This window comes from Kitasatospora sp. NPDC034533, assembly GCF_055575155.1.
In genome coordinates, this window is the sequence record NZ_JBVITE010000011.1 from 1 (window position 1) to 114646 (window position 114646).

At 72.0% G+C, this 114646-nt stretch carries 98 protein-coding genes and 3 pseudogenes (1 of these 101 cut by a window edge); 34 read left to right on the forward strand and 67 right to left on the reverse strand.

Features of this window, described 5'->3' with window-relative positions; all coding sequences use genetic code 11:
• Positions 1–99: 99 nt before the first annotated feature.
• The 4 genes from ACZ55U_RS10600 to ACZ55U_RS10615 all read right to left on the reverse strand — a co-directional run bounded on the left by ACZ55U_RS10600 (position 100) and on the right by ACZ55U_RS10615 (position 5439).
• Positions 100–1350, reverse strand: a complete 1251-nt coding sequence (locus tag ACZ55U_RS10600) for a sensor histidine kinase (protein WP_465524624.1) — start codon at positions 1348–1350, stop codon at positions 100–102.
• 8 nt (positions 1351–1358) lie between these two features.
• Entirely contained in the window at positions 1359–2081 is a 723-nt protein-coding gene (locus tag ACZ55U_RS10605) for an ABC transporter permease (RefSeq protein WP_465524625.1), read from the reverse strand.
• Positions 2078–3025: an ABC transporter ATP-binding protein gene (locus tag ACZ55U_RS10610; protein WP_465524626.1), complete on the reverse strand. Its 948-nt coding sequence runs from the start codon at positions 3023–3025 to the stop codon at positions 2078–2080. Before ACZ55U_RS10610 ends, ACZ55U_RS10605 begins: the two co-directional genes overlap by 4 nt.
• A gap of 230 nt (positions 3026–3255) precedes the next feature.
• Entirely contained in the window at positions 3256–5439 is a 2184-nt protein-coding gene (locus ACZ55U_RS10615; protein WP_465524628.1) for a S9 family peptidase, read from the reverse strand.
• 306 nt (positions 5440–5745) lie between these two features.
• Between ACZ55U_RS10615 and ACZ55U_RS10620 the strand changes: the two genes are divergently transcribed.
• From ACZ55U_RS10620 to ACZ55U_RS10640, 5 genes are all read left to right on the forward strand, one after another.
• Positions 5746–5940 carry a DUF2304 family protein gene (locus ACZ55U_RS10620; RefSeq protein WP_049658010.1) on the forward strand — a complete coding sequence of 65 codons (195 nt, stop codon included), beginning with the start codon at positions 5746–5748 and terminating at the stop codon, positions 5938–5940.
• 64 nt (positions 5941–6004) lie between these two features.
• On the forward strand, positions 6005–6913 hold the full coding sequence (gene mshB, locus ACZ55U_RS10625; protein ID WP_465524630.1) for an N-acetyl-1-D-myo-inositol-2-amino-2-deoxy-alpha-D-glucopyranoside deacetylase: 909 nt from the start codon (positions 6005–6007) through the stop codon (positions 6911–6913).
• Positions 6910–7368 carry a DUF6113 family protein gene (locus ACZ55U_RS10630; RefSeq protein WP_465524632.1) on the forward strand — a complete coding sequence of 153 codons (459 nt, stop codon included), beginning with the start codon at positions 6910–6912 and terminating at the stop codon, positions 7366–7368. The genes mshB and ACZ55U_RS10630 overlap by 4 nt, the downstream gene beginning before the upstream one ends.
• A 243-nt stretch (positions 7369–7611) precedes the next feature.
• Positions 7612–9960: a hypothetical protein gene (locus ACZ55U_RS10635; RefSeq protein ID WP_465524634.1), complete on the forward strand. Its 2349-nt coding sequence runs from the start codon at positions 7612–7614 to the stop codon at positions 9958–9960.
• A gap of 146 nt (positions 9961–10106) precedes the next feature.
• Positions 10107–11825 (forward strand): ABC transporter family substrate-binding protein, encoded by a 1719-nt coding sequence (locus ACZ55U_RS10640; protein ID WP_465524636.1) that lies wholly within the window; start codon positions 10107–10109, stop codon positions 11823–11825.
• 35 nt (positions 11826–11860) lie between these two features.
• On the opposite strand, the gene ACZ55U_RS10645 is transcribed toward ACZ55U_RS10640, so the two are convergent.
• The 19 genes from ACZ55U_RS10645 to ACZ55U_RS10735 all read right to left on the reverse strand — a co-directional run bounded on the left by ACZ55U_RS10645 (position 11861) and on the right by ACZ55U_RS10735 (position 38667).
• Positions 11861–12910, reverse strand: coding sequence for an ABC transporter ATP-binding protein (locus ACZ55U_RS10645; protein WP_465524638.1), 1050 nt, complete (start codon positions 12908–12910; stop codon positions 11861–11863).
• A gap of 199 nt (positions 12911–13109) precedes the next feature.
• The gene (locus ACZ55U_RS10650; protein WP_465524640.1) at positions 13110–14207 is read right to left on the reverse strand and encodes an ABC transporter ATP-binding protein; all 1098 of its coding nucleotides are present in this window, start codon (positions 14205–14207) and stop codon (positions 13110–13112) included.
• Positions 14197–15249 carry an ABC transporter ATP-binding protein gene (locus ACZ55U_RS10655; RefSeq protein WP_465524642.1) on the reverse strand — a complete coding sequence of 351 codons (1053 nt, stop codon included), beginning with the start codon at positions 15247–15249 and terminating at the stop codon, positions 14197–14199. The genes ACZ55U_RS10650 and ACZ55U_RS10655 overlap by 11 nt, the downstream gene beginning before the upstream one ends.
• Positions 15250–15265: 16 nt before the next feature.
• On the reverse strand, positions 15266–16180 hold the full coding sequence (locus tag ACZ55U_RS10660) for an ABC transporter permease (RefSeq protein WP_465524901.1): 915 nt from the start codon (positions 16178–16180) through the stop codon (positions 15266–15268).
• A gap of 76 nt (positions 16181–16256) precedes the next feature.
• Complete coding sequence (locus ACZ55U_RS10665) at positions 16257–17183, reverse strand: ABC transporter permease (protein ID WP_465524644.1); 927 nt, start codon at positions 17181–17183, stop codon at positions 16257–16259.
• 108 nt (positions 17184–17291) lie between these two features.
• Positions 17292–18917 carry a peptide ABC transporter substrate-binding protein gene (locus ACZ55U_RS10670; protein WP_465524646.1) on the reverse strand — a complete coding sequence of 542 codons (1626 nt, stop codon included), beginning with the start codon at positions 18915–18917 and terminating at the stop codon, positions 17292–17294.
• 224 nt (positions 18918–19141) lie between these two features.
• The gene (locus ACZ55U_RS10675; protein ID WP_465524648.1) at positions 19142–20158 is read right to left on the reverse strand and encodes an ABC transporter ATP-binding protein; all 1017 of its coding nucleotides are present in this window, start codon (positions 20156–20158) and stop codon (positions 19142–19144) included.
• Positions 20151–21200: an ABC transporter ATP-binding protein gene (locus ACZ55U_RS10680; protein ID WP_465524650.1), complete on the reverse strand. Its 1050-nt coding sequence runs from the start codon at positions 21198–21200 to the stop codon at positions 20151–20153. Before ACZ55U_RS10680 ends, ACZ55U_RS10675 begins: the two co-directional genes overlap by 8 nt.
• Positions 21201–21219: 19 nt before the next feature.
• Positions 21220–22161: an ABC transporter permease gene (locus ACZ55U_RS10685; RefSeq protein ID WP_465524652.1), complete on the reverse strand. Its 942-nt coding sequence runs from the start codon at positions 22159–22161 to the stop codon at positions 21220–21222.
• Positions 22154–23080, reverse strand: a complete 927-nt coding sequence (locus ACZ55U_RS10690; protein WP_465524654.1) for an ABC transporter permease — start codon at positions 23078–23080, stop codon at positions 22154–22156. Before ACZ55U_RS10690 ends, ACZ55U_RS10685 begins: the two co-directional genes overlap by 8 nt.
• A gap of 140 nt (positions 23081–23220) precedes the next feature.
• Complete coding sequence (locus ACZ55U_RS10695; RefSeq protein ID WP_465524656.1) at positions 23221–24852, reverse strand: peptide ABC transporter substrate-binding protein; 1632 nt, start codon at positions 24850–24852, stop codon at positions 23221–23223.
• 431 nt (positions 24853–25283) lie between these two features.
• On the reverse strand, positions 25284–27188 hold the full coding sequence (gene typA / locus ACZ55U_RS10700; RefSeq protein ID WP_465524658.1) for a translational GTPase TypA: 1905 nt from the start codon (positions 27186–27188) through the stop codon (positions 25284–25286).
• A 299-nt stretch (positions 27189–27487) separates the two neighbouring features.
• On the reverse strand, positions 27488–29296 hold the full coding sequence (locus ACZ55U_RS10705; RefSeq protein WP_465524660.1) for an ABC transporter family substrate-binding protein: 1809 nt from the start codon (positions 29294–29296) through the stop codon (positions 27488–27490).
• A 92-nt stretch (positions 29297–29388) separates the two neighbouring features.
• Positions 29389–31986, reverse strand: a complete 2598-nt coding sequence (locus ACZ55U_RS10710) for a SpoIIE family protein phosphatase (protein ID WP_465524662.1) — start codon at positions 31984–31986, stop codon at positions 29389–29391.
• Positions 31987–32214: 228 nt separating this feature from the next.
• Positions 32215–35010 (reverse strand): SpoIIE family protein phosphatase, encoded by a 2796-nt coding sequence (locus tag ACZ55U_RS10715; RefSeq protein ID WP_465524664.1) that lies wholly within the window; start codon positions 35008–35010, stop codon positions 32215–32217.
• Positions 35011–35149: 139 nt separating this feature from the next.
• Positions 35150–35707, reverse strand: coding sequence for an NUDIX domain-containing protein (locus tag ACZ55U_RS10720; RefSeq protein WP_465524666.1), 558 nt, complete (start codon positions 35705–35707; stop codon positions 35150–35152).
• Between the two features lie 18 nt (positions 35708–35725).
• Entirely contained in the window at positions 35726–35917 is a 192-nt protein-coding gene (locus tag ACZ55U_RS10725; protein WP_465524668.1) for an SPOR domain-containing protein, read from the reverse strand.
• A 233-nt stretch (positions 35918–36150) separates the two neighbouring features.
• A complete protein-coding gene (locus ACZ55U_RS10730; protein WP_465524670.1) occupies positions 36151–37536 on the reverse strand; it encodes a DUF4190 domain-containing protein in 1386 nt (461 codons plus the stop codon).
• 312 nt (positions 37537–37848) lie between these two features.
• On the reverse strand, positions 37849–38667 hold the full coding sequence (locus ACZ55U_RS10735) for a methyltransferase domain-containing protein (RefSeq protein WP_465524672.1): 819 nt from the start codon (positions 38665–38667) through the stop codon (positions 37849–37851).
• Positions 38668–38831: 164 nt separating this feature from the next.
• On the opposite strand from ACZ55U_RS10735, the pseudogene ACZ55U_RS10740 reads away from it, so the two are divergent.
• Together ACZ55U_RS10740 and ACZ55U_RS10745 are read left to right on the forward strand one after the other, a co-directional pair.
• Positions 38832–39976 (forward strand): annotated as a pseudogene (locus ACZ55U_RS10740) (dihydrofolate reductase family protein).
• Positions 39977–40077: 101 nt separating this feature from the next.
• Positions 40078–40692, forward strand: a complete 615-nt coding sequence (locus ACZ55U_RS10745; protein ID WP_465524903.1) for an HAD-IA family hydrolase — start codon at positions 40078–40080, stop codon at positions 40690–40692.
• Between the two features lie 175 nt (positions 40693–40867).
• Here ACZ55U_RS10745 and ACZ55U_RS10750 read toward each other — a convergent pair whose 3' ends face one another.
• The 3 genes from ACZ55U_RS10750 to ychF all read right to left on the reverse strand — a co-directional run bounded on the left by ACZ55U_RS10750 (position 40868) and on the right by ychF (position 42652).
• On the reverse strand, positions 40868–41122 hold the full coding sequence (locus ACZ55U_RS10750) for a Txe/YoeB family addiction module toxin (protein WP_465524674.1): 255 nt from the start codon (positions 41120–41122) through the stop codon (positions 40868–40870).
• Complete coding sequence (locus tag ACZ55U_RS10755; RefSeq protein ID WP_465524676.1) at positions 41119–41400, reverse strand: type II toxin-antitoxin system Phd/YefM family antitoxin; 282 nt, start codon at positions 41398–41400, stop codon at positions 41119–41121. Before ACZ55U_RS10755 ends, ACZ55U_RS10750 begins: the two co-directional genes overlap by 4 nt.
• A 178-nt stretch (positions 41401–41578) precedes the next feature.
• Entirely contained in the window at positions 41579–42652 is a 1074-nt protein-coding gene (ychF, locus tag ACZ55U_RS10760; protein ID WP_465524678.1) for a redox-regulated ATPase YchF, read from the reverse strand.
• Between the two features lie 321 nt (positions 42653–42973).
• Here ychF and ACZ55U_RS10765 point away from each other — a divergent pair, with 321 nt between their 5' ends.
• On the forward strand, positions 42974–43597 hold the full coding sequence (locus ACZ55U_RS10765) for a DUF6542 domain-containing protein (RefSeq protein ID WP_465524680.1): 624 nt from the start codon (positions 42974–42976) through the stop codon (positions 43595–43597).
• Between the two features lie 53 nt (positions 43598–43650).
• Here ACZ55U_RS10765 and ppgK read toward each other — a convergent pair whose 3' ends face one another.
• Together ppgK and ACZ55U_RS10775 are read right to left on the reverse strand one after the other, a co-directional pair.
• Positions 43651–44397: a polyphosphate--glucose phosphotransferase gene (gene ppgK / locus ACZ55U_RS10770; RefSeq protein ID WP_465524682.1), complete on the reverse strand. Its 747-nt coding sequence runs from the start codon at positions 44395–44397 to the stop codon at positions 43651–43653.
• 289 nt (positions 44398–44686) lie between these two features.
• A complete protein-coding gene (locus ACZ55U_RS10775) occupies positions 44687–45661 on the reverse strand; it encodes a 4-hydroxy-3-methylbut-2-enyl diphosphate reductase (protein ID WP_465524684.1) in 975 nt (324 codons plus the stop codon).
• 166 nt (positions 45662–45827) lie between these two features.
• Between ACZ55U_RS10775 and ACZ55U_RS10780 the strand changes: the two genes are divergently transcribed.
• Positions 45828–47186 carry an APC family permease gene (locus ACZ55U_RS10780; protein ID WP_465524686.1) on the forward strand — a complete coding sequence of 453 codons (1359 nt, stop codon included), beginning with the start codon at positions 45828–45830 and terminating at the stop codon, positions 47184–47186.
• 10 nt (positions 47187–47196) lie between these two features.
• A complete protein-coding gene (xseA, locus tag ACZ55U_RS10785; protein WP_465524688.1) occupies positions 47197–48420 on the forward strand; it encodes an exodeoxyribonuclease VII large subunit in 1224 nt (407 codons plus the stop codon).
• A gap of 268 nt (positions 48421–48688) precedes the next feature.
• Here the strand turns inward: xseA and ACZ55U_RS10790 are convergent, their stop codons facing one another.
• On the reverse strand, positions 48689–49177 hold the full coding sequence (locus tag ACZ55U_RS10790; protein ID WP_465524690.1) for a GNAT family N-acetyltransferase: 489 nt from the start codon (positions 49175–49177) through the stop codon (positions 48689–48691).
• A gap of 94 nt (positions 49178–49271) precedes the next feature.
• Between ACZ55U_RS10790 and ACZ55U_RS10795 the strand changes: the two genes are divergently transcribed.
• Together ACZ55U_RS10795 and ACZ55U_RS10800 are read left to right on the forward strand one after the other, a co-directional pair.
• Positions 49272–49532 carry an exodeoxyribonuclease VII small subunit gene (locus ACZ55U_RS10795; protein WP_465524692.1) on the forward strand — a complete coding sequence of 87 codons (261 nt, stop codon included), beginning with the start codon at positions 49272–49274 and terminating at the stop codon, positions 49530–49532.
• A gap of 128 nt (positions 49533–49660) precedes the next feature.
• Entirely contained in the window at positions 49661–50263 is a 603-nt protein-coding gene (locus tag ACZ55U_RS10800; RefSeq protein WP_465524694.1) for a malonic semialdehyde reductase, read from the forward strand.
• A 148-nt stretch (positions 50264–50411) separates the two neighbouring features.
• Here the strand turns inward: ACZ55U_RS10800 and ACZ55U_RS10805 are convergent, their stop codons facing one another.
• Positions 50412–50948 (reverse strand): DUF4245 domain-containing protein, encoded by a 537-nt coding sequence (locus tag ACZ55U_RS10805; RefSeq protein WP_465524696.1) that lies wholly within the window; start codon positions 50946–50948, stop codon positions 50412–50414.
• 215 nt (positions 50949–51163) lie between these two features.
• Here ACZ55U_RS10805 and glpX point away from each other — a divergent pair, with 215 nt between their 5' ends.
• On the forward strand, positions 51164–52204 hold the full coding sequence (glpX, locus tag ACZ55U_RS10810; protein WP_465524698.1) for a class II fructose-bisphosphatase: 1041 nt from the start codon (positions 51164–51166) through the stop codon (positions 52202–52204).
• Between the two features lie 84 nt (positions 52205–52288).
• Here glpX and ACZ55U_RS10815 read toward each other — a convergent pair whose 3' ends face one another.
• Together ACZ55U_RS10815 and ACZ55U_RS10820 are read right to left on the reverse strand one after the other, a co-directional pair.
• Positions 52289–52666 (reverse strand): WhiB family transcriptional regulator, encoded by a 378-nt coding sequence (locus tag ACZ55U_RS10815; protein WP_465524905.1) that lies wholly within the window; start codon positions 52664–52666, stop codon positions 52289–52291.
• Positions 52667–52976: 310 nt separating this feature from the next.
• Complete coding sequence (locus tag ACZ55U_RS10820) at positions 52977–53732, reverse strand: DUF1707 SHOCT-like domain-containing protein (RefSeq protein WP_465524700.1); 756 nt, start codon at positions 53730–53732, stop codon at positions 52977–52979.
• A gap of 147 nt (positions 53733–53879) precedes the next feature.
• Between ACZ55U_RS10820 and ACZ55U_RS10825 the strand changes: the two genes are divergently transcribed.
• A complete protein-coding gene (locus tag ACZ55U_RS10825; protein WP_465524702.1) occupies positions 53880–55571 on the forward strand; it encodes a fumarate hydratase in 1692 nt (563 codons plus the stop codon).
• A 217-nt stretch (positions 55572–55788) separates the two neighbouring features.
• Here the strand turns inward: ACZ55U_RS10825 and ACZ55U_RS10830 are convergent, their stop codons facing one another.
• Entirely contained in the window at positions 55789–56547 is a 759-nt protein-coding gene (locus ACZ55U_RS10830; RefSeq protein WP_465524704.1) for a GntR family transcriptional regulator, read from the reverse strand.
• Positions 56548–56680: 133 nt separating this feature from the next.
• On the opposite strand from ACZ55U_RS10830, the gene ACZ55U_RS10835 reads away from it, so the two are divergent.
• Positions 56681–56899 (forward strand): hypothetical protein, encoded by a 219-nt coding sequence (locus ACZ55U_RS10835; RefSeq protein WP_465524706.1) that lies wholly within the window; start codon positions 56681–56683, stop codon positions 56897–56899.
• Positions 56900–57148: 249 nt separating this feature from the next.
• Here ACZ55U_RS10835 and ACZ55U_RS10840 read toward each other — a convergent pair whose 3' ends face one another.
• Positions 57149–57433 (reverse strand): hypothetical protein, encoded by a 285-nt coding sequence (locus ACZ55U_RS10840; protein WP_465524708.1) that lies wholly within the window; start codon positions 57431–57433, stop codon positions 57149–57151.
• A gap of 214 nt (positions 57434–57647) precedes the next feature.
• On the opposite strand from ACZ55U_RS10840, the gene ACZ55U_RS10845 reads away from it, so the two are divergent.
• The 3 genes from ACZ55U_RS10845 (at position 57648) to ACZ55U_RS10855 (ending at position 63862) form a co-directional block, all read left to right on the forward strand.
• Positions 57648–60602 (forward strand): AfsR/SARP family transcriptional regulator, encoded by a 2955-nt coding sequence (locus tag ACZ55U_RS10845; protein ID WP_465524710.1) that lies wholly within the window; start codon positions 57648–57650, stop codon positions 60600–60602.
• A gap of 483 nt (positions 60603–61085) precedes the next feature.
• Positions 61086–61850 (forward strand): class I SAM-dependent methyltransferase, encoded by a 765-nt coding sequence (locus ACZ55U_RS10850; RefSeq protein WP_465524712.1) that lies wholly within the window; start codon positions 61086–61088, stop codon positions 61848–61850.
• Between the two features lie 287 nt (positions 61851–62137).
• The gene (locus tag ACZ55U_RS10855) at positions 62138–63862 is read left to right on the forward strand and encodes an ATP-binding SpoIIE family protein phosphatase (protein WP_465524907.1); all 1725 of its coding nucleotides are present in this window, start codon (positions 62138–62140) and stop codon (positions 63860–63862) included.
• 63 nt (positions 63863–63925) lie between these two features.
• On the opposite strand, the gene ACZ55U_RS10860 is transcribed toward ACZ55U_RS10855, so the two are convergent.
• A complete protein-coding gene (locus tag ACZ55U_RS10860; RefSeq protein ID WP_465524714.1) occupies positions 63926–66109 on the reverse strand; it encodes an MMPL family transporter in 2184 nt (727 codons plus the stop codon).
• Positions 66110–66246: 137 nt separating this feature from the next.
• Between ACZ55U_RS10860 and ACZ55U_RS10865 the strand changes: the two genes are divergently transcribed.
• The gene (locus ACZ55U_RS10865; RefSeq protein ID WP_465524716.1) at positions 66247–66870 is read left to right on the forward strand and encodes a TetR/AcrR family transcriptional regulator; all 624 of its coding nucleotides are present in this window, start codon (positions 66247–66249) and stop codon (positions 66868–66870) included.
• Here the strand turns inward: ACZ55U_RS10865 and ACZ55U_RS10870 are convergent.
• Complete coding sequence (locus ACZ55U_RS10870) at positions 66863–67888, reverse strand: LysR substrate-binding domain-containing protein (protein WP_465524718.1); 1026 nt, start codon at positions 67886–67888, stop codon at positions 66863–66865. The two genes, ACZ55U_RS10865 and ACZ55U_RS10870, sit on opposite strands and share 8 nt — an antisense overlap.
• 114 nt (positions 67889–68002) lie before the next feature.
• Between ACZ55U_RS10870 and ACZ55U_RS10875 the strand changes: the two genes are divergently transcribed.
• Both ACZ55U_RS10875 and ACZ55U_RS10880 read left to right on the forward strand, forming a co-directional pair.
• The gene (locus ACZ55U_RS10875; RefSeq protein ID WP_465524720.1) at positions 68003–68554 is read left to right on the forward strand and encodes a peroxiredoxin; all 552 of its coding nucleotides are present in this window, start codon (positions 68003–68005) and stop codon (positions 68552–68554) included.
• A 3-nt stretch (positions 68555–68557) separates the two neighbouring features.
• Positions 68558–69100: an alkyl hydroperoxide reductase gene (locus ACZ55U_RS10880; protein ID WP_465524722.1), complete on the forward strand. Its 543-nt coding sequence runs from the start codon at positions 68558–68560 to the stop codon at positions 69098–69100.
• Positions 69101–69178: 78 nt separating this feature from the next.
• On the opposite strand, the gene ACZ55U_RS10885 is transcribed toward ACZ55U_RS10880, so the two are convergent.
• The 4 genes from ACZ55U_RS10885 to ACZ55U_RS10900 all read right to left on the reverse strand — a co-directional run bounded on the left by ACZ55U_RS10885 (position 69179) and on the right by ACZ55U_RS10900 (position 74749).
• Positions 69179–70720, reverse strand: a complete 1542-nt coding sequence (locus ACZ55U_RS10885; protein ID WP_465524724.1) for an AI-2E family transporter — start codon at positions 70718–70720, stop codon at positions 69179–69181.
• 472 nt (positions 70721–71192) lie between these two features.
• Positions 71193–71933, reverse strand: coding sequence for an aggregation-promoting factor C-terminal-like domain-containing protein (locus ACZ55U_RS10890; protein WP_465524726.1), 741 nt, complete (start codon positions 71931–71933; stop codon positions 71193–71195).
• Positions 71934–72383: 450 nt separating this feature from the next.
• Positions 72384–73718, reverse strand: coding sequence for a PhoH family protein (locus tag ACZ55U_RS10895; RefSeq protein ID WP_465524728.1), 1335 nt, complete (start codon positions 73716–73718; stop codon positions 72384–72386).
• A gap of 236 nt (positions 73719–73954) precedes the next feature.
• Positions 73955–74749 (reverse strand): isoprenyl transferase, encoded by a 795-nt coding sequence (locus ACZ55U_RS10900; protein WP_465524730.1) that lies wholly within the window; start codon positions 74747–74749, stop codon positions 73955–73957.
• 400 nt (positions 74750–75149) lie between these two features.
• Here ACZ55U_RS10900 and ACZ55U_RS10905 point away from each other — a divergent pair, with 400 nt between their 5' ends.
• Positions 75150–76775: a chitinase gene (locus tag ACZ55U_RS10905; protein ID WP_465524732.1), complete on the forward strand. Its 1626-nt coding sequence runs from the start codon at positions 75150–75152 to the stop codon at positions 76773–76775.
• A 216-nt stretch (positions 76776–76991) separates the two neighbouring features.
• Here ACZ55U_RS10905 and ACZ55U_RS10910 read toward each other — a convergent pair whose 3' ends face one another.
• Positions 76992–77714: a prepilin peptidase gene (locus ACZ55U_RS10910; RefSeq protein ID WP_465524734.1), complete on the reverse strand. Its 723-nt coding sequence runs from the start codon at positions 77712–77714 to the stop codon at positions 76992–76994.
• 257 nt (positions 77715–77971) lie between these two features.
• On the opposite strand from ACZ55U_RS10910, the gene ACZ55U_RS10915 reads away from it, so the two are divergent.
• Positions 77972–79186, forward strand: coding sequence for a pyridoxal phosphate-dependent aminotransferase (locus ACZ55U_RS10915; RefSeq protein WP_465524736.1), 1215 nt, complete (start codon positions 77972–77974; stop codon positions 79184–79186).
• 238 nt (positions 79187–79424) lie between these two features.
• Here ACZ55U_RS10915 and ACZ55U_RS10920 read toward each other — a convergent pair whose 3' ends face one another.
• Positions 79425–81251, reverse strand: a complete 1827-nt coding sequence (locus ACZ55U_RS10920; RefSeq protein ID WP_465524738.1) for a phosphoenolpyruvate carboxykinase (GTP) — start codon at positions 81249–81251, stop codon at positions 79425–79427.
• A 283-nt stretch (positions 81252–81534) separates the two neighbouring features.
• Between ACZ55U_RS10920 and trhA the strand changes: the two genes are divergently transcribed.
• Positions 81535–82209 carry a PAQR family membrane homeostasis protein TrhA gene (gene trhA / locus ACZ55U_RS10925; RefSeq protein WP_465524740.1) on the forward strand — a complete coding sequence of 225 codons (675 nt, stop codon included), beginning with the start codon at positions 81535–81537 and terminating at the stop codon, positions 82207–82209.
• On the opposite strand, the gene ACZ55U_RS10930 is transcribed toward trhA, so the two are convergent.
• The gene (locus ACZ55U_RS10930; RefSeq protein WP_465524742.1) at positions 82180–82881 is read right to left on the reverse strand and encodes a hypothetical protein; all 702 of its coding nucleotides are present in this window, start codon (positions 82879–82881) and stop codon (positions 82180–82182) included. The two genes, trhA and ACZ55U_RS10930, sit on opposite strands and share 30 nt — an antisense overlap.
• Before the next feature lie 321 nt (positions 82882–83202).
• Between ACZ55U_RS10930 and ACZ55U_RS10935 the strand changes: the two genes are divergently transcribed.
• Both ACZ55U_RS10935 and ACZ55U_RS10940 read left to right on the forward strand, forming a co-directional pair.
• Positions 83203–84756: an MFS transporter gene (locus tag ACZ55U_RS10935; RefSeq protein ID WP_465524744.1), complete on the forward strand. Its 1554-nt coding sequence runs from the start codon at positions 83203–83205 to the stop codon at positions 84754–84756.
• Between the two features lie 44 nt (positions 84757–84800).
• On the forward strand, positions 84801–85457 hold the full coding sequence (locus ACZ55U_RS10940; RefSeq protein ID WP_465524746.1) for a TetR family transcriptional regulator: 657 nt from the start codon (positions 84801–84803) through the stop codon (positions 85455–85457).
• A 164-nt stretch (positions 85458–85621) separates the two neighbouring features.
• Here the strand turns inward: ACZ55U_RS10940 and ACZ55U_RS10945 are convergent, their stop codons facing one another.
• Positions 85622–86482 carry a hypothetical protein gene (locus tag ACZ55U_RS10945; protein WP_465524748.1) on the reverse strand — a complete coding sequence of 287 codons (861 nt, stop codon included), beginning with the start codon at positions 86480–86482 and terminating at the stop codon, positions 85622–85624.
• 8 nt (positions 86483–86490) lie between these two features.
• On the reverse strand, positions 86491–87159 hold the full coding sequence (locus tag ACZ55U_RS10950) for a papain-like cysteine protease family protein (RefSeq protein ID WP_465524750.1): 669 nt from the start codon (positions 87157–87159) through the stop codon (positions 86491–86493).
• A 329-nt stretch (positions 87160–87488) separates the two neighbouring features.
• On the opposite strand from ACZ55U_RS10950, the gene ACZ55U_RS10955 reads away from it, so the two are divergent.
• Complete coding sequence (locus tag ACZ55U_RS10955; RefSeq protein ID WP_465524909.1) at positions 87489–88421, forward strand: hypothetical protein; 933 nt, start codon at positions 87489–87491, stop codon at positions 88419–88421.
• Positions 88422–88531: 110 nt separating this feature from the next.
• Here the strand turns inward: ACZ55U_RS10955 and ACZ55U_RS10960 are convergent, their stop codons facing one another.
• From ACZ55U_RS10960 to ACZ55U_RS11015, 12 genes and pseudogenes are all read right to left on the reverse strand, one after another.
• A complete protein-coding gene (locus ACZ55U_RS10960; RefSeq protein WP_465524752.1) occupies positions 88532–89395 on the reverse strand; it encodes a GNAT family N-acetyltransferase in 864 nt (287 codons plus the stop codon).
• A 40-nt stretch (positions 89396–89435) separates the two neighbouring features.
• Positions 89436–91505 carry a thioredoxin domain-containing protein gene (locus tag ACZ55U_RS10965; RefSeq protein WP_465524754.1) on the reverse strand — a complete coding sequence of 690 codons (2070 nt, stop codon included), beginning with the start codon at positions 91503–91505 and terminating at the stop codon, positions 89436–89438.
• A gap of 192 nt (positions 91506–91697) precedes the next feature.
• Positions 91698–91901, reverse strand: coding sequence for a hypothetical protein (locus ACZ55U_RS10970; protein WP_465524756.1), 204 nt, complete (start codon positions 91899–91901; stop codon positions 91698–91700).
• A 158-nt stretch (positions 91902–92059) separates the two neighbouring features.
• A pseudogene (locus ACZ55U_RS10975) lies at positions 92060–92617 on the reverse strand (carboxyl transferase domain-containing protein); the annotation flags it as partial.
• A gap of 84 nt (positions 92618–92701) precedes the next feature.
• Positions 92702–93535: an enoyl-ACP reductase FabI gene (gene fabI, locus ACZ55U_RS10980; RefSeq protein ID WP_465524758.1), complete on the reverse strand. Its 834-nt coding sequence runs from the start codon at positions 93533–93535 to the stop codon at positions 92702–92704.
• A gap of 1 nt (position 93536) precedes the next feature.
• Positions 93537–94244, reverse strand: a complete 708-nt coding sequence (gene fabG, locus ACZ55U_RS10985) for a 3-oxoacyl-ACP reductase FabG (protein ID WP_465524760.1) — start codon at positions 94242–94244, stop codon at positions 93537–93539.
• 22 nt (positions 94245–94266) lie between these two features.
• On the reverse strand, positions 94267–95505 hold the full coding sequence (locus ACZ55U_RS10990; protein WP_465524762.1) for a beta-ketoacyl-[acyl-carrier-protein] synthase family protein: 1239 nt from the start codon (positions 95503–95505) through the stop codon (positions 94267–94269).
• Positions 95505–95756, reverse strand: coding sequence for an acyl carrier protein (locus ACZ55U_RS10995; protein WP_465524764.1), 252 nt, complete (start codon positions 95754–95756; stop codon positions 95505–95507). Before ACZ55U_RS10995 ends, ACZ55U_RS10990 begins: the two co-directional genes overlap by 1 nt.
• A 53-nt stretch (positions 95757–95809) precedes the next feature.
• Positions 95810–96832, reverse strand: a complete 1023-nt coding sequence (locus ACZ55U_RS11000; protein WP_465524766.1) for a beta-ketoacyl-ACP synthase III — start codon at positions 96830–96832, stop codon at positions 95810–95812.
• Positions 96829–97485: an HAD family hydrolase gene (locus ACZ55U_RS11005; RefSeq protein ID WP_465524768.1), complete on the reverse strand. Its 657-nt coding sequence runs from the start codon at positions 97483–97485 to the stop codon at positions 96829–96831. The genes ACZ55U_RS11000 and ACZ55U_RS11005 overlap by 4 nt, the downstream gene beginning before the upstream one ends.
• 17 nt (positions 97486–97502) lie before the next feature.
• A complete protein-coding gene (locus tag ACZ55U_RS11010) occupies positions 97503–98537 on the reverse strand; it encodes an AfsA-related hotdog domain-containing protein (protein ID WP_465524770.1) in 1035 nt (344 codons plus the stop codon).
• A 27-nt stretch (positions 98538–98564) separates the two neighbouring features.
• Positions 98565–98732: a hypothetical protein gene (locus ACZ55U_RS11015; RefSeq protein WP_465524772.1), complete on the reverse strand. Its 168-nt coding sequence runs from the start codon at positions 98730–98732 to the stop codon at positions 98565–98567.
• Positions 98733–99340: 608 nt separating this feature from the next.
• Here ACZ55U_RS11015 and ACZ55U_RS11020 point away from each other — a divergent pair.
• On the forward strand, positions 99341–100918 hold the full coding sequence (locus ACZ55U_RS11020) for an FAD-dependent monooxygenase (RefSeq protein WP_465524774.1): 1578 nt from the start codon (positions 99341–99343) through the stop codon (positions 100916–100918).
• Positions 100918–101913 (forward strand): aldo/keto reductase, encoded by a 996-nt coding sequence (locus ACZ55U_RS11025; RefSeq protein WP_465524776.1) that lies wholly within the window; start codon positions 100918–100920, stop codon positions 101911–101913. The genes ACZ55U_RS11020 and ACZ55U_RS11025 overlap by 1 nt, the downstream gene beginning before the upstream one ends.
• Before the next feature lie 71 nt (positions 101914–101984).
• Here ACZ55U_RS11025 and ACZ55U_RS11030 read toward each other — a convergent pair whose 3' ends face one another.
• Genes ACZ55U_RS11030 through ACZ55U_RS11040 form a run of 3 tightly spaced genes read right to left on the reverse strand, consistent with a single transcriptional unit; the run spans position 101985 to position 104243 of the window.
• The gene (locus tag ACZ55U_RS11030; protein WP_465524778.1) at positions 101985–102845 is read right to left on the reverse strand and encodes an SDR family NAD(P)-dependent oxidoreductase; all 861 of its coding nucleotides are present in this window, start codon (positions 102843–102845) and stop codon (positions 101985–101987) included.
• Between the two features lie 13 nt (positions 102846–102858).
• A complete protein-coding gene (locus ACZ55U_RS11035; RefSeq protein ID WP_465524780.1) occupies positions 102859–103215 on the reverse strand; it encodes a cupin domain-containing protein in 357 nt (118 codons plus the stop codon).
• Positions 103212–104243, reverse strand: a complete 1032-nt coding sequence (locus ACZ55U_RS11040) for a phosphotriesterase family protein (RefSeq protein ID WP_465524782.1) — start codon at positions 104241–104243, stop codon at positions 103212–103214. The genes ACZ55U_RS11035 and ACZ55U_RS11040 overlap by 4 nt, the downstream gene beginning before the upstream one ends.
• Positions 104244–104538: 295 nt before the next feature.
• Between ACZ55U_RS11040 and ACZ55U_RS11045 the strand changes: the two genes are divergently transcribed.
• The 3 genes from ACZ55U_RS11045 (at position 104539) to ACZ55U_RS11055 (ending at position 108102) form a co-directional block, all read left to right on the forward strand.
• Positions 104539–105258 carry an SDR family oxidoreductase gene (locus tag ACZ55U_RS11045; RefSeq protein ID WP_465524784.1) on the forward strand — a complete coding sequence of 240 codons (720 nt, stop codon included), beginning with the start codon at positions 104539–104541 and terminating at the stop codon, positions 105256–105258.
• A 119-nt stretch (positions 105259–105377) separates the two neighbouring features.
• Positions 105378–106517 (forward strand): MFS transporter, encoded by a 1140-nt coding sequence (locus tag ACZ55U_RS11050; RefSeq protein WP_465524786.1) that lies wholly within the window; start codon positions 105378–105380, stop codon positions 106515–106517.
• Between the two features lie 85 nt (positions 106518–106602).
• The gene (locus ACZ55U_RS11055) at positions 106603–108102 is read left to right on the forward strand and encodes an FAD-binding oxidoreductase (RefSeq protein ID WP_465524788.1); all 1500 of its coding nucleotides are present in this window, start codon (positions 106603–106605) and stop codon (positions 108100–108102) included.
• Here the strand turns inward: ACZ55U_RS11055 and ACZ55U_RS11060 are convergent.
• The 5 genes and pseudogenes from ACZ55U_RS11060 to mca form a co-directional block, all read right to left on the reverse strand.
• Positions 108076–109014: a helix-turn-helix transcriptional regulator gene (locus tag ACZ55U_RS11060; RefSeq protein WP_465524790.1), complete on the reverse strand. Its 939-nt coding sequence runs from the start codon at positions 109012–109014 to the stop codon at positions 108076–108078. The genes ACZ55U_RS11055 and ACZ55U_RS11060 overlap by 27 nt on opposite strands.
• 272 nt (positions 109015–109286) lie before the next feature.
• Complete coding sequence (locus tag ACZ55U_RS11065; RefSeq protein WP_465524792.1) at positions 109287–109655, reverse strand: hypothetical protein; 369 nt, start codon at positions 109653–109655, stop codon at positions 109287–109289.
• Positions 109656–110538: 883 nt separating this feature from the next.
• Positions 110539–110640 (reverse strand): annotated as a pseudogene (locus ACZ55U_RS11070) (DUF255 domain-containing protein); the annotation flags it as partial.
• Between the two features lie 193 nt (positions 110641–110833).
• Positions 110834–111025, reverse strand: a complete 192-nt coding sequence (locus ACZ55U_RS11075) for a hypothetical protein (RefSeq protein WP_465524794.1) — start codon at positions 111023–111025, stop codon at positions 110834–110836.
• A gap of 48 nt (positions 111026–111073) precedes the next feature.
• Complete coding sequence (gene mca, locus ACZ55U_RS11080) at positions 111074–111979, reverse strand: mycothiol conjugate amidase Mca (protein WP_465524796.1); 906 nt, start codon at positions 111977–111979, stop codon at positions 111074–111076.
• Between the two features lie 245 nt (positions 111980–112224).
• Here mca and ACZ55U_RS11085 point away from each other — a divergent pair, with 245 nt between their 5' ends.
• Positions 112225–112638 carry a DUF4307 domain-containing protein gene (locus ACZ55U_RS11085; protein WP_465524798.1) on the forward strand — a complete coding sequence of 138 codons (414 nt, stop codon included), beginning with the start codon at positions 112225–112227 and terminating at the stop codon, positions 112636–112638.
• A 340-nt stretch (positions 112639–112978) separates the two neighbouring features.
• Positions 112979–113479: a transcription elongation factor GreA gene (greA, locus tag ACZ55U_RS11090; protein WP_316526550.1), complete on the forward strand. Its 501-nt coding sequence runs from the start codon at positions 112979–112981 to the stop codon at positions 113477–113479.
• Positions 113480–113627: 148 nt separating this feature from the next.
• On the opposite strand, the gene ACZ55U_RS11095 is transcribed toward greA, so the two are convergent.
• Entirely contained in the window at positions 113628–114485 is an 858-nt protein-coding gene (locus ACZ55U_RS11095) for an ABC transporter permease (protein ID WP_465524800.1), read from the reverse strand.
• A gap of 1 nt (position 114486) precedes the next feature.
• Positions 114487–114646, reverse strand: the final stretch of a protein-coding gene (locus ACZ55U_RS11100) for an ATP-binding cassette domain-containing protein (RefSeq protein WP_465524802.1). Its footprint extends 905 nt past the window's final position; the window shows 160 of its 1065 coding nt (coding positions 906–1065); its start codon lies off the right edge, out of view — the gene reads right to left on this strand; its stop codon occupies positions 114487–114489.

Here is a 114646-nt window from a genome sequence, read left to right on the forward strand (position 1 = left end):
ACCGCCGCGATCTGGCACAACGACCAGACCGGGCAGCCCGTCATGCGTTCCCTCACCGCGTACGACCACTGAACCCCTTGGCATCAATCATCTAGCCGGCTAGGTCAGGGAGGCGTCGGGGGCGGAGACCGTCCGCAGCGGCACCGAGGCCCGCAGCCGGAAGCCCTTGCCGCGCTCCCCCGGCCCGGTCTCCAGCCGCCCGCCGACCAGCGCCAGCCGCTCCTCCAGCCCGGACAGGCCGTTGCCCGGCTGCGACTTGCCCGGCCCCCGGCCGTTGTCGGTGACCTCCAGGACGGCGTAGCGCTCGCCGCTCGCCTCCCAGTGCTCGTCCGCCGTCACCGTGCAGACGGTGGCGCCCTCGCCGTGCCGGACCACGTTGGTGACGGCCTCGCGCAGCGCCCAGGCCAGCGCGCCGGACTCCTCGTCGGCCAGCGTCGGCCAGCTGTCCGCCAGGTCCGGCGCGGCCTCCAGCCGGACCTGCGCGGCGCCCAGCGCGGTGCGGGCGGCGGCCAGCTCGACCGGCAGGGTGGGACGGCGGAAGCCGGTCACCGCCTCCCGGACGTCGATCAGCGACTGCCGGGCGACCTGTTCGATGTCGGCGACCTGCGCCCGCGCCGCCTCGTCCTTGCCGGCGTCCATGAACCGCCCGGCCAGCTCGCTCTTCAGGGTGATCAGCGACAGCGAGTGCCCGAGCAGGTCGTGCAGGTCGCGGGCGAGGCGCAGCCGCTCCTCGGAGGCGGCCAGGTGCGCGACCGCCGCCCGGGCCTCGCGCAATTCCTTCATGGTGGCGACCAGCCGTTGCAGGCCGGTCATCGCGGCGCCGGAGAGGAAGGCGCTGAGCGCGAAGGTGGAGATGTTGTCGTTGCCGGCGCCGACGCCCACCCCGACCACGGCGGTGAGCGCGGCCATGGCGACCAGCGCGTGCAGCGCGTACCGGGCCGGTGCGATGATCGCGACGCAGACCGAGGCGTAGATGAACAGCGTCAGGAAGGCGCCGCCGAGGGCGACCGAGGCGGCGACGGCCAGCCCGGTCATCGTCGTGACGATCACCAGGCAGGCCCGCGGCCGCATCCCGGCCTGCGAGCGGAAGATCACCAGCAGGACGTAGGCGACCACGAACGCGGCCAGGCAGCACCAGCCGAACACCGTCCCGGCCGGGCCGTGGCCGCCGTGCAGCAGGTCGCTCGCCGGGTACGCCAGGTAGAGCATCCACAGCGCCATCCAGGCGACCTTGACCAGCAGCTGGCGTCGGCTCTCGATCGGGGAGCCGGGCACGTTCATGAACGACGCGCGCGCCGCACCCGCCTCCGGAGGTTCGTCGGGACGGCGGGTGTGACGCGTGCTGCTCATGTCGATCATCATGCCTGGCGGGTGTCGCGGCGGTACAGCGCCGCCGCGGCGGCGGCGAACACCACCAGGAAGCCGGCCAGCCCGGCGACCGCGACGGTGTCCAGGGAGTGCCCCGGCTGGGTGAAGGTGGCCAGCTTGTTGTACAGGTACACCGGGTTGAGCCGGGCGTACTTCTCCAGCGAGCCGGTCACCGGGAACCAGGTGCCGCCGAGCAGGGCCATCGCCATGTAGGTGATCATCACGATGGTCTGCACCGCGTCCGGCGCCGCCGCGTACCCGAGCGCCACCCCGAGCGCGGCGAAGACGAAGCTGCCCAGCCACAGCGCCGCCGCCAGCCCGAGCCACTGCGCCGGGGTGAACGAGACGCCCTGGCTCGCGCCGACCGCGAAGACCACCAGGATCGCCGGCAGCGTGGTCACCGCGCTCGCCGCGATCTTCCCGACGGTGTACGCCCGGCCGGGCAGCGCGGTCAGCCGCAGCTGGCGCACCCAGCCGCTCTTGCGCTCCAGCGAGATCCGCTGGGCGCTGTTGGTCAGCACGGCGCCGACCGCGCCGAAGGTGGCCATCGAGACCATGAAGTAGGTCTTCACCGGCAGCCCGCCGGCCAGCGGGCTGGAGCCGTAGGCGTTGATGAAGAAGAAGTACATCAGCGCCGGGTAGGCGATGGTGAAGAGCAGGTAGCGCCGGTTGCGCAGGGTCCGCAGGATCTCCAGGCGGATCAGGGTGGTCATCGCGCACTCTCCAGGGCTGCGTCGTTGCGGTCCTGCTCGCCGGTGATGGTCAGGAAGGCCTGTTCCAGGCCCAGCCCGGTCACCTCCAGTCCGCGCGGGTACAGGCCGGCCCGGTAGAGCCCGGCCACGTCGGCGTCGGCGTCCGCGGTCCGGATGCGCACCGTGCGCACCCCGGGGACCCGTGCCGTGACGTCCAGCGACTGCGCACCGGGCAGGGCGCGCAGCACCGCCTCGTCGAAGGGCCCGTCCGCGTCGTGGAGTTCGAAGGCGATCCGGCGCACCCCGGCCCGCGCCTTGATCTCCGCCGAGCTGCCGTCGGCGATCAGCCGGCCCCGGTGCAGCACCAGGACGCGGTCGGCGATCGAGTCGGCCTCCTCCAGGTAGTGGGTGGCGAACAGCACCGTGCGTCCGGCGTCGGCCTGGGCGCGCATGCTCGCCCAGAACGACTGCCGCACGCTGACGTCCATGCCGGTGGTCGGCTCGTCCAGCACGATCAGGTCGCTGTCGCCGGCGATGGCCAGGGCGAAGCGCACCCGCTGCTCCTGGCCGCCGGACAGCTTGTCGACCCGTCGCTCCGCCAGCTCGGTGATCCCCGCGTCGGTCAGCACCCCCGTGACCGACCGACCGCGCGGATGCACGTCGCAGGCGAGCCGGACCAGCTCGCGCACCTTGACGTCGGACATCAGCCCGCCGCTCTGGAGCATCGCGCCGACCCGGCCGGCCGCGATCGCCGCCCGCGGCGCGCCGCCGAACAGGGTCACGCTGCCCTGGTCGGGCTCGCGCAGGCCGAGCAGCAGGTCCAGGCTGGTGGACTTCCCGGCGCCGTTGGGCCCCAGCAGCGCCACCGTCTCCCCCGGTCGCAGGACCAGGTCCAGCCCGTCGACGGCCCGCACCCGCCCGTAGCTCTTGGCCACCCCGCGGAAGGCGGCCACCTCGGTAACCATCGTCCGGCTCCTCTCCTCTGACGCTGTGGTGTCCGGTGCTGTTCGCACCACCTCAGAGTCCCGCGGGCGGGGGTGGGGGCGGCAGTGTCCGCCGTCGTGCCTTCGGCATGACGGATGTCACGGCCGCGGCCGGTACCCCGGTCACGGGGCACCGGCCGCGGAAGGGCTGGTCAGGGGCGGTGGTCAGGCCCGGGGGGGGCGGTGCGGTGCGCCCGCCCCCGGGTCCTGCCTCACATCCCGAGCGAGCGCTTCACGAAGTCGACCTGGAGCAGCAGCAGGTTCTCCGCGACCTCCTCCTGCGGGGTCATGTGGGTGACGCCGGACAGCGGCAGCACGGTGTGCGGGCGCCCGGCGGCGAGCAGCGCCGAGGACAGCCGCAGGGTGTGCGCGGCCACCACGTTGTCGTCCGCCAGTCCGTGGATGATCATCAGCGGACGCTCCAGCCCGGCCGCGTACCCGCTCAGCGAGTTCGCGGCGTACACCTCGGGCCGCTCGGCCGGGTCGCCCAGGTAGCGCTCGGTGTAGTGGGTGTCGTACAGCTCCCAGTCGGTCACCGGCGCGCCGGCCACCGCCGCGTGGAAGACGTCCGGGCGGCGCAGCACGGCGAGCGCGGAGAGGTAACCGCCGTACGACCAGCCGCGGATGGCGACCCGGTCGAGGTCCAGCGGGAACTCCCCGGCGAGCGCCGCCAGCGCGTCCACCTGGTCGTCCAGGGTGGCCCCGGCGAAGTCGAAGGCGATCGACTTCTCCCAGGCCGGCCCGCGCCCGGGGGTGCCGCGCCCGTCGGCGACGATCACGGCGAAGCCCTGGTCGGCGAACCACTGCGACTGGAGGTGCGGGTTGTGCGCCTGGTAGACGCGCTGGCCGCCGGGGCCGCCGTACGGGTCCATCAGGACGGGCAGCAGGCCGTCCCGTTCGCGGTCGTAGCCGGTGGGCAGGAAAACGGCGGCCGGGATGCGGCGCTCGCCGGCGAAGCGGAAGACCGGACGGGCCGTGATGACCGGGGTCTCGGCGTGCGAGGCGATGGTGGCGACGTCGTCGACCGCCAGGCCGTCGGGCAGGTCCCGGGCGACCTGGACGAGCGTGCCGGGCAGGTCGGGCTCGGCGGTGGCGCGGACGGTGATGCCGCCGCCGTGCACCGCGCTGGTGACGGAGGTGAACGGCCGCCCGTTGGCGGACTCCCAGGCCAGCCGCTTGCCGTCGTGGCTGATCCGGCCGACGCCGACCCAGCCCGGCTCGGGGTCGGTCTCCTCGGCGCCGCCGGAGGCGCTGAAGAACACCTCGTCCTCGGTGACCGCGACGACCGACCGGACGTGCAGGTCGGCGCCGGTCACGGCGCGGTCGCCGATCACCAGCGCCCGCACGCCACCACCCTTCTCGGGGGCTTCGCCCCCCTCCCCGATGTCGGAGATCCGGACCAGCTTGCCGTCCGGGGTCCAGGCCGGCACGCCCGCGAACAGCTCCAGCCAGGGGCCGTCCTTCTCCTCGTGCAGCGTCTCGGTGGCGCCGGTGGCCACGTCCACGCCGAGGATCCGCTGGTGGCGCTGGTCGCGGGACTGCACCTGGAGCAGCGGGACGCCGCCCTTCGACCAGTGCACCCGGCCCAGGTACGGGAAGGCCTCGCGGTCCCAGACCACCTCGGTGCGCCCGCCGTCCAGGTCGAGCAGCCAGAGCCCGACCTCGGCGTTGGCGCTGCCGGCCGCCGGGTAGGCGACCTCGGCGGGCTCGCGGTCCGGGTTCGCCGGGTCGGCGATCCACCAGCGGCGCACCCGGCTGTCGTCGGCGCGCTCGACCAGCAGCCGGTCGCTCTCCGGGGACCACCAGAAGCCGCGGTCGCGGCCCATCTCCTCCTGGGCGATGAACTCGGCCTGGCCCCAGGTGACGTTCGGGCCGTCGGGCTCGGCGAGCACCCGGTCGCCGCTGCCGTCGGTCCGGGTCAGCCGCAGCTCGCCGGCCGTGTTGGCGTACGCGACGTGGGCGCCGTCCGGGGACGGCCGCGGGTCCAGCAGCGGGCCCTCGGCGGGCAGTTCGGCGGTGGTGCCGGCGGCCAGGTCGGCGGTGAACAGCCGGCCGGAGAGGGCGAAGGCGGCCAGGGCGCCGGCCGCGTCGAGGGCGTAGCCGACGATGCCGGCCGAGCCCTCGCGGCTGCGCTCGCGGCGCGCCTTCTCGGCCGGGGAGAGGTCCTCCTCGCCGCCGTCGAGCAGCGCCGCCGGGTCGGCGGCGATCCGCTCCTCGCCGGTGGCGGTGTCGAGGGTCCAGAGCAGGTTGGCCCGGTCGCGGCCCGACCGCGAGCGGAGGAAGACGACCCGCGAGCCGTCCGGTGCGACGGAGAAGGAGCGGGGCGCGCCGACGGTGTAGCGCAGGGTCCGCGCGTACTGCCGCGGGAAGGTGTCCGCAGAGGTGTGGGAGGTCATGGCACCAGACCCTATGACGCCGGACCACCGCCCCCGGAGGCGCGCTGATCACTCGTTCGGAGTATCGCGCCGAAGTACGCCCCAAAGGGGCCCAAACCGCCTCCGACCGGCCTACGCGCCCCTCGAATGCCACTGTGCCCCGGCGCGCGCGGACTCACTGAGTGTGATGACTTCCTCACCCATCGGGTATGACTTGTCCGGCGAGTGATCGTCGGTCCCCGTCCCGGGCCGCGGCCACCCGCAGCCTCCAGTCCCCCGCCGCCTTCCCCCGGAGGCGGCGCGCCCGAGAATGGGGTGTGTGCCGTCATGGCCATGAACATCTCCGCCGCCGTGCTGATGCTGGTGATCGTGGTGATCCTGATCCGCCGGTCCGGCCTGAAGCTGGCGCACGCGATCGTCTGCGCGCTGCTCGGCTTCTACCTGGCCTCCAGCTCGATCGCCCCGTCGATCAGCCAGGTCACCAGCAACCTCGCCGGGATGATCAACGGCCTGCGGCTCTGACCGCGCCACCGCGGCCGTCAGGGCGGACGCCGGGAGTCCGGAGACAGGCCCTAGGCTTCCTTCCATGACCGCGACTACCGGCCGCCGCCTCCTCCTGGTCCACGCGCACCCCGACGACGAGTCGATCGGCAACGGCGCCACGATGGCCCGGTACGCCGCCGAGGGCGCCCGGGTCACGCTGGTGACCTGCACCCTGGGCGAGGGCGGCGAGGTGATCCCCCCGGAGCTGGCCCACCTGACGGCCGATCGGGAGGACACCCTCGGCGCGTACCGGATCGGCGAGCTGACCGCGGCCATGGGCGCCCTCGGCGTCACCGACTTCCGCTTCCTCGGCGGCCCGGGGCGCTACCGGGACTCCGGCATGATGGGCGTGCCCGAGAACGACGCGCCCGGCTGCTTCTGGCGGGCGGACGTCGACGAGGCGGCCGGCCACCTGGTCGCGGTGATCCGCGAGACGCGGCCGCAGGTGCTGGTCACGTACGACGAGAACGGCGGCTACGGGCACCCGGACCACATCCAGGCGCACCGGGTCGCGATGCGCGCGCACGAGCTGGCCGCCGACCCGGCGTACCGCCCCGCGCTGGGCCCGGCCTGGCGGATCGCCAAGGTGTACTGGAACCGGATGCCCCGCTCGGTGATCGAGGCCGGCCTCGCCGAGGCCGCCGCCAAGGCGTCCTTCCCGGGCGTCACCCCGGTCGCCGGCGTCCCCGGCGTGGTCGACGACGAGGTGGTCACCACGGTGCTGGACGGCGCCGGGTACGCCGCCCCCAAGGCCGCCGCGATGGCCGCGCACGCCACCCAGATCACGGTGGACGGCGCGTTCTTCGCGCTCTCCAACGGCCTCGCCCAGCCGCTGTTCACCACCGAGTACTACCAGCTGGTGCGCGGCCAGGCCGGGCCGGGCGAACCGGAGGACGACCTGTTCGCGGGCCTCGCCCCCGACCCCGCGCACGCCGAGGAGGGCGTCCGATGAGCAAGACCGCCCCCCAGCCGCCGCGCCGCTCGCTGCCGGCCGCCGTCCTCGGCACCCGCGAGGAGCGGCTGGCCGAGTCCCAGCCCCCTCGCCTCGCCCGGATCGGGGCCTACGTCCTGTTCTTCCTGCTGGGTGTCGCGGTGTCGGTCTGCGGATCCTTCGTGCAGGCCCTGTGGCCGCCGGTGGGGGTCCTGCTGGCGCTCGCCGCGACGGCCGCCACCTTCTACGGCGGCCTGCGGGTCACCGGCACCCGGCTCGGCGCGGGCGCGGGCGCGGCCGGCTGGTTCCTGGCGATGCTGCTGCTGATCGTGCCCCGGCCCGAGGGCGACAACGTGCTGTGGTCCAACGCGACCTCGCTGGCCTGGCTGTTCGCCGGCTCGGTGCTGGGCGTGATCTGCGCCACCCTGCCCACCCGCGCCGGCTGGTTCCCCGGGGTTCCCGGCCCCCCGCGCTGACCCGGCCCGCGCACGGCGTACGGTACCTCGTACGACGCGCAGTCAGGAGCGGGCGGCCTTACTCTCATACCGGAGGAACCGGACGTATCAGGATCTGTCCGAAGCCGTTCGCCGCTCAGTTCTTCCCAGTATGGTGGTCCCGCAGAACGCCGTACCCGACCGCCGCCCGCCCCAGCCGGGCCCGGCGCCCACGAACCGCGGTCGCGCCGCACGGCCCGCCCGCGAACCCGGAGCAGAGCAGCATTGAGCAGCCGCGAATCTGACAACGCCCACCCGACGCCCCGGCGCACGGGTCCGGACGCCTACCCGTCGGGCACCCCGCCCTACGGCACCCCGGGCCCCGGCGGCGACCGGGCCGCGGCCGGCTCGGGTGCCGTGTCGGGCGGCGAGGACGACGGCCCGAAGACCGAGACCACCCTGACCACCCGGGTGCGGATCAACATCCCCGGCTCGCGTCCGATCCCGCCGGTCGTCGTCCGCAGCGCCGTCAAGAACGAGGACGGCCCGGGCGACGACGCCCCGGCCGCCGCACCCGAGCCGGGCAGCCCCCGGCACCGCTCCGCGCCGGCCTCGCCCGTCCTCGGCGTGATGGAGGACGGCGGACGCGCCGCCAACCCGCCGAGCCTGCCGCCGGAGTGGGAGATGCCGGCGGTCCCGCCGATCCCGGCGGCGACCTCCGAGTCGGAGTCCACCGGCGCCTGGTTCCGGCCGCGCCAGAAGAAGGCCCCGGCCGTCGAGGCCGTCCCGGCCGCGGTGCCGGCCGGCGCCGCGGGCACGGTGGAGGCCCCGGCCGCGCCGGCCGCCGCCGAGCCGCGCCCGCAGGCCGCCCGCCCGGCCGCCCGTGCCGAAGGGGCCGCGAAGGGCCGTTCGGTTCCGTCCCAGGGCAAGCAGGCGAACCCGGCCGCACCCGCCGCGCCGTACCGCGCCGAGGCGCCGGTGGAGGAGCCCGGCGTGTACGAGGCCGCGGCGCCCTTCGCCCCGGCCACCGAGCCGCTCCCGCCGGTCACCGACCCGTTCGGCACCTCCGTCCCGGACGCCGGCCGGGCCCGGCAGAACGGCGCCCAGCAGAACGACCGCCCGCGCGGCGGCCGGCGCGACGGTCAGCAGCCCGGCCCGCGGAACGGCTTCCAGCCGAACGGCCACCCGGCCCCCGCGCCGCACCCGCAGGCCGGACCGGCCGCCGGAGCGAACCCCGAGGACACCTCGGTCGACGGCTTCGAGCCGATCCGCGACCACACCCCGCCGCCCGCCGCGATACCCGGCCTGCCCCGCGACGGCGCGCCGCGCGGCACCGACGGCCCCGCGCAGCCCGGCCTGTTCGCCTCGGCCCCGACCGGCGCCGACCCGTTCGCCACCCAGCGCCCGGCCGCCCCCGGACAGGCGAACCCCGCCGTACCGGCCGGCCCCGGCGCGCTCTTCCCGGGCGCGCCCGGCGCCACCCCCGCCCCGCAGCCCGGCGGCCCTCAGCAGGCCGGCCGCGACCCCGAGGCCACCGAGCTCACCCCGCTGCCGACCCCGGCCCCCGGCCCCCGGCCCGAGGCGGCCAAGGCCGCCGAGGCCGCCGAGGCCGCACCGGCACCGGCCCCCGCCAAGGCGAAGGCCGCGCCCACCGCGCCCGCCAAGGCCAAGCGCGGCGGCCCCGGCAAGAAGCTGGTCAAGCTGGGCGTCTACGGCATCGGCGCGGTGCTGTTCCTCGGCGCCGCCGCGTACGGCACCGGCCTGATGCTCAACCAGTCCGACGTCCCCAAGGGCACCGTGGTGCTCGGCGCCGAGATCGGCGGCAGCAGCCGCGACCAGGCGATCCACCAGCTGGACGAGTCGATCGGCAAGGCCGGCCAGCAGCCGCTCAAGCTGAAGATCGGCGACCAGGCCGTGGACCTCGACCCGGCGGTCGCCGGCCTGAGCTTCGACACCACCGCCACCGTGGACGGCCTGGCCCAGCACAGCTACAACCCGGTCGACGTCTTCAAGTCGCTCAAGGGCGGCACCAAGGCCGTCGCCCCGGAGGTCAAGGTCGACCGGGCCAAGCTCAAGGCCGCCCTCGACTCCCTGTCCGCCGGTGCCGGCGCCGGCGCGGGCCTCCAGGAGGGCTACGTCAAGTTCGGCGACAACGGCGAGCCGATCGTCGTCCCCGGCCGGGCCGGTCAGGCGGTGGACTCGGCGAGCGCCCTGGACGTGATCGAGCAGGCCTACCGCGACCGCGCGGACGGCAAGCCCGACCAGCCGATCGCCCTCGCCGTCGCGGCCGCCCAGCCGAAGGTCTCCACCCAGGCCCTCCAGGCCGCCGCCGACAGCCTCGGCAAGCAGGTGGCCGCCGGCAAGGTGCACGTCACGGCCGGTACCAAGACCTGGGACTTCGGCCCGAAGACGGCCTCCAAGGCGCTCACCCTGGCCCCGGACGCCTCCGGCAAGATCGTGCCCAAGTGGGACCTCGACGCGCTCTCCGCCCAGCTGGGCACCGCGTTCGACAAGGTGAAGGTCAAGAAGAACGGCCAGCTCGCCGCGATCACCCCGCAGGACGTCGCGGACGGCATCACCTCGGTGTTCGACAAGACCGGCGACAAGGAGCGCACCTTCAAGTTCGCGGTCTGACACTCCCGCGACCGAAGAACCCGCACCCGGAAGGGGCGGGCCCGCACCCGGGCCCGCCCCTTCGCCGCGCCGCTCGACAACACCCCTCCCGGTCAGCAAGATGTGACGCCACACCACCCGTCACCTCCACCCCGGGGAGCACGCCGATGCGCCGCCGCCTCCAGCACCACGGGACGGCCCTGCTCGCCGGTCTCACCGCCCTCACCCTCTCGCTGGCCCTCTGCTCCTGCACCCCCGGCCAGGGCGGTGCCGGCGGTGACGCGCTGCCCGCCGCCCCCTCGTCGCCCAAGCTCACCTCGATCGACATCAACCCGCACGACCGGGACCAGCTGCGCCAGGGCGGCACCCTGAACCTGGCGATCGCCCAGTTCTCCCACCAGTGGTCGCCGATCCACGCCGACGGCGCCGAGTCCACGACCGTCATGGTCAGCAAGCCGCTGCTGCCGACCTTCTTCCGCTCGGACGCGGCCGGCACCCAGACGCCCAACCCGGCCTACCTCCAGGACGCCCACGCCGACCTCAAGGACGGCCGGCAGGTGGTCACCTGGACCCTCAACCCGAAGGCCCACTGGTCCGACGGCACCCCGATCACCTGGCGGGACGTCGAGGCCAACTGGCGTGCCCTGAACGGGAAGGACCCGGCGTACAAGTCCTCCAGCAACACCGGCTTCGAACTGGTCTCCTCGGTCGAACGCGGCAAGGACGACTACCAGGCCGTGATGACCTTCGACCGCCCGTTCTCCGAGTGGCAGTCGATGTTCAACAGCGCGAGCAACGCCCCGCTGCTGCCCGCCACCAGGATCTCCACCCCGGAGCTGTTCAACACCGCCTACCTGGACGGGTTCCCGGTCACCGCCGGCCCGTTCAAGGTCGAGCGCCTGGACCGCGCCGCCCAGACCGTCACACTGGTCGCCGACCCCTCCTGGTGGGGCGACAAGCCGATGCTGGACCGGATCGTCTTCCACGCGATGCTGCCCTCCGCGGTGCCCGCCGCCTTCGCCAAGGGAGAGCTCGACCTCGTCAACATCGGCCCGGACGTGGCCGGTTACCAGCTCATCAAGGCCACCAAGGGCGCCGTGGTCCGCCGGGCCGGCGGGCCGGACTTCCGCCAGCTCACCCTGAACGCCCGCACCCCCGCGCTCAGCGACGCGACCGTGCGCCAGGCCGTCTTCCAGGCGATCGACCGGGACGCGGTGATCCGCGCCGACCTCAGCGGCCTGGACTGGCCCACCGTCCCGCTCAACAACCACCTGCTGGTCACCAACCAGAACGGCTACCGCGACAACTCCCTGGGCCTGGCCCGCTACGACCCGGCCGAGGCCGCCCGCAAGCTGGACTCGGCCGGCTGGAAGGTGGACGGCGACGTCCGGAAGAAGGACGGCCGCGAGCTGAACCTGCGGATGGTCGTCCCGGCCGGCGTCACCCCGGCCCAGACCGAGGCCGCCAGCGCCACCAGGATGCTCAAGGACGTCGGCATCAAGGTCACCACGGTGACCGCCCCCCTCAACGAGTTCTTCGACCGGTACGTCAACCGCGACGACTTCGACATCGCCGCCTACTCCCTGATCGGCACCCCCTTCCCGGCCAGCGGCAACCGCGCCAACTTCGCCCAGAACGGCGGCACCAACCGCGTCGGCGCGGGCAGCCCGGCGGCGGACGCCGCGCTCGACCGGGCCGCCGCCGCGAGCGACGCGGCCACCGCCTCCGAGGCGATCAACCAGGCCGACGGCGAGCTCTGGAAGGTGGCCGGCGTGCTGCCGCTCTACCAGCGCCCGCAGCTGTTCGGGGCCCGCGCCGACCTCGCCAACATCGGCGCCCAGGGCCTGTCCGACATCGTCTGGGAGAACGTCGGCTTCCTGAAGTAGCCGGCCGGAGCGGCCCTCCGCCGGAGTCGGCGGGCTCAGCCGTGCAGCGTCTCGCGCCAGTAGTGGCAGGCGCTGCGGCGGCCCGCCAGCTCCGTCCCGTGCTCGCTGGTCACCGGCACCAGCGCCGGGAGCTCGGTGCGGCAGCGATCCTGCGCCCGGTCACAGCGCGGGTTGAAGGCGCAGCCCTCCGGGATGCGCAGCAGGTTGGGCGGCAGGCCCTTGATGGCGTGCAGGTCCCGGCCCTTCTGGTCGAGTCGGGGGATCGAGTCCAGCAGTCCCCGGGTGTACGGGTGTGCCGGGCGGGCGTACAGCTCGTGCACCGGGGCCGTCTCCACGATGCGGCCCGCGTACATCACGGCGATCTTGTCCGCGACGTCGGCGACCACGCCCAGGTCGTGGGTGATCAGGATCAGGCCCATGTTGAACTCGGCCTGGAGCTCGGCGAGCAGGTCCATCACCTGGGCCTGGACGGTCACGTCCAGCGCCGTGGTCGGCTCGTCCGCGATGATCAGGTCCGGCTCCAGGGCCAGCGCCATCGCGATCATGATGCGCTGGCGCATCCCGCCGGAGAACTGGTGGGGGAAGTCACCCACCCGCTGCCGGGCGGCCGGGATGCGCACCCGCTCCATCAGCTCGACGGCCTTCTCCCGCGCCTCCTTGCGGGTGACTCCCCGGTGGGCCCGGAACATCTCGCCCAATTGGTAGCCGACGGTGAGCACCGGATTCAGCGCGGACAGCGCGTCCTGGAAGATCATCGCGATGTGCCCGCCCCGGACGGTCCGCCGGGCGCTCTCCCGCATGGTCAGCAGGTCCTCGCCGCGGAACAGGACCCGCCCCGCGGTGATCCGCCCCGGCGGCGTGTCCAGGATGCCCATGATCGCCTGGGCCGTGACCGACTTGCCGGAGCCGGACTCCCCCAGCACCGCCAGCGTCTCCCCCGCCGAGACGGAGTAGCTCACCCCGTTGACGGCCTTGGCGACGCCGTCCCGGGTGTGGAACTCCACGTGCAGGTCGTCGACCTCCAGCAACGGCGCACCGGGCTCCAGGCTCGCCCGACCGCCGCCGATCACCTCCACCGCGTCCATGAGAGCAGCCCTCCTCGGCACCGCGGCGTCCACCGTTGGGCGCAGAGCAACTATCAAGGAACGGCGGGTACTTGGCGAGCCCGCGGCAGATCTCTTTTCCGTCACGGCCGCTCGGCCGCCGACGTCCCGGATCAGCACTCGCCCGGGGTCAGCGCTCGCCCGGGGTCAGCGCTCGCCCGGTATCAGCACTCGCCCGGGATCAGCGCTCCGCGCCCTGCCCGACCTCGCGCTCCGCCGCGAAGTGACACGCCGAATCGTGCCGCGCCGCCCCGTCCAGCCAGGACGGCGCGGCCAGCAGCGGCACCTCGACCTCGCACCGCTGCTGGGCCTTCCAGCAGCGGGTGCGGAAGCGGCAGCCCGACGGAGGGTTGGCCGGCGAGGGCACGTCGCCGGTGAGCACGATCCGGTCCCGGCTCTCCCGCGCCGTCGGGTCCGGCACCGGCACCGCGGAGAGCAGTGCCTGGGTGTACGGGTGCGTCGCGTGGTCGTAGATCTCCTCGTCCGAGCCGATCTCGACCAGCTTCCCCAGGTACATCACCCCGACCCGGTCCGAGATGTGCCGGACGATCGAGAGGTCGTGGGCGATGAACATGTACGACAGGTTGAACTCCCCCTGGAGCTGCTCCAGCAGGTTGATCACCTGCGCCTGCACCGAGACGTCCAGCGCCGAGACCGGCTCGTCGCAGATGATGATCTCCGGCTTGAGCGCCAGCCCCCGTGCGATGCCGATGCGCTGGCGCTGGCCGCCGGAGAACTGGTGCGGATAGCGGTTGATGTACTCGGGGTTGAGCCCGACCACGTCCAGCAGGTCCTGGACGGCCCTGCGGCGGTCGCCCTTGGGCGCCACCTCGGGGTGGATCTCGAACGGCTCGCCGATGATGTCGCCGACCGTCATGCGCGGGTTGAGCGAGGTGTACGGGTCCTGGAACACCATCTGGATGTTCCGCCGGACGGCCTTCAGCGCCCCGCCGGAGAGCCGGGAGATCTCCTCCCCCTTGTAGCGCACCGATCCTCCGGTGGCGGGCTCCAGGTTCATCAGCACCTTGGCCAGCGTGGACTTCCCGCAGCCGGACTCGCCGACGATGCCGAGCGTCTCGCCCTGCATCAGGTCGAAGGTGACCCCGTCCACCGCCTTGACCGCGCCGACCTGCCGCTTGAGCAGCACGCCCTTGGTCAGCGGGAAGTGCTTGACCAGGTCCCGGACTTCGAGGATCGGCTCGCCGCGCGGCACCTCCTGCGCGAAGACGACCTCCTCCGGCACCACCGCGCCCACGGCGCCGGCCCCGTCAACGGTCATGGAGGGTGTCCTTCCAGAAGTAGCAGGCGCTGCCGCGGCCCTTCACCGGCGCCCCGTCCTCCTCGGCGACCGGGAACAGCTCCGGCACCTCGGCCCGGCAGACGTCCTGGGCGCGCGGGCAGCGCGGGTTGAAGGCGCAGCCCCTGGGGATGCGCAGCAGGTTGGGCGGCAGGCCCTTGATGGCGTAGAGCTCCTGGCCCTTCTGGTCGAGCCGGGGGATCGAGTCCAGCAGTCCCCGGGTGTACGGGTGTGCCGGGCGGGCGTACAGCTCGTGCACCGGGGCGGTCTCGACGATGCGGCCCGCGTACATCACCGCGATCTTGTCCGCGACGTCGGCCACCACGCCCAGGTCGTGGGTGATCAGGATCAGGCCCATGTTGAACTCGGCCTGGAGCTCGGCGAGCAGGTCCATCACCTGGGCCTGGACGGTCACGTCCAGGGCGGTGGTCGGCTCGTCCGCGATGATCAGGTCCGGCTCCAGGGCCAGCGCCATCGCGATCATGATGCGCTGGCGCATCCCGCCGGAGAACTGGTGCGGATAGTCGTTCACCCGCTGCCGGGCGGCCGGGATGCGCACCCGCTCCATCAGCTCGACGGCCTTCTCCCGCGCCTCCTTGCGGGTGACTCCCCGGTGGGCCCGGAACATCTCGCCCAGCTGGTAGCCGACGGTGAGCACCGGATTCAGCGCGGACAGCGCGTCCTGGAAGATCATCGCGATCTTCCGGCCACGGATCCGCCGCCGCTCGTCCTTGCCCATCCCGAGCATGTCCCGGCCGCGGTAGAGGATCTCGCCGCGCGGGATCCGGGCCGGCGGCGTGTCCAGGATGCCCATGATCGCCTGCGCCGTGACCGACTTGCCGGAGCCGGACTCCCCCAGCACCGCCAGCGTCTCCCCCGCCGAGACGGAGTAGCTCACCCCGTTGACGGCCTTGGCGACGCCGTCCCGGGTGACGAACTCCACGTGCAGGTCCCGGACGTCGAGCAGCGGCCCCTGGAACGGTGCCCGCTGCTCGTGCCGGCCTGCGCCCAGCGCTGTGCTCACGATGCGCTCCCCTCGCTCAGCGAAGCTTCGGATCGAGGGCGTCGCGCACCGCGTCGCCCAGCATGATGAAGGCCAGCACGGTGATCGACAGCGCCGCGGCTGGGAAGAACAGCACGTACGGTGCGGTGCGGATGACCTTCTGCGCGGAGGAGATGTCGATGCCCCAGGAGATGGTCGGGTCCTGGAGGCCGATGCCGAGGAAGCTCAGCGTCGCCTCGGTGGCGATGTAGCCGCCGAGCGCGATCGTCGCCACCACGATCACCGGCGCGATCGCGTTCGGCAGGATGTGCCGGAACATCAGCCGGCCCGTGCCGGCGCCGAGCGCCCGCCCGGCCACCACGTAGTCGGCCTGCTTGGCGGTCAGCACCGCCCCGCGCATCACCCGGGCGATCTGGGTCCAGCCGAGCACGCCCAGCGCGATGACCACGCTCCACACCGTGCGGGTGGCGAAGGCGTTCAGCAGCACCAGTGCGCCGAGCAGCAGCGGGATGCCGAAGAAGATGTCGGTGATCCGGGAGAGCACCGCGTCGATCCAGCCGCCGAAGTAGCCGGCCGCCATCCCGGTCAGCCCGCCGAGCACGGTGACGGCGGCGGTCACGAAGACGCCGACGGTGATCGAGGCCCGGGCCCCGTACACCACCCGGGCGAAGATGGACCGGCCCTGGGCGTCGTAGCCGAACCAGCCGCTCCCGAAGACGTCGCCCCAGTTCGGCCGCCTGAGGTAGTTGTTCACCAGGTCCGCGTGGCGCGGGTCGGCGCCGGTGAACGCCCAGGGGAAGACCGCCATCACCACCAGCAGCAGGATCAGCACCGCCGAGACCAGGAAGATCGGCCGCCGGCGCAGGTCCCGCCAGGCGTCCCCCCAGAGGCTGCGGGCCTCCTCGCGCTTCACCACGTCCGGTTCGACCAGGATCTGCTGCTCGACCGCCATGCCCTGCTCCCCCGCGTAGTCGAGCCGCGAGACCCCCGGCTTGGGGCGCGGCTCGTACGAGTCCTCGTCGTGGACGTCAGGCATAGCGGATCCTCGGGTCCAGGACCGCGTAGAGCAGGTCGACGAGCAGGCTGGCGACCAGGTAGACGATCACCAGGACGGTCACGATGCCGACCACTGTGGGGCCCTCCTTCTGGTTGATCGCCCGGTACAGGACGTTGCCGATGCCCTGCACGTTGAAGATGCCCTCGGTGACGATCGCCCCGCCCATCAGCGCCCCGAGGTCGGTGCCGAGGAAGGTCACCACCGGGATCAGCGAGTTGCGCAGCAGGTGGCGGGTGATGACGGTCCGTCGGGGCAGCCCCTTGGCGACCGCGGTGCGGATGTAGTCGGCCCGCAGGTTCTCGCCGATCGAGGTCCGGGTGAGCCGGGCGACGTACGCGAGCGAGAGCGAGCCCAGCACGATGGCCGGCAGCACCAGCTGGGTCAGGTCGTAGCTGTCCTGGACGGTCGGGGTGACCCAGCCCAGGTTGGTGGCGAACACCGTCTGCGCGATGTAGGCCAGCACGAAGACCGGGATCGAGATCACCACCAGGGTCAGGATGAGCACCAGGGTGTCCGCGAGGCTGCCGCGCCGCAGGCCGGAGAGCACACCGAAGGCGAGGCCGACGATCATCTCGAAGACGAAGGCCAGCAGGGCGAGCCGGATGGTGACCGGGAAGGCGCCCGCCATGATGTCGGTGACCGGCCGGCCGGTGAAGCTGGTGCCGAAGTCCCCCTGGAAGAGGTTCCCCATGTAGTGCAGGTACTGCTTCCAGATCGGCTGGTCCAGGAAGTACTTGTGCTTGATGCTGGCGACCACGGCCGGGTCGGCGGCCTTCTCGCCGAACAGCGCCGACACCGGGTCGCCCGGCAGGGTGTAGACCATCAGGAAGATCAGCAGGGTGGCGCCGAAGAACACCGGGATCATCTGCAGCACCCGCCGCAGCACGTAACTGCCCATCCGGGCCTCCTTCCTAGGTGTCCGGCCGACTGCCCGGCCGGCCGTCGGCCGCGAGACCGGGCCCCGCCCTCCGTGGGGGAGGGCGGGGCCGGTGCGAGGGGGCGGGGCTCAGCCCTTGACCTCGACCTGGGTCCAGGCCGGGTTCCCGAAGGAGTCGAACTTCACGTTCTGCACCTTGGTCGAGTAGCCCGAGTTGGTGCGGTAGTACCAGAGCGGGATGGCCGGCATGCCGCTCGGCAGCACCGCCTCGGCCTGCTGGTAGCCGGTCACCGTGTCGGCGACGCTGCCCGCCTCGTCGGCCTTGGTGGCGGCGTCGTCGAACCGCGGGTCGCTGAAGCCGAAGTCGTTGGACGCGGCCCCCGTGCGGTACACGTCGGCCAGGAAGTTGGCGTTCAGCGGGTAGTCCTGCACCCAGCCGGTGCGGAAGGCGCCGTTGAGCTGGTGCCCGGTGATCGCGGCCCGCGCCGTCTTGAAGTCGGGCTTCGGGTCGCCCAGGCAGTCGACCCCGGTGCTCTGCCGGATCGAGTTGCAGACCGCGTCGACCCACTCCTTGTGGCCGCCGTCCGCGTTGTAGGTGATCGTCAGCTTGTTGCCGGGGACGCCGCCGCCCTCCTGGATCAGCTGCTTGGCCTTGGCCGGGTCGAACTTGCAGGTGTCGCCGCAGGTGCCGTCCTTGTAGCCCTCGACGCCCTCGGCCACCCAGGCGGTGGCGGGCTTGCGGGAGCCCTGGAGCACTGTCTTGGTGATGGTGTCGCGGTCGATCGCCATCGACAGGCCCTGGCGCACCTTGGCCTTGTCCGGCCCGGACCAGTCGCCCTGGTAGAGCGTGAAGCCGATGTTCTGGATGGCCCCCTGCGGCTCGTCCACCGCGCGGTCGCCGAGGTCGCTCTTGTACGTGGCCAGCGCGGACGGCGGCACCTGGTCCATGACGTCCAGGTTGCTGGACTGGAGGTCGGCGTAGGCGGCCTCGGACGTGGTGTACATCTTGAAGACGATGCCGCCGTTCTTCGGCTTGTCCACGCCCGGGTAGTCCGGGAAGGCCCTGGTCACCACCTGGCTGTTGTGCGACCAGCTGACGAACTCGTACGGGCCGTTGCCCACCGGCTTCTGCCCGTACCCGGCCGGGTCGTTGTAGAAGCCGTCGGGCAGCGGCGAGAAGGCGATGTAGCCGAGCTTGTACTCGAAGTACGAGACCTTGTGGGTCAGCTTCACGGTGAAGTGGAGGTCGTCGGTGACGGTCAGCCCGGACATCTTGTCCGTGCTCGCCGAGCCGGAGGCCGGGTGGACGTCCTGGTAGCCCTCGATGTCGGAGAACCAGGAGCTGTTGATCTGGTTGTTGGCGGGGTTGGCGCCCCAGTTCCAGGCGTCGACGAAGTTGTGGGCGTGCACCGGGGTGCCGTCGTGGAACTTCCAGCCGTCCTTCAGCGTGATGTCGAAGGTCTGCGAGTCGCTGGTGTCGATCTTCTCGGCGACCTGCATCCGGATCTTGGCGTTGCTCGGGTCGTAGTCGACCAGCCCCCGGAAGAGGTTCTGGATGATCCGGCCGCCGCCGACCTCGTTCGCGTTGGCCGGCTGCAACGGGTTCTGCGGCTCGTTGCTCTGGTAGCTGAACGTCTTGCTCGCGTCCGACGAACTGCTACTGCCCCCTCCCCCGCTGTCACCGCATCCGGTGGCCACCAGGACCACGGACGTCGCGGCGGCGAGGAGCCAACGGACACGGACGGCTACGGGCATGGAGGTCCCTCCTCAGGGTGTGTGTCGCATCACACCCCATCGGAGGCGCGGCCCGGCGACGGCGCGCGTCAAGTGCACCCGGATGGGCGCGGTGAGCCCGCTCGGAGTTGACGCGGCGCCACACCGCGCCACACCGCGCCACACCGGCGGGGCGCCGGAGGGCCCGTACGCCGGAAGGGCCCGCGGCGCGAACGCCACGGGCCCTTCCGGGAACCACCGGGGGATCAGGCCGCGGCCTGCTCCCGGACCTCGGGGAAGTGGCAGGCCGACTCGTGGGCGGCCGGGCCCTCCAGCACCGAGGGCACCGCGAGCAGCGGGATCTCCTCGGCGCACCGGTCCTCCGCCTTCCAGCAGCGGGTGCGGAAGCGGCAGCCCGACGGAGGGTTGGCCGGCGAGGGGATGTCCCCGGTCAGGATGATCCGCTCGCGGGACTCGCGCGCCGTCGGGTCCGGCACCGGCACCGCGGAGAGCAGCGCCTGGGTGTACGGGTGGGTGGCGTTCTCGTAGATCTCCTCGTCCGAGCCGATCTCGACCATCTTGCCCAGGTACATCACGCCGACCCGGTCGGAGATGTGCCGGACGATGGAGAGGTCGTGGGCGATGAACATGTAGGAGAGGCCGAACTCGCCCTGGAGCTGCTCCAGCAGGTTGATCACCTGCGCCTGGACGGACACGTCCAGCGCGGAGACCGGCTCGTCGCAGATGATGATCTCCGGCTTGAGCGCGAGGCCGCGGGCGATGCCGATGCGCTGGCGCTGGCCGCCGGAGAACTGGTGCGGGTACCGGTTGATGTACTCCGGGTTCAGACCCACGACGTCCAGCAGGTCCTGGACGGCCTTGCGGCGGTCGCCCTTGGGCGCCACCTCGGGGTGGATCTCGAACGGCTCGCCGATGATGTCGCCGACCGTCATGCGCGGGTTGAGCGAGGTGTACGGGTCCTGGAACACCATCTGGATGTTGCGGCGGACGGCCTTGAGCGCCGAACCCTGCAACGTCGAGATGTCCTCGCCCTTGAACAGCACCTGGCCGGAGGTGGCGCGCTCCAGGTTCATCAGCACCTTGGCCAGCGTGGACTTGCCACAGCCGGACTCGCCGACGATGCCGAGCGTCTCACCCTTCCTCAGGTCGAAGGAGATGCCGTCGACGGCCTTGACCGCGCCGACCTGCTTCTTGAAGAGGATGCCCTGGGTCAGCGGGTAGTGCTTGACCAGGTCCTTGACCTCCAGGATGTTCTCAGCCATGGAGGGTCTCCTTCCAGAAGTGGCACGCGCTGCGGCGGCCGGTGAGCTCCTTGCCGTCCTTGTCCGTGACGTGGTGCAGCGCGGGGCTCTCCGTACGGCACAGGTCGGTGGCGACGTCGCAGCGGGGGTTGAACGCGCAGCCGGCCGGGACCTTCAGCAGGTTCGGGGGCAGGCCCTTGATCGCGTACAGCTCCTGGCCCTTCTGGTCCAGGCGCGGGATGGAGCGGAGCAGGCCCTTGGTGTACGGGTGCGCGGGGTTCGCGTACAGGTCGTGCACCGGGGCGGTCTCCACGATCCGGCCCGCGTACATCACGGCGATCTTGTCCGCGACGTCGGCGACCACGCCGAGGTCGTGGGTGATCAGGATCAGGCCCATGTTGTACTCGGCCTGGAGCTCGGAGAGCAGGTCCATCACCTGAGCCTGGACGGTCACGTCCAGGGCGGTGGTGGGCTCGTCCGCGATGATCAGGTCGGGCTGGAGCGACAGCGCCATGGCGATCATGATGCGCTGGCGCATGCCGCCGGAGAACTGGTGCGGGTAGTCGTTCACCCGCTGCTTGGCGGCGGGGATGCGGACCCGGTCCATCAGCTCGACGGCCTTCTCCTTCGCCTCCTTCCTGGAGGCGCCCTGGTGCACCCGGAACATCTCGCCGAGCTGGAAGCCGACGCTGAGCACCGGGTTCAGCGCGGACAGCGCGTCCTGGAAGATCATCGCGATCTTCCGGCCGCGGATCTGCCGCCGCTGCTCGTTGGTCATCGTGAGCATGTCCTGGCCGCGGTACAGGATCTCGCCCTGGGTCACCTTGCCCGGGGGCATGTCCAGGATGCCCATGATGGTCTGCGCCGTCACGGACTTGCCGGAGCCGGACTCGCCGAGCACGGCGAGGGTCTCGCCGGCCGCGACGGAGTAGTTGACGCCGTTCACGGCCTTGGCGATCCCGTCCCGGGTGTGGAACTCCACGTGGAGGTCCTTCACCTCCAGGAGAGGGGTGCCAACTTCGAGACGATCGTTCTTCTGGTTGTTCTCGATCACGGTGGTCATCGGGTCGTCACCTCTTCTCTCAGCGGAGCTTCGGGTCGAGGGCGTCGCGCACCGCGTCGCCGAGCATGATGAACGCCAGCACGGTGAGGCTCAGCATGCCGGCGGGGAAGAACAGGGCGAACGGCGCCGTGCGGATCACCTTCTGGGCCGAGTTGATGTCGATGCCCCAGGAGATGGTCGGGTCCTGCAGACCGATGCCGAGGAAGCTCAGCGTCGCCTCGGTGGCGATGTAGCCGCCGAGCGCGATGGTGGCGACGACGATCACCGGGGCGATCGCGTTCGGCAGGATGTGCTTGAGCATGATCCGGGTGGTGCCGGCGCCGAGCGCCCTGGCGGCCGTCACGAAGTCGGCCTGCTTGACCGTGATCACCGAGCCGCGCATGACACGGGTCATCTGGGTCCAGCCCAGGGCGACCAGCGCGAAGACCACGCTCCAGATGGTGCGCGAGGTGAAGGCGTTCAGGATCACCAGCGCGCCGAGCAGCAGCGGGATACCGAAGAAGATGTCGGTGACGCGGGAGATGATCGTGTCGATCCAGCCGCCGAAGTAACCGGCGGCCATGCCGGCGATGCCACCGAGGATGGTCACGCCGAGGGTCACGCAGATGCCGACCACCACCGACGCGCGGGCGCCGTAGATGACGCGGGCGTAGATGCTGCGGCCCTGGAGGTCGTAACCGAACCAGTCCGGCTGGAAGAGGTGGCTGTAGTTCGGCTTCGTCAGGTAGTGCAGGCGCAGGTCGCCAGCCCGGGGGTCCACCGAGGTGAACAGGCCCGGGGCGATGGCGATGACGACCAGCAGCACGATCAGCAGCGCGGAGATCACGAAGATCGGCTTGCGGCGCAGGTCGTGCCAGGCGTCCGAGCCGAGGCTGCGGGCCTTCTCGGGCTTGGCGTCCGCCGCGACGACGGCCTGGGCCGGGATCTCCTCGGCCGTCTTCTTCTCGGTCAGGTCAGGCATAACGGATCCTCGGGTCCAGAACCGCGTAAAGCAGGTCGACGATCAGGCCGGCGGCCAGGTACACGATCACCAGGAAGGCCACGAAGCCGGAGACCGTCGCGCCCTCCTTGTGGTTGATCGCCAAGTAGAGCGCGTTGCCGACACCCTTGACGTTGAAGATGCCCTCGGTGACGATCGCGCCGCCCATCAGGGCGCCGAGGTCGGTGCCGAGGAAGGTGATCACCGGGATCAGCGAGTTGCGCAGCAGGTGGGTGCCGATCACCTTGCGCCGCGGCAGACCCTTGGCCACCGCGGTGCGGACGTAGTCGGCCTTGATGTTCTCGGCGATGGAGGTGCGGGTGAGACGTGCCACGTACGCCAGCGACAGCGAGCCGAGCACGAAGGCCGGCAGCACCAGCTGGGTGATGTCGTTGGAGTCCTGGACGGTCGGCGTGACCCACTTCAGATCGTCCGCGAAGACCGTCTGGAAGATGAAGCCGAGCACCGGCACCGGGATCGAGATCAGCAGCAGGGTGATGACCAGGGCGCCCTTGTCGAACGCCTTGCCCCGGCGCAGGCCGGCGAACAGGCCGATGCCGAGGCCGAGCACGATCTCGATGGCGAACGCGAACAGCGCCAGCCGGACAGTGACCGGCAGCGCCTCGGTGATCACGTCGAACACCGGCCGCTTGGCCATGGTCTGTCCGAAGTCCCCGGTGAGCAGGCCCCCCATGTAGTCGAGGTACTGCTGGAACATCGGCTTGTCGAGACCGAACTGATGCCTCAGGGCTGCGACCTGCGCCGGGTCCGGCGCCTTGTCGCCCCACATCGCTGCCACCGGGTCGCCCGGCAGCGCGTGCACCATCACAAAGATGAGCAAGGTCGTTCCGAAGAAGACCGGGATCATCTGGAGCAGTCGCCTCGCGACAAAGCGCCCCATCGTGCCTCCATGTATGGCTCTGCCGGGCCCGTCAACCCGGCAAGAGATAAGTCGGCGTGCCAACGGCCGGTACCAGCCCTCGCCCTTGTGGGGATGGACGGGCACCGGCCGTTGTCACCGGGTCAGGCGGTGCCGACCGATTACTTCTTGACCTCGACGTCGGTGAAGACCGGGTCGCCGAACGAGTCGAACTTCACGTTCTGGACCTTGTTGGAGTAGCCGGAGGTGGTCTTGTAGTACCACAGCGGGATGGCCGGCATGTCCTTGGCCAGCTGGGCCTCGGCCTGCTGGTACAGGTCGGCGGTCTTCTCGACCGAGGTGGCGGCGTCCGCCTCCTTCGACAGCTTGTCGAACTCCGGGCTGGAGTAGTGGGCGTCGTTGGAGGACGCGCCCGTGGCGTAGATGTCACGCAGGAAGTTGGCGTTCAGCGGGTAGTCCTGCTGCCAGCCGGTACGCATCATGCTCGGCACCTGCTGCTTGGTGACGAGGTCACGGACGGACTTGAAGTCCGGCTTCGGGTCACCGAGGCACTCGACGCCGGTCGCCTGCTTGATCGAGTTGCAGACCGCGTCCACCCACTCCTTGTGGCTGCCGTCGGAGTTGTACAGGATGGTGATCTTGTTGCCCGGGACGCCGCCGCCCTCGGTGATCAGCTGCTTGGCCTTCTCCGGGTTGTACTTGCAGAACTCGCCGCAGGTGCCGGCCTTGTAGCCCATGACGCCGGGCGCGACCCACGAGTCGGCGGGGATGCGGTTGCCGTTGAGCACGGTCTTGGTGATGGTGTCACGGTCGATCGCCATCGAGATGCCCTGGCGGACCTTGGCCTTCTCCGGGGCACTCCAGTCGGCCTGGTACAGCGCGAAGCTGATGTTCTGGATGCCACCCAGCGGCTGGTCGACCGCGCGCTTGCCCAGGTCGTCCTTGTACTTCGGCAGGTCGGTCGAGTCGACCTGGTCCAGGACGTCCACGGTGTCGGACATCAGGTCCTTGTACGCGGCCTCACCGGTCGCGTAGTTGCGGAAGACGATGCCGCCGTTCTTCGGCTTGTCGATGCCCGTGTACTTGTCGTAGGCCTTCACGGTGATGGCCTTGTTGTGCTCCCACGACACGAACTGGTAGGGGCCGTTGCCGACCGGCTTCTGGCCGTAGCCCTCCGGGTCCTTGAAGAAGCCCTCGGGCAGCGGCGAGAAGGCCGCGTAGCCGAGCTTGTACTGGAAGTACGAGACGGGGCCGGTCAGCTCGATGGTGAAGTGGGTGTCGTCGACGACCTTCAGGCCGGACATCTCGGCGGCGGTCGGGTCGCCCTTTTCCGGGTGGACGGCGTCGTAGCCGACGATGTCGGAGAACCAGGACGAGTTGATCTGGTTGTTCTTGACGTTGGCCGACCAGTTCCAGGCCTTCACGAAGGAGGCCGCGGTGACCGGGGTGCCGTCGTGGAAGGTCCAGCCGGACTTCAGCGTGACGGTGTAGTTCTTGGCGTCGGTGGTCTCGATCTTGTCGGCCACCTGGTTGCGCAGCGCACCGGTCGCGGGGTCGTAGTCGACGAGCCCCTTGAACAGGTTCTTGATGACACGGCCGCCGATGGTCTCGTTGGCGTTGGCCGGCTGGAGCGGGTTCTGCGGCTCACCGCTCTGGTAGCTGAAGGTGCCCGCGGCGTTTACTTCACCGTTGCCGGAGCTACCCCCGGAGGAGTCGCTACTGCTGCACGCAGTCGCGGCGAGGGCGACCGCAACAGCTGCGACAACCCACTTGGCCTGGCTCGCACCGCGCATCGGTGTGCCTCCTGAATTCGACGTTGCAACGAGGAGGGCACTGCGGAACGGTTGTCACCGGGCCCGCCGTGCCGTCCGCGCTCGTGGTTTCGGCGCGCACCCCTGCGCGTTCACCCTTGACCCGAGCCTGACTGCACCCACTATCCGTCACGCACGGACACGAAAGTGACCAGTGACGATCTCAATTAGGTCACATGAACAATCGGTAAGTTTCGAAAACCGGACATTTGAGACATAGCCAGACAGGCACCAAACGGACAGTCGTCACGGATGACGAACTGTCACGTCCGCTCAGCGGACACCCCGGTGTGATGAGCGCTATTCCGTTAATAGCGGCCCCGACAACTTGGAGTAGTTGAAAAAGTTCGCCCCCCTCTCCACTGGAAAGGGGGGCGAATCATTCCGGCCAAAGGCCGTTCAGCGCGTCCGGATCACGCCTTCTTGGCGCGCGAGGCGGTGCGTCCGCGGTCCTTCTGGTCAAGGACGACCTTACGGATGCGAACCGTCTCCGGGGTCACCTCGATGCACTCGTCCTCGCGGCAGAACTCCAGCGACTGCTCCAGCGAGAGCTTGCGCGGCGGGACGATCGACTCGGCCACGTCGGCGGTCGAGGACCGCATGTTGGTGAGCTTCTTCTCCTTGGTGATGTTCACGTCCATGTCGTCGGAGCGCGAGTTCTCGCCGACGATCATGCCCTCGTACACCTCGGTGCCCGGCTCGCAGAAGAGCACGCCGCGCTCCTGGAGGTTGGTCATCGCGAAGGCGGTGACCACACCGGCCCGGTCGGCGACCAGCGAGCCGTTGTTGCGGGTGGTCAGCTGGCCGAACCACGGCTCGTGGCCCTCGTGGATCGAGTGCGCGATGCCGGTGCCGCGGGTGCTGGTGAGGAACTCGGTGCGGAAGCCGATCAGGCCGCGGGACGGGACGACGAACTCCATCCGGACCCAGCCCGAGCCGTGGTTGGACATGTTGTCCATCCGGCCCTTGCGGACGCCCATGAGCTGGGTGACGGCACCCATGTGCTCCTCGGGCACGTCCACCGTGAGGCGCTCGACCGGCTCGTGGATCTTGCCGTTGACCTCCTTGGTGACCACCTGCGGCTTGCCGACGGTCAGCTCGAAGCCCTCGCGGCGCATGGTCTCGATCAGGATGGCCAGCGCCAGCTCACCGCGGCCCTGCACCTCCCAGGCGTCCGGGCGCTCGGTGTCCAGGACGCGCAGCGAGACGTTACCGATCAGCTCGCGGTCCAGGCGGTCCTTCACCTGGCGGGCGGTGACCTTGCGGTCCACCTTGGCGCCGGACTTGGCGTCCGCGCCCTTGCCGCTGCCGCCGCGGCCGACCAGCGGCGAGGTGTTGGTGCCGATGGTCATCGAGATGGCCGGCTCGTCCACCGTGATCAGCGGCAGGGCGACCGGGTTCTCCGGGTCGGCCAGGGTCTCACCGATCATGATGTCGGCGATGCCGGCGACGGCGCAGATGTCACCGGGGCCCGCCACCTCGGCCGGCTTGCGGGTGAGCGCCTCGGTCATCAGCAGCTCGGAGATGCGGACGTTCTGGATCGAGCCGTCGCGCTTGATCCAGGCCACGGTCTGGCCCTTGCGCAGCTCGCCCTGCTCGACGCGCAGCAGCGCGATGCGGCCGAGGAAGTTGTCGGCGTCCAGGTTGGTGACGTGGGCCTGGAGCGGGGCGTCCTCGTCGTAGCTCGGGGCCGGGACGTGCTCCAGCAGGGTGGAGAAGAACGGCTCCAGGTTGGTGCTGTCGGCCGGGACGGTGCCGTTCTCCGGCTTGGTCAGCGAGGCGACGCCGTCACGGGCGCAGGCGTAGACGATCGGGAACTCGATCTGGTCCTCGTCCGCGTCCAGGTCCAGGAACAGGTCGTAGGTCTCGTTGATGACCTCGTCGATCCGGGAGTCCGGACGGTCGGTCTTGTTGATGCAGAGGATGACGGGCAGGCGGGCCGACAGCGCCTTGCGGAGCACGAAGCGGGTCTGCGGCAGCGGGCCCTCGGAGGCGTCGACCAGCAGGACGACCGCGTCCACCATCGACAGACCGCGCTCGACCTCGCCACCGAAGTCGGCGTGGCCCGGGGTGTCGATGATGTTGATGGTGATCGGCGCGCCACCGTCCTTGGGGTGGTACTTGACCGCGGTGTTCTTCGCGAGAATGGTGATGCCCTTCTCGCGCTCCAGGTCGTTGGAGTCCATCATCCGGTCGTCGAGCTGCTGGTGGGCGGCGAAGGCGCCGGCCTGCTTCAGCATGGCGTCGACCAGCGTGGTCTTGCCGTGGTCGACGTGGGCGACGATGGCGACGTTACGGATGTCGTTGCGCGTGGGCATGCCTAGCGGATTCTCCCGGAATCGTGGGTTGCGGCGCCCGGCTGCGTGACGCGCACTTGCGATCCCTGTCGATCGCCGCCGCCCGTTCCGCCTGCTACTACCGGTCCACCCGCCGGGCACATGGCCATGCCTCGGCTTCCTCCTATCGTACGGGGAAGCGCCGAGATGGACGGAAACGAGCAGGCCGGGCGGGATCAAGATCACAGGGGGGTCACACACCCTTCACCCGGTGTCCGCCTTCCCGAAGCCGCCCGTTCGTGATCCGACGACTCCACGCCCGACTGCCCGGCCCGGGCCCGCTAGTCGCTCCAGCCCACGTCCTGGAAGCGCGGCCAGCCGAAGCCGTACGCCCCCGCGCCGACCACCCCGGTCCGGACGCCGACCAGCTCCGGCCGCTGGTAGAGCGGCACCGAGTGCCCGAGCTGCCAGATCCGCACGTCCGCCTCCTGGAGCAGGTCCAGCCGGGCCGCCGGATCCAGCTCGGCGGCCGCTCGGTCGAACAGCCGGTCGATCTCCTCGGTGCCGCCGCGGCCGAAGTTGCGGCCCGGCTCGGGTGTGCCGTCGGCGTCCGGCCGGGGCTTGGCGTACGCGGGGCGCTGCTCGCTCGCCGGGCTGGGGCCGGCCGGCCAGGAGAAGAGCGCGAGGTCGTAGTCCCCGGCCGCCAGGCGGTCCCCGACGAAGGACTCGGCGGGCGCGGCCACCTGCTGCACCGCGATCCCGGCCCCCGCGAGGCCGGCGGTGAGCGCGTCGGCGGTGCGCTTGGCGGTCGCCGAACCGGCCGGGACGAGCAGGGAGAGGGCGAGCGGCGTGCCGCCCTTGGCCCGGATGCCCCCGTCGGCGGGCCGCATCCAGCCCGCCTCGTCCAGCAGCCGCCCCGCGTCCGCCGGGCCGGTCACCCCGCTGTTGTCCCGGTAGCCCTCCTGGTCGCCCGCGAGCAGGTGGCTGCCCAGCGGCGCGGCGGGCAGGCCCAGCGGCGTCAGCGCCGCGTCGGCGATCCGCCGCCGGTCGACGGCCCGGGTGAGGGCGCGGCGCACCAGCGGGTCGGTCAGCGGGCCGCGCGTGGCGTTGAGGGTGAGCTGGGTGAGCGAGGCCGCGGCGGCCCGGTGCACGGTGACGCCGGGCAGCGACTCGGCCCTCCGCAGCGCCGTCGCCGCCGCCTCGGGAGCGGCCTCCGGTGCCGCCTCCGGCGGGCCCGCGGGCGGCGGCGCCGCCGGGGCGGACGCGCTGGGCACCGGCTGTGCCCGGTCCACCGCCGCGGTGAGCGTGGCGACGTCCAGCCGGTCCTGGTCCAGCGCGTCCAGCCGCCGCTCGGGAGCCACGGCGAGGAAGTCGATCCGGTCGGCCTTCGGCTGGTCGCCCCACCAGAGCGGGTTGCGCTCCACGGTGACCTTCCCGCCCTCGGCGTCGTACCGGGACAGGACGTACGGCCCGGCGCTGGGCCGGCCCCCGTCCGTCAGCGGCCGGGCGAAGTCGGCCGGGGTGGCCGTCTCGGCGGCCGGGTAGAGCGGACCGAACAGCGAGCGCCACTCGGCGTACGGCTGTCGGAAGGCCACCCGCACCTCGTGGGGGTCGGCGCCCTGGGTGACCGACTCGATGGCGTCGTACCCGGCCGGGCGGGTGCCCCGGTAGGCCGGGTCCCGGCCGGACAGCGCGAGCCGCTGCGCGTCGAGGTCGGCGGCCGAGAGCGGGGTGCCGTCGCTCCAGACGGCCTGCGGGTTGAGCCGGTAGGTGACCACCTGGGGCTGCTGCCCGGGCGGGGTGGACTCGGCCTCCTCCAGGTAGTCCGGGTCGGGGACGAGCCGGCCGTGCTCGTCGGGCCGGAACAGCGCGGGGTACAGCGCGTGGGCGAGCAGCGCCGAGTCCGCGCTCGCCGCGCCCTGGTAGACGTTCAGCGTGGCCGGGACGCCGTCCAGCGCCCAGCGCAGCGTGCCGCCGTCCCGGACGCCAGCCCGGTCGGCGGGCCGGACGTCCCCGGTGCCGACGGTGGGGTCGGCCGTGGCGGGTGCGGGGGCCGGGGTGCGGGCGGGGCCCGGGTCGTCGGAGCAGCCGCCGAGACCGGCGGCGAGCAGCAGCGCGGCGGCTGCGGCGGTGAGCTGGCGGACGCGCATGGCGGCCATCGAACGCCGCCCCGGGCCCGGACCCGCCCCGACACGGCGGGCCGCCGGGCGACTGCACCCGTCCGGCCCACCGTCTCCGGTGGTTACAGCGCCAGCTCGAACCAGACGATCTTGCCCTTGGGCGTGCGCCGGCTGCCCCAGCGCTCGGCCAGCAGGCTGACCAGCTGGAGGCCGCGCCCGCCCTCGTCGGTCTCCTGGGCGCGCCGCTGCCGGGGCTGCGCGTAGCCGTCGTCCCAGACCTCGCAGACCAGGGCGCGCTCGCGCAGCAGCCGCAGCCGGATCTCGCCCCGGCCGTGCTTGAGCGCGTTGGTGACCAGCTCGCTGACCAGCAGCTCGGTGGTGTCGACCAGTTCCTCCAGGCCGCGGGAGAGCAGCCAGCTACAGGCCAGCTCGCGGGCCTTGGCCACCGAGGTCGGCTCGGGCGGCAGGAACCAGTTGCCGACGGCGTCCTCGGGGAAGGCGTGCACCTTGGCCATCAGCAGGGCGATGTCGTCCTCGCCGTGGTGCGGGTTGAGCTCGCCGAGCACGTGGTCGCAGAGGTCCTCCAGGCCCTTGCCCTCGTCGGAGAGCGCGGAGCGGAAGGCGCGCAGCCCCTCGTCCAGCTGGTGCTTGCGGCTCTCCACCAGGCCGTCGGTGTAGAGGGCGAGCACGGCGCCGTCCGGGAGGGTCAGCTCGACCTCCTCGAAGGGCTCGCCGCCGACGCCGAGCGGCAGCCCGGGCGGCACGTCGAGCATCCGGGCGCTCTCGCCGGGGCTGAGCAGGACGGGCGGCAGGTGGCCCGCGTTGGCGAAGACGCAACGGCGGGTGACGGCGTCGTAGACCGCGTAGACGCAGGTGGCCAGGTAGACCTCGCGGGCCTCCTCGTCGGCCGTCGAGGTGAGCCGCCCGTACGGGGTGGGCGGGCCGGCCGGCACGGAGTCGCCGCCGAGGCCTCGGGCGATCTCGTCGAGGGCGGTGAGCACCTCGGCGGGATCGAGGTCGAGCATCGCCAGGGTGCGGACGGCGGTGCGCAGCTGGCCCATCGCGACGGCGGCGCGCAGGCCCCGGCCCATCACGTCGCCGATGACCAGCGCGGTGCGGTTGCCGGGCAGCGGGATGACGTCGAACCAGTCGCCGCCGACCTCGGTGTTGTTGTTGCTGGGCAGGTAGCGGCAGGCGATCTCCAGGCCGCTGGCGGCCGGGTTGCCCGGGGGCAGCAGGCTGCGCTGGAGGATCAGCGCGCGCTCGTGCTCGCGCCGGTAGAGCCGGGCGTTGTCGATGCAGACGGCGGCGCGGGCGACCAGTTCCTCGGCGATCGCGACGTCGCGGGCGTCGAAGGGCTCGCTGCCGATCGCCCGGGAGAGCTGGACGAGGCCGAGCACCTGGTCGCGGGCGACCAGCGGGACGATCAGGGTGGAGCGCAGCAGCGGGTCCGGCCCGGGCTCGGGGACGACGCTGCGCCCGGTGCGCAGCGCCCGCGCGTGCGGGGAGCGGCGCGGGTAACAGAGGGTGCCGCCGGCCTCGGCGATCGGCAGTCCGGTGACCGAGCCGAGCACCGAGGAGGCACCGCCGACCACGCTGGAGACGGCGACCCGGCGCAGTTCGCCGCTGCCGTCGGTGAGCACGGTGTCGCCGAGCCGCCCGGCGCTGGGCACCGTCTCGCCGGAGAGCAGCGCGGTGTAGAGGTCCACGGTGGCGAGGTCGCAGAACGGCGGGACGACGACGTCCAGCAGTTCCTTGGCGGTGGTCTCCAGGTCGAGCGTGGAGCCGATGTGGGCGCTGGCCTCGTTGAGCAGCGCGAGGTTGCGGCGCACGCCGTCGGCCTCGCGCTCGGCGACGTGCCGGCTGGTGACGTCGGAGACCTGCCCGGCCACGCCCATGGTCTGCCCGGCGGCGCCGTTCAGCCGGTACAGCGAGACGGCCCAGAGCCGGTTGCCCTCACGGGTCGGGACGGCGCCGTGGAAGCGCAGGTCGAAGACGGGCTCGCCGGTGGCCAGGACCTTGCGCAGGGCGGCGCTGAGCCGGTCGGCCTCGGACGGCGGGAAGAGGTCGTGGGGGGTGAGGCCCTCCAGGTCGGTGGGGGCGAGTCCCATGCCGGAGGCGAAGGCGTCGTTGACCCGCTGCAGCCGGAGCCGGTCGTCGAACAGCACGAAGCCGGTGGGCGTCTGCCCGAAGACGGCCTCGGAGGCGGCCAGGTCGGTCTCGATCCGGCGCAGCCGGCCGAGGTCGACGGCCAGGCAGGTGGCGCCCGCGGTGGGCAGCGAGCTGTCGGGCATCAGGAAGAGCTCGGCGAGGCCCTCGCCGCCGGTGGCGTCCCGGTACGGGGTGGTGCCGACCCACTCCTCGCCCGCCAGGGTGCGCTCCAGCCGGGACCGGCCGCGCCGCCAGAGCTCCCGGGGCACGAAGGTGGTGATCGGGTCGGCGCCGACGGCCTCGGCGGCCGGGATGCCGAAGAAGTCGGCGGCGCGCTCGCTCCACTGGCTGATCCGCCCGTCGGGGCCGATCGCGAAGGTGGCGACCCGGATGTAGTCGTAGATCGTGCCGGGGTCGCCGCCGCCCCACGAGCGGCGCTCGGCGGCGGGGTGGCGGCCGCGGCTGCCGGCCCCGCCGTCCCGTACCGGCAGCTGCGAGGAACCGGCCTGCCCGGGCACGGCGGCATGACCGCTGCTGCTGCGCGCGCTCCGCGCCGGAGTGCTGTTCAACGGACCGACCCCTCCAACCCGCGACCGTCCGGATGTCGAGAAGACCGAGTATTCATCATCGAGGGGTACGTTCACACGCCCTCAACATCACAACATCAGATCGGGCGAAGGTTTTTGTCCTACCGCCCGCGCAACCACAATGCCACGCTCGCGCCCCCTGCTGGAGCGCGCGCTCCCCTTGAGCGCCTGGCGGCATGTGCGGCCCCGCTCTCCCGTCGGTCGCTTTGATCACGATTCGTCGGGCTCATTACCCGGCAGTGCCTGCTCGAACCAGACGACTTTGCCGATGCCCTCGGCCCGGGCGCCCCAGTGCAGCGCCAGCCGGTGGACCAGTTCCAGTCCGCGGCCACCCTCGTCGGCCTCGGCCGCGTGCCGTTCCCGGGGCGGGTCGGGCAGCGGGTCGGAGATCTCCACCAGCAGCGTCTCACCGAGCGTCAGCCGGACCCCGATGGGGGCGCTCGCGTACCGGACGGCGTTCGTGACCAGCTCGCTGACCAGCAGCTCGGCGGTGTCGGTGAGCTCCTCGACGCCCCACTCGACGAGCGTGGCGCGGACCAGTCGGCGGGCCCGGGAGACGGCGGTGGGCTCGGCCGGCAGGGTCCACCCCGCCGTCGGGGTGCCGGCCCGGCCGTGGCCGAGCCGGGCCAGCAACAGGGCGACGTCGTCCGGCTCCCGGCCCTGTTCCATGGTGTCCAGCACCGCCTCGCAGGCGGCCTGGATGGAGGCGTGCGGCTCCTGGAGCACGCTGACCAGCCGGCCGAGGCCGACGTCCAGGTCCTTGTCCCGGGACTCGACCAGGCCGTCGGTGCACAGCGCCAGCAGGCTGCCCTCCGGGATCTTCAGCTCGACCGATTCGAACGGGACCCCGCCCACGCCGAGCGGGGCGCCGGAGGGCAGGTCGAGGATCCGGCCGGAGCCGCCGGGCAACGGGCCGCCCTCGTGGGTGGGCTCCGCGGACTGCGCTCCCGGCACCACCAGCACCGGCGGGATGTGCCCGGCCTTGGCGACGGTCAGCCGGGCCGTCCCCGGATCGAACACCGCGTAGACGCAGGTGGCGAGCAGCGCCTCGTCCGGCCCCTGGGCGAGGTCGTCGGCCAGTTCGTGGACGTGCCGCAGCAGGACGTCCGGGGGCAGGTCGAGGGCGGCGAGCACCCGGACGGCGGTGCGCAGCCGTCCCATCGTGGCGGCGGCCCGCAGGCCGTGGCCCATCACGTCGCCGACCACCAGCGCGGTGCGGTCGCCGGGCAGCGGGATGACGTCGAACCAGTCGCCGCCGACCTCGGTGCCGCTGCTGCCCGGCACGTACCGGTAGGCGACCTCGACGCCGGTGGGCTGCGGGACCTGCTGCGGGAGCAGGGTGCGCTGGAGGGTGAGCGCGGCGGTGCGCTCGCGGGCGTAGAGGCGGGCGTTGTCCAGCGAGCTGCCCGCCCGGTCGGCCAGCTCGACGGTGAAGGCCTGGTCGTCCCGGTCGAAGCCCTCGCGGTAGCCGGCCCGGCTGACCAGCAGCAGGCCGATCACGATGCCGCGGGCGCGCAACGGCACCACCAGCAGCGAGTGCACGCCGAGGTCCCGGGCGGCCTGCATCTTCGGGTCGCCGGGGTAGGTGACGTCGTCCAGCTGGTCGGCGCCGGAGAGCAGCTCGGGCACGCCGGTGCGCAGCACCCGGCCGCAGGTGGAGTCCTCGGCGAAGGTGATCCGGGCGCCGCGGCGCAGCATCACCTCCACCTCGGGGCCGTCCTGGACGGAGGCGGTGCCGAGCTGGAGCAGCGAGGTGCGCCGGTCGTGGCCGTGCCGGGGCAGGTCGTCGCCGTGGGCGACCGCCTGGAGGAGGATCACCGCCGAGTGGTCGGCCAGCCGGGGGACGACGGAGCTGGCGAGTTCCTGGGCGATCCGGGAGGCGTCGAGCAGGTCGCCGACCCGAGAGCCGAACTCGTTGAGCAGCGAGAGCCGGCGCCGGGCGTGCTCGACCTTGGCGACCGCCCGGTAGCGCTCGGTCACGTCCATCACGGTGCCGGAGATGCCCAGCACCCGGCCGGAGCGGTCGGTCATCCGGCTGTACGAGATGGAGCGGTAGCCGGCCCGGGTGGTGACCGGCGAGGCCAGGGTGACGTCGATGACCGGCTCGCCGGTGGCCAGCACCTGGCGCTGGATGGCGGTGATCTCGTCGGCGGCCCGCTCCGGCAGGGTCTCGCCGGTGGTGCGGCCGACGTGGTCCTCCAGGGCGACGCCGTTCATCTCGGCGAGGGTCTGGTTGACGGCGGTGTAGCGCAGGTCGGTGTCCATGATGGCGATGCCCAGCGGGGACTGCTCGAACAGCGCGTCGCGCACCGCGAGGTCCCGCTCGACGGCCCGGACGGCGGCCGCCTCTGCCATGTTGACCTGGAGGAAGGGGGTGCCGTCACCGTCCACCAGGAGGGAGATCCGGGCGTCCACCGAGACCGGCGCGCCGTCGCGGTCGAGCAGCTGGGCGGGGCCGGCCCAGCGGCCGTGCCGCAGGGTGTCCTGGATGGCGGCCCGGATCCGGGCGACCTCGTCCGGGCCGGGGAGCAGTTCGTCGATCCGGCGGCCGACCAGCAGCTCGTTCGGCCAGCCGAGCAGTTCCTCGGCGGCCGGGCTCCAGAGCACCACCCGGCCCGCGGTGTCCAGGATCGCGATGGCGACCTTGAGCAGGTCCAGCAGGCTGCCGCCGGCGGGCCCGTCGGGGCCTTCGGGGACGTCGGCGGGCCCGCCGGGGAACGGTCTGCCGGGGCGGGCGCGCATACCGGCGCCCGCCTCCGCCCGGTGCCCCGGTGCCGGAGGGGGGCCCGCGTCGGACCGGGGCTCCTGCCCGGACACCGCCAGGGTGGGGGCGGGCTCGGCGGGCCGTACGGCGTCGGGGGCCTCGACGGCGTCGCCGCGGCGGCGGCCGGCCGGCGGCTGGGGGGCGGCCGGACGGGAGGCGTGGCGCAGTCGGGCGCGGGCGGCGGCGCTCCCCGCGGAGCCTGCCCGCCGCTCTCCCCCGCCGCCGTTCCCGGTACTCGACACCGACTGGGCCTCCGGCTCTGGTCGGGATCGGCGTCGCCGGCTGGGGGCGGCTCACCGATGGTGACGAATAGTGCCGAAAAGTGACATACCCAGCAGCATCCAGGCTATCCCGGCGGCCGGGTCGTCTTGTCCTATTGACCTACTCGGCGGATGGCGCGTCGCCCGGGAGGGGTGTGTCGCCGGAGGCCGGCGCGTCCTCGGCGGGCTCCGGCCGCTCGGCCGTCAGCAGCAGCCGGGCGACGTGGGGCAGCACGTCACGGTCGTGGTCGATCCAGTCCACCGCGTCCAGCTCGTCCGGGCCCAGCCAGCGCAGCGCGTCGTGGTCCTGGAGTGCGCGCGGCTCACCGGCCAGCAATTCGGCGGCCCAGAAGTGCAGCTCCAGGCCGGGGCGCACGGCCCACGCGCCCGGCAGCCGGGTCAGCGCGCGCGCCCGTACGCCGAGTTCCTCCAGCAGCTCCCGCTCCAGTGCCCGCGCCTCGGTCTCGCCGGGCTCGGCCTTCCCACCGGGGAACTCCCAGCGCCCGGCCACCGACTCGGGCGCGTTGCGCCGGGCGGCGAGCACCCGGCCGCGGCGGACCAGGGCGCCGCCGACGACGATCCGGGGGGCGGCGTCGGAGGCGGCGGGCCCGGGGCGGGCGGCGGCGGGTGCGTGGGCGGCGGGGGTGTGGGCGGCGGGGGTGGCGTCGGTCGCGTCCATGGGCCCGACCCTACGGGCTCAGGCGTTGCGGACCGTTCCGTCCGCCGCCTCCGGGCGGACCGTCCCGTCCGCTTCCACCCAGTACATCTGCTTGTGGCCGCGGGCCTCGAACTCGGCGGCCAGCCGTCGGGCCTCGGCCCGGTCGAGGTCCCTGGCGACCACGAAGCGGTTGCCGTTGTCGTCCTGCCGCATCACCCGGTAGGTGCCCATGGCCGGAGGGTACCGGGGGCTCGCGCGGGCTGTCGCGCGCCTGGGCGGCGGGCGGTCGGTCCCCGGCTCGCGTGGGGCTGGGGTGGTCGGTCCCCGGCTCGCGTGGGGCTGGGGTGGTCGGTCCCCGGCTCGCGTGGGGGTCGGGCCGGGGACGCGTGCCCGTCACCGTACGGTCGGTGGGTTACCGGCGGGTGTGGGCGCGGTCAACGTCCGGTAACCGTCCGCGCGGCCGCTCAGACCCGCAGGTCGGGGGCCTGCTCGCCGGTGGACAGGCTCAGTCCGCGGCGGATCTCCAGGATCACCGGCCCCGACTTGGCCTCCAGTACGTCGGCGCGGCGGTAGTCCCCCGCCACGTCGCCGCCGGAGGCCATGGCGTCCCAGGCGGCGGCCGCCTGGGTCTTGGCCTCGACCAGCTTGGCGATCTTCGGCCGGACGTCGGCGGGCCAGGGCACCGACGGCGCGCCCAGCGCCGCCGCCTCGGCCCGGGAGGCCGCGGCCACCTGGCGGGCCCACCCCCGGTACTCGGCCTCGGCGGCGGAGACGTCCCCGGCCGGCGGCTCCAGGTACACGTCGTTGAAGCCCCGGGCGGCCTCCAGGTAGGCCAGCTGGGGCGCGGTCAGCCGGCTACGGTCGGTGCGGACCGTGCCCTGGTGCCGGTCCTCGCGGTCCTCGAAGGCGCAGGTCACGTACCGGTCGCCGGACGCCCAGTTCTTCGCCGTCGGGTAGAGGTAGACGTCGTCCATGCCGTCCGGGAGGGCCCACTGGTCGAGCGCGTAGTCGCCCAGCACCTTGTGGCACAGCCGGGCGGCCGTCGCGCGGACCTCGGTCTCGCCCGGGTACGGGCCGTCGGCGTTCGGGAGGCCGGCGGTGCCCGCCACCTCGCCGTGGTGGGGGTCGGCGCAGGCCAGCCGGTGCACCCAGTACACCGTCGTGTCGCCGTCCCCGCCCTCCGTCGTCCCGTCACGGGGGGAGTCGTAGCAGTCGCCGACCTTGAGGTCGGACCAGGACACCGCGCCGGCCGGCGCCTTCGGGGGCTGGCCGAAGCGGCCGGCCCGCGCCGGGCTGAAGTCGGCGGCGCCGAGCCCGAGGGCGAGCAGCAGCGTGCCGATCGTGCCGAGCACCAGGCCGGTCACCGCCAGGCCGGAGCCGCGCTCCTTGCGGCGGTTGATCTGGACCAGCGCGACGATCCCGAGCACCAGGGCCACCGGAGCCACCAGGAGCAGGCCGGTGACCAGGGAGGCGACGGCCAGACCGTTGGTGGGGGCGGGGCCGGGGGCGGCGAAGGGCATGCCCGGGGCCGGCGCCGGGCCGTAGGGGTGGCCCGGCGGGAAGCCGGGCTGGGCGGCGGGGGCGGTGGGGGCCGCCGAGGCCCAGCCGCCGGCGGGCAGCGGGTGCGGCGGCTGGGGCGGGGCCGCCGACGGCGGGACGGACTGGGGGGCCGTCGCGGCGGGCGGGGCCGTCGCGGCGGGCGGGGCGGCGAACGGGCCGGCGGTGACGTCGGGTGCGGCCCAGGGGTCCGCCGGGGCCGGCGGCTCGGGCGCGGCGGGCTCTGCGGGCGCGGCAGGCCTTCCGGGCTCTGCGGGCCCCTCGGACTCGACCGCGTCCCTGCGGAAGCCCACCCTTGGGTCCTGACCGGCCGCCGGAGCCTTCGTCGCCGCTTCCGCCTCCGGTGCCGACGGCGCCGCCACCGCCCCCGTACCCGTGCCCGCATCCGCACCGGCCCCCGTAGCCGCGGGCGACTGCGGCCCCGAGACGGGCCGCTCGGACTCAGGCGTGGACACGTGGACTCCCCCAACCCGCCGGATCGGGCATCGGCCCGGCCCCCGGCACCATGGCTCGGACCCGAACGGGCCCGATCTGAACGGTCGCGCGACTTTACCCGATCTTTCCGAACACCTGCCCGCCTTTCCCCGGCCGCCGCCCGGGCCCGCTCAGCCCCGGGCCAGGACCTCGCCGTGCAGCATCGAGAACCAGCCGTCCCCGGCGGCGCTCCACTCCCGCCAGCCGTCCGCGATCCGCTCCAGTTCGTCCGGCTCCGCGAAGCCCCGCTCGACCGCCGTACGGCCCAGCGCGGTGCCCGTCACCCGGTCCGCCCACATCCCGCCCCACCAGGCACGCTGCTCGGGCGTCGCGAACGTCCAGGTGGTGGCGCTCGCGGTGACCTCGGCGAAGCCGGCCTCGCGGGCCCAGGACAGCAGCCGCCGTCCGGCGTCCGGCTCGCCGCCGTTGGCGCGGGCGGTGCGCCGGTACAGCTCCAGCCAGCGGTCCAGCGCGGGCACCTCCGGGAACCAGGTCATCGAGGCGTAGTCGACGTCCCGCACCGCGACCACGCCGCCCGGCGCCGTCACCCGCCGCAGCTCGCGCAGCGCGGCCACCGGGTCGGCCACGTGCTGGAGCACCTGGTGGGCGTGCACCACGTCGAACTCCCCGTCCCCGTACGGCAGCCGGTGCACGTCGGCGCACTCGAAGGCGACGTTGGACAGGCCCCGCCCGGCGGCGTACCTGGCCGCCTGCTCCAGCACCTCGGCGGAGCTGTCCACGGCGACCACCCGGCCCTCGGGGCCGACCAGTCCGGCCAGGTCCGCGGTGATCGTGCCCGGCCCGCAGCCGACGTCCAGCACGGACTGCCCGGGCCGCAGTTCGGACAGCAGGTAACCGGCCGAGTCGGCGGCGGTGCGGGAGCGGTGCGAGCGCAGCACGGCCTCCTGGTGGCCGTGGGTGTAGACGGCGGCGGGCTGCGGTGCGGTCATGGCGTCCCCCTTGGACGTGGTCGGCTCCGGCACTCCGTGACGCTACTCCGATGTCCGCATCCCGAGCAGATCCGTCTCACATTCCGGAGGATCGGCCGATGCGGGCCCGGACCGCGCCTGGCCGCCGTACCGTGGAGGCGCCCCCGACAGAACGGTCCCCGCCCATGCCCGGCTCGCGCCCCTTCGTCCTGCTCAGCGCCGCCGTCTCGCTCGACGGCCACCTCGACGACGCCTCCGCCGAACGGCTGCTGCTCTCCAACGCCGCCGACTTCGACCGGGTCGACGAGGAGCGCGCGGCCGCCGACGCGATCCTGGTCGGCGGCAACACGCTGCGCGCGGACAACCCCCGGCTGCTGGTCAACGACCCCGGGCGCCGGGCCGCCCGACTGGCGGCCGGCCGGCCCGAACACCCGCTGAAGGTGACCCTCAGCGCGAGCGGCGCGCTCGACGCCGGCCTGCGGTTCTGGCACACCGGCGGCGCCAAGCTCGTCTACAGCACGGACGCCGGGGCGGCGGTGCTGCGCCCGGGGCTGGACGGGTCGGCCGAGGTGGTCGCGCTGGGCGACGCGGTGGACCTCGGCGCGGTGCTGGACGACCTGGGCGCGCGCGGAGTGCGCCGGCTGATGGTCGAGGGCGGCGGCGGCGTGCACACCCAGTTCCTGTCCCAGGGGCTGGCGGACGAGCTCCAACTGGCCGTCGCCCCCCTGCTGGTCGGCCAGGCCGAGGCACCCCGGTTCGTCGGCCCGGCCGCGTTCCCGGGCGGCCCGACCCGGCGGATGCGGCTGCTGGAGGCACGTACCGTGGGCGATGTCGTCCTGCTCAGGTACGCCCCGAAGGAGCCCGCGCCGTGACCGAGCCCGCCACCGCCGCCGACCTGGACCACCTGCGCCGGGCCGTCGAGCTCTCCCGCCGCTGCCCGCCGTCCGAGACGGCCTTCTCGGTCGGTGCGGTGATCGTCGGCGCCGACGGCACCGTCCTGGCGGAGGGCTACAGCCGGGAGTCGGACCCGCACGACCACGCCGAGGAGGCGGCGTTGGCCAAGCTCCCGGCGGGCGACCCCCGGCTGCGCGGCGCGACCGTCTACAGCTCGCTGGAGCCCTGCGGGCAGCGCGCCTCCCGGCCGACGCCGTGCGCCCGGCTGCTCCTCGCGGCGGGCGTCCCGCGCGTGGTCGTCGCCTGGCGCGAGCCGGACCTGTTCGTCACCGACTGCCAGGGCACCGCCCTGCTGACGGCGGCCGGCGTCGAGGTGCTGGAGCTGCCGGAGCTGGCCGAGGAGGCCCGGGCGGTCAACGCCCACCTGCTCGGCTGACCCCTCCCACCGCCCCCTCCACGTCCACCGCCCTTCCACCGAGGAGCTTCCCCGTGCCCACCACCCCCGTACGGCTGACCGCCCGCGCCCTCCTCCTGGACATGGACGGCACCCTGGTCGACTCCGACGCCGTGGTCGAACGCTGCTGGAGCCGCTGGGCCGAGCGGCACGGCCTGGATCCGGCCGAGGTGCTGGCCGTCGCCCACGGACGCCAGGGCCACACGACCATGGCCGCCTTGCTGCCCGAGCGCCCGGTCGAGGCCAACCTCGCCGACAACGAGCGGATGCTCGCCGAGGAGCGCGCCGACACCGAGGGCGTCGTGCCGGTGCCCGGGGCGCCCGCCTTCCTCGCCTCGCTGGCAGGCCTCCCGCACGCCCTGGTCACCTCCGCCGACGAACCGCTCGCCCGGGTCCGGATGGCCGCCGCCGGCCTCCCGCTGCCGCCCGTCCTGATCACTGCCGAGTCCGTCGGCGCCGGCAAGCCCGACCCCGAGGGCTTCCTCAAGGGCGCCGCCGCCCTCGGCTTCGCCCCCGCCGACTGCCTCGCCTTCGAGGACTCCGGCGCCGGCATCGCCGCCGCCAAGGCCGCCGGCACCCGCGTCGTCGGCGTCGGCCCCCGCGCCCTCCCCCACCACCCGGACGCCCACGCGGCCACCCTCACCACCATCACCGTCACCCCCACCCCGGACGGCTTCCTCACCGTCACCGTGGCCTGACCCCCGAAAACCACGACCGCCCGGCCCCACGCACGCGGGGCCGGGCGGTCCGGTGTTCGGCGATCACACGTTGAAGCGGAACTTCCATCACGACGCTGTGACCTGCGGAAACGTCAACCCTGGCGGCCCAGGTCAGCATGGAATCAGCACAGTGATTCGAACTCGCGGCCAGCCATCAGTAGTGGTACCGGGCGGCCAGAACGATGATCTCCCGGTCCGTCACCAAGTAGACGAGGCGGTGCTCGTCGTCGATCCTCCGCGACCAGGCCCCGGGCAAGTGGTACTTCAGCGGCTCGGGCTTGCCGATGCCAGTGAACGGATCGCGCAGCACGTCCTCAATGAGCCTGTTGATCCGGGCGAGCATCTTGCGGTCGCTCTTGAGCCAGGACGTGTAGTCCTCCCAGCCCTGCTCCTCGAAGACGAGCCTCACTCGGCAGCCCGCCCGGCATCAGCCGAGTCGGGGTCGACGAGTGCGCGCTCGGAGAGCCCTGTGCCGTTCAGTGCGTTGTCGTACGCCTTGAGCAGACGACGCGCGTTCGCCGGCGAACGCAGGAGGTACGAGCCCTCACGCAGGGCAGCGTAGTCCTCGGCGGAGACGAGCACGGCATTTCCGTGCTTGGAGACGATCTCGATGGCATCGTGATCCTCGTTGACCTTCTTGATCAACGGGAAGAGATCCCTGCGGGCCTCGCTCGCGGTGATGGACATGAGGCGTACCCCCTTCGGCGAGTGGTACCGGATAACGTACCACTCAAGTGGGTGCGACCGGCCGAAGAAGTCAGCACCAAGTCAGCACGGAAACCGGACCGGGGCCCGCCCCAAGAGAAGCGGACCCCGTCCGACCTGCGCATTCGACAGATCGAGCTATCCCCGAGCAATCAGACGATCACACGTTGAAGCGGAACTCCACGACGTCGCCGTCCTGCATGACGTAGTCCTTGCCCTCGATGCGGGCCTTGCCCTTGGCACGGGCGTCGGCGATGGAGCCGGCCTCGACCAGGTCGGCGAAGGAGATCACCTCGGCCTTGATGAAGCCCTTCTGGAAGTCGGTGTGGATGACTCCGGCGGCCTCGGGGGCGGTGGCGCCCTTCTTGATGGTCCAGGCGCGGGTCTCCTTGGGGCCGGCCGTCAGGTAGGTCTGGAGGCCGAGGGTGTTGAAGCCGACCCGGGCGAGGGTGGCCAGGCCGGGCTCCTCCTGGCCCATGGACTGGAGGAGCTCCAGGGCCTCGGCGTCGTCCAGCTCGATCAGCTCGGACTCGATCTTGGCGTTCAGGAAGATCGCCTCGGCCGGGGCGACCAGCTCGCGCTGGGCGTTCTTGAAGTCCTCGTCGGCCAGCTCGGCCTCGTCCACGTTGAAGACGTAGAGGAAGGGCTTGGCGGTCAGCAGGTGGAGGTCGCGGATCGGGGCGGTGTCGAAACCGGCCTCGAAGAGGGTCTTGCCGGTCTCCAGGATCGCCTGCGCGGCCTCGGCGGCGGCCAGCACGGGGGCGGTGTCCTTCTTGAGGCGCGCCTCCTTCTGGAGCCGCGGCAGGACCTTCTCGATGGTCTGGAGGTCGGCCAGGATCAGCTCGGTGTGGATGGTGTCGATGTCGTCCTTGGGCGACACCTTGCCGTCCACGTGCACCACGTCCGGGTCGGTGAAGGCGCGCACGACCTGGCAGATCGCGTCCGACTCGCGGATGTTGGCGAGGAACTTGTTGCCCAGGCCCTCGCCCTCGCTGGCGCCGCGCACGATGCCCGCGATGTCGACGAAGTCGACGGTGGCCGGGAGGATGCGCTGGGAGCCGAAGATCTCGGCGAGCTTGGCCAGGCGCTCGTCCGGGACGCCGACGACGCCGACGTTCGGCTCGATGGTGGCGAACGGGTAGTTGGCCGCCAGCACGTCGTTCTTGGTCAGGGCGTTGAACAGGGTCGACTTGCCGACGTTCGGCAGGCCGACGATTCCGATCGTGAGCGACATGAAGCGCAGTCCCGTGGGCTTGGAGGAGTTGGGTCGGCACCGTACGGGCCGACCCCCAAGTCTACGGGCAGGCCCCGCCCCGGCTCACGCCTCGGTCGCCACCCCGGCGCCCCCGTCCGCGCCGCACGAACGTGACATCGGTCATGTCGCTCCCCCATCGAAGGGCGCGCGAACGGACCCGGTGATCACCGAGCGTCGGTGCTGCCACGCAGGTCAGCACGCCTGAATGCCCATCACTTCGCTACTCCGCCCGGAGACACGGGGCGAGGCCGGAACGGTGCATTACACAGTGTGGCGATGATCGGACCGTACGTTGGGCGGGTGGAGCAGAGCATCCGTACCCAGCCGCCAGGGCCCAGACGCCGTCCGCCGACCGGCTCGTCCGCAGCCGCCGTCCCCGGGCCAGGCCGGGCTCCGGGGGCCGCCGGGACCCCCGCCGCGCCCTCCTCCCGGCTGCGCCCGGCGGCAGCCCCGTCCGCCGCCCGCCCGGCCGGTCCGCGGCTGCGCCTGCCGCTGCGCGGCCGCGGGCGCGGCGAGGAGCCGTCGTACGGCGGGCGGCGCGCCGGCCGGCCGACCCGGCTGACGGCCGTCGGCACCGGCGTGCTCGCCGTGCTCGCGACGCTCGCGGTGGCGGGCCTGGACCGGGTGCTGTTCGACGGCCTGGGCTGGCTGTTCGGCCTCGGCTACCTGGTGGTCTGCTTCCAGCTGGCCGTCCGGGTGCGCTACGCCGACCTGCTGGCCGCGCCGATCAGCGGGCCGATCGCCTTCGCCCTCGCGCTGCTGCTGCTCGAACCGGTGAAGTCCTCGGGCGTCACCGCCCAGGTGGTCTCGCTCGCGACCGGGCTGGCGCTGCGCGCCGACTGGCTGTTCACCGGCACCGGGCTGGCGGCGCTGATCGTGCTCGCCCGGTTCGTCGCCCAGCGCCGGTTCCACCGCTCCCGCTGAGACCGGCCCGGCTCACCGGCCCGGCCCACCAGCCCGGGACCGGCCCGGCCCCCTCAGCCGCCCGCCCGGGCCGCCGCCATGGCGGCCCCGACGATGCCCGCGTCGTTGCGCAGCGCCGCCGGCACCACCCGCGCCTCGCGGGCCTTCAGCAGCGGCAGGAACTTCTCGTGCTTGCGGCTCACCCCGCCGCCGACCACGATCAGCCGCGGCGAGAACAGCTTCTCCACCAGGTCCAGGTACTCGTCGACCCGCCCGGCCCACTGCTCCCAGCTCAGCTCGTGCCGCTCCTTGGCGGCCGAGGAGGCCCGGCGCTCGGCGTCCTTGCCGCGCAGCTCCAGGTGGCCCAGCTCGGTGTTGGGCACCAGCGCGCCGTCCACGAAGAGCGCGCTGCCGATGCCGGTGCCGAAGGTGAGCACCAGGACCACGCCCGTCTCGCCCCGGCCGGCGCCGTGCGCCAGCTCGGCCACCCCGGCCGCGTCCGCGTCGTTCAGGACGGTCGCGGGCATCCCCAGCGCCTGGCTGAAGAGGCCCGCCGCGTCGAGGCCGATCCAGCCCTGGTCCATGTTGGCCGCCGTTCTCGTACGGCCGTCGACGACCACGCCGGGGAAGGTCAGCCCGACCGGTCCCTGGTGGTCGAACCGGCGGACGACCTCGCAGACGGCGGCGACCACGGCCTCGGGGGCGGACGGCTGCGGGGTGAGCACCTTGTGGCGCTCCTCGGTGAGCGCGCCCCGGGCGAGGTCGACGGGCGCGCCCTTGATCCCCGAGCCGCCGATGTCCACGCCGAATACCGCCGTCATCACGTCCACCCTCCGCCGTCGGCCGCGGACCCGTTCGTCCCCGGCCGGTGAATTGTCCACAGCCTGTGCACAAAGCTACGAGAGGCCGGGCGGGGCCGCACCGCAAGGCGGCGGCACGACGACGAACCGATCCGACGGAGACCCGGTCCGACGGAGAACCCACCCGCCGGGAACCCGCCCGCCGGAGGACCCGCACAGAACGCACGACACGGCACCCCCGTCGAAGGAGCACCCCGCACAGCAGGGAACCCGGCACCCCGCACGGGGCACCGGGTTCCTCACGACCGGCTCAGAGCTTGCCCGCCGCCTCGGCGCGCAGGTCGCGGCGCAGTTCCTTGGGCAGCGAGAAGGTCAGGTGCTCCTCGGCGGTCTTGACCGTCTCGACGGTGTCGAAGCCGCGCGCGGCCAGCAGGTCCAGCACGCCCTCGACCAGGATCTCCGGCACCGAGGCGCCGCTGGTCAGGCCGACCGTCTCGACGCCCTCCAGCCACTCCTCCCGGATCTCCTCGGCGAAGTCCACCAGGTGGGCGGCCTTGGCGCCGTACTCCAGGCCGACCTCGACCAGGCGGACGGAGTTGGAGGAGTTCTTGGAGCCGACCACGATCAGCAGGTCGGTCTCCGGGGCCATCTTCTTGACCGCGACCTGGCGGTTCTGGGTGGCGTAGCAGATGTCGTCGCTGGGCGGGCTGACCAGCGCCGGGAAGCGCTTCTTCAGCTCACCGACGGTGGCCATGGTCTCGTCCACGGACAGGGTGGTCTGGGACAGCCAGACGACCTTGGACTCGTCCCGGACCTGGACGGCCGCGACGTCCTCGGCGCCGTCCACCAGGTGGATCCGGTCCGGGGCCTCGCCCATGGTGCCGATGACCTCCTCGTGGCCCTCGTGGCCCACCAGCAGGATGTCGAAGCCCTCGTCCGCGAAGCGCACGGCCTCCTTGTGCACCTTGGTGACCAGCGGGCAGGTGGCGTCGACGGTGGCGAGCTTGCCGGCCCGCGCCTCGTCGTGGACGGACGGGGCGACGCCGTGCGCGGAGAAGACGACGATCGAGCCCTCGGGCACCTCCTCCGTCTCGTCGACGAAGATCGCGCCCTTCTTCTCCAGGGTCTGCACCACGTACTTGTTGTGGACGATCTGCTTGCGGACGTAGATGGGGGCCCCGTACTGCTCCAGGGCCTTCTCCACGGCGATCACGGCGCGGTCGACTCCCGCGCAGTAGCCCCGGGGGGCGGCGAGCAGGACACGGCGCTGCGCGGTCTTGGACATGGCCCCATCGTACGGGCGGCGGCAAGCGGTGTCTGCCCGTCCGCTCTCCGGCGGGGAGCCACACCGGCGTCCGGCAGGAAGCCACGCCGGCCTCCGACGGGAAGCCGCGCCGACATCACGTGATTTCCGCGCAGACCCGGTCAATGGCGCTCAAAATATGGTCTTTATGAGCCCTGTGAGCGAGCAGGAGACGTCCGGCGGCCTGCGCCGCAGCCTGGGCGTCCGCGATCTGATGGTCTACGGACTGCTGTTCATCGCGCCGATGGCCCCGGTCGGCGTCTTCGGCGTGCTGGACGCCAAGAGCCACGGCGCCGTCGCCACGGTGTACCTGGCCGCGACGGTGGCGATGGGCTTCACCGCCCTGTCCTACGCCCAGATGGTGCGCGCGGTGCCGCAGACCGGCTCGGTGTTCGCCTACGCGCGGGCCGGGCTGGGCGAGGGGCCGGGCTTCATCGCCGGCTGGATGGCGATGCTCGACTACCTCCTGATCCCGGCCGTGGCCTACCTCTTCTCCGGGATCGCGCTGAACTCGCTGGTGCCGGGCGTCTCGCGCTGGGTGTGGACGGCGCTCGCGGTGGTGGTGACCACCGCGCTCAACCTGATCGGGGTGCGGACGGCGGCGGTGGTCGGCTTCGCGGTGCTCGCGATGGAGATCGCGGTGCTGGCGGTGTTCGTGGTGGCGGCCGTGGTGGTGCTGACCCAGGACGGCGCCCGGCGCGGCTGGGACACCCCGTTCACCGCCGTGGGCGGCTTCTCGCTGACCGCGGTGATCTCGGCGGTGTCCGTCGCGGTGCTCTCGTACCTGGGCTTCGACGCGATCGCCACCTTCGTGGAGGAGGCGGTCGGGGCCTCGGCGGCGGTCGCCCGGGCGGTGCTCTGGTGCCTGGCACTGGCCGGTCTGCTGTTCGTCGCCCAGACCTACCTGGCGGCACTGCTGGAGCCGCTGGGCCCGGAGCAGCTGGCCGCCGATCCGGCGGCGCAGGGCTCGGCCTTCTACGACACGGTGGAGAGCGGCGTCGGGCACTGGCTGCACGTGCTGGTGGCGGCCAGCAAGGCGATCGGCGCGGCCTTCGCGGCCCTGGCCGGGCAGGCGGCGGCCGGGCGGCTGGTCTTCGCGATGGGGCGGGCCGGACGGCTGCCGCGCTTCCTCGGCTCGGTCGACCCGGCCAGCGCGGTGCCGCGCCGGGCGCTGCTGGTGGCCGCGGCGATCACCATGGCGGCGGCGGTGTGGGCGGCGAACCGGGACGACGGGCTGGACCAGCTGACCTCGGTGGTGAACGTGGGCGCGCTGACCGCCTTCGCGCTGCTGCACGCCTCGGTGGTCGGCTGGTACACCGTCCGGCACGGCTCGCGGGACCGGCTGCGGCACCTGGTCGTCCCGGTGCTCGGGATCGCGGTGATCGGGGCGGTGGTCTACGAGGCCTCGACGACGGCGCAGACCGTCGGGGCGGTCTGGCTGGCGGTCGGCCTGGCGGTGCTCGCCGTCCAGGGCGCCGCCGCCGGGGGTGTCGGCGAACGCCGCTAGGGTCGTCCGCATGGCCAACACCAGCTCCCCCGAAGCGCCGCTCCCGGTCGGCAAGGTCTCCGCGCTGATCGGCGGCTGGATCGACCGGCTCGGCGCGGTCTGGGTGGAGGGGCAGATCACCCAGCTCAGCCGCCGCCCCGGGGCGGGCGTGGTGTTCCTGACCCTGCGCGACCCGCAGGCCGACGTGTCCCTCACGGTGACCTGCTTCCGCTCCGTCTTCGACCAGGTCGCGGACGTGGTGCAGGAGGGCGCGCGGGTCGTCGTGCACGCCAAGCCGGAGTGGTACGCGGCGCGCGGGCAGCTGTCGATGCGCGCCTCGGAGATCCGGCCGGTGGGTCTGGGCGAGCTGCTGGCCCGGCTGGAGCAGCTGAAGCGGCGGCTCGCCGGGGAGGGCCTGTTCGCCGCCGAGCGCAAGAAGCCGCTGCCCTTCCTGCCGCAGTGCGTCGGGCTGGTCACCGGGCGGGGCTCGGCCGCCGAGCGGGACGTCCTGGAGAACGCCCGGCGGCGCTGGCCGGCCGTCCGCTTCGAGGTGCGCAACGTCCCGGTGCAGGGGGTCAGCGCGGTGGAACGGGTGAGCGCGGCCGTGCGGGAGCTGGACGAGCACCCCGAGGTGGACGTGATCGTCGTGGCGCGCGGCGGCGGCAGCGTGGAGGACCTCCTGCCGTTCTCGGACGAGTCCCTGGTGCGGCTGGTCGCGGCCGCCCGTACGCCGGTGGTGAGCGCGATCGGGCACGAGCCGGACCAGCCGCTGCTGGACTTCGTCGCGGACCTGCGCGCCTCCACCCCGACCGATGCCGCCAAACGGGTGGTTCCGGACGTCGGCGAGGAGCTGGCCAAGGTCCGCCAGCTGCGCGACCGCGCCCGCCGGCACGTGCTGTCCCGGGTCGAGCGCGAGCAGCACGGACTGGACGGGCTGCGCAGCCGCCCGGCGCTGGCCGCCCCGCACCGGATGCTGGACGGGCGCGGCCAGGAGGTGGACGGCCTGCTGGAGCGGGCCCGGCGCACCCTGCGGCACCGGCTGGACCACGCGCAGAGCGACCTCGGGCACACCCTGGCCCGGGTGGTGGCGCTCTCCCCGGCGGCCACCCTGGAGCGCGGCTACGCGGTGCTCCAGCGGGCGGACGGCACCGTGGTGACCGATCCGGCGCAGGTCGAGGCCGGGGAGGAGCTGCACGCCCGGGTGGCGGGCGGCGGCTTCGACGTCACGGTGCGGCCCGGCGGGGAAGGCCGGTAGGAGCCCCGGCCCGGAAGGGGCCCGGCCAGGAGACCCCCGACCCGGAAGGGGACCGGCCCAGGAGACCACCGACCCCGAAGACCCGCGCCCCCGTGAAGAGCCCCCGGCCCGGCAGGAGACCGGCCCCAGGAGACCACCGACCCCGAAGACCCGCGCCCCCGTGAAGAGCCCCCGGCCCGGCAGGAGACCGGCCCCAGGAGACCACCGCCCCCGAAGACCCGCGCCCCCGTGAAGAGCCCCCGGCCCGGCAGGAGCCGCGCGTCCGGGCTCAGTGGGAGCGCTGCCGGGAGAGCGCCACGGAGTGCTCGCCGAAGCCGAGGCTGCGGTAGAGCGCCTCGCCGCCGCTGGTGGCGTGCAGGTCGATCCGGCCGACCCGACGGCTGTCGAACCAGTCGAGCAGCGTCTGGGTGCAGGCCCGGGCGTACCCCCGCAGCCGGTGGCCGGGGTCGGTGCAGATGTTGAAGACGAAGCCGAACAGGCCCTCCGGGTTGCCGGGTGCGGGCAGCCGTTGTTCCAGGGTGCCGACGGCGCAGGCGGCGAGCCGGCCGGGCCGGTCGGGGTCGTCCACCACGAAGGACGGCATGGTCAGCTCCTCGGCCGGAACGGCCAGGCGCTCCCTCAGGATCCGCTCGGCGGTGGCCTGCCAGGGCCCCGGACCGGCCACGGCGGCCATGCTGGGCATCGCCTCGAACATCAGGTTGCGCAGCCGGACGAGTTCGGCCGCGTCGGCCGGGACGGCGGGTCGTACGGTGATCATGCGGCGGAGGCTAGCGCCGCGGCCGAGCGGGCGCACCCGGGTTTCCGCCCCGCCGGAGCCGTCCCTGTCGCCCCCAGCCCCTACGCTGGCACGCATGGCAGAGCAGCAGGAACAGCGGCAGGACGCGACGGCACCGAACCCGGACGACTCGCTGGGCTACGAGCACGCCCGGGACGCGCTGCTGGACGTGGTCCGGCAGCTGGAGAACGGCGGGACGTCGCTGGAGGAGTCGCTGGCGCTGTGGGAGCGCGGCGAGCAGCTGGCGAAGGTGTGCCAGCGCTGGCTGGACGGCGCCCGGGCCCGGCTGGACGCCGCGCTGGCCGCCGAGGAGGGGCAGGCCGCGGGCGGGGAGTGAACCGGGCCGGAACGTGAGCCAGGTCACACCCGCTTGGGGAATCGTTGAATCTTCACCTATGTTGGTGGAAGTGACCGGCCGCGGCCGATCACACCGACGAAACCCATTTCCGCATGAGGTGCAGAAGCATGACCACCGACGCCCTGGTACTCGACGCCGCCGCCCAGGACCTGCTGTTCCGCGAGGCCCGCACCGCGAACACCTTCACCGACGAGCCGGTCACCGAGGAGCAGGTCCGGGCCATCTACGACCTGGTCAAGTACGGTCCGACCGCCTTCAACCAGCAGCCGCTGCGCGTCGTCCTGGTCCGCTCGGCCGAGGGCCGCGAGCGCCTCGTCCAGCACCTCGCGGACGGCAACAAGGCCAAGACCGCCGCCGCCCCGCTGGTCGCCATCCTCGCCGCGGACAACGAGTTCCACGAGGAGCTGCCGACCCAGTTCCCGCACTTCCCGCAGGCCAAGGACGTCTTCTTCTCGGAGCGCAGCGTCCGTGAGCAGTCCGCCACGCTGAACGGCGCCCTCCAGGCCGCCTACTTCATCATCGGCGTGCGCGCCGCCGGCCTGGCCGCCGGCCCGATGACCGGCTACGACGCCGAGGGCATCAACAAGGAGTTCTTCGCCGAGGGCGACCACTCGGTGCTGGCCGTCGTCAACATCGGCAAGCCGGGCGAGGACGCCTGGTTCCCGCGTTCGCCGCGCCTGGCCTACGACGAGGTCGTCACCACCGTCTGATCGGCGCCCCGCGCGGAAGGGCCCCGCACCGGTTCGTCCGGTGCGGGGCCCTTCCGCGTGCGCGGGGCGGTGCGGGGTGGCGCGAGCCCTGCCCGGGGAGACGCGAGCGCGGGCGCGGGGCCCGCGCGCGGCGCGAGCGGCGGGTTCGCTACTTGAGCGCCTGCGCCAGCTCGGCCAGTTCCTCGTAGGAGGCGGTGCCGGTGAGCAGGGTGGTGCCGGAGCCGGTCTGGGCGGTCAGCGCGCGGTCCTTCTCGCCCTGCACCCGCTCCCAGGAGCGGCCGGCCACCTCGGCGGTGCCGTCCGGCTGGGCGCCCTTCACGTGGTCGGCCAGCAGCGAGTCGCGCGGCGCGTCGCTCTGCTCGATCGCCGCGTACTGGCCGGAGGGCGTCACGAAGCCCAGGTGCCAGGCGTTGCCCTTGCCGTTGTTCTCGGAGGCCGGCCGGTAGCTGACCGAGTTGGCCCGCCACTTGTCCGACAGCCCCTCCGGGGCGAGCAGCGGGTACGGCGCGGCCCGCTTGGCGGAGGCCGCCTCCACCTGGTACCCGACCACGCGCACCGGGTCGCCGCCGTTGCCGTGCGGGAGGAACAGGTACCCGATCCAGACGACGAAACCGACGGCCAGCATCGACAGGACCATGTCCCGTACGGTCTGCCGACCCCTCATGCCCTTGCTGTCTGCTGCCACCCCCACATGGTGACTCATCCACATCCCGCGGCGGCCACCAGGGGTGTCCACGAACGGGTGATACGGGACGAACCGGTCGTTTCCACCACAGAGCAGCGACCCGCGCCACAGACAGTCATCTCATGGGCAGATACGATCGCAATACCCTCACCACGGCGTTCGACCTGGCAGTAGTCGGGCGCTCACTGGTCGTCGCGTACAGAGAGGTAACGACGATGTCCACGCAGTACCCGCACCACCTTCCCAGTGCCCTGGAGGTCGCGCCCGAGGCTCCGGACCGGAACCTCGCGCTCGAACTCGTCCGGGTCACCGAGGCGGCGGCGATGGCCGCCGGCCGGTGGGTCGGCCGCGGTGACAAGAACGGCGCGGACGGCGCCGCCGTGAAGGCGATGCGCACCCTCGTCTCGACCGTGTCGATGAACGGCATCGTCGTCATCGGCGAGGGCGAGAAGGACGAAGCCCCGATGCTCTACAACGGCGAGCGGGTCGGCGACGGCACCGGCGCCGAGTGCGACGTCGCCGTCGACCCGGTGGACGGCACCACGCTGACCGCCAAGGGCATGAACAACGCGGTGGCCGTGCTGGCCGTCGCCGACCGCGGCACCATGTTCGACCCCAGCGCCGTGTTCTACATGGACAAGCTGGTGGCCGGCCCGGAGGCGGCCGAGTTCGTCGACATCACCGCCCCGCCGACGGTCAACATCCGCCGGGTCGCCAAGGCCAAGGGCAGCGCCGTCGAGGACGTCACCGTCGTCGTGCTCGACCGCCCGCGTCACGACGGCCTGGTCCGGGAGATCCGCGAGGCGGGCGCCCGGATCAAGTTCATCTCGGACGGCGACGTGGCCGGCGCCATCATGGCCGCCCGCGAGGGCACCGGCGTCGACCTGCTGATGGGCGTCGGCGGCACCCCGGAGGGCATCATCGCGGCCTGCGCCATGAAGTGCATGGGCGGCGTGATCCAGGGCCGGCTGTGGCCCAAGGACGACGCCGAGCGCCAGAAGGCCCTGGACGCGGGCCACGACCTGGACCGGGTGCTCACCACCAACGACCTGGTCAGCGGCGAGAACGTGTTCTTCGTCGCCACCGGCATCACCGATGGCGAGCTGCTGCGCGGGGTGCACTACCGCTCGGAGACCGCCACCACCAGCTCGCTGGTGATGCGCTCCAGGAGCGGCACCATCCGCGAGATCAACTCCACCCACAAGCTCTCGAAGCTGCGGGCGTACAGCGCGATCGACTTCGACCGCGCCAACTGAGGCCCGGGAGAACGCACTGGCGGCCCCGGCGGAATCCACTTCCGCCGGGGCCGTGGCGTGTCCGGCCGGCTCTGCGGCCCGCCGTCACCCGGCTATCCGGCGCCGCGCGGCCGCCGTCGCCCGGGCCGCCTCGCGCAGCTCCGCCTCCCGGCGGCGGCGCCGGGCCAGCACCACCCGCCGCTCGGCGGCCGTCAGCCCGCCCCAGACCCCGTAGGGCTCGGGCTGCGCCAGCGCGTGCTCACGGCACTCCAGCAGCACCGGACAGCGGGCGCACACCTGCTTGGCCTGCTCCTCGCGCGACAGCCGGGCCGCCGTCGGCTCCTTGGAGGGGGCGAAGAACAGCCCCACCTCGTCCCGCCGGCACGCCGCGCCGGTGTGCCAGGGGTTGTCCTCCCCCGCGGGGACACCCGCCGGGCCGCCCGGGGGCTGCGGCTGCGGCCGGACGCCGGGGCGGCGCTCCAGGACCTGCGCGGCTGGCGAGGTGGTGCGGGACTCGATCGGATGCAGCACGGCCGTACTCCTGACGAGGCTCTCGGACACGGGGAACCCTCGCTCCCGTGCCGGCTGCGAGCCCCCGCTGTCGAACGCCGGCACGGCCGCTCGGCCGCCTCCGGTGCGCAGCCGTACAAGAAGCGATGTGCGGAAGGAACTACCCCACCCGGCCGCGATTCATGCACACTGCACGCAATCGACTACACAGCGCACCCGCCACAACGCCGAGCGCCCGACCGGGAGTTGGTTCCCGGTCGGGCGCCGCGCAGGTCAACGGCGGTCAGTCGGTGCCCAGTTGGCGGCGCACCCACTCCTTCAGCTTCTTGCCCCGGCGCGGCTTGGCCTCGCAACCGCCGAACAGCGCAAGGCCCTTGACCCGGACAACCGGAGCGTACGGGTCCGCCGCGGTCGCCTCGCGGACGTCGAAGCCGCCGAAGATGCCGATGCCGGAGCCCTGGAGGCTGACGTTCTCCGGCACCCGGACCTGGACCCCGCCGAAGATCGCCGTCACCGTGATCTCCACCTCGGGGGACTCGAACACGGCGTCGGTCAGGTCGATCTCCACCCCGCCGAACGCGGCGAAGGCGCTCAGGTGCGAGCCCACCCGCCAGCGGCCCTTGCGGGCGGCGCCGCCGAAGACGGCCACCACCATCGGGGACTCCTGGCGCGCGGGCGGCTGCGGCGGGTGCGCGGGCCGCGCGGCGTCCAGCGGCGGCTTCTCGAAGGACAGCGGGCGGGCCGGCAGGTCCCTGGTCAGCGGCGCGAGGTCGCCGACGGTCTTCGCGGCGTAGGCGGCCTCGATCCGGTCCGCGTGCTCGTCCGCGTCCAGGCGGCCCTCGGCGTAGGCGTCCCGCAGCAGCTCCGCGACCTTCTCGCGGTCGGCGTCGGAGACCCGCAGCTGCGCCTCCGCCACCGGCGCGTGCGGCCGTGGCGCGGCCTCGGGCTTGGGTTCGGGCTTGAGTTCGGGCTTGGTCATCGGTACGGGCGCCGGCACCGGCGGCTGCCCCGAGTCATCGTGCGACGGCGAGTTGTCCACGGGGTCAGCCTAGTCGCTCGCACTCCTGCGCGAGTGAGCCCGGTCACGCAAGGCTGCCCTGTCCGCAGGACGGCTCCCGCCGGGTCCTACCCTGGATGGTGCTTCGCCGACGCAGCCGGACCAACTGGATAGCTAAGGACCGCCCCCATGGCTCCCACGCCAGACTTCGAGTACAGCGACCTGCTCCCCCTGGGCGCTGACCCGACCCCGTACCGCAAGCTCACCTCCGAGGGTGTCTCCACCGTCGAGGCCGGCGGTCGCACCTTCCTCCAGGTCGAGCCCGAGGCGCTGCGGCTGCTGACGGCCGAGGCGATGCACGACATCTCGCACTACCTGCGCCCGGCCCACCTCGCCCAGCTGCGCCGCATCCTGGACGACCCGGAGGCCAGCCCCAACGACCGCTTCGTCGCGCTCGACCTGCTGAAGAACGTCAACATCTCGGCCGGCGGCATCCTGCCGATGTGTCAGGACACCGGCACCGCGATCGTCATGGGCAAGCGCGGCCAGAACGTGCTGACCCAGGGCGGCGACGAGTCCGCGATCGCCCGCGGCGTGTACGACGCGTACACCAAGCTCAACCTGCGCTACTCCCAGATGGCCCCGGTGACCACGTGGGACGAGAAGAACACCGGCAACAACCTGCCGGCCCAGATCGAGCTGTACGCCACCGACGGCGACGCGTACAAGTTCCTGTTCATGGCCAAGGGCGGCGGCTCCGCCAACAAGTCGTACCTGTACCAGGAGACCAAGGCGATCCTGAACGAGGCGAGCATGCTCTCGTTCCTCGAGCAGAAGATCCGCTCGCTGGGCACTGCGGCCTGCCCGCCGTACCACCTGGCCATCGTGATCGGCGGCACCAGCGCCGAGTTCGCGCTGAAGACCGCCAAGTACGCCTCGGCGCACTACCTGGACAACCTGCCGACCTCCGGCAACGCCAGGACCGGCCACGGCTTCCGCGACCTGGAGCTGGAGGCCAAGGTCACCGAGCTGACCCAGAAGATCGGCATCGGCGCCCAGTTCGGCGGCAAGTACTTCTGCCACGACGTGCGCGTGGTGCGCCTGCCGCGGCACGGCGCCTCGCTGCCGGTCGCGATGGCCGTCTCCTGCTCCGCCGACCGCCAGGCGCTCGGCAAGATCACCGCCGAGGGCGTGTTCCTGGAGCAGCTGGAGACCGACCCGGCGAAGTACCTGCCGGACACCACCGACGAGGCCCTGCTGGTCAGCGGCTCCGCCGGGGGCGACGACGGCGTGGTGCGCGTCGACCTCAACCAGCCGATGTCCGCGATCCGCGCCGAGCTGTCCAAGTACCCGGTGAAGACCCGGCTCTCGCTCACCGGCACCCTGGTCGTCGCCCGCGACATCGCCCACGCCAAGATCAAGGAGCGCCTGGACGCCGGCGAGGGCATGCCCAAGTACCTCCAGGACCACCCGGTCTACTACGCGGGCCCGGCCAAGACCCCGGAGGGCTTCGCCTCCGGCTCCTTCGGCCCGACCACGGCCGGCCGGATGGACTCCTACGTGGACCAGTTCCAGGCGGCCGGCGGCTCGATGGTCATGCTCGCCAAGGGCAACCGCAGCAAGCAGGTCACCGACGCGTGCGCCCGGCACGGCGGCTTCTACCTCGGCTCGATCGGCGGCCCGGCCGCCCGTCTCGCCCAGGACTGCATCAAGAAGGTCGAGGTGCTGGAGTACGCCGAGCTCGGCATGGAGGCGGTCTGGCGCATCGAGGTCGAGGACTTCCCGGCCTTCATCGTCGTCGACGACAAGGGCAACGACTTCTTCCGCGAGACCACCGAGGGCCCGCTGATCACCAACCTGCGGGTCCGCTCCAAGGAGTAGGGCGCGCGAGCAGACCCACGCGCCTCACCACCGCCCCGGCCGCCCCTGCGGCCGGGGCGGTTCGCTCGCCGGTCGCCTCGCCCCGGCGATCCGGCCGGCCACCGGTCGCGCCGGACCGACGACGGGCACCGACCCGCGCCCTGGGCGGACGAGAAGGAGGCGAAGATCCTCGGGCCCGCTACCTCCGTCGGTAGCGGGTGCCACGCCGAGCCCGGGCTCACGCGTCGAAGTCGTACTCCAGGACGTAGGAGGCGGCGTCGAGGATCATCTCGTTGAGCTCGACGACCTGGCCGTCGTCGGCGAAGGCGGTGCGGCAGATCAGGATGACCGGAGTGCCGGCGGAGAGCTCCAGGCGGGCCGACTCCTCCGCGCCGGGCATCCGGGAGCGGACCTCCTCGCGGAAGTGCACGGGCTTGGCGCCGATCTCGGCCAGCCGGGCGTAGGTGCCGCCCGGGCCCGTGTCCTCCCGGGTGATGGCGGTGCCCGCGACGAGGACGGCGGGCAGGTAGGAGGTCGAGAGCAGCACCGGCTTGCCGTCCAGCACGAAGCGGCGGTGCCGCACGCACATCGGGGCGCCGGGCTCGACCCCGAGCACCCGCGCCACGTGCTCGGGCGCGCCCTGCTCGGTGACGGACACCTGGTCAACCACCAGGCTGCGGTTGTCGATGTCCGCCGACCATATCGACCGGCCGGACCCCCACTGCCCCTGTGCCAGCCGCTGGATGCCCCGCCGGCGCAGCGGCCGGAAGTCCCGGACGAACACCCCGGCCCCGCGGCGCGCCTCGGCGATGCCCTCGCTCTGCAGCACGCCCAGCGCCTGGCGGGCGGTCATCCGGGCCACGCCGTACTCGTCCATGAGGTCGTTCTCACCGGGCAGGCGGTCCCCCGCGCGGTACCGGCCGGCGTCGATGGCCGCCTTCAGGGCTTCGGCGATCCGCTGGTACTTGGGCTGCTTGTCGCCACTGCTGCCGGTCATCGCCGCTCCCTCTGCCTGGGACAAATCGTAGGCGTGCCCCCGGGTCGCCGGTAAGGAGATACGACGGACCGTTGACATCTCTAGAGATATTAGCTTCTCTAGAGATGCTGGGACACGCCGAAAGGAGCAGGCGGTGAGCACCCGACAGCGCGACACCTCGACCTACCGGCCACACGCGGGTGAACTCGTCCTCGACCGGAGGACCGGACGCACCGGCATCTACATGGACACCCTCGGGGGCGAGCTCTACCTGCGACCCGAAGGCGGCGGCCGGGAATGGACCGCCGAACCGCACCAGGTCTCGCCCGTTCCCCGGCCCCGCGATTCGACTGAATGGGATCATTCGCGGTAATAGCGGCAAAATCCACGCAAACCGCAGCATTCAGGACTCGGCAATCCCCCCGGTGAATCCGGAATTCCGGAACGCCCCACACTCGCCGTCGGGCACGTTACGGAGGCTGCCGGTCACCATGCGTGCACCAGGAGCGAGAATCGGCCACCAATCGGCCGCCCCGATGGGCCCGCACACGAATTGGCGCGCGCATAACCAGCGGCGCCCCCGTGCCCGGGCGGGGGCACGGGGGCACTCGGCCAGAACGGCTTACGGGTTGCCGCCGACCGCGTTCTCCGGCCGGTACGGGCCGCCCGGCTCGCCGGTGGCCGGCCCGACGGGCTCCTTGATGTACTGGCTCTCGTCCCCGAACGAGCCGTTCTCGAACGCGTTCTTCTCCGCGTCGGTCGGCGCGGTGTACTCGGTCGGGTTCGAGGCCGCGATCACTGCGTCCTCCACAGCCTTGCCCGCCTCCACAGCAACGGCCGGGGTGCCGGTCGGCGCCGTGTTCTCGGGCGTCGACAGCACCGGGGTCTCGCTCTGGTCATTGGCCATTGGGCGGCCGCCTTTCGGTCATCAAATGTGTTCAGCCCGACCTCTGTGGCGCGGGCGCGCGGACAGTATCGTAGGGTTGATTAAATGTCCGATAAACATCGTGCGGCTTGCGGCGCCGTCCGGCAGAGTCGGGCGTCCGCCTAAGGTGAAGCACCACGGCGGACCGCCGAGCGCCCGTTCACGGAATCGACACCACAGGCCATCGGGGGACTTCATGGAGTTTCGGGAGACGCCGCAGACCCCTGCGCTGCGCTTCCAAGTCCTCGGTCCGGTCCAGGCCTGGCTCGACGGCGCCCCCCTCTCCCTCGGTTCCCCCCAGCAACAGGCCGTCCTGACCACCCTTCTGCTGCACTCCGGACGCCCGGTCGCCACCCAGGACCTGGTCGACGCGCTCTGGGGCGACCGGCCCCCGGCCCAGGCGGTCGCCGCGCTGCGCACCTACGTCTCCCGGCTGCGCTCCGTCATCGAGCCCCGGCGCGAGGTGCGCCGTCCCGCCGAACTGCTGGTCTCGGTCGCCGACGGCTACGCGCTGCGCATCCCGGGCGAGGCCCTCGACCTGACGGTCTTCGAACGGCTCTGCGCCGAGGCCGCGACCGCCCGCGCCGCGGGCGACAAACACGAGGCGCACCGGCTGCTGGCCGAGGCACTGGCGCTGTTCAGCGGACGCCCGCTCACCGGCGTCCCCGGCCCCTACGCCGACACCCAGCGGCTGCGGCTGGCCGAGCGCCAGGTGGCCGCCACCGAGGAGCTGTGCGCCGCCGCACTCGACATCGGCCTGCACGCGGAAATCGTCGGAGAGCTCAACAACCTGACGACGGAACACCCGCTGCGCGAGCGGCTGCGGGAGCTGCTGATGCTGGCGCTGTACCGCTGCGGCCGTCAGGCCGAGGCCCTCGGCGTCTACACCGACACGCGCAAGCTGCTGATCGAGGAGCTCGGGGTCGAGCCGGGCGTCGGCCTGTCCACGATGCACACCCGCATCCTGGCGGCAGACCCGACGCTCGCCCTCCCGGCCCTGCCGGAGGTGGTGGCCAAGGACCGCCCGACCGTCCCGGCACCCGCGCAGCTCCCGGCCGACGTCCTGGACTTCAGCGGCCGGACCGAGCTGGTGACCGACCTCTCGGCGGTCCTGAAGAACGCCACCGGCCAGGCCGTGGTGGTCACCTCGCTGGCCGGCATCGGCGGCGTCGGCAAGACCACCCTCGCGGTGCACGTCGCCCACCGGGTCCGCACCGAGTTCCCGGACGGACAGCTGTACGTCGACCTGCGGGGCGCCGGAGCCTCACCGGCCGATCCGGCCGTCGTCCTCGGCGACTTCCTGCACGCGCTCGGCGTCACCGAGAACCCGGAGTCCCTGGAACAGCGCTCGGCCCTCTACCGCTCCCTGCTCGCCAACCGGCGGATGCTGATCCTGCTGGACAACGCGCGGGACGCCGACCAGATCCGGCCGCTGATCCCGGGCGTCTCCGGCAGCGCAGTGCTCGCCACCAGTCGCTCCAGGCTCGCCGGCATCCCCGGCGCACAGCTGTTCGACGTCGAGGAGCTGACCCCGCAGGAGGCGCTGGCGCTGTTCTCGACCATCGTCGGCGAGCAGCGGGTCGCCGCCGAGCCGGAGGCGGCCATGGCGGTCGTCACCGCCTGCGGCTTCCTGCCGCTGGCCGTCCGCATCGCCGCCGCCCGGCTGGCCAGCCGACCCCGGTGGAGCGTCTCCGACCTGGCCCGTCGGTTAGCGGACCAGCGCCGCCGGCTGGACGAGCTCCAGCTCGGCAACCTCGCCGTGGAGACCACCATCGGACTCGGCTACGGACAGCTGTCCGAGGCCGAGGCCCGGGCCTTTCGGCTGCTCGCCCTGATCGACTCCCCCGACATCCCGCTGGCGGCCGCCGCGGCGCTGCTCGGCGTGGACGAGTACACCGCCGAGGACCTCGCCGAGGCGCTGGTCGAGGCGAACATGCTGGAGTGCTTCACCCCCGGCCGGTACCGGTACCACGACCTGCTCCGGCTCTACGCCCAGCGGCAGAACGAGCGGATCGGCGACGCCGGGGAACAGGAACAGGCCGTCCACCGGCTGCTCGACCTGCTGATCCCGACCGTGCGGAACGCGGCCCAGGTGATCGAGCCGGACGAACCCGTGATCGAACAGCTGACCGCACTCACGTCGCCGGGGCTCGACCTGCCCACGAGTCATGCCGCACAGGACTGGCTGCGTACCGAGGGCGGTCTGTTGCTCAGCACCATCGAGGCCGCCGCGAGCGGCCCCGGCGCCCTGCAGCGCGCAGCCATCGACCTGTTGAACTACCTGATCAGCATCGACCCGGACCCTACCCGCGGCCCCCGAGCGCTCCGGTCCCTGGAGACCATCGGTGCGGACGCGCGTCGTCGTGACGACTCGGCTGCGCTCGCCCGGGTGCACTTCGCCCGCGGCACCCTCCAGTCCGACACCAGCGACTTCCAGGGGGCCGAACGGTCCTTCCGCCGGAGTCTGGACCACCAGGCGCCGGACGACGCGACCTTCCTGCTCCTCGCCACGGCCAACATGCTGGGCGTGATGCTGAACGTCGGCAACCGTCCGGCCGAGGCCCTGTTGTTCTACGAACAGGCCCGTGCCACCAGCCAGGCCGTCGGCGCACCGACGGCCGAGGCGCGGGTGGTCAGCAACATGGCCCGGGCGCAGCACCGGCTCGGCATGACGGAGACGGCGATCCAGTACGCCGGCGAGGGTGTCGCCGCCGCCCGGGAGTCCAAGAACGGCCCGCTGCTCGCGCAGACGCTCTACCAGCTCGGTGTGGTGCTATCCGGCGCCGAGGCCCTCCCGCACCTGAGGGAGGCGCACGAGCTGTACCAGTCGCAGCAGAACCCCCTGTGGAGGGGTTACACCCTGGCCCGCCTCGCCACCGCCCTGCTCGCGGCCGGGCAGCCCGCCGAGGCCGCCGAAGCGGCCGGCGAGTCCCTGGCGATCGCCCAGGAGCTGGACACCGCCTACGGCCAGGGCCTGGCGAACGCCGCGCTCGGCGAGGCGCTGCTGGCGCTCGCCCAGCCGGCCCGTGGACTCGCGTGCCTCCAGGAAGCGCACGCGATCTTCACCCGGCTCGGTGTGCCGGAGGCCTCCCCCGTGGCGGACCTCATCTCCCAGCAGCACACCGAGCCCTTCCCTCCCCCCGCGCCGTGAGGTCTCCGCTCCCCCCGTGGAGACCCCTCCCCCCGTTCGGCGCGTCGACGCTCCCGCAGCCCCCCGGCTGCGGGAGCGCCCTCAACGCTTCCCCGGCGCTGGACACCACTGTGCCCCGCGCCGATTGACGTTCGATAAACGCCGGATAGTCAGCCTTCGGGTCGGCGAAACCGCAGCTCATCGACTCTGCGATGGCGCATCGTCCGGCGCGCGCGGCCCGGCGCACAACCCGGCCCACACCCCCGTGCTTCCGCAACCCCGGTCACATCCGCCCAAGCACGGCGAGTTGGCCGGAAAGGGACCCCATGGCGCAGAGATCACGCATATTCTCAGATGCCAGTACGCACACGAGTGTCTGCCGGAAACGCATCGGGGTGCGATCCGGCCGTGTGGTGAGGCGTGCGTGACGTACCGCCGCCGGCAGCGGCCCCCCGGGCCGTGGAGGACCCACCGGAGGCCACGGGTGGAAGGGTGCCTCACAACGTGACGACCGGACAGATATCCGACCCGTTCCCCGTCGGCGAGGACGCCGGGGACGACGAGCCCGAGGTACGGCGCCGCCGGGCGGCCCGGGCGCTCCAGGCAGTCGCCTTCGACACCATCGGCGCCGGGTACGGCGAGGCCTTCCCCGCCAAGGACGGCCAGCTGGCCTGCGGCCGCCGGCTGCTCGCCGGGCTGGAGCCCGGCGACCGGGTGCTGGACGTGGGCTGCGGCACCGGCGACCCGACCGTCCGCCAGCTGGCGGCGGCCGGCCTGCGGGTGACCGGCGCGGACCTCTCCGACGGGATGCTCTCACTGGCCCGGCGGGCCGCCTTCCCCGGCGACTTCCCGCCGGTCTTCCACCGGATCGACCTGTACGATCTGGCCACCGAGCGCGCCGACCGGGTCTGGAACGCCCCCGGACTGGGGCCGGACGGCCGGGGCCGGTTCGCCGCCGTGACGGCGTTCTTCTCGCTCATCCTGCTCCCGCAGGACGAGATCCCGACCGTGCTCGGGCAGCTGCGCGAACTCCTGCGTCCGGGAGGGCTGCTGGCGCTCGGTATGGTCGAGGCGGACCTGGATCACGTTCCGCTTCCGTTCCTTGGCAGAGAGCTGCGGATCAGTGGGTATCTGAGGGAGGATCTGGAGCGGGTTCTGGTCTCGGCCGGCTTCGCCGTCGAGGAGTGTTCGGGGCATCCGTACGCGCCGGCCAGTACCTCGCTGCCGCCGGAGGAACAGCTGTTCCTGTGCTGTCGACGCGTCGGCTGATCGAAGCGGGACCGCACCGGCCGCACCCGCGGCCGGTGCAGCAGAACAGCACACCGACCACACCGAATCCAGGACAGGCAGCCGTGCGCGACCAGCTCAAGACCGAGGCGGAGCAGCCGCCCGCCGTCCCGGGTCAGCGCCGCCAGGTCCCGGCCCTGACCACGGCCCCGGCACCGGCGGCGACAGCGGCCCTGCCGAACGCCCTGCCGACGCCCCAGGCCGCGACGCCGCCCACCGGCCCGGCGGCCCCGGCGAGGCGGTCGGCCGGGCGCCCGGAGCGCGCCGAGATGGCGGACCGCCTCGGGTACCTCGACTCGGCGACCCGGCGGATCAACAGCGCCCTCGACCTCGCCGCGACGCTGCGCAACATCGGCCGGGTGCTGGTCCCGACGCTCGCCGACGCCGCCGTCGTCCACCTGCGCGACCCGCTGCCCAACGTCGAACGCGAACCCGGCTTCCCCGAGGAGCTGCGGATACACCACAGCACCGGCACCCGGATCGGGCGCCGCGGCCGCCCCAGCGGCGTGGACGACCGGCGGCGCCCCCGCTACGGCGCCCGCTCGACGGCCGACGGCGGTCCGGCCACCCCGGTGACCCGCGGCGGGGCGCTCGCCCACGCCCTGCTCAGCCGTCGCCCCGCCGAGGCGGCCGTCCTCGGTGCGCCCGGCGCCGAGCGCACCGAGACGCTGCTGCGCGAGCTGTACGGCACCCGAGGGGTGGCCCGGCTGGCCACCGGCACCTCCGTCCTCGCCCTGCCGCTGCGCGGCCGCAAGGCCGTCCTCGGGCTGCTGATACTGATCCGCCGCCCTCCCGAACGCACCGGCCGCCCGGTCTTCGACGCCGCGGACACCGCGACCGCCGCGCACCTCGCCACCCAGGCCGGACTGGCCGTCGACACCGCGCTGCGCTACGCCCGCGAGTGGGAGATCGCCAACGAGCTCCAGCGCAGCATGCTGCCGCTGCGGCTGCCGCAGTCGCACGGCGTCCGGATCGCCCAGCGCTACCTGCCCGGTGAGCGCGGCGCGCAGGTCGGCGGCGACTGGTACGACGCCGTCCCGCTGCCCGGAAACCGGGTCGCCCTGATCGTGGGCGACGTGATGGGCCACTCGCTCACCTCGGCCGCCATCATGGGCCAGCTGCGCACCAGCGCCCAGACCCTGGCCGCCCTGGACCTGCCGCCCCACGAGGTGCTGTACCACCTGGACGAGCAGGCCCAGCGGCTCGGCCGCGAACAGCACCTGGCCACCTGCGTCTACGCGGTGTACGACCCGATCGCCAACCGGGTGGTGATGGCCAACGCCGGGCACGTCCCACCGGTGCTGGTCCGCCCGGACGGCACCGCCGAGCTGGTCGAGCTGGACTCCGGGGCCCCGATCGGCGTCGGCGGGGTGGACTTCAACTCCGTCGAGCTGCCCGCCCCGCCCGGTTCGGCGCTGCTGCTGTTCACCGACGGCCTGGTGGAGACCCGCACCCGCGCGATCAGCGACGGCCTGGAGGTGCTGCGCGCCCGGATCGCCGCCGCCCGCTGGCAGTCCCCCGAGCAGCTGTGCCAGGAGGCGCTGCGGATCCTGCCGCCCGGCGACCGCGGCGACGACATCGCCCTGCTGGGCGCCTGCTTCGACGGCATCCCGGCCGGGGACGTCGCCCACTGGTACCTCCAGCCGCGCAACGAGACGCCGGGCCGGGCCCGCCGGCTGGCCGCGCACACGCTGCGCCGCTGGGGGCTGGACGAGCTCAGCGAGGCGACCGAGCTGATGGTCAGCGAGCTGGTCACCAACGCCGTCCAGCACGCCACCCGGCCGGTCACCCTGAGCCTGGTGCGCACCACCCGGCTGCGCTGCGAGGTCGGCGACGACAGCCCGTTGCTGCCGCGCCCGCGCCGCACCGGGCCGGAGGACGAACGCGGGCGCGGGCTCCAGATAGTGGCCCGGTGCGCGGACCGCTGGGGCGCGACCCGGCTGGGCACCGGCAAGGTGGTCTGGTTCGAGCAGCGGCTGCCCGTGCGGACGTGACGGCGCCCGGCGGGAGGGGTTCCCGCCGGGCGCTGCGGGGGGGGCGGCCCGGGACCGCCGGCCTCAGACCCCGGCGGGCTCCTTCGCCGGCTCGCGCTCCAGCGCGGCGATCAGCTGCTCGCCCTCCATGTCGGCCTTCGGCACGACCTTCTCCAGCCGCTTCGGGAACCACCAGGCGGCCCGGCCGAACAGCGCCATCGCGGCCGGCACCAGCGCCATCCGCACCACGAAGGCGTCCACCAGCACGCCCACCGCGAGGGCGAAGCCGATCGGCTGGACGATCGGGTCGTCGCCGAGCACGAACGAGCCGAACACCGAGACCATGATCAGCGCGGCGGCCGTGACCACCCGGGCGCCGTCGCGGACCCCGGCCACCACGGCCTCGCGCGGCGCCGTGCCGTGGACGTGGCGCTCCTTCATCCCGGAGACCAGGAACAGCTCGTAGTCCATCGCCAGCCCGAACAGCACGCTGATCAGGAGGATCGGCAGGAAGCTCACCACCGGCCCGACCTTCGGCACGTCGATCAGGCCGTCCAGCCAGCCCCACTGGTAGACGGCGACCACCGCGCCGGTCGAGGCCAGGATGCTGAGCAGGAAGCCGGCCACCGCCTTGAGCGGGACGAGCACCGAGCGGAACGCCAGCGCGAGCAGCACCAGCGCGATGCCGACGATCACCGCGACGAACGGCGGCAGCGCCTGGCCGAGCTTGGTGGAGACGTCGATGTTGGCGGCGGTGGTGCCGGTGACGGCGATGCCGGCGCCGGTCTCGGACCTCAGCGCGTCGCGCTGGTCGCGGATCTCGTTGACCAGCGCCTTGGTGTCCTCGTGGTCCGGTCCGGTCTTCGGGATGACGGTGACCAGGGCCGTCCCGCTCGCCGGGTCGACGGTCGGCGGCAGCAGCGTCCGGACGCCCTCCAGGGTCTGGAGCCTGCCCGCCACCTCCTGGACGGCCTGCTCCGGCCGCGGCGCCCCGTGGGCGTCCACGACCACCACCAGCGGCGCGTTGAAGCCGGGCCCGAAGCTCTCGCCGATCAGGTCGTAGGCCTTGCGCGGGTCGGTCCCGGCGGCCTGCGAGCCGCCGCCCGGCAGGCCGAGGGAGAGGCTCGCGGCCGGCACCGCGAGGACGCCCAGCGCGGCCAGCCCGGTGAGCAGCACGGCCAGCGGGCGGCGGACCACGAAGCGGCCCCAGCGCTCGCCCAGGGTGGTCCGGCCGCCGGTGCGCAGCGCCCGCTTCCACACCGGCAGCCGGTCGATCGCGCGGCCGGCGAAACCGAGCAGTGCGGGCAGCAGGGTGATCGCCACCAGGACGGCCACCACGACGGCGCCGGAGGCGACCAGGCCCATGACGGTCAGGAACGGGACACCGGCGACGGCGAGCCCGGCGAGCGCCACGACCACCGTCAGGCCGGCGAAGACCACCGCGCTGCCGGCGGTCGCGGTGGCGCGGGCGGCGGCCTCCTCGGGCTCCAGGCCCTCGGCCAGGTGGCGGCGGTGCCGGGAGACGATGAACAGCGCGTAGTCGATGCCGACCGCGAGGCCGACCATCAGGGCGAGCACCGGGGCGGCGGTGAGGATCTCGAACGAGCCGGTCAGCGCCCAGATCCCGGAGAGCGCCACGCCGATCCCCACCAGGGCGGTCAGCAGCGGCATCCCGGCGGCGACCAGCGTGCCCAGGGTGATCACCAGCACCACCCCGGCGACCAGCAGGCCGATCGACTCGGAACCGCCCTCGACGTGCGCCATCCTGTTGAACGCGTCGCCGCCGGCGGCGACCTCCAGCCCGGCCGCGCGGGCCGGTTCGGCGGCGGCCTTCACGGCCTCGCGCTGCTGGTCGGTGATGTCGGCGAGCCGGTGGTCGAAGGAGACCAGGGCGATCGCGACCCTGCCGTCCGGTGAGACGGCGCCGGTGGCGTACGGGTCGGGCGCCGCGGCCACGCCCGGGACGGCGGCGATCCGGGCGACGGCCTCGCTGACCGCTTTGCCCGCCTCCGGCGCGGTGAGGCCGCCGGGGGCGGAGGCGGCGAAGACGACCTGGGCGGAGCCGTGGTCCTGCTCCGGAAAGGCGCCCTTGATCTGGTCCAGGGTGGTCTGCGCCTCGGTGCCGGGGACCCGGAACTCGTCGCTGGTCTTGTCGGCGAACGCGCCCGCGGCCCCGCCCAGCGCGATCAGCAGGGCGATCCAGACGGCCAGGACGGCGCGCCTTCGGCGGAAGGCGAAGCGGCCCAATCGGTACAGGTAGGTGGCCATCGGTGGTCCTCGTGGTCGGTCGGAGGGTTGTCGGCACCACCGTACGACCAACTTTGTCACATGACCAAGTTGGTCGACAGAATCATGCGACAAGATCGAGTGACGCAGTTGCCCGCCCGTGGCGATACCCTGACCCAATGGCTCATGTCCCCGCCTCCGAACGCCGCCCGCAACTGGTCCAGGCCGCCCTGGACCTGATGGCCAGGGAAGGCGTCGCGGCCGGCAGCACCCGCGCGATCGCGGCCGAGCTGGGCGTGGCGCAGGCGACGGTGCACTACACCTTCGGCACCAAGAAGGACCTCTACCGGGCCGTGGTGGAGCAGCTCACCGCCGACTTCGTCGACAGCGTCCGCGCCGTCGACCCCGGTGACGGCCCGTTCGGCGAACAGGTCCGCACCCTGGTCCACGCCCTGTGGGAGAACTCGACCAAGGCGGACGGGCGGTGCGAGCTGCTCAGCGAGTTCGCCGCACTGGCCATGCGCGACCCCGACCTCCAGGAGATCATGTGGGCGATGCAGCGCGGGATCGAGGCCACCGCGGCCGAGATACTCGGCGCGCTCGCCGACGCCCACGGCATCCGCCTCGCCCTGCCGGCACGGGAGGTCGCCCTCTTCTTCCTGGCCGGCTTCGACGGGCTGACCAGCCGTCACCTGGCGCAGCGCACCCCCGGCGAGCCCACCGACCCGGACACCCTGCGCGCCCTCGACCTGCTGGTGACCACCGCCGTCGGCCTGTGCCTCGACGGACCGGCGGTCAGCTGACGATCCGCACCGGCAGCTCGACCAGCACCTCGCGCAGCGCGGCGGCGAAGCGCTCGTACTCGGCGCTACGGGCCGAGCCCGGCCGCATGGCCAGCCCGATCCGGCGGCCGGGCGCCGGGGCGGCGAAGCGGACGGCGGCCAGCCGGTCGGTGCGCCCGGCCTCGACGTCCAGCGCGGTGGCCGGCAGCAGGGTCACCCCGAGGCCGCCGGCGACCAGCTGGACCAGGGTGGACAGCCCGGCCGCGCGGGTGGTCGAGCCCGCCGGGTCGGCGCCGACCTCGCGGCAGATGTCCAGCGCCTGGTCGCGCAGGCAGTGGCCCTCCTCCAGCAGCAGCACGTCCAGGTCGAGCAGCACGTCGCGCGGCACGTCGACCCGCCCGGCGAGCGGGTGGCCCGGCGGGGTGAGCAGGACGAAGTCCTCGTCGAACAGCGGGACGTCCCTGGTCGGCGAGGCCCCGCCGGCCGGCAGCGCGAGCAGCAGCACGTCCAGCCGCCCGGCGGCCAGGCCCTCCAGCAGCGAGGGGGTGCGCTCCTCGTGGACGTGCAGCTCCAGCTCCGGGAAGCGGTCGCGGACCAGCCGCAGCACGGTGGGCAGCAGGTAGGGCGCGACGGTCGGGATGACGCCCAGGTGCAGCGGCCCGGTGAACGGGCGGCGGGCGGCCTCGACCTCCTCGGTGAGGGCCTGGAGCGAGGCGAGCACCCGGCGGGCGTGCTGGTGCACCCGCTCCCCCAGCGGGGTGACGATCACCTTGCGCGTCGTACGCTCGACCAGTTGCGCGCCCAGCGACTCCTCCAGCGCCGCGACCGCCCCGGACAGCGCGGGCTGGCTGGTCCCGCTGGCGGCGGCGGCCTCGCGGAAGTGCCGGTGCTCGGCCACCGCGACGAACGCCCTGAGCTGGGCGACGGTCGGGGTGCGGGGGCTGCGGGCTGTGGCGCTCGCCACAGCCGGGTCGGTCCTGGCGGCGGCGCCCCGGCGGGCGCCCGGTCGCGACTTGGCGGGTTCGGTACTGATAGCCATCTCCGATCAGACACATCCAGTCTAGCTATTTCCCTGATCAGTCCACGATGTGGAATCGTGGGTGTCGTTCGGAATCCGGACAAACTCCCCTCATCTACTTCAGGAGAAGCGAACGTGCTCACGATCGGTGACAAGTTCCCCGAGTTCGACCTCAAGGCCTGTGTCGACCTGGACGCCGCGAACGCCTTCGCCGACATCAACCACAAGTCCTACGAGGGCAAGTGGAAGGTCGTCTTCTTCTGGCCGATGGACTTCACCTTCGTCTGCCCGACCGAGATCGCCGCGTTCGGCAAGCTGAACGACGAGTTCGCGGACCGCGACGCCCAGATCCTCGGCGTCTCCGGCGACTCCGAGTTCGTGCACCACGCCTGGCGCAAGGACCACAAGGACCTGCGCGACCTGCCCTTCCCGATGCTGGCCGACATCAAGCACGACCTGATGCGCGCCTGCGGCGTCGAGAACGAGGACGGCACCGCCCAGCGCGCCGTCTTCATCGTCGACCCGAACAACGAGATCCAGTTCGTCATGGTGACCGCCGGCTCCGTCGGCCGTAACCCCAAGGAGGTCCTGCGGGTGCTGGACGCCCTGCAGACCGACGAGCTGTGCCCGTGCAACTGGAACAAGGGCGAGGACACCCTCGACGCCCAGGCCCTGCTGGCGGGCTGACCCATGGCTCTCGACGACCTGAAGGCCGCCCTCCCGGACTACGCCAAGGACCTCAAGCTCAACCTGGGCTCGGTCATCGGCAACTCCGACCTCCCCGCCCAGCAGCTCTGGGGCACCGTGCTCTCCTGCGCGATGGCCACCCGCAGCCCCGGCCTGCTGCGCGAGCTGGAGCCCGAGGCCAAGGCCAACCTCTCCCCGGAGGCGTACAACGCCGCCAAGGGCGCGGCCGCGATCATGGGGATGAACAACGTCTACTACCGGACGCTGCACCTGCTCTCCGACAAGGAGTACAGCACGATGCGGGCCGGTCTGCGGATGAACATCATCGGCACCCCGGGCGTCGAGAAGGTCGACTTCGAGCTCTGGTGCTTCGCGGTCTCGGCCATCAACGGCTGCGGCCAGTGCCTCGACTCGCACGAGGCCGTCCTGCGCAAGGCCGGCGTCGAGCGCGAGGTCGTCCAGGCCTCGATGAAGATCGCCGCCGTCCTCCAGGCCGTGGCCGGCGTCCTCGACTCCGAGGCCGCCCTGGCCGGCGCCAACGGCTGACGCACCACCCGCGCTGCCGAGCGAACGGGCCCCGACCGGACACCACGTCCGGCCGGGGCCCGTTCGCGTTCCCGGCGGCTACTCCGCCGCCGGCCGCGCCTGCGCGTGCGGCTGCGCGGACGCCGGTACGGGCGCCGACACGGGCGCCGGGGCCGCCGCGGTGCGCTCGGCCGCCTCGCGAGCTGCTTCGAGCGCGGTGAACACGGCCTGACCGGCCTCGTTGCGCCGCCGCAGGTGGCCGACCACCGTGTTGATCACCGCGATCAGCGGGACGGCGACCACCGCGCCGCCGATGCCGCCGATGATGCCGCCGGCCGCGACGCCCAGCACCACGCCGAGCGGGTGCACCCGGACGGCCCGGCCGAGGATCAGCGGCTGGAGGATGTGGCTCTCCACCTGCATCACCACCACCAGCACCACCAGCACCATCAGCGCCGTCCACGGCCCCTGGGTGACCAGCGCGATCAGCACCGCGACGGTGCCGGTGACCAGCGCGCCGACCAGCGGGACGAAGGCGCCGAGGAAGATGATCACGGCCATCGGCATCGCCAGCGGCACTCCCAGCATGTCCACCCCGACGCCGATGCAGACCGCGTCGATGAACGCCACGCAGACCGTCCCGCGCACGTACGCGGTGAGCGTCACCCACGCCTTGGGGCCGGCCCCGGCCATCGCGAAGCGGGACTGCCGGGGCAGGCCGCGCAGCGCCCAGTTCCAGATCTTCGCGCCGTCGTAGAGGAAGAAGAAGGTGGTGAAGAAGGTCATCAGCAGCGCGGTCAGCACCTCGACGGCGATCTGCGCGCCGGTGATCGAGGCCGAAGTGAGCTGATCGGTGTTGGTGGTGATGGCCTTGGTGATCTGGTTGGCGAAGTCGGTGATCTGCTGCTGGGTCAGGTGGAGGGGTCCGGTGACCATCCAGTCCCGCAGCTGGTTGACGCCGGTCTTCACCTGGGTGGTGACGTCCGAAAGGTTGGTCGACACCTGCCAGACCACGAACCAGCCGACCAGCCCGATCCCGGCCAGACCGCTCAGGAACACCCCGCCGGCCGCCAGCGAGCGCGGCACCCCGCGCCGGCGCAGCCAGGAGACCGAGGGCTCCAGCAGCGCGCTGATCAGCAGCGAGGCCAGCACGGAGAAGGCGACCAGCCGCAGCATGTCGACGACGCGGAAGAGGACGTAGAGCGCGGCGCCGAGCAGCAGCAGCCGCCAGGTCGACTCGGCCGCCACCCGCAGCCCCCACGGCACCGCCTCGGCGGGGGTGGCCGGACGGCCCGGGTGGTACTCCCGTCCGAACCCGGCGTGCGCGGCCGGAGCCGCCGGAGCCGTCGGGACCGCCGAGGCCGCCTTGGCCACCGCGACGGGCGGGGGCGGCTCGGCCTCCGCACCGGTCGGCCCCGCCGGGGCCCGGTCCGGCCGCGGCCCGGGGGCCGGGCCGCTCTCCCCTGCCGGTGCCGGGACGAGCCCGTCGACGAGCGCGGGCACGTGTCCGCCCACCGGCACCGCCTCGTGCGGGTCGGCCGCCATCGCGGCGCGCCGGCGCCGTTCGATCACGGCGGCCGCGCTCGCCACCACGGCCATGCCCTTGGCCACGGCCTTGAAGGCCCTTCCGCCCCGCGCCATCCCTGCTACCACCGCTTCCCTGCCGCACCCGCCGAGCCCGGCGGTACGCCGCGGGTCCCGCCGCGGCCGTCAGGGATGACGCTACCCGGCGACGGCACGGTGAGTCCGGTCGCCGGTCCGTTCGACCGGAACCCCTCATCCCAATGAACCGGACAAAACGCCGCGTTCCATCTGGTTTCGGACAGACGTCGCGGGGGAGGAGCCGGAACGGGACCCCGGAGCGAACCACCGAGGTCGCCCCACGGCCAACCGCCGGCGGACCGGCCGGTGCGGGGAGCACCCAGGACCCCTCCCCGCGCCCCGCGTCCGCAACCGGGGCCGCACCGCCCGGGGGCCGCGCAGGTCAGCGCGGCCCGGGCGGCGCGGCCCGCCCCTTCCCCGAGCGGAGAACGCCACGGCCCCCGGCGTCCGCCCGAGGAGGACGGACGGCCGGGGGCCGTGCGAACCGCGCCGCCGGGGGCGGCAGCCGTTCCTAGTACCAGTTGTGGCCCTGCCAGAACGACCACGCGCCACACGGGCTGCCGTAGCGGCTGTTCATGTAGCTGAGGCCCCACTTGATCTGGGTCGCCGGGTTGGTGCGCCAGTCGGCACCGGCCGAGGCCATCTTGTTGCCGGGCAGCGCCTGGACCAGGCCGTACGCGCCCGAGCTCTTGTTGGTCGCGGTGTAGTCCCAGCCGCTCTCGCGCTTCACGATCTGGCTGAAGCACTGGAACTGGGTGTCGTTGCCGACGATCTGCCGGGCGAGGTCCTGGACCGAGCCGGGGCTGACCGAGACGGCCGGCGCGCTGTCGTCGACCGCGGCCATCGCCGAACGCGACTTGGAGCGGTTGGCGGCGGCCTCGTCGGCCTTGCGCTTCTCCTCCGCGGCCTTGGCGGCCTTGTCCGCGTCGGCCTTGGCCTGGGCATCGGCCTTCGCCTGGGCGTCCGCGGCGGCCTGCTGGCGCGCGGCCTCCTCGGCGGCCTTCTGCTCCGCGGCGGCCTTGGCGGCGGCGTCGGCGGAGGCCTGCTGGGCGGATGCCTGCTGGCCGATGTTGTCACTGATGGTCTGCGCCTGGGCGCCAGAGGGGACTTCGGCAAGCAGCGTCGCGCCGGCGACGTCGACCGTCTGCGTGGTCTTGCCCTCGCTGCCCGAGGCCATGCCGACGACGGCACCGACAGCGGTGACCGCGGTGGCGGAGGCCACAGCAACTCCCCGGACCGAGATCCGAGTCACATGGATTCCTTCCAGCATCGCCCACGCGTGACCGTGCGGACGCAAGATGCCCCTTGGCACGGACCTCCGTACGGTGCTTGGTCACGGGAGGTGCTGGCCCGGCGTCCGGCCGAGGTGAGGCGACCGGGCGTTGGAATCGGGCGGCGTACGGCTCAACGGTCTTCAATTGTGCGTCCACCGACCGGAGTTGGCGGACCTTCCGGGGCCTGACTTCCGGGGTCCGGAAGCCCTGCCGCGCCGTACACGGGGCCTGACAGAACCCTCACCATGCCGCACCGGGTACGGTCGACGCAATTCCCGCCCGCGTGGCGCATGTCACATCCGCCGTACGGCAGTTCCCCGGACGGAAAGCACTCGATGTGATGAAACGGACGGGGCCCGCTCCCTCAGGAACGGGCCCCCGGCCATGAGTTGACCATATTGTCCGACTATGCCCCGATCGGGGCCGGATCACGGGTTGATGTCCTCCAGCATCTCCGTGACCAGCGCCGCGATCGGCGAACGCTCCGAGCGGGTGAGCGTGATGTGGGCGAAGAGCGGATGGCCCTTCAGCTTCTCCACCACCGCCACCACGCCGTCGTAGCGGCCCACCCGGAGGTTGTCCCGCTGCGCCACGTCGTGGGTGAGCACCACCCGCGAGCCCTGGCCGATCCGGGACAGCACCGTCAGCAGGACGTTCCGCTCCAGCGACTGCGCCTCGTCCACGATCACGAAGGCGTCGTGCAGCGAGCGCCCCCGGATGTGGGTCAGCGGGAGCACCTCCAGCATCCCGCGGGCGATGACCTCCTCGATCACGTCCGGGGTGGTGACGGCGGAGAGGGTGTCGAAGACCGCCTGGGCCCAGGGGCCCATCTTCTCCGCCTCGCTGCCCGGCAGGTAGCCGAGCTCCTGGCCGCCGACCGCGTACAGCGGCCGGAAGACCATCACCTTGCGGTGCTGCCTGCGCTCCAGCACCGCCTCCAGCCCCGCGCACAGCGCGAGCGCCGACTTCCCGGTGCCGGCCCGGCCGCCCATCGAGACGATGCCGACCTCCGGGTCGAGCAGCAGGTCCAGCGCCACCCGCTGTTCGGCGCTGCGCCCGCGCAGCCCGAACGCCTCGCGCTCGCCGCGCACCAGCCGGACCCGGCCCTCGCCGGTGACCCGGCCGAGCGCCCGGCCGCGCTCCGAGGTGAGCACCAGTCCGGTGTGGACGGGCAGCTCGGCCGCCCCGTCGACGTCCACCCCGGCGTCGTGGCCGGCCGCGAACAGCGCGTCCACCTGGTCGGCCGGGACGTGCAGTTCGGACATGCCCGTCCAGCCGGAGGTGATCGCCAGCTCGGCCCGGTACTCCTCGGCGAGCAGGCCCACCGAACTGGCCTTGATCCGCAGCGGCAGGTCCTTGGACACGACGGTGACGTCGTAGCCCTCGGCCTGGAGGTTGCGGGCGACCGCGAGGATCCGGGTGTCCGCCTCGCCGCCGCCGGCCCGGTAGCCGACCGGCAGTATCGACACGTCGGAGTGGTTGAGCTCGACCCGGATGGTGCCGCCGAGCTCGCCCACCGGGATCGGCTCGTCGAGCCGGCCGTGGCGGATGCGGTAGTCGTCGAGCAGCCGCAGCGCCTGGCGGGCGAAGTACCCCAGCTCCGGATGGTGCCGCTTGGCCTCCAGCTCGGTGACGACCACCACCGGGAGGACGACCTCGTGCTCCTCGAAGCGGGTCATGGCGAGCGGGTCCGCCAGGAGCACGCTGGTGTCGAGAACGTACGTGCGCCGGTCTGGTGTCCGGCGGCTCTTGGAACTGACCACTAGGCCTCCAGAGCGGATGACCCTGCGTCATCCGCGTCCAGCCGGCCCCCGCTGCCCCGGTGGCCTCGGGGCCGGACTGACTGGACTATTCCCAGGCGGGGAACGGTGCATTCGCGCCCCCGGCGAACTGACGGATCATTGCCGGTGAACGTTTGGCCTCGCGCGGGCGCCGGGTAGGCCAGGCCTACGGCGGTCATTTCCCCGTGGGCCCGGGTGGGCCGGGGCGCCGGTCCGGCCTAGAGCCCCATCCTCCGGTTGCGCTGTTCGAAGGCCCGCAGCGCGCGCAGGAAGTCGACCTTGCGGAAGGCCGGCCAGTACGCCTCGCAGAAGTAGAACTCGCTGTGCGCGCTCTGCCAGAGCAGGAAACCGGACAGCCGCTGCTCGCCCGAGGTGCGGATGATCAGGTCCGGGTCGGGCTGGTCACGGGTGTACAGGTGCTCGGAGATGTGCTCGACGGTCAGGATCTCGGCCAGCTGCTCGATCGAGGTGCCGCGGCCGGCGTGCTCCTGGAGCAGCGAGCGGACGGCGTCGGCGATCTCGTGCCGGCCGCCGTAGCCGACCGCGACGTTGACGGTGATCCCGTCGATGTCGGAGGTCTCCTCGGCGGCCCGCTTGAGCACGTCGGCGGTGTGCTGCGGGAGCAGGTCCAGCGCGCCGACCGGGTTGACCCGCCAGCGGCGGGCGGCGGCCAGGCCGGTGACGGCGTCCTCGATGATGCCGAGCAGCGGGACGAGCTCGTCGGCCGGGCGGTCCAGGTTGTCGGTGGAGAGCATCCAGAGGGTGACGACCTTGACGTGGGTCTCGTCGCACCAGCCGAGGAACTCGCTGATCTTGTCGGCGCCGCGCTGGTGGCCGTACGCGGTGGAGCCGCCGGCCGCCTTGGCCCAGCGGCGGTTTCCGTCCAGGATCACGCCGATGTGGCGAGGGGTGCGCGCGAGGTGGACCTCGACCCGCCGGCCGTAGAGCCGGTACATCCCGCCGAGCAGGGTGCGCAGCCCCGGCGTCCGTTCGGCGACATCGCGCAGACCCATCTTTCCCGGCCCCTCCGTGCTCGTTCAACTGGTGCGTCCCCGCCCCCGGCGCAGCCTACTCCCGCCCGCAGGTGCGCGGTGAAGCCGCAGGTAGCGGTCTTGTCACGGTCCTGTACGAAGTCTGTCCCGACCGGCGCGCCGGGGCTCGTCCGGGCGGGCCGCGGGGTCGTCGCGGGGCGTCCTTGTCGCGGACACGGAACGGTCTCCGAATCCTTAACGGAACCGTAAGCCGTTCGTCCGATGCTTGACGACCCGCAATGGTCTAGTCCAGCTTTTGATCCGGGACGAAACGAATCCTCCCCTCGTCCCACGGCTCACCTCGGACGCAACAGCCCTCCCCCACACGCGGCCGCCGCGCCCCCCACCGCGGCGGCCGCTCCTCCCCCAGGAGCGTCACCCCATGGCCCGTACGCTGAACCAGCCTTCGCACAAGCGCCGACGCGGCTCCCTCCCGGCCGTCGCGGCCGGTGCCACCGCCCTCGCCCTGGCCGGCAGCGGCCTCGCCCTCTTCGCCGGCGGCGCCAGCGCGGCGGTCGGCAACCTGGTCACCAACGGTGGGTTCGACAGCGGCCTCGCGGGCTGGACCTGCGCCGGCGCCGCGACCACCGTCTCCTCCCCGGTCCACTCCGGCACCGGCGCGCTCCAGGCCACCCCGAGCGCCGGCGACACCGCCGAGTGCACCCAGACCATCAGCGTGCTGCCCAACACCAGCTACACGCTGAGTGCCTGGGTCCAGGGCGCGTACACCTACCTCGGTGCGCGCGGCACCGGTGGCACCGACCCGTCCGTGTGGTCGAACCAGAACAGCTGGAACCAGCTGTCCACCACCTTCACCACCGGGGCGAACGCCACCAGCATCACCGTCTACCTGCACGGCTGGTACGGCCAGAGCGCGTACCTGGCCGACGACGTCGCGCTGGTCGGCCCCGGCGGCACCGGCACCCCGTCGCCGACCCCGACCGCCACCGCGACGCCCACGCCGACCCCCACCCAGACGGCCACGGCCTCCCCGACGCCGACCACGACGCCGACCACGACGCCCACCCAGACCCCGACCCAGACGCCCACCCCCACCGCGACGCCGACCACGACGCCGACGCCGACCACCACCCCGAAGCCGCCGACCGGCCTGCCCGCCCACGCGATCACCGGCTACTGGCAGAACTTCGACAACGGCGCGACCCCCCAGCGCCTGGCCGACGTCCAGAGCGCCTACGACATCATCGCGGTCTCCTTCGCCGACGCCGTGCCGACCCAGGCCGGCGCGATCAGCTTCACCCTGGACCCGGGCCTGTCCAAGGCGCTCGGCGGCTACACCGACGCCCAGTTCCGCGCCGACATCAAGGCCAAGCAGGCGGCCGGCAAGAAGGTCATCCTCTCCATCGGCGGCCAGAACGGCGCGATCAGCGTCGGGAACGCCACCGCCGGCGCCAACTTCGTCAACAGCGCCTACGCGATCATCAAGGACTACGGCTTCGACGGCATCGACGTCGACCTGGAGAACGGCGTCCAGGCCGGTCCGCTCGGTGACGCGCTGCACGCCCTCCAGGCCAAGGTCGGCTCCGGGTTCATCCTGACCATGGCCCCCGAGACCATCGGGATGTACAACACCTCCGGCGCCTACTTCCAGCTGGCGCTGAACACCAAGGACATCCTCACCGTCGTCAACACCCAGTTCTACAACTCGGGCGGCATGAACGGCTGCGACGGCAAGGTCTACACCCAGGGCACCGTCGACTTCATCACCTCGCAGGTCTGCACCCAGATCCAGGGCGGCCTGCGGCCGGACCAGGTGGGCATCGGCGTCCCGGCCTCCAGCAAGGCGGCGGGCGGCGGCTACCTCTCCCCGGCCCTGGTGAACAACGCGCTGGACTGCCTGGCCACCGGCAGCAACTGCGGCAGCTTCGTGCCGCCGGCCAAGTGGCCCACCATCCGCGGCGCGATGACCTGGTCGACCAACTGGGACGCCAACAACGGCAACGCGTTCTCCAACACGGTCGGCCCGTTCGTCCACAAGATGCCGTGACCGGCCCGGGGCCCGCGGGGGCCCCGGCCACCAGAGCTCAACTCCCCCGGCGCGCCGCTCCTTGAGGGTGGGGCCTGCGCGTCGGCGGCGGGGCCCGTCGTACCGAACCGGTACGGCGGGCCCTTCCGTTCCTCTCCCCTCTATTACCTCTATTACCGCCGAGGGCGTCCCGCCCCTTGCGGCCGAGGGCTTCCCCGCCGCCGGCCGGGCCCGCGCTCACCGCGCCAGGACCGCGGCGAGCGCGCCGAGCAGCAGGAAGGGGCCCGCCGGGAGGTCGAGTCCGCGCACCGACCGGCGGCGGGCCAGCGCGGCGGCGGCCCGCACGACGGCCCACAGCCCGGCGAGCACCATCGCGGCGAACAGCCCGCCGAGCGCCACCGACCAGCCGTACCAGCCGAGCAGCCCGCCCAGGGCGAGCCCCAGCGGGGAGTCCCCGGGGCCCAACGCGCCCAGCCAGACCGCCAGTTCGAGCACCGCCCCGACCGCGAGCGCGGCGAGCAGGCAGCGCGGCAGCGCGCCCGCTTCCCCCTCGGCCACCGCCACGGCCGACAGCAGCGCGGCCACCCCGCCCAGCAGCGGCACGGTCAGCCGGTACGGCAGCCGGCGCACCCGCGCGTCGACGAAGCCGAGCACCACGCCGAGCGCCGCCGCCCAGCCCAGCGCCAGGGCCGGCGCCGACGGCTGCCGCTCCACCGCGTACGCGACCGCGACGGCGACCGCCGCCGCGACCGGCTCCACCGTCCAGGGGCCGGCGCCCAGCCGCCGACGGCAGCCCGGGCAGCGCCCGGACGGCGGCAGCAGGCGCACTCCTCGCCCGCACGCCGGGCAGCCATCGCACCAGGGCTCGCCCTCCGGCACCGCGAACCGGGCGATCCGCCCGCGCAGCACCGGAGCCGCCAGCAATCCGACCAGCACCGCCGCGACCACGACCGGGACCACCGGCGCACCCCCTCCTCGACCGACGCACCGGCCCCATCCTCCCGCGCCGGCCGCCCGCCCGGTGTGCCGTCCGTCTCGTCGCGCCCCACGGCGCGGCCGCGCTCCTCGCGTACGGGAGCGTTCCGGACACCGGGCCGCCCATTCACAAGGCCGCCCCGGGCCGCCGCCTGCCGATCCAAGGGGGCCGTTCGGGCCCTCACGGTCACCTTCCCGTAAGCCCACCGGGAGGGCCGTCCGTACCCCTAAAGTAGGCGGACATGCAGGTCATCCAGTCCAGCAAGCTCGCCAATGTCTGCTACGACATCCGCGGCCCGGTGCTCGACGAGGCGATGCGGCTGGAGGCCCAGGGCCACCGCATCCTCAAGCTCAACACCGGCAACCCGGCCACCTTCGGTTTCGAGGCTCCCCCGGAGATCCTCCAGGACATCCTGCGCAACCTCGCCGACGCCCACGGCTACGGCGACTCCAAGGGCCTGCTCTCCGCCCGCCGCGCGGTGGTCATGCACTACGAGGAGCGCGGGCTGCACGGCCTCTCCGTCGACGACGTCTTCCTCGGCAACGGCGTCTCCGAGCTGATCCAGCTGGCGATGACCGCGCTGCTGGACGACGGCGACGAGGTGCTCGTCCCGGCGCCGGACTACCCGCTGTGGACCGCCTCGGTCTCGCTGGCCGGCGGCACCGCCGTGCACTACCGCTGCGACGAGCAGTCCGAGTGGTACCCGGACCTCGCCGACATCGAGGCCAAGGTCACCGACCGGACCAGGGCCATCGTGGTGATCAACCCGAACAACCCGACCGGCGCGGTCTACCCGCGCGAGGTGCTGGAGGGCATCGCCGAGCTCGCCCGCCGGCACCAGCTGGTGGTCTACGCGGACGAGATCTACGACAAGATCCTCTACGACGACGCCGAGCACGTCCCGCTGGCCACCCTGGCCCCGGACCTGTTCTGCGTCACCTTCAACGGCCTGTCCAAGGCGTACCGGGTCGCGGGCTTCCGCTCCGGCTGGATGGTGCTGTCCGGCGACCGGCGGCGGGCCCGCAGCTACATCGAGGGCCTGACCGTGCTCGCCTCGATGCGGCTGTGCGCCAACATGCCCGCGCAGCACGCGGTGGCCGCCGCGCTCGGCGGGCGCCAGTCGATCCGCGACCTGATCCTGCCCGGCGGCCGGCTGCTCGCCTCGCGCGACGCCGCGTACGAGCTGCTGAACCGGATCCCGGGGGTCAGCTGCGTCAAGCCCAAGGGCGCGCTGTACGCCTTCCCCCGGCTGGACCCCAAGGTCCACAAGATCAGGGACGACGCCCGGATGGTGCTCGACCTGCTGCGCTCCCAGCGCATCCTGGTGGTCCAGGGCACCGGCTTCAACTGGCCGGAACCGGATCACTTCCGGCTGGTCACGCTGCCCCGGGCGGAGGAGATCACCGACGCGGTGACCAGGATCGGGGACTTCCTCGGCGGTTACGTCCAGGCGTAGCGGACCGGCCGCGCCAAGCCGGCGCGACGGACCACCGTGGCCGACCACCGCGGCGGACCTCCGTGGCGGACCTCCGCGCGGGGGAACGGACGCGGGAAACACTACGGCCGGAGTCCCGGCACCGGCGATCTCCTTGGTCGGGGGAAGATCGCCGGGCGGAAACTCCGGCCGTCCTGCCGCTCGGCGGGGCGCGCGGTTCGTGCCGCGCGCCCGCCTCTCTCCCGGCTGAGGCTCAGGCTCAGCCGAGGCGCGCGACGAGGTTCCGGTACTCGTCCCACAGCTCCTTCGGGGTGTGGTCGCCGAAGGTCTCCAGGTGGGCCGGCACGAGGGCGGCCTCCTGGCGCCAGATGTCGGCGTCCACGGTGAAGAGCAGGTCGAGGTCCTCCTTGGACAGCTTCAGGTCGCCGAGGTCGAAGCCCTCGACGGTCGGCAGCACGCCGATCGGGGTCTCCACGCCGTCGCCGGTGCCCTCCAGGCGCTCGACGATCCACTTGAGCACGCGGCTGTTCTCGCCGTAGCCGGGCCAGACGAACTTGCCCTCGGCGTTCTTGCGGAACCAGTTGACGTAGTAGATCTTCGGCAGCTTGGCGGCGTCCGCCTGGGCGCCGACCTTCAGCCAGTGGGCGAAGTAGTCACCCATGTTGTAGCCGCAGAACGGCAGCATCGCGAACGGGTCGCGGCGCAGCTCGCCGACGGTGCCCTCGGCGGCGGCGGTCTTCTCGGAGGCGATGTTGGCGCCCAGGAAGACGCCGTGCTGCCAGTCGAAGGACTCGGTCACCAGCGGGACGGCGGTGGCGCGGCGGCCGCCGAACAGGATCGCCGAGATCGGCACGCCCGCCGGGTCCTCCCACTCGGGGGCGATGGTCGGGCACTGGGCGGCCGGCACGGCGAAGCGGGCGTTCGGGTGGGCGGCCGGGGTGCCGGACTCGGGGGTCCAGTCGTTGCCGCGCCAGTCGGTCAGGTGCGCCGGGGGCTCCTCGGTGAGGCCCTCCCACCACACGTCGCCGTCGTCGGTGAGGGCGACGTTGGTGAAGACCGTGTTGCCCCAGAGGGTCTCGATGGCGTTGGCGTTGGTGTCCATGCCGGTGCCCGGGGCGACGCCGAAGAAGCCGGCCTCGGGGTTGATGGCGTACAGGCGGCCGTCCTGGCCGAAGCGCATCCAGGCGATGTCGTCGCCGATGGTCTCGACCTTCCAGCCCGGGACGGTCGGCTGGAGCATGGCCAGGTTGGTCTTGCCGCAGGCCGAGGGGAAGGCGGCCGCGACGTACTTGGCCTCGCCGTTCGGCGGGGTGAGCTTCAGGATGAGCATGTGCTCGGCCAGCCAGCCCTCGTCACGGGCCATGGTCGAGGCGATGCGCAGCGCGTAGCACTTCTTGCCGAGCAGGGCGTTGCCGCCGTAGCCCGAGCCGAAGGACCAGATCTCCTTGGTCTCCGGGAAGTGCGAGATGTACTTGGTGCTGTTGCACGGCCACGCCACGTCGGCCTGGCCCTCGGCGAGCGGGGCGCCGACGGTGTGCACGGCGCGGACGAAGTCGCCGTCCTCGCCGAGCTGGTCGAGCACGGCCTGGCCCATGCGGGTCATCACGCGCATGGAGACGGCCACGTAGGCGGAGTCGGTGATCTCGACGCCGTACGCGGCCAGCGGGGAGCCGACCGGGCCCATCGAGAAGGGCACGACGTACATCGTGCGGCCCTTCATCGCGCCGCGGAACAGTCCCTGCTCACCCTGGAAGAGCTCCCGCATCTCGGCGGGGGCCTTCCAGTTGTTGGTCGGTCCGGCGTCCTTCTCCTGCTCGGAGCAGATGAAGGTCCGGTCCTCCACGCGCGCCACGTCCGTGGGGTCCGAGGCGGCGTAGTAGGAGTTGGGGCGCTTGTCCTCGTTGAGCTTCTTGAAGGTGCCCTGAGCCACCAGCAGGTCGGCGAGGCGCTGGTACTCCTCGTCGGAACCGTCGCACCACTCGATGCGGTCCGGCTGGGTGAGCTCGGCGATCTCGCTCACCCAAGCGAGCAGCTGCTTGTGGCGGGTGGGCGCGGATGCGCTGAGAGCAGAGATCTCGTACGACACGATCGCTCCGTTTCACGCCATCTCGGCGAGGAGACGGCGTCGCGGGGGTCTGAGGGTTCTTGCAGCGTAGCTCCGGCCTCAAGGCCCGAACGAGGCGAAGCGGCGAAATTGACGGACCTTTTACTACAGTAAGTATTACTACTGGCCGGTAACACACCACCGCCGCCCCCGTCGGAGTGGGCGGGGCCACACTCCAATTACTCCAAAACGTCCAAGAGTGACGATCACCACTTCCTACGCGCGAGTAACCTACGGAGGCGTAGGTAACGGGTAGCATGCCGCCATGACTGCTGCTGCGCTCGGGGAGAGCGCGCTCACGGAGAGCAAGCCGAAGTGGCGCGGCTGGCTGCACGCCGGGATGTTCCCCGCCACGGTCGCCGCCGGAATCGTGCTGATATGCCTGGCCGACTCAGGGCCCGCGAGGATCGCCTGCGCGATCTACTCGGTCAGCGCCTGGCTGTTGTTCGGGGTCAGCGCGGTGTACCACCGCTTCGACTGGGGCCCGCGCGGGGACGCCGTGCTGCGACGGCTGGACCACGCCAACATCTTCCTGATCATCGCGGGCACCTACACGCCGTTCACGATGCTGCTGCTCAAGGGCGCCGACCAGCAGGTGCTGCTCTGGGCGGTCTGGGGCGGCGCGCTGGCCGGGATCGCGTTCCGGGTGTTCTGGGTCGGCGCGCCGCGCTGGCTGTACACCCCGGTGTACCTGGCGCTGGGCTGGGCCGCCGCCTTCTACCTGCCGGACTTCCTGCACGCCGGCGGGGTCGCCGTCCTGGTGCTGATGATCGTCGGCGGGGTGCTCTACAGCATCGGCGGCGTGGTGTACGGGCTCAAGCGGCCCAACCCGTCACCGCGCTGGTTCGGCTTCCACGAGGTGTTCCACGCCTTCACCCTGGGGGCGTTCATCGTCCAGTACGTCGGCGTCTCACTGGTGGCGTACAGCGCGGCCGGCTGATCCCGGCGCACCACCCCGACGGGCGGTCGAGCGGTCCACGGACCGGCCGGCCGCCCGTTCCGCCGTCCACGGACGCTCGTACGGCGCCCGGAGCTGCGGGCCCCGCGGGTGCGGCGCGTGGTCGCCGGCGCCGGGCTCCGCCTGCGCGGCCGGGCCCGGGAGCGGCTCGTGCGCGTGGTGGTGCTCGCCGTGGCCGTGGCGCTCGCCGTACCCGTGGTGCGGCTCGTCGTGCGGTTCCCGCCGCGCCCCGGCCGGCTCGCGGCGGGACTCCTCGCGGAGCGCGTCCGACTCGCCCCGGGGCTCGCGGCCGGCCCCCCGCCGCGAGCCGGTCGGCGCCGGGCCCACCGGGGCCTGGGGCCGACCCGCCGCCGCCGAGCGGGCGCGCGCCTGCCGGGCGTCCAGCGCCTCGCGGGCCCGGCGGCAGCGTTCGCAGTGCGCGGCGTCCGGGGTGCCGCGGCGCGGCCGGTGCCGGGCCGGAGCCGGACCGCCGCGCAGCGCACGCCAGCGGCGGGCGACGTAGACCATCAGCAGCAGGGTCTCGACCCCGGCGACCGCCAGCACCAGCAGGGCGCCGTTGATCAGATAGGCCGCCACCACGGCCAGCGCGGAGCCCACCACCACCGCCGAACCCCACACCTGGGCGCTCGTCCGCCTGTCGTCCGCGTCGGCCACTTCGGTCCCCTTTCCCGGTGCCGGGCTCGTGGTCGGCTCCTGCCGCCCCACCCCTTCTCCGCTCTCGGCACGCGTCGGCCAGCACTGACCGATTGCCACATCGTATCTACCGACAGTCATGGAGTACCGCGCCGAGGCGGCGAACGCCAGATCAACGTTGCGTCAATTCCTTGTGCGGAAACAGCACTTCGAAGACACATCACGGAGCGTGGCCGGTGGTCGCGGGTTGACGGCCCGAAGGTTTTGGGAGTTACTGTCATTTGACAGTTGCTCTCACTTCCAGTCGTCCCGCGTCCGGGGACGACGGACCCGGAGGACACCGTGCCCACCGCCCCTCCCGCCACCGCCGCCACCACCGCGCCCGCCACCGCCGCCGACCCGCGCCGGTGGCTCGCCCTGGTCGCCGTCGCCCTGAGCGTCCTGGTGATCAGCTTCGACATGACGGTGCTCAACGTCGCCCTGCCCACGCTCGCCGCCCAGCTCGGGGCCACCACCGGGCAGCAGCAGTGGATCGTGGACGCCTACACCGTGGTGTTCGCCGCCGTGATGCTCCCGGCCGGCCTGCTCGGCGACCGGCTCGGCCGCCGCCGCACGCTCACCGCCGGACTCACCCTGTTCGGCCTCGCCTCCGCCATCGGCATGCTCACCGGCTCCCCCGCCACCCTGATAGCCGCCCGGGCCGGCATGGGCCTGGCCGCCTCCCTGGTGATGCCGATGTCGATGGCGGTGATCCCCGGCCTCTTCCCGCCCGCCGAACAGCGCCGGGCCACCGCGGTCCTGGCCGCCGCGGTCTCCCTCGGCGCCCCGCTCGGGCCGCTGATCGGCGGCTTCCTGCTCCAGCACTTCTGGTGGGGTTCGGTCTTCGCGATCAACATCCCGCTCACCGCGATCGGCGTCGCCGCCTGCGTCCTGCTGCTGCCGGAGACCCGCGACCCGGCCGCGCCCCGGATCGACCTGCTCGCCACCCTGCTCGCCGCCGCCGGACTCGCCGGGCTCACCTACGGCATCATCGAGGGCGCCGACCGCGGCTGGGGCGACCCCCTCGTCCTCGGTACCCTGGCCGGCTCGCTGCTCGCCCTCACCGCCCTGGTGCTGCGCAGCCGCCGGCAGCGCGACCCGATGCTCGACCTCGGCCTGCTCGCCGACCGCACCTTCCGCTGGTCCTCCGTCGCGGCCACGCTGATCTCGCTCGTCCTGTTCGGCGCCTTCTTCGTCCTGCCGCTCTACTTCCAGAGCGTGCTCGGCGCGGACGCCCTCGGCAGCGGACTGCGGCTGATGCCGATCATGCTCGGGCTGCTGGTCGCCGCCAAGGCCACCGACCGCCTGGTCGGCCGACTCGGCGCCCGTACGGTGATCTCCCTCGGGCTGGCCCTGATCGCCGCCGCGCTGCTGTTCGGCAGTCGCACCGGCGCCGGCGACGGCTACGGGCGGGCCGCGGTCTGGCTTTCGGTGCTCGGCGTCGGGATGGGGCTCGCGCTGATCACCGCGCAGGCCTCCGCCCTGGTCACGCTGCCCCCGGCCCGGGCCGGGGTCGGCTCGGGGCTGCTCCAGACCCTGCGGCAGGTCGGCGGCGCGATCGGGATCGCCGCCTTCGGCAGCCTGCTGTCCGGTTCCTACCGGGGCGCGCTGGACACCGGCGCACTGCCGGCCGAGGCGGCGCACCGGGCCGGGGAGTCGGTGGTCGCCGCCGACGCCGTCGCCCGCTCCGGGGGCGGGGAGGCCGGGCAGGCGCTCAGCGCCTCCGCGCACGCCGCGTACGTGCACGGGATGGGGGTGGTGCTGCTGGTCGCCGGGCTGGTCGCGGTGCTCTCGGCGGTGCTGGTCGCGGCCCGGATGCCCTCGGACGCCCCCGCCTCCGGCCCGGGTCGCGGCTGAGCCGCGGCCCGGGGAGATCACGGGGATCCCGGATAATCGGAAGCATGACTTCCCAGCAGTCGACCACGGCCCTGCCGGACGCCCCGACCAGCCCGGTCCAGGCGATTCTGGAGGCGCCCCTGTCGCTGCGCGAACGCAAGAAGCTGAAGACCCGCCAGGCCATCCGGCGCGAGGCGTACCGGCTGTTCGCCGAGCAGGGCTACGAGAACACCACGGTGGAGCAGATCGCCGCCGCCGCCGAGGTCTCGCCGTCCACCTTCTTCCGGTACTTCGCCACCAAGGACGACGTGGTCCTCTCCGACGAGTACGACCCGGCGATGATCACCGCCCTGCTGGCCCGCCCCGCCGACGAGCCCTTCCTCACCTCCTGCCGGGAGGCCGTCACCGAGCTGGTCCGCGCGCTGCTCCGGCACGAGCGCCAGGAACTGATCACCCGGATGCGGCTGGTCACCGACGTCCCCGCGCTGCGCGCCGGGGTGCACCACGGCCGCCACAGCCCGCAGGAGCTCTACCTCACGGTGCTCACCCGGCGGGCGGGCGTCGAGGAGCCCAGCTACGAGATGCGGGTGACGGCGGCCGCCATCGGCGCCGCCACCACCGAGGCCGTGCTGCACTGGGCGGCGGGCGGGGGCCGGGAGGACATCGCGGCGCTGGTCGACCGCACCTTCGCGTTGCTGGAGGGCGGGTTCGCCGGGGTGTGAGCCCGGGCGAGCCGGGGTTCTCTCCTCCGGCATACGGACGTTGGGGTGTCCACGGCCGTTCGGGTGTTCACGGCCGTTCGGGTGTCGGCGGCCGTCCGGGTGTCCGTCGCCGCTGGGCGGGGAGGCAGCGGGGCCCGGCCCGACCGGCCGGGCCCCACCCGCCGTCAGCCCCGGCGGGCGCCCGACCTGCGCCGCAGCACGGCGCCCGCGCCCACCAGCGCGGTGGCCCCCAGCGCGGCGGCCGCCGTCACGGCCGGCAGCGCCGACGCCCCGGACGGCGCCGAAGCGCCCTCCGCGGCGTCCACCGGATAGCCACCGCCCCTGCCCTCCCGGTCGTAGGCCGAGCCGGGCAGCTTGTCCCCGTAGCGCTGGTGCACCAGCTGCTGGTACGCGGCCAGCGTCACCCCGTCCGCGCCCACCGAGCGCCGGGCCTCGTCGTCCAGCGGCAGCACCCGGCCGTCGCGCAGCACGTACCAGGCGTTGACCTGCGGCTCGCGGAAGGCGGTGCCGCCGCCGCTGCTCGCCGCCTTCGCCGCGTAGTCGCCCTCGTCACCGCCCGAGGCGATGTTGACCACCTTCCAGGAACCGCCCTGCCGGACGGTCCAGACCGAGGCGCTCTGCCCGTCCGCCGCGACCACCGTGCTGGCGGTGAACTCGGCCTTCGCCACCGGCGCACCCGGGGTACCGGCCACGAAGCCGGGGTCCAGGACGTACACCGGCACGGTGTCCCCGGCCAGCCGCGGGGCGGCGGCGCTCGCCGCCCGCGCCTCCTCGGCGGCGCCGATGGTCAGCTGCTGGGTCGGCGGGACGCCCTTGCGGGCGAAGAAGTGGCCGACCTTGTCGAGGACGGCCGGGTCCTGCACCGCGCTGCGGGCCTGCGCCAGCTCGGCGGCGGGCACCGGGGCCGGGGCCTGCTGCGGGGCGGCGGCGTGCGCGGCCGGGGCGAGCCCCAGCGCGAGGCCGGCGGTGAGCAGGGCGGCCGCGGCGGTGGCGGCGGCCCGACGGCGGCTCTTGGTCTCGGTCATGGTCGCCCTCACGCGCCGATCCGGTACAGGGAGTGGGTCCAGGAGAACGTGCCGTTGCTCACGTAGTACCAGTAGTCCGCCCAGTTGTAGCGGTAGTTGGAGGGCCATGGGTCGCCCCAGTAGACCCAGTTGCTCGTGGTGTCGTAGCCGTACAGGACGTGCATGTGGCCGCCGCCCGAACTCCACTGGATGCGCGTCTCGATCGGCCGGTCGGCGTTCACCTCGGACTGCACGGTGCCGTAGTTCAGGTACCCGCTGACGTACGAACCCGGGTTGATGCCGACCCGGTTGAGGCCGTTCTGCACATCGCCCAGCGTGGCCTGGCTGTTGGGGCAGCTGGAGTTGGCGGAGCGGCCGAACGCCGCGTTGCAGAACTGGTTCTGGCTGTAGTCGTACCCGAACCAGGTGGCGATGGTGTTCCCGCTGGCCGCCCAGCACCAGTTGGTCTGCTGTTGCTGCTGCATGGTGATGTTGAGCTTCTTGTACGTGCCGGCCAGGTCGGCCGTGCTGCCGGGCGCGGCCGCCTGGCGGACCTGGTGTGCGGCGCGGTCCTGGGCCGGGTGCTGTGCCGGGGCGGCGACCGCGGGCGCGGCCACCGCGGCGGTGAGCGCCGGGCCCAGCACACCGAGGGCGAGCAGTGAGACCGCGCGGCGCAGCCGTATCCGTGGAACTGGCATGGGGAGATGCCTCCTTGCACGAATGGAGCGAGGTGCTGTGTGGGGGCGCGGTCCGGATCGCGGCCCCGAGCATCGCGCCTCGTCAGGGGCGGGTCAACGGCCCTGGATCGCGGTGTGAACGGGCCGGTTCGCATGTGAACGGCGCTCGGGAAACCCGCGCGTGGCGGGCCCGGACCGGTGACAAACCGGCGTACCGATGTGAATATTCACGGTCAAAAGCCGGACCGTTCCGAACCGCTGCCGCACACCCGGTGCGCCCGGTACGCCTGGTCCACGCACCCGCGCCGCTCGCCCGGTCCGCCCGGTCCGCCCGTCCCCAGGAGGCCGCCATCCACAAGAGCGACCCAGCCGAGCTCGCCGCCGCCCTGCGCACCGGCCCGTTCCACCTCGCCCTGCGCACCGCGATCTCGGCCCGCGGCCTCGCCCTGCATCGCGTCCGCCGCCACCTCGCGCTCCGCGGGGTCAACGTCGGCCTCACCAGCCTCAGTTACTGGCAGCAGGGCCGCCGCCGCCCCGAACGCGCCGAGTCCCTGCGCGCCGTCGCCGCCCTGGAGGAGGTCCTCGACCTGCCCGAGCACTCCCTCACCCGGCTGCTGGGGCCCCGCCGCGCCGCCGGCCCAGCCCCGGCCGGCCCGCCCGTCCGCCCGTACCGCGACCTCATCTCCCCCGCCACGGCCGTCGACGCCCTGCTCGCCGCCCTCGCCGGCCCTCGCGACACGGGGCTGCACACCGTCACCCACATCGAACGCATCCGGGTCGGCCCCGACCGCCGGCTCACCCGCCGCGACTCCCAGCACGCCCTGCGCGCCCACCGCGACGGCATCGACCGCTACCTCGCCCTCTACCAGGGCGACCCGGGCAGCGACATCACCCGCGTCGGCGTCCGCGCCGAGGAGAACTGCCGCCCCGGCCGCATCCGCCGCGACCAGGCCCACCACCTGCTCGCCGCCGAACTCCTCCTCGACCGCCGCCTACGCGCCGGCGACACCCACCTGCTCGGCTACGGCTTCGACGAGGCCCCCGCCCCCGGCCCCAGCTGCGAGTACGTCCGCGGCTTCAACGCCGGCGCCGGCCAGTACGTCCTCCAGGTCACCTTCCACCCCGCCGCCCTGCCGGTGCGCTGCCACCGCTTCGCCCTCCACTCACCGGGCGACGCCCCGTACGAGACCGAGGAACTCACCCTCGACGGCCACCACTGCGTCCACCTGGTGGCGACGGCGCTGCGGCCCTGCCTGCTGGGCATCCGGTGGGACTGGGAGTGACGGGGCGGCCGGCCGGCGGTCGGCGGTCGGTGTGATCGGTACGGATCGTCGAGGTCGGAGCGCACCCGGCCGGGGACGTGATGGTCTCTCTTCCGGATCTTCGCTGCCGGTCACCCCTGGTGGAGGAAGTCCAGGATCAGCGAGTCCTCCACCGGCCGGTACCCGATCTGCTGGTAGATGGAGTTGCTGGTCGGGTTGGCGAGGTCCGTGTAGAGCAGGACCTCGGTGGCGCCGAGGGAGCGGACGTGGGCCGAGGCGGCGGCGGTGACGGCGGTGCCGTAGCCCTGACCGCGGCTTTCGGCGGGCGTGTAGACCGGGCCGATCCGGGACATCCCGGCGAGGATGGTGCTGCGGCCCGCCAGGGCGACCGGGCGGCCCCCGTCCTCCCACAGGTGCAGGGTGCCGGCCGCGATCCGCCGGTCCACCGCGCACGGCACGTCAGGGAGTTGGACCCCGGCCTCGACCAGGAACTCCTCGTACCAGCGGACCGCCAGCTCGCGGTCGGCCGGCTCGGCCAGCCGGTGACGACCTGCGGGCGGACGTGGCGGGTCCACCAACTCGCCGAGCCGGTAGAGCCGTTCGGCGAACCGGACGGACTGCTCGGCACCGGTGGCGGCCGTCCAGGCGGCGGCGAAGGCGCGGGCCGGTCCCACGCCCCCGCCGACCCCCGTCACCACGGTGAACTCCGGCCCGGCAGCGGCCAGTCGCACCGCCAGCTCGGCAGCGGCGGCCGGCGGCATCGAGGAGAGCCGGGGCTCGAACGGCGGGGTCCGGAGGAAGGCACCATCGACCGGACCGCCCTCCCCGGGCCGCCACCAGCCGAAGACCGGCGGCTCCCCGAACACCGTCGGGCCGGACTCGGCCAGCCGGTGCGCGATGGTGAGCAGGAGGGTGTTCTCGACCGGGCGGGCGGCCAGGAAGGCGCCCGCCCGATCGTGGAACTCGTCGAGGGAGGTGCTGAAGGTCCAGGTCATGGACCATGGTGGCGCCGGGCCGGGTCCCGCCGCCAACGGATTATTCGACCGCCACGCCCAGCTTCTCGGCCAGCACCGCCGGATCGGTGGTCGGGGCGTCGCAGGCGAAGTGCCGGCAGACGTACGCCGCGGGCTCCCCGCCGATCAGCGGCCGGTCCGCCAGCAGCGGCACCTCGGGCCCCTCGGACTCCCCACCCTCCCCGGACCTCTCGGGCGCGCCGACCGCGACCACCGCGCCCGGCGCCGTCCCGAGCAGCGCGGCCCGCCGGAGCGCGGCCGTGGCCGGGTCGCCGTCCGGGCCGACCACGGCGATCTCGCGCGGCCCGTCGAGCAGCGCCTCCGCGACGGCGAGGCCCCAGCCGATGAACCTCGGGGCCCGTCCGGCGAGCGCGCCGACCACGCCGAGGGCCCGCTCGGCGGCCGTGCGGTGCCGGTCGGAGCCGGTGTACGCGGCGTACGTGAGCAGCGCGCCGGCGGCGGCCGTCCAGCCGGACGGGGTGGCGTTGTCGGTCGGGTCCTGGGGGCGGCGGATCAGCTCCTCGGCGTCGTCCGCGGTGTCGTAGAGCGCGCCGGAGGCCTGGTCGGTGAAGTGCTTGAGCACGGTGTCGAGCAGGCCGCCCGCCAGCTGGAGCCAGGAGGCCTCGCCGGTGACGGCGTACAGCGCGAGGAAGCCCTCGGCGGTGTCCGCGTAGTCCTCCAGCACACCGGCGTTGGCACCGGCCCGGCCGTCCCGGGAGGTGCGCAGCAGCCGTCCGTCCGGGGTGAGGTGGACGGCGAGCAGCAGGTCGGCGGCGCGTTCGGCGGCCTCGACCAGGTCGGGGCGGTCCAGCAGCGCGCCGGTCTCGGCGAGGGCGGCGATGGCGAGGCCGTTCCAGGCGGCGACCACCTTGTCGTCCCGGGCCGGGGCGGGCCGGGCCGTCCGGGCTTCGGCCAGCCGGGCCCGGATCGCCTCGTACTCGGCGAAGTCCTCGGGGTCGGCGAGGAGTTGGAGGACGGAGGTGCCGTGCTCGAAGGTGCCGTCGGCGGTGACGGCGAACAGCCGGGCGGCGGTGGCCGCGTCGGCCGGTCCGAGCAGGTCGACCAACTGGCCCGGCTCCCACACGTAGTAGGCGCCCTCGGCGGCCCGCCCGGTCTCCTCGTCCAGGCTGTCGGCGTCCAGCGCGGAGGCGAACGCCCCCTCGGGGGTGCGGAGTTCACGCAGCAGGAAGTCCGCGGTGGACAGCGCGACCCGGCGGGCCAGGTCCGACCCGGTGGCCCGCCACAGGTGCAGGTAGGCGCGCAGCAGCAGGGCGTTGTCGTACAGCATCTTCTCGAAGTGCGGCACCACCCAGCCGGCGTCCACCGAGTACCGGGCGAAGCCGCCGCCGAGCTGGTCGTGGATGCCGCCGCGGGCCATCGCCTCGCCGGTGCGGACGGCCATCTCCAGCGCCGCCTCCGAGCCGGTCCGGGCGTGGTGGCGCAGCAGGAACTCCAGCACCATGGCCGGCGGGAACTTGGGCGCGCCGCCGAAGCCGCCGCGGGCCGGGTCGAAGTCCCGGCTGAGGGTCACCAGCGCCTGGTGCAGGTCCGCCTCACCGGGCGGGTTGTGGGCACCCGCCGAGTAGACGGCGGCCCGCTCGGCCAAGTCGGCCCGGATCCGCCGGGCGACCTCCCCGACCTCCTCCCGGCGGTCCCGCCAGGCGGCGTCCACTCCCTCCAGCACCTGCCGGAAGGACGGCATCCCGTGCCGGGGCCGCGGCGGGAAGTAGGTGCCGAAGTAGAACGGCTCCTTGTCGGGCGTGAGGAAGACCGTCATCGGCCACCCGCCCTGCCCGGTCGCCGCCTGCACCGCCTCCATGTACACGGCATCGACGTCCGGCCGCTCCTCCCGGTCCACCTTGACCGCGACGAACCGCTCGTTGAGGTACCCGGCCAGCCCGGCGTCCTCGAAGCTCTCGTGGGCCATCACGTGGCACCAGTGGCACGCGGCGTAGCCGACGCTCAGCAACACCGGCACCCCGCGCCGTTCCGCCTCGGCGAAGGCCTCCGGGCCCCACTCCCACCAGTCCACGGGGTTGTCGGCGTGCTGCTGGAGGTACGGGGACGTCGCGTCGGCGAGGCGGTTCACCATGGCGGAAGTATCCCAGCCGCGCGCCCCCGCGCGGGAAGGCCCCTCACCCAACACGCCGACGGCGGAGGGGCCGGCGCCGCGCACGCCGGGCGCCGCCCGGGGTCAGCCCGCGATCAGCGGGTTTCCGCGCCTCACGGTCCGGGCCCGGCGACCGGGGCGCCGAAGGGCCGGCCCTGGGGGCCGGCCCTCGGTTCACTCCTTCGGGCTCTCCGGCTCCTCGACGAAGTCGACCTTCTTGAACTGCCGGTTCATCGACTTGGCCAGGAACCACGTCGCGACGCCGAGGGCGGCGAAGACGACGAAGCCGAGGAGCCCGGGGGTGACCTTGGAGTCGTCGACGGCGAGGTCAGCGGCGATCTCCTGGCTGGTGCTGCCCCGAGCGACAGCGCGACACATAACGGTGGCGCCGGCCGCTGGCCTGCGCCGACACCCGAAACTCACCAGGCAGCAGCCGTCACCGGGCAGCCTCCTCGCTGGCGCTGATGGCCAGTAGCCCCGCCAGGCTGCGGCCGGTTGGCAACAATCCCAACCGCCTGGCCGCCCCTCCGTGCCGGCATGACGCTGATCTGCGGGATGACGCCGAGGCCTTGGTGTTACGCAGCAAGCTCCCACCGTAGCCGGGGAGCGCGACCACGCCCTCCTGGATGCGCGCCCGCTCCGGCGTTCAACGAGACCAGTGGCGCCCCGGCGGCGATCGCCATATCCATGATCTTGTGAAATCTTCTGCGCGTGCGCCTTGCACAGCGCCCCGCCGAAAATGCGGAAGTCGTGGGCGTAGACGAACAGCGTTCGACCGTCCGCCGTCACTCATCCGCCACCACGCCACCGGTGTAGGGACGCTTGGCCTCCAGACCGAACCCGGCGACACGGTACCGCCTGAGCGGCTCCACCTCCTGGAACGGCCCCTCGTCCAACAGCAGAGCGATCCGCTCAGGTGCCATCAGCTTTCCCTTGGCATGCTCAGCTTCGGTAGCCCTCTCGCCAGGCCCACTTTGGACCTCCTCCCGGACCGCGTGGAGCTCCAGGCGCAAGCCACCGGACGAACCAGCCCCGATCGGGAGATCGCCAGCAATCACATTCACCTCAGTCGACTCCGGTGATAGAAAAGTCATCTCATTTCACTCCGGGTTTGACTGTTCGACGTGGGCGGCGGTGGAAGCGGGCTCCGGGGCCGCATTCGCCCCGGAGCCCGCCGGTCAGGACATGACGGCGTGCAGACCGCCGTCGACGTGCAGGATCTCCCCGGTGGTGGCGGGCAGCCAGTCGGAGAGCAGGACCGCGCATGCTTTCGCGGTCGGCAGAGGATCGCGGACGTCCCACGCCAGAGGGGGGCGGGTCCGCCAGATCTCCTCCAGCTGGTCGGAACCGGGAACGGAGCGTGCGGCCAGCGTTCGGATCATTCCTGCTGCAACCAGGTTGACCCGGATCCGCTGGTCAGCCAAGTAGAGGGCGAGGTAGCGGGAGACCGACTCGAGCGCCGCCTTGGAGACTCCCATCCAGTCATATCCGGGCCAGGCCAGCGTCGCGTCGAAGTCGAGCCCGACCACTGATGCCCCTTCGGACAGAAGCGGAAGGCTGGCGGTGACCAGTGACTTGAGGGAGAACGCGGAGACCTCCAGTGCCGTGGCGGCGTCCGCCCAGGACGTCCGGAGGAATCCGCCGCCCAGTGCAGACTGAGGGGCGAAGGCGATCGAGTGCACGATGCCGTCCAGCCCATCCACATGGCCGGCCACCGCCTCGGCGAGTCCGTCGAGGTCTTCCGGCTCGGTGACGTCCAGCCGAACTACGGGAGCCTTGCGCGGCAAGCGCTCGGCCATCGCCTCGGTAATGGGCATGGCCCGCCCGAAGGAGGTCAGGACGAGCTCAGCGCCCTCCTGCTGGGCGATCCCAGCGATATGGAACGCGATGGAGGTATCGGACAGGACGCCGGTGACGAGGATCCGCTTCCCGGCGAGGAGCCCTTGAGGGCGCTCAGCGGCGATGACGGTGCCGGTGTCCGGCAACTGATCGGAGATGGCATCGGTGATCATGTCAGCTACCCATGCCAAGGCCGCCGCTCACCGGGATGAAGGCACCGGTCACGTAGGATGCCTCCTCGTCGGCGAGGAAGCGCACCACGTTGGCTACCTCCTCGGGTGTCCCCGGCCGACCAACCGCGGTCATGGAGATGTACTCTTCGCGACGCTTGGGGCTCACCGAGGCAACCATGTCAGTGTCGATGAATCCGGGGGCCACGACGTTCGCCGTGATGCCCCTGGCGCCCAACTCCCGTGCCAACGAACGCGCCAGTCCGATGAGGGCGGTTTTGGAGGCGGCGTAATTGGTCTGCCCGGGCGAGCCGAGCATGCCGGAGAAGGACGAGATGAACACCATCCGTCCCCAGCGTCCCTCGAGCATCCCCGGAATGGCGCGCTGGGCCACCCGGAAGGCGCCCACCACATTGGTGTCCAACAGATCTGTGAAGTCTTCGTCGGTCATCTGAAGGGCGAGCATGTCGCGCATGATCCCGGCATTGGCCACCAGCACCTGCACCGGACCGTGCTCGGCCTCGATCGTGGCGTACGCCTCGTCGAGTGAGCCGGGGTCGGTGACGTCGCACCGTACGCCGAGGAACCCCTCCGGCGGCTTGCCGTTCCGGTAGCCGACCGCCACCCGGTCGTCCTGCTTGGCGAAGGCGTGCGCGATGGCCAGGCCGATGCCGCGGTTCGCTCCTGTGATGAAGACGGATCGATTGCCCACTGGGCCACCTTTCTTCGATGCGTCAGTTGTGGGTCAGTACCAGCACGGCGTTCTGCCCGCCGAACCCGAACGAGTGGCTGGTCGCCACCTGGATGTCCTGCACGCGTTCACCGCCGCTCACGACGTCGATGTCGATGGCGGGATCCTGCGCCTCCAGGTTCGCGGTGGGCGGGACCATGCCGTGCTCGATGCTGAGCGCCGCGTAGGCAACCTCGATGGCTCCGGCCGCACCGAGGGCGTGGCCGGTGACGCCCTTGGTGGAGGTCACCGACGGCACGCCCGTGAGCACCCGGTTAACGAGCTGGGACTCCATCAGGTCGTTCAACTTCGTGGAAGTGCCGTGCGCGTTGACGTGATCGACATCCCTCGGATCGACACCGGCATCGGACAGCGCCGAACGCAGCGCCCGCTCCGCCCCCGCTCCGTTGGGATCGGGCGCCGAGGCATGATGACCGTCGGCGCTGGCGCCGTACCCGCTCACCAAAGCGTGGCCCTTGGCGCCCCGTGCACGGGCGTCCGCCTCCCGCTCCAGAACCAGGACGGCCGCCGCCTCTGCGGCCACGAAGCCGTCACGGCCTGCGTCGAAGGGGCGGGACGCGCCCGTCGGGTCGTCAACCCGACGGGACAGCGCTCCCATCCTGGCGTACGCGGCCATCGGGGTGCGGGCCAACGGGGCCTCGGAGGCACCGGCGAGCACGACGTCGCACACCCCGGACTGCAGCATCTGACGGGCTACGCCGATCGCGGTCACGCCCGAGGCGCAGGCGGTGGCGACCACGAGGTTGGGGCCCAGCGCCCGGCAGTGCATGGCGAGGTAACCGGAGATCATGTTGATCGGCCAGTTCACCATCACCAGTGGGGACACCTGCTCGGCGCCGTCCTCGCGCAGTGCGGTGTGTGCGTCCTCGTAGGACACCGTGCCGCCCAGCGCGTTCCCCATCACCACGCCGATCCGGGCGCCATCCCAGGTGGACGGGTCAAGACCGGCATCGTCGATGGCCTCGCGAGCCGCGATCAGGGCCAGCTGGCTGACGCGGTCGAGCCGCCAGGCGGTGCTGCGGCCTAGCAGGGCGACAGCGTCAAAATCCGGCACCCGGCACGAGATGTCCACGGGAAGTTCGGACAGCAGCGGATCGCGGTCGGCGGTGGGCTTCCCGGAGAGAACCCGCTGCCAGTTGTCCGCGACCCCGATGCCGGCCGGGGTGACAAGCCCGATTCCGGAAATCGCGATTGCGGCCTTGGCGGTTGACTGATGCACCATCAGGCGCTCCTGACTGCAGAAAGTATCGTCTCGTACAGCTCCGCTACGGTGCCGGTGCTCTTCAGGTCATCAGTCGGGATGTGGGCGCCGAACTGCTTCTGGATCGTCAGGGCGACCTCGATGAGGGCGAGCGAGTCCAGCTCGATGTCCTCGAGCATGGTCTCGGCACTGATCTGGTCACCCGGCACGCCGAACTTCTCCTCCAGAACCTTGGCGAGCTGCTCGAAAGTGAGCGGGGCGATGGTGCTCATGGCACGTCCTTCCGAAGAGTTGGAGTGTTTCGTCGGTGGTACATGAAGTCGGATCACGGCGTCTTGAACGAGGGCCAGACGAGAGCCGTCGATCCCCAGGTGGCGCCGCCTCCGAAAGCAGTGAGCAGGACCCGTGCCCCAGGGAGAAGTGACCCGGTGGACTGGGCGTGGGCCAAGGCGAGCGGTATTGAGGCGGCTGCGGTGTTGCCGACCTGGTCCAAGTGGACGACCAGCCTGTCCTTGGGGACGGCCAGCTGCTCGCTCACAGCGTGCAGGATGCGGAGGTTGGCCTGGTGGGCGACGAGTCGGTCGACCTGATCGGGCGTCCAGGCGGCGGAGGCCAGCGCGGTCCGGGCGGACTCGGTCATCCGCTGCACCGCGTGGGCGAACACCTCCCGGCCCTGCATCGAGAAGTAGGCATCGGAAGGCGCGAAGGGCTCAACGGCGACGCGCTGCTCCGATCCGCCGGCGCGCACCGTGATGAGGTCGGCGAGGGACCCATCACTGCCCAACTCGATCCTTCCCAGCGAACCTGGTTCCCTGACGTCCCCGGTCCGCAACACCACCGCGCCGGCCCCGTCGCCAAACACGACGGAGGTGGTGCGGTCTTGCGGGTCGATGATGGTGGTGAACGCCTCGGCACCGATCACCAGGATGGTCTGCACAGCACCCGAGACGATCATTCCGGCCGCCGTCGAGAGCGCGTACAGGAACCCGGTGCAGACTGCCGACACGTCGAACGCGGGGCAGCCGGTCAGCCCCAGCCGGTGCGCGACCTGCGGCGCAGTGGCGGGGCAGGGGCGGTCGGGCGTGGTGGTGGCCAAGACGACGGCGTCTACCCTGCTCAACCCAGCCGATTCCAGGGCCCGGGCCCCGGCCTCGGCCGCGAGGTGAGAGGTAGCCATTCCGGGCCCGACGACGTGCCGGTTACGGATGCCGGTACGGGTCCGGATCCACTCGTCGGACGTGTCCATGCGGGTGGCCAGCTCGTCGTTGCTGACGCCCCTGGGCGGAAGCCAGGCTCCGAGACCGCAGATCACTGCGGCACGAGCCGGGTTGGCGGGAATGGCGTTCATTCGAATGTCATCCTCGATCCTGCCTCGGCCAGCATTGCTGTCAGACTGGCGGCGGCCGAGTGCGTTCCGGTGAACTCGATCGCCTGCCACCCGGCACCTCTCGCGGCCTCGCAGTTCACCGCTAGGTCGTCGACCAGCAGGCATTCCTCGCCGGGGACTCCGGCGAGCTCCGCCGCCAACCGGAAGATCTCCGGCTCGGGCTTGCGGAAGCCCGCTCGGTAGGAGAGCACGACCTCGTCGAAGAGGCCTTCGGGCGGCACCGCCCTACGCCAGTGGGCGTCCCAGGCTGGCGGCATGTTGGACAGCAGACCTACAAAGACACCGTCCTCACGCAGCCCGCGCAGGATGTCGAGCCAGGGCTCGTTGACGGCCCTGTCCGCGAACCAGCGCGCGGGATAGTCACTCAAGTCGACGGCGCGACCGGTCTGCTCCCGCAGTGCCTGCTCGACTCTGCGCTCCCAGGTGAGCTGGTCGAGCAGTGGGGTGTCGAGCGGGGCCATGATGTCCTCTCCGGCACCGCAGTCGCGTGCCACCTGGCGCATGGCATCGAGCAGCCCGGTGACGCTCACCCCCAGCTGGGCGCAGAACCGGTCCAACGATTCCGCCACTGGCGGCGTGAGCACGCCCCCGTAGTCCGTCCAGATCGCACGCACCGGCCGCGTCCTGCCACTCATTCGTGGGCCCCCAGGGGTGCGGAGGGCCGGCGTCTGGCAGGCCCAGGGTCGACGGTCAGCACAATGTCACTGACGATCTGCTCGGACTGGCGGAAACAGACGGCGATCTCGGTCCGCCGCACCGCCGCCTCCGCTCCCTCCGCGCTCTCCCGCACCGTCGCCTCGACCTCGACAGGGGAGTCGAGTTCCGCGAACCGAGTGAAGACCGATTGGTAGGCGCGGATCCGGACGCCCACGCCCATGGCCAGCAGCGTGGCCTGGCGGGCCGCCTCCATGAGGATCATGGCCGTGTAGTGGTCCTGAGGATGGTCGAAGTGCGTCGGGTGGTGGGGCCCCATGACGAGCCTCGCGGAGACTCCGGTTCGCTTCCGCGCGGCATCCACCAGCACCACGTTGCGAGCGTCGTGCCGACCGACTTCCGCCGGCGGCACTGTTGTCCCAGTCAGGACCTCGGGTAGTGCAGAGGACCACGGCGGCGTGGTCTTGCGATGGTAGACACGGACCGCTTGGGCGCTTTCGGCGGGCGTGTAGCCGGCGGAGATGTCGCAGTGCCCGATGACACTGCCTCCCATCGACAGCTCCATGCGGAACTGTGCGGCCCTCACCTCGCCGGAGCGCACCTGGCGGTGGGGGACGTCCACCCGGATGGTCAGCTCGCCAGGCCGGGCGATCGGTGCCCCTGCCGGGAGTCCGGTGAGCTCCAGTGCCCAGTTGCTCACATGGAACGCGCTGTCCCGGGCCACCTGCAGTCCGCGATGCGCGACACAGGTGGCGGCCTGGCGGCAGCACTCCATCAGCAGCATGCTGTCTGGCTCGCTGTTCGGACCGAGGCAATCGGTGAAGTAGGGGTGCCACGGGGGAAGTTGGGCCGCTGCCAGGAACTGGTCCGTGTCGACCGCCAGGAGATCGGTGAGGAAGACCTCGCTGACGGCCCAGCGGTGCACGTCTCTGCGATCCACGGTGCTCAGGAAGGACAGCGGGCGGGAGAGGGTGGACGCGCCTGGCGCCGCTACGGCGTCAGTGACGGTCATGGAAACAACTCCTCGCTGAGAGTGGGTTCACGCACCTGCGAGACGGCCCAGTGGCGGAGCCAGGAGGTACGCGTTGTGGAAGAAGGTGTCCGCGGCGTGCTGATCCGAGACGAGGTTCCGGGCCTCGACGATCCGCCCCTGCTCGATGCGGTAGCTCAGGACCCACAGAAGGTCGATGTCGTTGGGACTCGCCATACCGTCCGGAGACAGCACCTCCGTGTGGAGCGTTTCGAGGTCGCGGCTGGCGAAACAGGCGAAGGACCGCCTTGACATGGACAGGTTTCTTCCGGCGAATGATCGTGAGGGGCCGGCATGCAGGCTCCCTTTCTCGTCGTCAAAGCAGGGAGAGCACCGGGCTACGGGCTCCGGTGTCGTCCTCGACCCGAACGCGGTGCGGACAGCGCTCGTTGCGTGCCCTAATCCTCAGATCGAGCTGGCCGAGTTAGCCAGTTTCACTTGGTCCCTGGCTAACGCATACCTGTCACTCGAATACCCCCCCAAAGGCCCCGCCGAAGAGAGGAATCGTCCCGGTAAGTGAGTTCGGGTCGGTAACGAACCGAGCGCGACGCCGACCGGTCGGGAGGGTCCGAACTGCATCCCATGCCACAGAAGTCGCGCTGAGTGGTGCTGGGCTCAGGGGTATAAGGCGCACCATCCAGAACCGTGCGAGCTCAGGCACGATGGACACCGGTGCCGCTCCATACCTGCTCAGCAGGCCCATGAAGAGCTTCCTTGCACCGTTCAGGTTCCGGCCAGCGCCCACTCCTTGCCTGCCCGAGTGCCCTGGCCTTCCGATGCAGGAGGTGCAACACATCGCCGTGAACAGCGAAGCGTTGGTGGTCGGCGCTGGACCCACAGGTCTGACGATGGCCATTGAACTGATCCGCCGCGGAATCGATACCAGGATCGTGGATCGAGCACCGCGGAGGAACCCCCATGCAAAGGCAATCATCCTCCAACCTCGCGCGATGGACGTCTTCGCCAGGCTGGGACTCGCGGAACGTATCCGCGACGCGGCCCTCCCGATGGAGGCCGCCAACTACTACACTCACGGGCGCCGAGTGGCTCGCGTCAACTACCGGTACCTGCAGGGAAGTCGGTTCGGAGTACCGCTGTCCCTACCGCAAAACGATACCGAGGACGTGCTTCTGGACGCCCTGCGGGTGGTCGGCGGCGAGGTGGAGTACGGACAAGAATTGAGCGGCCTGGAGCAGGGCCCCGACGGAGTCGCGGCCCACCTGTCCGAGAGGGTCCATCGTGCCTCGTGGCTCCTGGGCTGCGACGGCGCACACAGCTCCGTACGGACAGCCCTCGACGTGCCGTTCGCCGGCGCAACGTACCAGCAGTCGTTCGTCCTCGTGGACGGCGCATGGGAGACACCGCTGCGTCACCCCGAGGCGCACTACTTCATGGGGGCCTCCGGGGTGCTGGTGGTGGTCGGGCTCCCGGGCGGCCTGACCCGGGTCTTCGGCAGCGCCCCGGCCGGCATGGCCGCCGACACCGTCGAGGAGACGGTGCGCAAGATCGCCGCCGAACGGTGCCCGGTGCCGCTGAAGCTGCATGCCACGACCGGCTCCGGGCTCTTTCAGGTGCACCGCCGGCTAGCGGAACGTTTCCGCGTCGGACGGGTCCTGCTCGCAGGAGACGCCGCACACGTGCACAGTCCGGCCGGCGGCCAGGGCATGAACACCAGCATCCAGGACGCACACGAGGCGGCATGGCGGCTCGCCGCAGTGGTGCGGGGTGCGTTACGGCCCTCCGTCCTCGACGACTGGGAGCGGGAGCGGATGCACGTCGCCCGTGAAGTGATCGCAGACACCGACCGGCAGACCCAGCTGTGGACGTGGAACGGCTGGCGGGCCGGCACTCGCAACCTGCTCGCCAAGGCGGCCGAGCGTACCGGGCTGATCGACCGCCGGCTGCCTGCCCGCACTGCGCAGATGAATCTGCGGTATCCCGCGGCTGCCGGCAGGCTGGGGTCGCTGACCTCCGGCAGCCGATTCCCCGACGTGCGGCTACCTGGCGGCAGCTGGATGCACGAACTGCTCAACGACGGCTCCCATCTTCTACTGGTAGCCGGGGCCGACAGCCGACACACCGACGTGGCCGCCTGGCTCCGGCGCTGTGCCCCGGCCCAGGAGGAGCGCAGTGCAGCTACCACGCAGCCGCAGCGTGCGAACGTTTCGGCCCTGGCCGTCGCACGGCTCGACGGAGAGTCAGGTGGCGCAGTGCTGCGCGCTCTGGGCAGCCGCCACCCAGGAGCCGTGCTCGTGCGGCCGGACGGGGTGGTAGCCGCAGCAGGCCGGCTCGACGAAGGAGACACCCTGCGCCGGATCGAGAGCCTGGCGCCGATTTCCATAGCTCACAAGGAGAAGACGTGATGGGAAGTCAGCAGGTCATGAGGCGAACCCACCTGGGTCAGAGTCTGGAGGTCTCGGTCGTCGGTCTCGGTTGCATGGGCATGGCCGAGTTCTACGGCGACCGGGACGAGGCCGAGTCCATCCGCACCATCCACGACGCCCTGGATCGCGGCATGGACTTCCTGGACACCGCCGACATGTACGGGGCCGGTCTCAGCGAGGAGATCGTCGGTAAGGCACTCTCCGGAGGCCGACGCGATCGCGTCACGCTGGCCACCAAGTGCGGCCTGGTGCGCACCCCTGAGGGTGTGCAGGTGGATGGACGCCCCGAGCACATCACCAAGGCGGTGGACGCCAGCCTACGCCGGCTGCAGACCGGCCACATCGACCTCTACTACCTGCACCGCATCGACCCTGCCGTGCCCGTTGAGGAGTCGTACGGCGCCATGGCTGATCTGGTGAAGGTCGGCAAGGTCAGCCACCTCGGCCTCTCTGAAGCAGGCTCGAAGGCGATCCGGGCCGCCCACGCCATCCACCCGGTCACGGCCGTCCAGACGGAGTACTCGCTCGCCAGCCGCAATCCCGAGCGCAGCGTGCTTCCCACAGTCCGCGAGCTCGGCATCGGCTTTGTCGCGTACAGCCCATTCAGCCGCGGCCTGCTCTCCGGCGAGATCGGTAGCGACACGGACATGGGACCCGATGACATGCGGCGGAAGCTGCCCCGCTTCTCCGATGAGAACCTGAAGCACAACGCGCAACTGGTACGCAGGATCCGCCAGCTGGCCGAGGAGCGCGGCTGCTCGATGGCCCAGTTCGCCCTGGCGTGGCTGATCGCGAAGGGCGTGGTCCCGATCCCGGGCGCGAACCGGCGGAAACACATGGTCGAGAACGCGTCCGCCCAATCCGTGATCCTCACCGAGGAGGACCTGCGGCGCGTCGAGGAACTGGCGCCAGCGGGTTCCTTCTCCGGCGACCGGTTCCCCACCCACCTGATGCAGCTGGTCCAGGAGGATTGAGCGGACGGGCCCCCGCGCGCACGATCCGGGATCGTGCGCGCGGGGGCCCGTGCCGTCCGCCTACTGGACCGCTACAGCGAACCGGCATCGCCCCGCGCCGATTCCACGGGCTCGATCAGCAGATTGGTCAGTGCGAGGAGGCGGTCCTGAACTGATCGGTCATAGGAAAGCCGGTGCGCATGGGAGGCTTGCATCTCGTTAAAGAACTGGCCCGTCTTGCCCGCCATACCCTCTCGCACCGCGTGCAGCACCGCCGTCGTGCCCTCGGCGACCGTGGACCAGGGACTCGTCCCGGTCTCACGGACCATGGTGGTGTCCATGAAGGTGGCCGGGTGGCTGCAGTTGGCGCGGATGCCGTCGCTCGCGTACTCCTCGGCGATGACGAAGGTGAACGCGGCTAGGGCGAACTTGCTGCGGGTGTACGCCTCCATGCCACGGTAGCCCCGGGTGTACTGCGGGTCGTCGAAGTCGATCGGGCTCTGGCCGACTGAGCCGATGTTCAGCACCTGAGCGTTGCCGGCGGCGCGTAGTGGCGCCCTGAGTGCTCGGGTGAGCAGCGCAGACGCCAGGTAGTTGACGGCTAGTCGCAATTCATACCCGTCCTGGCTCAACTCGCGCCGCTGCGGATCGGCACCGGCGCCAAGTCCCGCGTTGTTGACGAGCAGACCGAGCGAGGGGTGGTCAGCAGCCACCTGCCGCCCGAGCTCCATGGTCTGCCGTAGCGACGACAGGTCGGCGAGGTAGGGATATGCCGTACCCCCCGCCTGCCGGATCTCCGCCACCACCTCGTTACACCGCAGCGCGTTGCGCCCGTGTACCAGTACGGTCCACCCCCGCTCCGCCAGGGCGCGTGCGGTACTCCGCCCCAGGCCGGAGGTGGCTCCGGTGACCAGGGCTGGAGCTACCGGTGGAACGACATCGTTGTTGCTCACCAGTTGGGTCCTTTCACGGATTCGGATCGCTGCCGGGAATGGTGTCGCGTAGTTCGATGGCGACCATCACCAGGGTCCGGTCGGACAGATTGTGCACATAGTGCCGCATGGGCAGCGAATCACCGCGGTTGTATACGATCTGCCCAGTTTCCAGCGCCACGGACTTGATCAACTCTCCGTGCTCATCGCGGGATTCGCCGTAAGCGCCGGAGAGCACGACGGTAACCCAGGGATAGCGATGCGTGTGGGCCGGTCGGCGTTCGCCCGGAGGAACGGTCTCCACCCAGCACTTCACGTGGTCCTCGTCGATGACGAGATCAGCGCCGAGATCCTCCCACGGCTCGGCGAACGGTTGGGGCTGCGCCATCATCGGCCTCCTTCGTCGGGCTGGGTCACGCCTGCCGCACCTGCACGAGACAGCAGCCGGCGGGGATTGTCGACGAGCAGCGTGTGGACCGTCTCGTCATCCACGCCAGACTCCTTCAGTAGTAGCGGAATGACCCGCTCGAAGAGGTGGACGTAACTCCACTCGGGATAGAGCTCCGCGCGCTGCTCGACGGTCAGGTAGTCAATGTGGACCGGGTGGTCCTGGGAAACGACCAGCTGGGTGGTGTGACCGGCCCTGACCAGGGCGGCGAGCGTCGCATTGCGCTGCTCGTCAGGAGCGAAGGGCGTCATGCCGTACCGGTCGTAGCCCAGCAGACAACCGGTGTCCGCCAGGGAGCGCAGGTACGCCAAGTCCGGGGAGTCGCCAGCGTGTGCGACGACCACGGAATCCGGGGCAACACCCTCGCGTTCGAGCAGCCGCACCAACCGGACGCCGTTGCCTTCGAAGGGGTTGGAGTGCACCACCACCGGAACGCCCGTGCGGCGGTGCACCTCGCCGACTACCGCGGCCATGCGCTCGGCGGCGCGCCCCGGCGGGGTCTCCTCGCAAGCGAACTTGAGAACCCCGGCGCGGATCCCGGTATCCGCGATCCCCTCGGTGACGTCTCGCATCAGCAGCTCGATCAGCGGGTCCTCGGCTTCGACGGCGCAGCCCGGCCCCCGGAAGCGAGCGAAGAGCGGAATCCCGTCGACGGAATACACGCCGGTGGCGACCACGATGTTCACCCTGGTGCGCTCCGCCACCCGACGTACCAGCTCAATATCGCGCCCCTGGCCGATGACAGTCATGTCCACAATGGTGCGGACACCGGCTTCGTAGGCGCGCTCCAGCTGGCCGACCGCTTTCTCCACTCCGGCCGAAGGATCCCAGAGACCCGGAAAATTCGACTGGAATTCAGAACTCAACACGAAGACGTGTTCATGGGCAAGTGTGACGCCGAGATCGTCAACCGGAATCTGGCCGCCGACGGTCGATATGTTCCTCAGAGGCAGGGAACCACCAAATCCCATGCGCTGCACCCTTCTTGTTCGTCAGGCATTGTTCCTGATTCTTCCGCTCGAACGCTTGACTGGTCGAGCAGCGAGGGTGGTGGTTCGGCTACCTGGAACGCAAGTGCGAGCGCGACTGGTGAGCCTGGTAGTGAAGTAACTAGCATGAAGTGAAGCCTGTCTGCCCGGATTTCCTCCTGGGATCGTCGACAACAAGCCGCCGGAAAACCGGTCGCCTGCGGATTCCCCCGTGCCGCGTGGAAGGAACCGTTGGCCGGCGGCCCGTTACCAGTTCCACTCGATCCAGGAGATGGCCTTGTCTTCATCCACCCTGTCCGGCTCTCACATCGTCGTGATCGGCGGCACCTCTGGCATCGGCAAGGCGGTGGCGCAGCTTGCTGCAGCGGCGGGCGCGACCGTCACCGTCGGTTCCCGTTCCCAGGAGAAGCTGGCCCAGACGGCGAAGGAGATCGACGGCGTCCGGACCGGCGTCATCGACGTCACCGACGAGGCCAGCCTGCAGGCGTTCTTCGCGGGCATCGACTCCCTCGACCACCTCGTGATCTGCCCTGGCGACATGGCCGTGGGCTCGGTCTACGACGTCTCGCTCGACGACGTGCGCCGCGCACTGGACACCAAGATCGTCGGCCAGATGCTCAGCGTCCGTCACGCCGGCAAGAAGCTCTCCAAGCAGGGCTCGATCGTGCTGATCGCCGGTGCCGCCGGGTTCAAGCCCTACGCCGACATGAGCATCACCGCTGCCGCCAACGCCGGCATCGGCGCCATGGGGAGGTCCCTCGCCGTCGAACTCGCCCCGATCCGGGTCAACGTCGTGGTCGGCGGTCTGATCGACACCCCGCTGTGGTCGTTCCTTCCCGAGGAGGTCCGGGCCGGGCTCTTCGAGCAGACCGCGAAGACCTCTCCGGTGGGCCGGGTCGGACAGCCGGAGGACGTTGCCCTCTCGGTGCTTCACCTGCTGGAGAACACCTTTGTCACCGGCGCGGTCGTACACGCCGACGGCGGCGGCACGTTGTGAGTCGCGCGGCTCAACCGGGCGCGGCCGGCCTCTCGGGGCCGGCCGCGGCCCGGCCGGATCCGGCGCGGGGGCCAGGCCGGCTCGTCTTCCTACTCCTGGCGGCCGCCTGCGGGCTCTGTGTGGCCAACCTCTACTACATCCAGCCGATCCTGCCCGATATGGCCGCCTCGCTGCACCGCACCCCGGGTTCGCTGACGCCAGCGGTCTCCAGCACTCAGTTCGGCTACGCGTTCGGGCTCTGCGCGCTCGTCCCACTCGGGGACGTGGTCGATCGCAAGCGTCTGCTCAGTGTGCTGGTGAGCGCCGCCGTCGGCGTACTGGTGCTCATCCCGCTGGCCTCCGGAGTGCTACTCCTGGCCCTGTTCTTCGCGCTCGGGCTGGTGAGCGTGGCAGCGATGATCATCGTGCCGCAGGCAGCCGACATGGCACCCCCGCAGCAGAGGGGTGCGGTGGTCGGTACGGTGATGACCGGCCTCATCCTCGGCGCGTTGCTCTGCCGCACCTTCGCCGGTGTGATCGCCGGTCTCGCCGGCTGGCGCACCGTCTACTGGGGAGCAGCGGTAATCATGGTCGGCACTGGCCTGGTGCTCCGCCGGGTGCTACCCCACCAGCCGGTCTGCGAGCACCTGACCGCCCGAACCTACGCACGGCTGCTGGGGTCCATCCTCTCGCTGGTGCGCACCGGGCGGGTGCTCAGGGAGCGGTCTCTCTACGGCGCGCTGGGATTCGCGGCCTTCAACGTCCTGTGGACCTCGGTGCCACTGCGGCTCATCGAGGCTCCGTACCACTACGGCACCGCCGCGATCGGGGCGACAGGCCTGCTGGGTGCTGGCGGTGCGCTCGGGGCGAACCTGGCCGGCCGGTTCGCAGACCGGGGACGGCAGTTGACCATCACGCTGACGGCCTTCCTGATTATCGCGATCTCGTTCGCCGTGGTGTGTGACTTCTCCGCCTCAATCGTGGTGCTGGGTCTGGCGATCCTTCTAATCGACTTCGCTGTACAGGCCGCCCACATCACCAACCAGGCAACGGTCTTCGCCCACGTCGAAGGCGGCATGCGCAGCCGCGTCACCACGGTCTACATGACCTGCTACTTCATCGGCGGTGCGGCTGGGTCTGGCCTGACCGGGCTCGCCTGGGCACAAGGCGGTTGGCCCGAGACAGCCCTGCTGGGGTGCGCCGCCGGCCTGTGTGCCCTGGTCCTCGTGGGCACGTTCGCCGTCAGCCGACGGCGGCAGGTGCCAGACGGCCCGAGCTGACCCACCAGCGCCGGGGTGGGACGAGGTGTCCGGCGCACTCTCCGTGATGCGACCAGAAAGGCAACGACGAAATCCGATGTATGACATGCCCACATCCGCGTCGGCCATCACGCCGAAAGACCTGCGGTACAGATCGCTCACGGCGCGCTCCCGCAACACGCGCTTCGTCGGCCGCCCGGACCGCATCCATGTCCCCGGCACCGCCGAAGAGGTGCGGCAGGCGGTCGCCGAGGCGGTCGGCGCCGGTGCCCGTCTCGCGGTCCGCGCGGGCGGGCACGGGCTGGAGGGGATGGTGGACGACCCCGAGATCCACACGTTGGTCGACGTGTCCCGCCTGGACGACATCTGCTACGACCCCGAGCAACGAGCCTTTGGCATGGGCGCGGGGGCGCTCCTCGGATCGGCCTACCGCTCCCTCTACCTGGGCTGGGGAGTTGCGATCCCGGGCGGAACGTGCCCGTCCGTGGGCCTGGGGGGCTACGTCCAGGGCGGCGGCTTCGGGGCGCTGTGCCGTCGGCAGGGCCTGATCGTGGACCACCTGCAGGGCATCGAGGTGGTCGTGGTGGACGCGACGGGGGAGGCCAGGATCGTCCGGGCCACCCGGGAGGACGACGACCCCAACCGCGACCTGTGGTGGGCCCACACCGGAGCCGGCGGCGGTAACTACGGCGTGGTCACCCGCTTCTGGTTCCGTTCTCCCGAAGCCACCGGCTCCGCCCCCTCCGCCCAACTGCCGACCCCCCCAGAATGGATGCTCTTCGCCTCGGTGAGCTGGCCCTGGGAGACGATGACCGAGCGGGCGTTCGCCAGGATCGTGCAGAATCACGGTGCCTGGCATCTCGAGGAGGCCGAGGGCGGCGCATCGTACGACACCCTCTACAGCGGGCTCTACCTGAACCAGCGCTCGGTCGGCCGACTCGTGCTAAACGCGCAGATTGATGCCGATGTGCCGGATGCTCGACGCCTCCTGGACGAGTACCTCGCGGCAGTAAATAACCGGGTCGGTGTGCCATGCAGCATCCAGTACGAGGCGCATCCCTGGCTGCAGGTCACCCAGCGGGACGTCGAGAACCGCGGCAACCAAACACGCTCCAAGAGCAAGGGCGCCTACCTGCGACGGCCCTACACCTCCACCCAGACCGAGATCCTCTATCGCTACCTTTCCGAACTGGGCTACGACGGACACACCACGGTGGTGCTGTTCTCCTACGGCAGAAAGATCAACTCGGTCGATCCGGCAGCCACTGCCGTAGCGCAGCGGGACTCAATCCTCAAGAGCTACCTCGGAACCTACTGGGTGGAGCCGGCGGAGGACGAGAAGCACATCCAGCGGACCCGCGAGTTCTACCGGGACCTCCATGCGGAGACCGGAGGTGTACCCGTTTCTGACGCCCGTACCGACGGCTCCTATATCAACTATCCGGACATCGACCTGGCCGATCCCCTCTGGAATACGTCGGGAGCCCCCTGGCATGCCTTGTACTTCAAGGACAACTATCCGAAGCTGCAACGGGCCAAGGCCCGATGGGATCCACTGAACGTCTTCCGGCACGCACTCTCAGTTCGTGTGGAATCCGGTCTCTGAGACTACGTCGAGCGAGAGAGTCGGGTCCGGCAGCACAGCGCCGCCGGACTTGCCCGGCAGATCTACGTACAGTCGCGACCTCATCCGTTCGTCGACCAGCTCACGGAGACGGCCGAGCAGTCGCCCGTCATAGAGCGGCTGGTACACGACGAGCGTGGCGTCGATATCGGCCATACGCAGCTTCACGTAGCCCAGTTCAATCCTGCCGAGGATGGGATGGTCGAACGACCTCTGGGAAGGTCGAGCGGGCGCCAGGTCACGTCGCTGCCAGAGGTCCCGAAACTCAGGACTCTCCTGTTCTAATCTCCGCACCAGATTGGCGTATTCCGGATACACCAACTGATCGGCGACCTGAGCGCGGAATAACGCTACCGTCTCAAGCGCATGCTGGTCCCAATCCGGGAACAGCGTCCGGAAGTTGATATCGAAAGTCATGACCAGACTGTTTCGATCTGCCTGCGCCAGTGATTCGAAGTGGGGGAAAAGTACGCAGTAGCCGTGGTTCCAGGCAAGCACGTCGAATCTTTGATTGCTGATGAAGGCCGGCATCGGGTCCATCAGCTCCAGGAACGAGACGTACTGCGCGGGGATCTCATCCCTCGAACAAAGAGGCTGACACATCTGAGGCACTTCACCTGCCAGACGAAAAAGGTGCTCTGTCTCGGTCGCATCCAGGCGCAACGCCTGAGCGAGGCTCGCCAGCACCTGCTGGGAAACTCGGATGCGCCGCGCCTGTTCCAGCCACGTATACCAGGTGACGCTGACGCCGGCCAGCAGCGCCAATTCTTCGCGTCGAAGGCCCGGCGTCCGACGCCGACCGTAAGAATTACTGATCCCAGCCTCTGCAGGTGTGATCCGCTCGCGCCTGCTCCGCAGAAACGAAGCCAACTCCTGTCGCTGCTTGTCCGACATTGCCATAAATTCCCCCCATGCAAGCCGAGGCCCCTACAAGCCTTTGTCAGATCACTTCGCCGAAGCTTCTCTTCTCGACAGCCTCCAACTCGGTTAACCTCATGCACAAAATGATCACCCCAGCATTGCACATAGTCTAGACCATTCACGCTACAGCGGAATGTGATATGCACCACTACGACTACAGAACGTGACCATCACGCCTGACGGGATCACGCCGTAACGAAATTCCAAAATTTACCTTTCTGGGCGAATTCCGACCGGACACTGAATCAACTCTTCAAAATTAGGTGAAATCGGCAGATGGGGCCACCGAAAGGCGCCTTCTGCCACATACCCCGCGAGCACGTGAAGGAACGGCAAGCCTCAAGACCCGACTGCTGGCCCTGCTCGCGATCGTCGGCCCGGGCATCAGCGTGATAACGGGCCATGTTCATCCTGATCGCGGTCAGCCTGCTGCTCGTCCTGCTCACCTTCATGTCCCACCCTGCTGGGCACACGCTGCCCACGATTTCGTCGTCTCCGGCATCCAGGGCGGCATCAACAGCGACACCGTCGTGCTCATCATCGCGATCGTCGGTGCCACGGTGGCCCCCTGGCAGGCTGTTCTTCCAGCAGTCCAACGTCAGCGACAAGCGCATCACCCCGCGCTTCATCGGCTACGAACGCGCCGACACCGTGATCGGCTCGATCGTCGTCGTCGGCGCCCTGTCCTGGCCATCATCGCCGACTGCGCCGCCCGCAGGACCTCCTTCGAAGGCACTTCACCGACGCTGGCGGCGTCGCCCAGGCTCTCGGCCGGCACAGCCACGCCATCGTCCTCATGGACGTCAACATCATCGGCGCCGCCATCATCCTCGCCACCAGCTACGCCTTCGGTGACGTCTTCAGCCTGCGCCACTCACTGCACCTCGGCTTCGGCGAGGTCAAGCAGCTCTACGCCTCATGGTGCTGCTCGCACCGCCGACATCGTCCTCATCCCCGGTGCACCGCTCGGCGTCATCACCGAAGCCGTCCAGACCCTCGCCGGCCTGCTGCTCCCCCCGCCAGCATCTTCCTGCTGCTGCTATGCAACGACCCCGAAGTCCTCGGCCGTTGGGTCAACCCCCGTAGCTCAATCTGCTCGCCACCATCGTCATCGCCGTGCGGCTCCTGATCTCCGGCACACTGATGGTCGCCACGCTCTTCCCGTCCCTCGACATCAAGGGCCTCACCCTCTGGCTGGCCGTCCATCCTGGTCGCGGGCCTGGCCGCGGCGGCCGTCGGCCTGCGCGCTGGCCGCCGCCGGAGCGGTGGCGGGCAGCGACCTGCGGCGCCGGCGATGTCCGAGACCGAAAAGCTCGCCTGGCGCATGCCACCACTCGCTCTGCTCAAGTTCGTCCAGTGGTCACCCGGATTCCGCCTCGGCATGCTCGCGCTGCCCGGCTGCCTCGTCCTGAGTGCTGTCCTGCCTACTGGTCAAAACCGTCCGCCTCAGTAGCGGGTGACCACCGCCGGTACGTCCCCCAGACCGAGTCCAGTCAGCGCCTCGGCGAAGGCCTCCGGGCCCCACTCCCACCAGTCCACGGGGTTGTCGGCGTGCTGCTGGAGGTACGGGGACGTCGCGTCGGCGAGGCGGTTCACCATGGCGGAAGTATCCCAGCCGCGCGCCCCCGCGCGGGAAGGCCCCTCACCCAACACGCCGACGGCGGAGGGGCCGGCCCCGCGCGCGCCGGGCGCCGCCCATGGTCAGCCCGCGATCAGCGGGTTTCCGCGCCTCACGGTCCGGGCCCGGCGACCGGGGCGCCGAAGGGCCGGCCCTGGGGGGCCGGCCCTCGGTTCACTCCTTCGGGCTCTCCGGCTCCTCGACGAAGTCGACCTTCTTGAACTGCCGGTTCATCGACTTGGCCAGGAACCACGTCGCGACGCCGAGGGCGGCGAAGACGACGAAGCCGAGGAGCCCGGGGGTGACCTTGGAGTCGTCGACGGCGAGGTCAGCGGCGAGGTGGACGAGGTTCACGGAGGCACTCATATCTCTATGGTGGCCCGGCTCACGCTCGGCCGGGCCGTCGGGGGTGGTTCAGTCGCGCGTGTCGGCGGCCTCGGCCACCAGGGAGGGGACGCGCAGGCCGGCGAACAGGTCGTCCTCCGGCAGGTCCACGTCGACCAGGGTACGGGCGAGCTCGTAGTCCTCGGTGGGCCAGACCTCCCGCTGGATCTCCAGCGGGACGCGGAACCACGGGCCGTCCGGGTCGATCTGGGTCGCGTGGGCGATCAGCGCCCGGTCGCGGGTCTCGAACCAGTCGCCGCAGCGGACCCGGGTGGTGATCTCCCGCTCCTTGCGGCCGCTCTTCTCCCAGCCCTCGATCCACTCGCCGTACGGCGACTCGTGGCCGTGCTCGGTGAGGTACTCGTGCAGGGCCCGGATGCGGCCCATCGGGAAGCCGTGGTTGTAGTACAGCTTGAGCGGCTGCCAGGGCTCGCCGGCCTCCGGGTAGGCGTCCGGGTCGCCCGCGGCGTCGAAGGCCAGCATGGTGATCTTGTGGGTCATGATGTGGTCGGGGTGCGGGTACCCGCCGTTCTCGTCGTAGGTCGTGATGACCTGCGGCTTGAACTCGCGGATCAGCCGGACCAGCGGCTCCGCCGCCGTCTTGACGTCCTCCAGGGCGAAGCAGCCCTCGGGCAGCGGGGGCAGCGGGTCCCCCTCGGGCAGGCCGGAGTCCACGAAGCCCAGCCAGGCCTGCTTGACGCCGAGGATCGCCCGCGCCTCGTCCATCTCCTTGCGGCGCACCTCGTGGATGTTCTGCTCGACGTACGGGTCCCCCTGGAGCTTGGGGTTGAGGACCGACCCGCGCTCGCCCCCCGTGCAGGTGGCCACCAGCACGTCCACGCCCTGCTCGACGTACATGGCCATGGTGGCCGCGCCCTTGCTGGACTCGTCGTCCGGGTGGGCGTGCACCGCCATCAGTCGCAACTGCTCAGTCAACGCCTTGCGTTCCTTCCACACTCGTCGGGCGTTCCGCGGAGTCCGGGGTCTGCCCACCGTACGAACCGCTCACTTCGGGACCGCGTCGCCGCGGGGCCGTGCCGTCCGACGTCGTCGGCGCGGCCGAGCCCTGCCCCCGCCGGACCGGCCGCGGGCGTGCCCCTCCTATAGTGACGGACTGGAGGAGCGTCGCATTCCCCCGCACCACCCAGGGCGGCCCCTCCCCCAGGAGAGGACGGAGTCCGATGAGTGCAGGCACCACCGCCACCGGTCTGCCCGAGGGGCGCTACGGGCGCGGCGGCGGCCGTGACTCGGACCGCCGGCTGAAGGTGATCGGCGCGGTCTGCGGGGTGCTCGGCCTCGGCCTGGTCGCCTGGCTCGGCGGCTCCTACGTGCTGCGCGAGTCGAAGATCAACGGCTCGGTGCCGACCTTCCAGGTGCTCTCCGACTCCGAGGTCCAGCTGCACCTCACCGTGCGCAAGAGCGCGGGGCAGGCCGGCACCTGCACGGTGCGCTCGCAGGGCGACGACCACGGGGTGGTCGGGGTGGCCGACTTCCCGGTCCCGGCGGCCGGGTCCAGTTACGACGCGGTGGTCACCCTGCGCACGACCTCGCGCGGCACCACCGCCGAGCTGCTGGGCTGCACTCCGGCCAAGTAGGAACCCGCCCGGCGACGCGCCCGCCCCTGCGACGCGCCAGCCCCCGGCGGCCGCATCCGCCTCCGGGCGGCGCGCATATTCGATCCGGAGAGCGGGCATCCGTACAGGGTCCCGTTCACCGTCGCCGTACACACCCGTACACACCGGCGTAACGCCACCGTCAATGGCGCCCGAACGCCCCTCCCGCTTGTCGGCAGGACTTGTTAGGCTCGTGGTTTCGCCCCTTCCGCACCGGATGGTACGGGAGCGGGCGTTGCTTTGTAGTTACGACCGAAATCACCACCGACCCCTGCTGACGACTCACACCCTCAGCACAGCCCCGCACCTACGAGGAGCACCCGTGACCCAGACCAGTGAGAACGTGACCTGGCTCACTCAGGCCGGCTACGACCAGCTCAAGGCCGAGCTGGACCACCTGACCGGTCCCTGGCGCATCGAGATCGCCCAGAAGATCGAGGCGGCGCGCGAGGAGGGGGACCTCAAGGAGAACGCCGGCTACCACGCGGCGAAGGAGGAGCAGGGCAAGTACGAGCTGCGCATCCGTCAGCTGACCCAGCTGCTGGAGCGCGCCAAGGTCGGCGAGGCCCCGGCCGACTCGGGCGTGGTGGCCCCGGGCATGGTCGTCACGGTCGCCTTCGACGGCGACGAGGACGACCTCATGGAGTTCCTGCTCGCCTCCCGCGAGGTCGCGGGCGCCGACGACCTGGACGTCTACTCGCCGCAGTCCCCGCTGGGCCGCGCGATCGACGGCAAGCGGATCGGCGACGAGGCCACCTACGAGCTGCCGAACGGCAAGCCGGCCATGGTGAAGATCGTCAAGGTCGTGCCGCACGCCGGCTGATCCGGCCGCACGACACGAGGGCGGCCGCGGAGTCCGGGGACTTCCGCGGCCGCCCTCGGCGTACCGGCTTCCCGGTTCCCGGTTACGGGGTTCCGATTCCCGGTTCCGGGGTTCCGGGCTTCGGCTCCCGGGGGCTCTCCGGGCTCGCTCAGGCGGTGGACGAGCGGTACTTGCGCACCGACAGCCAGGAGAACACCGCGGTGATCACCACCGACCACAGCACCGACACCAGCGCCGCGTGCTGCATCGACCAGACGTCGTCCACCGGCCCGACCTGGTTGCCGAACAGCACCCGGCAGGCCTGCACCGTGGCGCTGAACGGGTTCCAGTACGCGACCGCCTGGAGCCACCCCGGCATCGAGGCGACCGGCACGAAGGCGTTGGACACGAACGTCAGCGGGAACAGCCAGATCAGCCCGGCCGAGGTGGCCGCCTCGGGGCTGCGCACCGACAGGCCGATCAGCGCGCCGATCCAGGAGAAGGCGTAGCCGAGCAGGAGCAGCAGGCCGAACGCGCCGAGCGCCTTGAGCAGGCCCTCGTGGATCCGCCAGCCGACCAGCAGCGCGACCAGCGCCAGCACGACCAGGGTGAACGCGGTCTGGCACAGGTCCGCGAGGGTGCGGCCGACCAGCACCGCCGAGCGGGCCATCGGCAGCGAGCGGAACCGGTCCACCAGCCCCTTGCTCATGTCCTCCGCGATGCCGGCCGAGGCGCCGGCCACGGCGAAGGTGACGGTCTGGGCGAAGATGCCGGCCATCAGGAACTGGATGTACGTGTCCGAGCTGGAGTTCGTGCCGGGGATCTTGATCGCCCCGCCCATCACGTACGAGAACAGCAGCACGAACATGACCGGCTGCATCAGCCCGAAGATCACGATCTCCGGGATGCGGGTCATCCGGCGCAGGTTCCGCTTGGCGACCACCCAGGAGTCGTGCAGGGTGGCGGAGATCCCCCGGCGCTGCCTGGGCATCGCCGCGCCGATGGCGTGCTCGGTGGCGGTGCCCATCTCAGCTCTCCTTCCCGGCCGCGACGGCCGCCTTGTCCTGCCCCCGGCCGTCGGCGCCGCGCCGGCCGCCGCCCCTGCCCCGGCCGCGCGCCTCGTGGTCGGCGCCGTCCTCCTCCTCGGGCCGCTCCTCGGCGACGTGGCCGGTGAGGGTGAGGAAGACG

Coding starts and splice junctions, on each gene's coding strand:
- ACZ55U_RS10600 (WP_465524624.1), bottom strand. CDS start 1,350: ATGAGCAGCACGCGTCACACCCGCCGTCCCGACGAACCTCCGGAGGCG.
- ACZ55U_RS10605 (WP_465524625.1), bottom strand. CDS start 2,081: ATGACCACCCTGATCCGCCTGGAGATCCTGCGGACCCTGCGCAACCGG.
- ACZ55U_RS10610 (WP_465524626.1), bottom strand. CDS start 3,025: ATGGTTACCGAGGTGGCCGCCTTCCGCGGGGTGGCCAAGAGCTACGGG.
- ACZ55U_RS10615 (WP_465524628.1), bottom strand. CDS start 5,439: ATGACCTCCCACACCTCTGCGGACACCTTCCCGCGGCAGTACGCGCGG.
- ACZ55U_RS10620 (WP_049658010.1), top strand. CDS start 5,746: ATGGCCATGAACATCTCCGCCGCCGTGCTGATGCTGGTGATCGTGGTG.
- mshB (WP_465524630.1), top strand. CDS start 6,005: ATGACCGCGACTACCGGCCGCCGCCTCCTCCTGGTCCACGCGCACCCC.
- ACZ55U_RS10630 (WP_465524632.1), top strand. CDS start 6,910: ATGAGCAAGACCGCCCCCCAGCCGCCGCGCCGCTCGCTGCCGGCCGCC.
- ACZ55U_RS10640 (WP_465524636.1), top strand. CDS start 10,107: ATGCGCCGCCGCCTCCAGCACCACGGGACGGCCCTGCTCGCCGGTCTC.
- ACZ55U_RS10645 (WP_465524638.1), bottom strand. CDS start 12,910: ATGGACGCGGTGGAGGTGATCGGCGGCGGTCGGGCGAGCCTGGAGCCC.
- ACZ55U_RS10650 (WP_465524640.1), bottom strand. CDS start 14,207: ATGACCGTTGACGGGGCCGGCGCCGTGGGCGCGGTGGTGCCGGAGGAG.
- ACZ55U_RS10660 (WP_465524901.1), bottom strand. CDS start 16,180: ATGGCGGTCGAGCAGCAGATCCTGGTCGAACCGGACGTGGTGAAGCGC.
- ACZ55U_RS10665 (WP_465524644.1), bottom strand. CDS start 17,183: ATGGGCAGTTACGTGCTGCGGCGGGTGCTGCAGATGATCCCGGTGTTC.
- ACZ55U_RS10670 (WP_465524646.1), bottom strand. CDS start 18,917: ATGCCCGTAGCCGTCCGTGTCCGTTGGCTCCTCGCCGCCGCGACGTCC.
- ACZ55U_RS10675 (WP_465524648.1), bottom strand. CDS start 20,158: ATGGCTGAGAACATCCTGGAGGTCAAGGACCTGGTCAAGCACTACCCG.
- ACZ55U_RS10680 (WP_465524650.1), bottom strand. CDS start 21,200: ATGACCACCGTGATCGAGAACAACCAGAAGAACGATCGTCTCGAAGTT.
- ACZ55U_RS10685 (WP_465524652.1), bottom strand. CDS start 22,161: ATGCCTGACCTGACCGAGAAGAAGACGGCCGAGGAGATCCCGGCCCAG.
- ACZ55U_RS10690 (WP_465524654.1), bottom strand. CDS start 23,080: ATGGGGCGCTTTGTCGCGAGGCGACTGCTCCAGATGATCCCGGTCTTC.
- ACZ55U_RS10695 (WP_465524656.1), bottom strand. CDS start 24,852: ATGCGCGGTGCGAGCCAGGCCAAGTGGGTTGTCGCAGCTGTTGCGGTC.
- typA (WP_465524658.1), bottom strand. CDS start 27,188: ATGCCCACGCGCAACGACATCCGTAACGTCGCCATCGTCGCCCACGTC.
- ACZ55U_RS10705 (WP_465524660.1), bottom strand. CDS start 29,296: ATGCGCGTCCGCCAGCTCACCGCCGCAGCCGCCGCGCTGCTGCTCGCC.
- ACZ55U_RS10720 (WP_465524666.1), bottom strand. CDS start 35,707: ATGGACGCGACCGACGCCACCCCCGCCGCCCACACCCCCGCCGCCCAC.
- ACZ55U_RS10725 (WP_465524668.1), bottom strand. CDS start 35,917: ATGGGCACCTACCGGGTGATGCGGCAGGACGACAACGGCAACCGCTTC.
- ACZ55U_RS10735 (WP_465524672.1), bottom strand. CDS start 38,667: ATGACCGCACCGCAGCCCGCCGCCGTCTACACCCACGGCCACCAGGAG.
- ACZ55U_RS10745 (WP_465524903.1), top strand. CDS start 40,078: ATGGACGGCACCCTGGTCGACTCCGACGCCGTGGTCGAACGCTGCTGG.
- ACZ55U_RS10755 (WP_465524676.1), bottom strand. CDS start 41,400: ATGTCCATCACCGCGAGCGAGGCCCGCAGGGATCTCTTCCCGTTGATC.
- ychF (WP_465524678.1), bottom strand. CDS start 42,652: ATGTCGCTCACGATCGGAATCGTCGGCCTGCCGAACGTCGGCAAGTCG.
- ppgK (WP_465524682.1), bottom strand. CDS start 44,397: ATGACGGCGGTATTCGGCGTGGACATCGGCGGCTCGGGGATCAAGGGC.
- ACZ55U_RS10775 (WP_465524684.1), bottom strand. CDS start 45,661: ATGTCCAAGACCGCGCAGCGCCGTGTCCTGCTCGCCGCCCCCCGGGGC.
- ACZ55U_RS10780 (WP_465524686.1), top strand. CDS start 45,828: ATGAGCCCTGTGAGCGAGCAGGAGACGTCCGGCGGCCTGCGCCGCAGC.
- xseA (WP_465524688.1), top strand. CDS start 47,197: ATGGCCAACACCAGCTCCCCCGAAGCGCCGCTCCCGGTCGGCAAGGTC.
- ACZ55U_RS10790 (WP_465524690.1), bottom strand. CDS start 49,177: ATGATCACCGTACGACCCGCCGTCCCGGCCGACGCGGCCGAACTCGTC.
- ACZ55U_RS10795 (WP_465524692.1), top strand. CDS start 49,272: ATGGCAGAGCAGCAGGAACAGCGGCAGGACGCGACGGCACCGAACCCG.
- ACZ55U_RS10800 (WP_465524694.1), top strand. CDS start 49,661: ATGACCACCGACGCCCTGGTACTCGACGCCGCCGCCCAGGACCTGCTG.
- glpX (WP_465524698.1), top strand. CDS start 51,164: ATGTCCACGCAGTACCCGCACCACCTTCCCAGTGCCCTGGAGGTCGCG.
- ACZ55U_RS10825 (WP_465524702.1), top strand. CDS start 53,880: ATGGCTCCCACGCCAGACTTCGAGTACAGCGACCTGCTCCCCCTGGGC.
- ACZ55U_RS10830 (WP_465524704.1), bottom strand. CDS start 56,547: ATGACCGGCAGCAGTGGCGACAAGCAGCCCAAGTACCAGCGGATCGCC.
- ACZ55U_RS10840 (WP_465524708.1), bottom strand. CDS start 57,433: ATGGCCAATGACCAGAGCGAGACCCCGGTGCTGTCGACGCCCGAGAAC.
- ACZ55U_RS10845 (WP_465524710.1), top strand. CDS start 57,648: ATGGAGTTTCGGGAGACGCCGCAGACCCCTGCGCTGCGCTTCCAAGTC.
- ACZ55U_RS10855 (WP_465524907.1), top strand. CDS start 62,138: ATGGCGGACCGCCTCGGGTACCTCGACTCGGCGACCCGGCGGATCAAC.
- ACZ55U_RS10860 (WP_465524714.1), bottom strand. CDS start 66,109: ATGGCCACCTACCTGTACCGATTGGGCCGCTTCGCCTTCCGCCGAAGG.
- ACZ55U_RS10865 (WP_465524716.1), top strand. CDS start 66,247: ATGGCTCATGTCCCCGCCTCCGAACGCCGCCCGCAACTGGTCCAGGCC.
- ACZ55U_RS10870 (WP_465524718.1), bottom strand. CDS start 67,888: ATGGCTATCAGTACCGAACCCGCCAAGTCGCGACCGGGCGCCCGCCGG.
- ACZ55U_RS10880 (WP_465524722.1), top strand. CDS start 68,558: ATGGCTCTCGACGACCTGAAGGCCGCCCTCCCGGACTACGCCAAGGAC.
- ACZ55U_RS10885 (WP_465524724.1), bottom strand. CDS start 70,720: ATGGCGCGGGGCGGAAGGGCCTTCAAGGCCGTGGCCAAGGGCATGGCC.
- ACZ55U_RS10900 (WP_465524730.1), bottom strand. CDS start 74,749: ATGGGTCTGCGCGATGTCGCCGAACGGACGCCGGGGCTGCGCACCCTG.
- ACZ55U_RS10905 (WP_465524732.1), top strand. CDS start 75,150: ATGGCCCGTACGCTGAACCAGCCTTCGCACAAGCGCCGACGCGGCTCC.
- ACZ55U_RS10915 (WP_465524736.1), top strand. CDS start 77,972: ATGCAGGTCATCCAGTCCAGCAAGCTCGCCAATGTCTGCTACGACATC.
- trhA (WP_465524740.1), top strand. CDS start 81,535: ATGACTGCTGCTGCGCTCGGGGAGAGCGCGCTCACGGAGAGCAAGCCG.
- ACZ55U_RS10940 (WP_465524746.1), top strand. CDS start 84,801: ATGACTTCCCAGCAGTCGACCACGGCCCTGCCGGACGCCCCGACCAGC.
- ACZ55U_RS10945 (WP_465524748.1), bottom strand. CDS start 86,482: ATGACCGAGACCAAGAGCCGCCGTCGGGCCGCCGCCACCGCCGCGGCC.
- ACZ55U_RS10950 (WP_465524750.1), bottom strand. CDS start 87,159: ATGCCAGTTCCACGGATACGGCTGCGCCGCGCGGTCTCACTGCTCGCC.
- ACZ55U_RS10960 (WP_465524752.1), bottom strand. CDS start 89,395: ATGACCTGGACCTTCAGCACCTCCCTCGACGAGTTCCACGATCGGGCG.
- ACZ55U_RS10965 (WP_465524754.1), bottom strand. CDS start 91,505: ATGGTGAACCGCCTCGCCGACGCGACGTCCCCGTACCTCCAGCAGCAC.
- ACZ55U_RS10970 (WP_465524756.1), bottom strand. CDS start 91,901: ATGTGTCGCGCTGTCGCTCGGGGCAGCACCAGCCAGGAGATCGCCGCT.
- fabI (WP_465524758.1), bottom strand. CDS start 93,535: ATGATCACCGATGCCATCTCCGATCAGTTGCCGGACACCGGCACCGTC.
- ACZ55U_RS10990 (WP_465524762.1), bottom strand. CDS start 95,505: ATGGTGCATCAGTCAACCGCCAAGGCCGCAATCGCGATTTCCGGAATC.
- ACZ55U_RS10995 (WP_465524764.1), bottom strand. CDS start 95,756: ATGAGCACCATCGCCCCGCTCACTTTCGAGCAGCTCGCCAAGGTTCTG.
- ACZ55U_RS11000 (WP_465524766.1), bottom strand. CDS start 96,832: ATGAACGCCATTCCCGCCAACCCGGCTCGTGCCGCAGTGATCTGCGGT.
- ACZ55U_RS11010 (WP_465524770.1), bottom strand. CDS start 98,537: ATGACCGTCACTGACGCCGTAGCGGCGCCAGGCGCGTCCACCCTCTCC.
- ACZ55U_RS11015 (WP_465524772.1), bottom strand. CDS start 98,732: ATGGCGAGTCCCAACGACATCGACCTTCTGTGGGTCCTGAGCTACCGC.
- ACZ55U_RS11025 (WP_465524776.1), top strand. CDS start 100,918: ATGGGAAGTCAGCAGGTCATGAGGCGAACCCACCTGGGTCAGAGTCTG.
- ACZ55U_RS11035 (WP_465524780.1), bottom strand. CDS start 103,215: ATGATGGCGCAGCCCCAACCGTTCGCCGAGCCGTGGGAGGATCTCGGC.
- ACZ55U_RS11040 (WP_465524782.1), bottom strand. CDS start 104,243: ATGGGATTTGGTGGTTCCCTGCCTCTGAGGAACATATCGACCGTCGGC.
- ACZ55U_RS11055 (WP_465524788.1), top strand. CDS start 106,603: ATGCCCACATCCGCGTCGGCCATCACGCCGAAAGACCTGCGGTACAGA.
- ACZ55U_RS11060 (WP_465524790.1), bottom strand. CDS start 109,014: ATGTCGGACAAGCAGCGACAGGAGTTGGCTTCGTTTCTGCGGAGCAGG.
- ACZ55U_RS11065 (WP_465524792.1), bottom strand. CDS start 109,655: ATGCGCTTGTCGCTGACGTTGGACTGCTGGAAGAACAGCCTGCCAGGG.
- ACZ55U_RS11075 (WP_465524794.1), bottom strand. CDS start 111,025: ATGAGTGCCTCCGTGAACCTCGTCCACCTCGCCGCTGACCTCGCCGTC.
- ACZ55U_RS11085 (WP_465524798.1), top strand. CDS start 112,225: ATGAGTGCAGGCACCACCGCCACCGGTCTGCCCGAGGGGCGCTACGGG.
- ACZ55U_RS11095 (WP_465524800.1), bottom strand. CDS start 114,485: ATGGGCACCGCCACCGAGCACGCCATCGGCGCGGCGATGCCCAGGCAG.